95 protein-coding genes and 2 pseudogenes (2 of these 97 running past the window's edge) are annotated in these 115,343 nt (G+C 30.6%); 74 read left to right on the plus strand and 23 right to left on the minus strand.

Annotated elements, in window-relative coordinates:
* The 26 genes from IPH62_11620 to ccsA form a co-directional block, all read left to right on the plus strand.
* Positions 1-108 carry the final stretch of a hypothetical protein gene (locus IPH62_11620; GenBank protein MBK7105921.1) on the plus strand. The gene continues 123 nt to the left of window position 1, outside the view, so the window shows 108 of its 231 coding nt (coding positions 124-231); its start codon lies beyond the left edge, outside the window; the stop codon is at positions 106-108.
* 688 nt (positions 109-796) lie between these two features.
* Entirely contained in the window at positions 797-2,482 is a 1,686-nt protein-coding gene (locus IPH62_11625; protein MBK7105922.1) for a T9SS type A sorting domain-containing protein, read from the plus strand.
* A 29-nt stretch (positions 2,483-2,511) separates the two neighbouring features.
* The gene (locus IPH62_11630; protein MBK7105923.1) at positions 2,512-4,008 is read left to right on the plus strand and encodes a S8 family serine peptidase; all 1,497 of its coding nucleotides are present in this window, start codon (positions 2,512-2,514) and stop codon (positions 4,006-4,008) included.
* Positions 3,903-6,164 (plus strand): S8 family serine peptidase, encoded by a 2,262-nt coding sequence (locus IPH62_11635; protein MBK7105924.1) that lies wholly within the window; start codon positions 3,903-3,905, stop codon positions 6,162-6,164. The genes IPH62_11630 and IPH62_11635 overlap by 106 nt, the downstream gene beginning before the upstream one ends.
* Before the next feature lie 524 nt (positions 6,165-6,688).
* Complete coding sequence (locus IPH62_11640) at positions 6,689-7,768, plus strand: hypothetical protein (GenBank protein MBK7105925.1); 1,080 nt, start codon at positions 6,689-6,691, stop codon at positions 7,766-7,768.
* Positions 7,769-7,776: 8 nt separating this feature from the next.
* Positions 7,777-8,439 (plus strand): hypothetical protein, encoded by a 663-nt coding sequence (locus IPH62_11645; protein MBK7105926.1) that lies wholly within the window; start codon positions 7,777-7,779, stop codon positions 8,437-8,439.
* Between the two features lie 2 nt (positions 8,440-8,441).
* A complete protein-coding gene (locus IPH62_11650; protein MBK7105927.1) occupies positions 8,442-10,106 on the plus strand; it encodes a hypothetical protein in 1,665 nt (554 codons plus the stop codon).
* A gap of 12 nt (positions 10,107-10,118) precedes the next feature.
* On the plus strand, positions 10,119-10,694 hold the full coding sequence (locus tag IPH62_11655) for a hypothetical protein (protein MBK7105928.1): 576 nt from the start codon (positions 10,119-10,121) through the stop codon (positions 10,692-10,694).
* A gap of 2 nt (positions 10,695-10,696) precedes the next feature.
* A complete protein-coding gene (locus IPH62_11660) occupies positions 10,697-11,281 on the plus strand; it encodes a hypothetical protein (protein ID MBK7105929.1) in 585 nt (194 codons plus the stop codon).
* Between the two features lie 61 nt (positions 11,282-11,342).
* Positions 11,343-13,811 (plus strand): ATP-binding protein, encoded by a 2,469-nt coding sequence (locus tag IPH62_11665; GenBank protein ID MBK7105930.1) that lies wholly within the window; start codon positions 11,343-11,345, stop codon positions 13,809-13,811.
* Positions 13,804-14,244, plus strand: coding sequence for a hypothetical protein (locus IPH62_11670; protein MBK7105931.1), 441 nt, complete (start codon positions 13,804-13,806; stop codon positions 14,242-14,244). Before IPH62_11665 ends, IPH62_11670 begins: the two co-directional genes overlap by 8 nt.
* Positions 14,245-14,420: 176 nt before the next feature.
* The gene (locus IPH62_11675; GenBank protein MBK7105932.1) at positions 14,421-15,413 is read left to right on the plus strand and encodes a hypothetical protein; all 993 of its coding nucleotides are present in this window, start codon (positions 14,421-14,423) and stop codon (positions 15,411-15,413) included.
* 49 nt (positions 15,414-15,462) lie between these two features.
* Complete coding sequence (locus IPH62_11680; GenBank protein ID MBK7105933.1) at positions 15,463-15,756, plus strand: helix-turn-helix domain-containing protein; 294 nt, start codon at positions 15,463-15,465, stop codon at positions 15,754-15,756.
* A gap of 177 nt (positions 15,757-15,933) precedes the next feature.
* Complete coding sequence (locus IPH62_11685; GenBank protein ID MBK7105934.1) at positions 15,934-16,518, plus strand: TetR/AcrR family transcriptional regulator; 585 nt, start codon at positions 15,934-15,936, stop codon at positions 16,516-16,518.
* 182 nt (positions 16,519-16,700) lie between these two features.
* Positions 16,701-18,236 (plus strand): bZIP transcription factor, encoded by a 1,536-nt coding sequence (locus tag IPH62_11690; protein ID MBK7105935.1) that lies wholly within the window; start codon positions 16,701-16,703, stop codon positions 18,234-18,236.
* Positions 18,237-18,265: 29 nt separating this feature from the next.
* The gene (locus IPH62_11695) at positions 18,266-19,207 is read left to right on the plus strand and encodes an SUMF1/EgtB/PvdO family nonheme iron enzyme (GenBank protein MBK7105936.1); all 942 of its coding nucleotides are present in this window, start codon (positions 18,266-18,268) and stop codon (positions 19,205-19,207) included.
* A gap of 97 nt (positions 19,208-19,304) precedes the next feature.
* Positions 19,305-20,108, plus strand: coding sequence for a protoheme IX farnesyltransferase (locus IPH62_11700; GenBank protein MBK7105937.1), 804 nt, complete (start codon positions 19,305-19,307; stop codon positions 20,106-20,108).
* On the plus strand, positions 20,105-20,710 hold the full coding sequence (locus tag IPH62_11705) for a hypothetical protein (protein MBK7105938.1): 606 nt from the start codon (positions 20,105-20,107) through the stop codon (positions 20,708-20,710). The genes IPH62_11700 and IPH62_11705 overlap by 4 nt, the downstream gene beginning before the upstream one ends.
* A gap of 209 nt (positions 20,711-20,919) precedes the next feature.
* Positions 20,920-21,867 carry a hypothetical protein gene (locus tag IPH62_11710; protein MBK7105939.1) on the plus strand — a complete coding sequence of 316 codons (948 nt, stop codon included), beginning with the start codon at positions 20,920-20,922 and terminating at the stop codon, positions 21,865-21,867.
* A gap of 115 nt (positions 21,868-21,982) precedes the next feature.
* Positions 21,983-23,188 (plus strand): outer membrane protein transport protein, encoded by a 1,206-nt coding sequence (locus IPH62_11715; protein MBK7105940.1) that lies wholly within the window; start codon positions 21,983-21,985, stop codon positions 23,186-23,188.
* Positions 23,189-23,262: 74 nt separating this feature from the next.
* A complete protein-coding gene (locus IPH62_11720; GenBank protein ID MBK7105941.1) occupies positions 23,263-23,997 on the plus strand; it encodes a hypothetical protein in 735 nt (244 codons plus the stop codon).
* Between the two features lie 23 nt (positions 23,998-24,020).
* On the plus strand, positions 24,021-24,464 hold the full coding sequence (locus IPH62_11725; GenBank protein ID MBK7105942.1) for a hypothetical protein: 444 nt from the start codon (positions 24,021-24,023) through the stop codon (positions 24,462-24,464).
* Positions 24,461-25,462, plus strand: coding sequence for a hypothetical protein (locus tag IPH62_11730; protein MBK7105943.1), 1,002 nt, complete (start codon positions 24,461-24,463; stop codon positions 25,460-25,462). Before IPH62_11725 ends, IPH62_11730 begins: the two co-directional genes overlap by 4 nt.
* A 29-nt stretch (positions 25,463-25,491) precedes the next feature.
* The gene (locus IPH62_11735) at positions 25,492-25,875 is read left to right on the plus strand and encodes a DUF423 domain-containing protein (protein ID MBK7105944.1); all 384 of its coding nucleotides are present in this window, start codon (positions 25,492-25,494) and stop codon (positions 25,873-25,875) included.
* A gap of 73 nt (positions 25,876-25,948) precedes the next feature.
* Positions 25,949-26,611, plus strand: a complete 663-nt coding sequence (locus tag IPH62_11740) for a hypothetical protein (protein ID MBK7105945.1) — start codon at positions 25,949-25,951, stop codon at positions 26,609-26,611.
* Between the two features lies 1 nt (position 26,612).
* On the plus strand, positions 26,613-27,437 hold the full coding sequence (gene ccsA / locus IPH62_11745; GenBank protein MBK7105946.1) for a cytochrome c biogenesis protein CcsA: 825 nt from the start codon (positions 26,613-26,615) through the stop codon (positions 27,435-27,437).
* Between the two features lie 457 nt (positions 27,438-27,894).
* Here the strand turns inward: ccsA and IPH62_11750 are convergent, their stop codons facing one another.
* The 23 genes from IPH62_11750 to IPH62_11860 all read right to left on the minus strand — a co-directional run bounded on the left by IPH62_11750 (position 27,895) and on the right by IPH62_11860 (position 50,759).
* Complete coding sequence (locus tag IPH62_11750; GenBank protein MBK7105947.1) at positions 27,895-29,487, minus strand: hypothetical protein; 1,593 nt, start codon at positions 29,485-29,487, stop codon at positions 27,895-27,897.
* 467 nt (positions 29,488-29,954) lie between these two features.
* Positions 29,955-31,175: an ABC transporter permease gene (locus IPH62_11755; protein MBK7105948.1), complete on the minus strand. Its 1,221-nt coding sequence runs from the start codon at positions 31,173-31,175 to the stop codon at positions 29,955-29,957.
* Positions 31,176-31,194: 19 nt separating this feature from the next.
* A complete protein-coding gene (locus IPH62_11760; GenBank protein MBK7105949.1) occupies positions 31,195-32,412 on the minus strand; it encodes an ABC transporter permease in 1,218 nt (405 codons plus the stop codon).
* Entirely contained in the window at positions 32,409-33,152 is a 744-nt protein-coding gene (locus IPH62_11765) for an ABC transporter ATP-binding protein (GenBank protein ID MBK7105950.1), read from the minus strand. Before IPH62_11765 ends, IPH62_11760 begins: the two co-directional genes overlap by 4 nt.
* 141 nt (positions 33,153-33,293) lie before the next feature.
* Positions 33,294-33,716, minus strand: a complete 423-nt coding sequence (locus IPH62_11770) for a hypothetical protein (GenBank protein ID MBK7105951.1) — start codon at positions 33,714-33,716, stop codon at positions 33,294-33,296.
* A 32-nt stretch (positions 33,717-33,748) separates the two neighbouring features.
* Positions 33,749-34,801 (minus strand): efflux RND transporter periplasmic adaptor subunit, encoded by a 1,053-nt coding sequence (locus IPH62_11775; protein MBK7105952.1) that lies wholly within the window; start codon positions 34,799-34,801, stop codon positions 33,749-33,751.
* Positions 34,798-36,156 (minus strand): TolC family protein, encoded by a 1,359-nt coding sequence (locus IPH62_11780; GenBank protein ID MBK7105953.1) that lies wholly within the window; start codon positions 36,154-36,156, stop codon positions 34,798-34,800. The genes IPH62_11775 and IPH62_11780 overlap by 4 nt, the downstream gene beginning before the upstream one ends.
* The gene (locus IPH62_11785; protein MBK7105954.1) at positions 36,153-36,656 is read right to left on the minus strand and encodes a periplasmic heavy metal sensor; all 504 of its coding nucleotides are present in this window, start codon (positions 36,654-36,656) and stop codon (positions 36,153-36,155) included. The genes IPH62_11780 and IPH62_11785 overlap by 4 nt, the downstream gene beginning before the upstream one ends.
* Positions 36,653-37,120, minus strand: a complete 468-nt coding sequence (locus IPH62_11790) for a zf-HC2 domain-containing protein (protein ID MBK7105955.1) — start codon at positions 37,118-37,120, stop codon at positions 36,653-36,655. Before IPH62_11790 ends, IPH62_11785 begins: the two co-directional genes overlap by 4 nt.
* Before the next feature lie 52 nt (positions 37,121-37,172).
* Positions 37,173-37,739 carry a sigma-70 family RNA polymerase sigma factor gene (locus tag IPH62_11795; protein ID MBK7105956.1) on the minus strand — a complete coding sequence of 189 codons (567 nt, stop codon included), beginning with the start codon at positions 37,737-37,739 and terminating at the stop codon, positions 37,173-37,175.
* 125 nt (positions 37,740-37,864) lie between these two features.
* A complete protein-coding gene (locus tag IPH62_11800) occupies positions 37,865-40,141 on the minus strand; it encodes a TonB-dependent receptor (protein ID MBK7105957.1) in 2,277 nt (758 codons plus the stop codon).
* Positions 40,142-40,369: 228 nt separating this feature from the next.
* On the minus strand, positions 40,370-40,774 hold the full coding sequence (locus IPH62_11805; GenBank protein ID MBK7105958.1) for a hypothetical protein: 405 nt from the start codon (positions 40,772-40,774) through the stop codon (positions 40,370-40,372).
* A 29-nt stretch (positions 40,775-40,803) separates the two neighbouring features.
* Positions 40,804-41,001: a hypothetical protein gene (locus tag IPH62_11810; GenBank protein MBK7105959.1), complete on the minus strand. Its 198-nt coding sequence runs from the start codon at positions 40,999-41,001 to the stop codon at positions 40,804-40,806.
* 217 nt (positions 41,002-41,218) lie between these two features.
* The gene (locus tag IPH62_11815; protein MBK7105960.1) at positions 41,219-42,631 is read right to left on the minus strand and encodes a DUF3943 domain-containing protein; all 1,413 of its coding nucleotides are present in this window, start codon (positions 42,629-42,631) and stop codon (positions 41,219-41,221) included.
* Between the two features lie 12 nt (positions 42,632-42,643).
* Entirely contained in the window at positions 42,644-43,774 is a 1,131-nt protein-coding gene (locus IPH62_11820) for an ABC transporter permease (protein ID MBK7105961.1), read from the minus strand.
* 4 nt (positions 43,775-43,778) lie between these two features.
* A complete protein-coding gene (locus IPH62_11825) occupies positions 43,779-44,909 on the minus strand; it encodes an ABC transporter permease (GenBank protein MBK7105962.1) in 1,131 nt (376 codons plus the stop codon).
* Between the two features lies 1 nt (position 44,910).
* Positions 44,911-45,840: an ABC transporter ATP-binding protein gene (locus IPH62_11830; protein MBK7105963.1), complete on the minus strand. Its 930-nt coding sequence runs from the start codon at positions 45,838-45,840 to the stop codon at positions 44,911-44,913.
* Positions 45,840-47,156: a TolC family protein gene (locus IPH62_11835; protein MBK7105964.1), complete on the minus strand. Its 1,317-nt coding sequence runs from the start codon at positions 47,154-47,156 to the stop codon at positions 45,840-45,842. Before IPH62_11835 ends, IPH62_11830 begins: the two co-directional genes overlap by 1 nt.
* A gap of 44 nt (positions 47,157-47,200) precedes the next feature.
* Complete coding sequence (locus tag IPH62_11840; GenBank protein ID MBK7105965.1) at positions 47,201-48,112, minus strand: ABC transporter ATP-binding protein; 912 nt, start codon at positions 48,110-48,112, stop codon at positions 47,201-47,203.
* Between the two features lie 21 nt (positions 48,113-48,133).
* A complete protein-coding gene (locus tag IPH62_11845) occupies positions 48,134-49,099 on the minus strand; it encodes an efflux RND transporter periplasmic adaptor subunit (GenBank protein ID MBK7105966.1) in 966 nt (321 codons plus the stop codon).
* A gap of 44 nt (positions 49,100-49,143) precedes the next feature.
* Entirely contained in the window at positions 49,144-49,740 is a 597-nt protein-coding gene (locus IPH62_11850; GenBank protein MBK7105967.1) for a TetR/AcrR family transcriptional regulator, read from the minus strand.
* Position 49,741: 1 nt separating this feature from the next.
* Positions 49,742-50,158 (minus strand): hypothetical protein, encoded by a 417-nt coding sequence (locus IPH62_11855; GenBank protein ID MBK7105968.1) that lies wholly within the window; start codon positions 50,156-50,158, stop codon positions 49,742-49,744.
* A 19-nt stretch (positions 50,159-50,177) separates the two neighbouring features.
* Positions 50,178-50,759, minus strand: a complete 582-nt coding sequence (locus IPH62_11860) for a TetR/AcrR family transcriptional regulator (GenBank protein MBK7105969.1) — start codon at positions 50,757-50,759, stop codon at positions 50,178-50,180.
* 341 nt (positions 50,760-51,100) lie between these two features.
* Here IPH62_11860 and IPH62_11865 point away from each other — a divergent pair, with 341 nt between their 5' ends.
* The 48 genes and pseudogenes from IPH62_11865 to narI all read left to right on the plus strand — a co-directional run.
* Positions 51,101-51,760 (plus strand): metalloregulator ArsR/SmtB family transcription factor, encoded by a 660-nt coding sequence (locus IPH62_11865; GenBank protein ID MBK7105970.1) that lies wholly within the window; start codon positions 51,101-51,103, stop codon positions 51,758-51,760.
* Positions 51,757-52,326 (plus strand): class I SAM-dependent methyltransferase, encoded by a 570-nt coding sequence (locus tag IPH62_11870; protein MBK7105971.1) that lies wholly within the window; start codon positions 51,757-51,759, stop codon positions 52,324-52,326. The genes IPH62_11865 and IPH62_11870 overlap by 4 nt, the downstream gene beginning before the upstream one ends.
* An 18-nt stretch (positions 52,327-52,344) precedes the next feature.
* The gene (locus IPH62_11875) at positions 52,345-52,698 is read left to right on the plus strand and encodes a DsrE family protein (GenBank protein MBK7105972.1); all 354 of its coding nucleotides are present in this window, start codon (positions 52,345-52,347) and stop codon (positions 52,696-52,698) included.
* Between the two features lie 221 nt (positions 52,699-52,919).
* Positions 52,920-53,888 (plus strand): chromate resistance protein, encoded by a 969-nt coding sequence (locus tag IPH62_11880; protein MBK7105973.1) that lies wholly within the window; start codon positions 52,920-52,922, stop codon positions 53,886-53,888.
* Position 53,889: 1 nt separating this feature from the next.
* The gene (locus IPH62_11885) at positions 53,890-54,549 is read left to right on the plus strand and encodes a DUF1080 domain-containing protein (GenBank protein ID MBK7105974.1); all 660 of its coding nucleotides are present in this window, start codon (positions 53,890-53,892) and stop codon (positions 54,547-54,549) included.
* Positions 54,550-54,556: 7 nt separating this feature from the next.
* Positions 54,557-55,528 carry a beta-propeller fold lactonase family protein gene (locus IPH62_11890; GenBank protein MBK7105975.1) on the plus strand — a complete coding sequence of 324 codons (972 nt, stop codon included), beginning with the start codon at positions 54,557-54,559 and terminating at the stop codon, positions 55,526-55,528.
* Positions 55,525-56,706 carry an MFS transporter gene (locus IPH62_11895; protein MBK7105976.1) on the plus strand — a complete coding sequence of 394 codons (1,182 nt, stop codon included), beginning with the start codon at positions 55,525-55,527 and terminating at the stop codon, positions 56,704-56,706. The genes IPH62_11890 and IPH62_11895 overlap by 4 nt, the downstream gene beginning before the upstream one ends.
* Positions 56,696-57,709 carry an extracellular solute-binding protein gene (locus IPH62_11900; protein MBK7105977.1) on the plus strand — a complete coding sequence of 338 codons (1,014 nt, stop codon included), beginning with the start codon at positions 56,696-56,698 and terminating at the stop codon, positions 57,707-57,709. Before IPH62_11895 ends, IPH62_11900 begins: the two co-directional genes overlap by 11 nt.
* A gap of 9 nt (positions 57,710-57,718) precedes the next feature.
* The gene (locus IPH62_11905) at positions 57,719-59,296 is read left to right on the plus strand and encodes an iron ABC transporter permease (GenBank protein ID MBK7105978.1); all 1,578 of its coding nucleotides are present in this window, start codon (positions 57,719-57,721) and stop codon (positions 59,294-59,296) included.
* Complete coding sequence (locus tag IPH62_11910; GenBank protein ID MBK7105979.1) at positions 59,296-61,455, plus strand: carbohydrate binding family 9 domain-containing protein; 2,160 nt, start codon at positions 59,296-59,298, stop codon at positions 61,453-61,455. Before IPH62_11905 ends, IPH62_11910 begins: the two co-directional genes overlap by 1 nt.
* A gap of 22 nt (positions 61,456-61,477) precedes the next feature.
* Positions 61,478-62,194 carry an ABC transporter ATP-binding protein gene (locus IPH62_11915; protein MBK7105980.1) on the plus strand — a complete coding sequence of 239 codons (717 nt, stop codon included), beginning with the start codon at positions 61,478-61,480 and terminating at the stop codon, positions 62,192-62,194.
* A gap of 464 nt (positions 62,195-62,658) precedes the next feature.
* The gene (locus IPH62_11920; protein MBK7105981.1) at positions 62,659-63,114 is read left to right on the plus strand and encodes a hypothetical protein; all 456 of its coding nucleotides are present in this window, start codon (positions 62,659-62,661) and stop codon (positions 63,112-63,114) included.
* Positions 63,114-63,347, plus strand: a complete 234-nt coding sequence (locus IPH62_11925) for a 4Fe-4S binding protein (protein MBK7105982.1) — start codon at positions 63,114-63,116, stop codon at positions 63,345-63,347. The genes IPH62_11920 and IPH62_11925 overlap by 1 nt, the downstream gene beginning before the upstream one ends.
* A gap of 33 nt (positions 63,348-63,380) precedes the next feature.
* Positions 63,381-63,575, plus strand: a complete 195-nt coding sequence (locus IPH62_11930) for a hypothetical protein (protein MBK7105983.1) — start codon at positions 63,381-63,383, stop codon at positions 63,573-63,575.
* A gap of 132 nt (positions 63,576-63,707) precedes the next feature.
* Positions 63,708-64,067, plus strand: coding sequence for a putative zinc-binding protein (locus IPH62_11935; protein ID MBK7105984.1), 360 nt, complete (start codon positions 63,708-63,710; stop codon positions 64,065-64,067).
* 238 nt (positions 64,068-64,305) lie between these two features.
* Entirely contained in the window at positions 64,306-64,707 is a 402-nt protein-coding gene (locus tag IPH62_11940; GenBank protein MBK7105985.1) for an Rrf2 family transcriptional regulator, read from the plus strand.
* A 39-nt stretch (positions 64,708-64,746) separates the two neighbouring features.
* Positions 64,747-65,226, plus strand: coding sequence for a cytochrome c (locus tag IPH62_11945; protein ID MBK7105986.1), 480 nt, complete (start codon positions 64,747-64,749; stop codon positions 65,224-65,226).
* A gap of 13 nt (positions 65,227-65,239) precedes the next feature.
* Entirely contained in the window at positions 65,240-67,180 is a 1,941-nt protein-coding gene (gene nosZ, locus IPH62_11950; GenBank protein MBK7105987.1) for a Sec-dependent nitrous-oxide reductase, read from the plus strand.
* A gap of 111 nt (positions 67,181-67,291) precedes the next feature.
* Positions 67,292-67,928: pseudogene (locus tag IPH62_11955) on the plus strand (hypothetical protein).
* The gene (locus IPH62_11960; GenBank protein ID MBK7105988.1) at positions 67,885-68,340 is read left to right on the plus strand and encodes a nitrous oxide reductase accessory protein NosL; all 456 of its coding nucleotides are present in this window, start codon (positions 67,885-67,887) and stop codon (positions 68,338-68,340) included. Before IPH62_11955 ends, IPH62_11960 begins: the two are co-directional and overlap by 44 nt.
* Positions 68,309-69,565, plus strand: a complete 1,257-nt coding sequence (gene nosD, locus IPH62_11965) for a nitrous oxide reductase family maturation protein NosD (protein MBK7105989.1) — start codon at positions 68,309-68,311, stop codon at positions 69,563-69,565. Before IPH62_11960 ends, nosD begins: the two co-directional genes overlap by 32 nt.
* Positions 69,562-70,268, plus strand: a pseudogene (locus IPH62_11970) (ABC transporter ATP-binding protein). Before nosD ends, IPH62_11970 begins: the two are co-directional and overlap by 4 nt.
* Positions 70,265-70,474 (plus strand): hypothetical protein, encoded by a 210-nt coding sequence (locus IPH62_11975; protein ID MBK7105990.1) that lies wholly within the window; start codon positions 70,265-70,267, stop codon positions 70,472-70,474. The pseudogene IPH62_11970 and the gene IPH62_11975 overlap by 4 nt, the downstream one beginning before the upstream one ends.
* A 22-nt stretch (positions 70,475-70,496) precedes the next feature.
* Entirely contained in the window at positions 70,497-71,054 is a 558-nt protein-coding gene (locus IPH62_11980) for an ABC transporter permease subunit (protein ID MBK7105991.1), read from the plus strand.
* A gap of 328 nt (positions 71,055-71,382) precedes the next feature.
* Positions 71,383-72,120, plus strand: a complete 738-nt coding sequence (locus tag IPH62_11985) for a hemerythrin domain-containing protein (protein MBK7105992.1) — start codon at positions 71,383-71,385, stop codon at positions 72,118-72,120.
* A 57-nt stretch (positions 72,121-72,177) separates the two neighbouring features.
* Positions 72,178-72,747, plus strand: a complete 570-nt coding sequence (locus tag IPH62_11990; protein ID MBK7105993.1) for a hypothetical protein — start codon at positions 72,178-72,180, stop codon at positions 72,745-72,747.
* 505 nt (positions 72,748-73,252) lie between these two features.
* Complete coding sequence (locus IPH62_11995; protein MBK7105994.1) at positions 73,253-77,017, plus strand: T9SS type A sorting domain-containing protein; 3,765 nt, start codon at positions 73,253-73,255, stop codon at positions 77,015-77,017.
* 291 nt (positions 77,018-77,308) lie between these two features.
* A complete protein-coding gene (locus IPH62_12000; protein ID MBK7105995.1) occupies positions 77,309-80,545 on the plus strand; it encodes a hypothetical protein in 3,237 nt (1,078 codons plus the stop codon).
* A gap of 15 nt (positions 80,546-80,560) precedes the next feature.
* Positions 80,561-81,256 carry a response regulator transcription factor gene (locus IPH62_12005; GenBank protein ID MBK7105996.1) on the plus strand — a complete coding sequence of 232 codons (696 nt, stop codon included), beginning with the start codon at positions 80,561-80,563 and terminating at the stop codon, positions 81,254-81,256.
* Between the two features lie 109 nt (positions 81,257-81,365).
* A complete protein-coding gene (locus IPH62_12010; protein MBK7105997.1) occupies positions 81,366-82,931 on the plus strand; it encodes a T9SS type A sorting domain-containing protein in 1,566 nt (521 codons plus the stop codon).
* Positions 82,932-85,644: 2,713 nt separating this feature from the next.
* The gene (locus IPH62_12015; protein MBK7105998.1) at positions 85,645-86,268 is read left to right on the plus strand and encodes a T9SS type A sorting domain-containing protein; all 624 of its coding nucleotides are present in this window, start codon (positions 85,645-85,647) and stop codon (positions 86,266-86,268) included.
* Positions 86,269-86,304: 36 nt separating this feature from the next.
* Positions 86,305-87,291, plus strand: a complete 987-nt coding sequence (locus IPH62_12020; protein MBK7105999.1) for a T9SS type A sorting domain-containing protein — start codon at positions 86,305-86,307, stop codon at positions 87,289-87,291.
* A gap of 55 nt (positions 87,292-87,346) precedes the next feature.
* Positions 87,347-90,607, plus strand: a complete 3,261-nt coding sequence (locus tag IPH62_12025; GenBank protein ID MBK7106000.1) for a T9SS type A sorting domain-containing protein — start codon at positions 87,347-87,349, stop codon at positions 90,605-90,607.
* Between the two features lie 327 nt (positions 90,608-90,934).
* Entirely contained in the window at positions 90,935-91,504 is a 570-nt protein-coding gene (locus tag IPH62_12030; GenBank protein ID MBK7106001.1) for a hypothetical protein, read from the plus strand.
* Between the two features lie 643 nt (positions 91,505-92,147).
* Complete coding sequence (locus IPH62_12035) at positions 92,148-96,053, plus strand: carboxypeptidase regulatory-like domain-containing protein (protein MBK7106002.1); 3,906 nt, start codon at positions 92,148-92,150, stop codon at positions 96,051-96,053.
* 329 nt (positions 96,054-96,382) lie between these two features.
* On the plus strand, positions 96,383-99,556 hold the full coding sequence (locus tag IPH62_12040) for a hypothetical protein (GenBank protein ID MBK7106003.1): 3,174 nt from the start codon (positions 96,383-96,385) through the stop codon (positions 99,554-99,556).
* 47 nt (positions 99,557-99,603) lie between these two features.
* Positions 99,604-100,239: a response regulator transcription factor gene (locus IPH62_12045; GenBank protein ID MBK7106004.1), complete on the plus strand. Its 636-nt coding sequence runs from the start codon at positions 99,604-99,606 to the stop codon at positions 100,237-100,239.
* Positions 100,240-100,451: 212 nt separating this feature from the next.
* Entirely contained in the window at positions 100,452-101,342 is an 891-nt protein-coding gene (locus IPH62_12050) for a T9SS type A sorting domain-containing protein (GenBank protein ID MBK7106005.1), read from the plus strand.
* Positions 101,343-101,401: 59 nt separating this feature from the next.
* The gene (locus tag IPH62_12055) at positions 101,402-102,382 is read left to right on the plus strand and encodes an OmpA family protein (protein MBK7106006.1); all 981 of its coding nucleotides are present in this window, start codon (positions 101,402-101,404) and stop codon (positions 102,380-102,382) included.
* Positions 102,383-102,586: 204 nt separating this feature from the next.
* Positions 102,587-103,390: a helix-turn-helix transcriptional regulator gene (locus IPH62_12060; protein ID MBK7106007.1), complete on the plus strand. Its 804-nt coding sequence runs from the start codon at positions 102,587-102,589 to the stop codon at positions 103,388-103,390.
* A gap of 82 nt (positions 103,391-103,472) precedes the next feature.
* The gene (locus IPH62_12065; protein ID MBK7106008.1) at positions 103,473-104,417 is read left to right on the plus strand and encodes a cytochrome c; all 945 of its coding nucleotides are present in this window, start codon (positions 103,473-103,475) and stop codon (positions 104,415-104,417) included.
* A 681-nt stretch (positions 104,418-105,098) separates the two neighbouring features.
* Complete coding sequence (locus tag IPH62_12070; protein MBK7106009.1) at positions 105,099-106,169, plus strand: PrsW family intramembrane metalloprotease; 1,071 nt, start codon at positions 105,099-105,101, stop codon at positions 106,167-106,169.
* A 213-nt stretch (positions 106,170-106,382) separates the two neighbouring features.
* The gene (locus IPH62_12075) at positions 106,383-107,501 is read left to right on the plus strand and encodes a T9SS type A sorting domain-containing protein (GenBank protein MBK7106010.1); all 1,119 of its coding nucleotides are present in this window, start codon (positions 106,383-106,385) and stop codon (positions 107,499-107,501) included.
* Between the two features lie 524 nt (positions 107,502-108,025).
* Positions 108,026-108,856: a c-type cytochrome gene (locus tag IPH62_12080; GenBank protein ID MBK7106011.1), complete on the plus strand. Its 831-nt coding sequence runs from the start codon at positions 108,026-108,028 to the stop codon at positions 108,854-108,856.
* A 21-nt stretch (positions 108,857-108,877) separates the two neighbouring features.
* The gene (locus tag IPH62_12085) at positions 108,878-112,486 is read left to right on the plus strand and encodes a nitrate reductase subunit alpha (GenBank protein ID MBK7106012.1); all 3,609 of its coding nucleotides are present in this window, start codon (positions 108,878-108,880) and stop codon (positions 112,484-112,486) included.
* A 142-nt stretch (positions 112,487-112,628) separates the two neighbouring features.
* On the plus strand, positions 112,629-114,182 hold the full coding sequence (narH, locus tag IPH62_12090; GenBank protein ID MBK7106013.1) for a nitrate reductase subunit beta: 1,554 nt from the start codon (positions 112,629-112,631) through the stop codon (positions 114,180-114,182).
* Positions 114,182-114,853, plus strand: a complete 672-nt coding sequence (locus IPH62_12095) for a hypothetical protein (GenBank protein MBK7106014.1) — start codon at positions 114,182-114,184, stop codon at positions 114,851-114,853. The genes narH and IPH62_12095 overlap by 1 nt, the downstream gene beginning before the upstream one ends.
* Before the next feature lie 5 nt (positions 114,854-114,858).
* Positions 114,859-115,343, plus strand: partial view of a respiratory nitrate reductase subunit gamma gene (gene narI, locus IPH62_12100; protein ID MBK7106015.1) — the 5' portion only. Its footprint extends 244 nt past the window's final position; only the first 485 of its 729 coding nucleotides appear in the window; the start codon lies at positions 114,859-114,861; its stop codon lies off the right edge, out of view.

Genomic DNA, 115,343 nt, shown 5'->3' on the forward strand with positions numbered 1-115,343 from the left:
TTCATAACATATCAAAACAGAAAATGCAATTATTTTGCAAAATATGGTGATAGCAAATTCTGTATGTGCCCGATAAGGAAAGAAAATTATAAAAAATACCATGAATAACTTAAAATTTACAGGAAAGTAACAATTCTTTAGCATTAAATCCATTTCCATCATAATGCTACATAGTACTTGAAATAACCAATAAATATAATTCCTTTAACTTTTGACTCTTCAATTAAATCAAATGACTTAAATACAAAAAACTCATTTCTCCAACAAAAGTTTTTAAATATATTTGAAATTTTCAATGTTGTACAAGTCTACAATCCAATTCACTTTAATTTAGCTGATTCAATTCAATTAAACATTTATATTATGTATAAGATTTATCATAAAATTTTTACATACCGATTTCGATATTCTAAAAAAATATTAATTAATTATACTTACATACTAATTTTAAATAATTGCTAAAATACAAAAAACCAGTTTTTATTTAATTTTTCTATTTTCGGATAGATTTTTTGAAGTAAGTAGTTATACTGATGTTTTAAATAAAAATATTTTGTATATATATTTAATTTTAAAAATAAAACAATGTTAAATTATAATATTTGGCATAGTTACTTCATCATTTTTGTCTATCTAACATTTCAGATAAACTACTTTTTTATACCAATTTTTACTATTGCAACAACACATGATTATTTTTATATAAGAGGTAAAAAAATGTTAAACTTGAACAGATATTTTTGCGGGTTTACATGAATTTAAGAATTATGAAAAAAATTAATTAAGGGTATTAAATATGAAATTTATGGTCTTATTTCTAACAACCTCAATAATTTATTGTCAAAATTTGAAAGTAACTGGAAAAATTTCAGTTGAAGATACAATAAATGTTAAAAATGCGAGAATTACATTTATTGATGAATATTCACAAGAATTTACAACTTTAAGCGATAGTTTAGGAAATTATGAAATTGATATAATTACTGATATTGAAGAAACTTCGTCTCCCATCCCCAACAATTTTGAATTATATCAAAATTATCCTAATCCTTTTGCGCAAATCACAACAATCCAATATAAACAAAATAACCCATCAGAAGTGAGCATAAAAATATATGACATACTGGGAAGAGAAGTAAAAGATTATAAAATTGGATTAAATTCACCAGGCCTTCATAAAGTTATTTGGGATGGAACAAACAAATTTGGAGAAAAAGTAACAGCTGGAATTTATTTTTATAAACTTGCGACAAATACAGAAACTGTTGTTAAAAAAATGATTTTTTTAAATGTTTCTGAACTAACATTTTATAATACTATTAAAAGTCAATTCGTTTTACATACAAAGAACTTGTCTTCCTTTTTATTTAGACAAACTGCTAAATTCAGAGTTGAAATTATTAACGGCCCATACACAAAACCTTTCATAAAAAGGAAAGAATTTCTAAATGTTGAAGTAAAAAATAATGATATTATAGAATTCGAAGTGGAAAAGGATACCGTAGATAATCATTTGATATATCTAAGTAATAAAGGAGAAAGACAGCAATACTTAAAAATTTTTGACGTAGAAAAACGAAAATTTATTGATAGTATTGGTGGCTTTTTAGAACAAATATCGGATATTGAAGTATTTGATAAGGGAAACAGATTATTTGTTTGTACACGAAAAGGTCTAATTAATAGTACAGGTTATCTTTACTCTGTTAATGTGTTAACTAAAGAAAAAGAGATTATACTTTCAAAAAGTGCAGAAATCTTTTATGAAAAAAATGCTATTCCGCTAGTTATAGCTTCAAATCCCTATGATACACTTAGAGAAATTGGAATATTGGATACTGTTACATCGAATATTATTTGGATAGATACTTTAGATATTTACGATCCTGTTTTTAGTGATCAAAGCCTAAGTTTCGGTCCTAATAATTCAATATTTTATTTTCTTTCTAACAACTATACATTGATGCGATATAATTATGCAACATGCACAATTGATACTGTTTCTGCGATAAATTTTTATCCTTTTGACAGTTTTAAAGTCGATCTAATTAGTAACTATATTTACTTTGCAGGCGGACCTTCCTATGATATTTCAAATGATTCAGTTGTTGGTTCTTTCCATTATACTTCATATAGTCATCTTGGCCATGTTGTTTTAGCATCTAATGGTGCATTTCTATGTAATTCAGATCCCGGGGAACCTCTGAGTATAGAACAAAGACCATCAGGGAAATTAGGAATATTCTATAATCTGTCAGAAGGATTATTTTCAGAAAATTATTTTTTAGTAGACATTATATCAGCTACTCCTTTTGGACATAGTTTTGCTACTGATATAATTATTTTAAACACAAGAGAGGATAAATTATACGCAAGTAATGGAGACTATTTACTTTTTATAATTGACTTAAACAAAAGAAGTGTTATTGATAGGATTGAATTTGACTTTAGAACAAAAATACATCAATTAAAGACCAAGTAAATTTTAATTAAATAATTAAGGAGGCTTTTATGAGACTTAATCTTTTAATTTTATTCATATTTTTAAGCTATATACATATTGCACAAATAGACTATTATTTATATAAAAATGATAAGAAAATTTTAAAAATTTCTGAAAGGGGTCTTGTTATAAAATTTAATTTAAAATTCGAAGAAAAAGAGATAAGAGAATTCTTAAAAAATGATAATGATATAAGTAGATTTGAGGAGTTAAATGAAACTTATGCAAAAAATTTTTATGCTATCTATTTTAAGGATAATGTAAAAAAGGAAATTAAAAGTAGTTTATTTAAAAACTTAGATTTTATTGAAAAAATAGAAAACATTTGTATTCAAGATAATGTTGAAATAATACCATATGATAATTTTATAATTAAGTTTAGTTATGAGATTGATACCCTAGAATTAAAAAAATTAAATGAAAAATATAATGTTAGTATTGTAAAAACATTAATAAATAATAATAAAAAAATAAGATTACGCCTTAATTCAGTATCGAATTTTTCAGTTTTGGAAGTTGCCAAGATATATTATGAAAATCTTAACTTAGATTGGTCAATACCAGATTTTTTTAAACCATTTAATGTCTTATCAATCAATGATACTTATTTTGCTAAACAATATTACTTACATAATACTGGTCAAACTGGTGGGGTTAATGATACAGATATTGATTGTCTTGAAGCTTGGGATTTATCATTAGGTTCTTCGTCTGTAATAACAGCAGTTTTAGATGAAGGAGGTGTCTCACACGAAGATTTACCGAATAGTAGAATTGTAAATGGTTACGATTATATCAATATAGATAACGATCCTACTCCTGAAGGTAACTTTAATCACGGGATTGCTTGTGCAGGTATAATCGCAGCTAGTCAAAATAACTTTGGTATTTCAGGAGTAGCACCTAATTCTAAAATTATGTATCTCAAAATATTTGGTCCAAAACATATCTATTCAGAAGGGTATATTGCTGATGCAATTGATTACGCGGTATTAAATGGCGCAGATATTCTTAGTAATAGTTGGGGCACAGGATCTTCAAATCCAAATTGGTCTCCTATTATTAGAGATGCTTTTGAAGACGCATTAACGAATGGAAGAAATGGTAAGGGATGTATAGTAATTGCAGCTGCAGGTAATAGTGCAAATAGACCAAATAATTTTGGATACACTATTTTTCCAGCAAATATACCTGGTATTTTATCAATTGGTGCAATTAATAAGTCGAATAATATTCAGTATTATAGTCCACGAGATAATAAACTTGATCTTGTAGCTCCAAGTGGTGATTTATATTTTTTTTATAACACTGAAGTTTGTGATATGGGCGAAAATATTATTATGATTGATCCACCAAATCCACCTAATGGTTATGCTATATATGAGTTAAAAGGTGATGTTTGGACTTTAGACTTCCTGATGAAAGGGGTTGGAATAATGGGACATATGGTAACTGCTACCCTACATATTTTGAAAAATGGATTTGGCAGGTACCTGGCACTCTAACACCAAATGAAAATTATACAGCAAATTTTGGTGGCACTTCTGCTGCATGTCCGCAAGTTTCTGGCGTTGCTGCATTAATATTATCGTTAAATTCACAATTAACACAAGTGGAAGTTAGTAATATTTTAAAGAATTCTGCTGATGATATGGGCACAACTGGATTCGATTCAGATTTCGGTTATGGACGTGTTAATGCATATCAGTCCTTGTTGCTAACACATGCATATTCAAACAAATCTATAATTAATACTGCAACTAGTTCAAACTCACAAAGGAAAATAGTTAGAGATGGATCGGGTAATTATCATATTGTATTTTCTTCAGGTGGAGAAATCTATTATCGTAAATATACAACATCTTGGCAAACGCCTATTAAAATCAGTTATTTTAATGAAAATAATAGTTACCCTTCAATAGCTTTAGGTTCCTCAAACCAGATTATGATTGTTTGGCAGAGAAAAAATGGTTCAAATTATGATATTTATTTTTCAATGAGTACAGATAATGGTTCAACTTGGACTTCTACATATCGGTATGTTCTCGCATCTTCAGTATCGACATCAAATCCATATCCAGTAATTACAATGAGTATTCCAGCAAGTCGTAAAACAGTGTTATATAGCTCAACTTCTGGTTTATCTGCCAAAACTACTACAACATCTAATCCAACATCGGGTAGTTGGACAAATAATATAATAGGAGCAACTACTGATTTTTCTCCTTCATTAGCGTCATGTGGGACATCAACTTACAATGTTTCTGCTTATAATGGTGCTAATAATCATGTATATTATAAATATCAAGACTATAATGGTTCATGGAGTTCAAGTACGAATCTATCTTCAATGGTACCAGGTTCAGCATTAAATACCGATCCAACAATATGTGGTGTTTCAACTGAAGGTTCGGTGCATGTAGCCTGGACAAGATATACCTATTCAAATGGTTATCCGACTAGTCCACGAACATATTATACTAAAAATTCAACAGCAAATGGAACTTGGCCGTTTCAATATTGGTCAATTGGTACTGGTGATCAATATAGACCGTCAATTTCTGCTATCAATTCATCAAAAGTAGATATTATATATAATAATGCTTCAAATTATCTATATAAAACAAGGTATAATGGTAGTAGTTGGTCTTCTCCAACTTATATTACATCAAATGCCAATTCACCATCTATTTCAATTGGAAGTACGCAATCAAAGTATTTATATACAAGCGGAAGTTCTTTACCTTGGACTGTACAGATGAGTTCGGAAACATTATCAAAAGAATATGAAATTGTAGATAATGAAGCATATTATTCACGTTCAATAGCATTTATTCAACCCGACGAATCATTTGTTGAATATGTTTTACATGATATAAAGATTCGTAAAGTTGATAAAACAGAACAAAATGTAAAATTGATTCCTTTTGAACTGTCTGACAAGAGTTTGACTATTGAGGATGCGTTTAGCGTTCAAGAATCGGAATTAATCGACCTTGATGAAAAAATTTCCGAATTAATAATTGACTTCAATATTAATTCATCTAATTTTCAAAATGTGGTTAAAAATGATAAAAATACAGTTTCACTTTATGTAAAAGTTGAGGATGAAAGTGGGAAGATGTTATTTAATTCAGCAAATCAAATTGATATTAGTCAAAAAAATGAAAATTTAAATAGACAACAAATAGTGATTCCAATTTTAAATTTATCTGGTAAGATCAAAATTAAAACTAATTTTATCGGTTTTGAAGTTAATAAAGGGACAATTGTAAGTCTTGGACATTTGTATAATTTTCCAAATTCAGAAAACGATAACGGTAAAGAGGAATTACAAAAAACAAAGGAAGAATTTATACCAATAGAATATTCACTTTCTCAAAATTTTCCCAACCCATTTAATCCAACAACAAAGATAAAATACAATATACCATATAATTCTCAAATTGGAATATGGATTTACGATATAATGGGTAAGGAAATTAAGAGTTTTAATGATATTTCAAATACTTCCGGTGTTTATGAACTTGAGTGGAATGGAACAAATAATTATGGTGAACAAGTCTCAAGCGGAATTTATCTAATGAAATTTAATGCAAATTCTATTGAAGGAAATAATAAGAACTTTTCAAAAACGTTAAAACTTATGCTATTAAAGTAAAACTCGTTAAAATTATTCTATGCTACCATGAAATTAAATGTGGTAGCATAGGACTTAATATTTTTTGTAAAATACCCCAAAGAAACCAAGTAACTACATTTAGTATCTCTTTCAATAGTTTAGAACATATTGACTTTGTTTTCACTATTTGAGATATCACCTAAAGAACCATAATAATCGGTGCTCACTTACTACATCAAAATGGAACAATTAAAAAGTTATTATTAAATAAAAATTAATTAAATAAAGAATTTGATTTGATCATATAATGGAATTAAATGCTAAGTAAAGTATAAAACATCATTATAAGTGCTAAAATTTAGTTTATACTCAACAATTATTTAATAAAGGTCATATCCTCAACAAAAATAAATATAACTTTAAATCGAAAAAAAACGGCATTAAAACGATTTTATCTATTGTAGCTTTTTCATTTACTAATTATATTATTTTAATTGGAATAAAAATTAATTCTTTAATTAACTATTTAATGATTCTGAATAATCAATTAAAATGGTTATAAAATGAATGTTAAAGATACATATGGCTCAAAAGCCACATTAGAATTAATTAAAAACATTGTTTTAGAAAATAATGAGACTGTACTAAATTATTTTTTATCCAATCGAAGAGTTATTGCTTATTATAATAAACGAATTCTCCTCCCGGAATTCCTCAAAAAACTAAGAGATAATAATTTCTTTGCAATAATCACAATATCACGCAATGAACAGCATTTAGAAGAAAAATTAGATTTAACCTACAACAGAACACTGCAAAAGTTTTCAGTATTACAAACGAATCAAGAGCTAATAGAAGGACCATACTGCAATAACCAATACCAAGAACTGCTAAATCAAATATTGGAATACCAAAAGCAAAACAAGGAAGCAACTCAGATTGATGTAGAACTTAAAATTGAAGAACTTCTGAAAAGAATGATAATGAGACATATTAAATATTCTTGGCTGGAAATATGCAGAATGTCAAATAGACTATATCAAAGATACAGATGGGAGTTACAAACTGGAACAATTGAACTAAAAAAACCACAAGGAATAGATGGCCGGGATTTCACTGAGTGGCTAAATAAAAACATTAAAGATCCAAATCCATTGCAAAAAAATGAAAAATATCGGGTTCAAAAAGAAATAGACGATTGGTTCGGGCATTACATTGAAGTTGATTATTCAGAAGTAGAAAACTATCCTAATAAAAATGAAAATATTTATACAGAATCAGAAAAGTATCCGGAAAACTTTACAGAACTAATTGCGGACGAAAAATCAAGATCAGCGGATCAGCAAAGACCAGCAATCAGAAACCTAGGGAAAGAGAAAATTAAAGACTTAGTTATAAAAATTTTAGAAGATATTTTATATGATAAGAAAAGCGATATAAAAATCGCGCAAGAATTTGGAATAACAAAAGCAACGTATAGCAGATTTGCCGGAAGTGATTGGAAAAAGAATGAAGGCGGGGAAGTGCCGGATCTTTGGAAAAATATCGCAAAAATAATAATGCAAAATCCGATACTTACAGAACTTACAGTTTCCTTAGGAATAAAAGCAGTTGTAAACAGAATTTTAGAAAAGAGTGTATAGGTTAAATTATGAGTAATAATAATTTATATTTTATACCGATTTTAATAAATGCAATGGAAAAGGAAAATCAAATAGAAGCAATTAAAAAAGCAATAATTGAGATACAAAACTTACGCAAGCAAGATAGTTATAAAGAAGGATATGAGCAGTTCAATCAATTTCTTTTAAGCGGTTATGATCAAAATAAGAATATAACAGAATCAGATTTAAAAGAGTTAATTGTAAAAATAGTCACAAACAAAATTGAATTATCAGAAACGGATAGAGAAACAATACTTAATAAAATTAAAACAGAATATAAATTAGAATATGAGAAAATATTTGAAGCATTTAAAAATAAAGACGCAATTGAGATTGAAATTTATAAAGACGGACATTTATTTAATCAAATCACAATAGATGAAAAAATAAAAGAATATAACATTACAAATATAGAACCCGGCATATATGAATTTAGATTATCAAACGGAAGAAAATTACTACAAGAACAATTGACTAACGATCAATTGGTATTAGATATTGAAGGACATAAGTTCAAATATAATTTAGCCGCAGAAACTGACGAAATTGAACAAAAGCCAAGTCTAGTTTTTGAACTAATAAAAGATGAAGTAAAATTAGAAGTATACACCGGATTAGAATACGGAAAAATTAAAATTCGAACAGAATAGAAATGAATGATAATATTGAACCTGAACCAATAGGCAGAGTTAATACAGTCTTAGTTGCCAATGAAGGCAAAGCAATTATTACATCAATAATTGCGGGCATAATAGAAACAAACCTAAGTGAAAGAATAAAATTCACCGGGTTAGTTGAATTTGATCCAAAAATACAAAACCACATAATACAAATTATAATACCACACTTAGATGATATATTTCAAAAATTCGGAATAGAAAAACAAACATATTTATTATCGGTAAAAAATATTAGTGCAACATCTTCGAGTGATACGGAGTTTGCAATAAACGGATACTCAGCCGATGCACCAATATTCTTAGCACTTCTATCAGCTTCATTAAAATTAAAGATTGACAATCAAACTGTAATTACCGGACATATATCATCAGAAAAAGGAGATATATCACAAGTCAAAGGACTTTCAGAAAAACTTGAAGCAGTAGTAATTGAAAATAAATATAATAATTTTATATACCCGGCAATGGATGGGGACAATTCATTAAAAATATTAAAACCAAAAGAATATGATACATCCAATTCAAAACTAAGAAAGGAAAGAACAAATATAAATCTCATAGAAATAAAAAATACATTTGAACTAATTCAAAATGCAGTCACAATAGAATCAATCGTAAATAGTTCTCTTGATATGAATTATTTCGAAAAACAAAAAATAATGGGCGAAGGATATTCAGATCAAATATTTAATTACCTAGTTGAAGAAAACAATAAAAGATTCTGGAAAGTAATTGAAGAGTTGATATTAACAAAAAAAATAAATCAAGTACATCATTTGATAAATAAATATTTAGACTATTTTATAAATAATAAAAAGTATCCCAATAATTTCGGAATACAGCTAAATAAAATTATCAGATCATTACCTTTATCCATAAAAAAGATGGCGAAACTATTTCCAATAGTACCTAAATCAAAATACTTGGAACTCATACAGTACGCCAATGAAAATGAATACGAAGACATTACAAAACTTCATGAAATAGCTTTTTACGATAAAATAAAAACTAATTCATTGGTGAATAATTTAGATGAAAATTGGACTAAGGAAAAAAGAGAAAAACAAATAATAGATTATATACTTGAAAAAATAAACCCATATAACATTGACACAAATTTATTATCAAAAATTGATGAAGCAAGGGCAAAATATACATTAGACAAAAATCAAGTTGAAACATATGAAGAACTAATTGAAACGATCAGCAGTTTTTACCTTTTTGTATTAAAAGAAATCAATAATTCAAATATGAATATCGATGAAGAAAAAATTCAAATTGAAGCACTTAATTTATTCCGGAAAACATATAAGTACAAACATGAATACCAACAAGCAATTATAAATGCATTAAATGGGTTTGAAGGAGGAATTAGAACAATACTTGATGATATTACAAGGTATATTAAAACAGATACGAAAGAAAATTATGTAAACGCAGTAATAAATGAAATTGATCCCACAAATTATGAAATCAAAAAATCTTTAATTCAAGAAATAATGAATAGGGAAAAAGGTGACTTAAAAATCAACAAAGAATTACTAATCCCGGATAAATATATTGATGATTATATTGAAATAATCAGAACATATTCACAAAGCAAAGAACAATTAAACAAAATATTTGCAAGATTATAAAAGGAGGATGAAGTGAGCATCTTAAAAAATATTCTTGAAGATTTAGACGAAACATATATCCTGGAACATGTAACAAAAAAACATGACGAGGCAAGAATACAATACCGGATATCAAGCATAACCGTACCAAACGACATCACATTTGATAACTTAATAGCAGATTATTATAACTATCATTTTACAAAATGCATATCAAACGGGGGATCATTACCAAGAGCAGAATCAGCCGGACGGGCAAAAGAAATAATAGAAAAACAATATAAAAGAAAAGGACTTGATAAACTAAATGCATATTCCGATGGAAGAACCGGAATGAACGGAGGCATGAGACTAATACTGGATATCATTATGGAAGCGATGAAAGAAGAAGCGGTCGAAAGACATTTCAGAGATGTAATAGACAAATACATAGCCCCCAGCAGTTGGAATGAACAAGTAGAAATTATTAAAGAAATATTAAAAAAAATAAATGACTCAACTTATTTGGATAGAAATAATCCGGAAAGATATGCTAGAAACTACGAAGAACTGATTAGATTATTTGTAGAACAAATTAAAACAGAATCAAGATTATTCAGAAGAATGTAAAAATGACAAAACTAAAAATATTATTAAATGAAATTGAATATGGCAATAAATGGAAAACCTATGAATTAAAAATCGAAGAAGTAATTTCAAATTACAATCTGCGTGAAAATACTGTAAAAACATATAATGAATATAGAAAACTGCTCGCAAATATTATGAAACAAATATGGACAGCTTTCTTTGATAATCCAAATTCAATAAATCATATTGATGAAGGTATTTTAATAAATAAAGCATTAGAAACATTAAAAAATACTTATCACGATGATACAGATTTAGTAGTATTTAAAATAATGAATTCGGGAGCAGAAGGAGGAGTATATCAAGTATTAAAAACACTGGCAAAAAATTGGATAAATAATTTATATAACCAACACATTAGATTAAAGATCAGCGAATTTGTGGAAAAGCTGACTTGGCAAGAAAGAGAAAACACAGCTAAGGAATATGTGAATGAATTCAAAGATATACTTCCAAACAATTATGTAAATGATCCTTTACAAGTAGCAATATCATTAAAAAATATTCTGATTGAACATCCCAAAATGATTAAACGTATAAATGAATTATCAAATTTAAATTCTTAAAACCCGCACTGCAACAAAGACATTCAAAAGACCACTATAATTTGAAAAAACTAATTTTCAAATGTCAATTGAACGAACGATAATAAATAGATCACAAGCTAATACAATTTCAACAATAGCAAAAAGCATATTAAGTATTGAAGCAGAAAAGGGTTGTTCACCAATAATTTATAACTATCCGGTTGAATTAGAACCGACATATCTAAATCCAATAAATTGGACTAATGAAAATCAAATCCGGAACAATCAAAATTATAAGAAATTAGAAAATCATTACTCAAATGAATATGAAAGTTTTAATTGCTGGATATCAAAAGAACATGCACTAGATTGGATAAAAGCCGAAAGATTTATAAAATTATTAAACACCATAGAAAACAGAATATGTTTTGAAATAAATGGAAACAAAGAAAAAATCAATATTAACATTAATACGTCAAGAAATGATTCCGAAATATTAAAACTCGCAATAATGTCCGAATATCCAAATTGCGTTATTACTCAAAACGAAGAAAATAAAAAACAATTTGAAAATATGTATTTCAGAGATTTTTACCCGCAACCGCCTTATCATCATTTATTTACAAGACCAAGTGAAATAGTAAATTCACCATATGATACATTCATATTTGCGCTCACAAATTTGCCAAATGAAATAAAAGGATTTCTGCAAATATTATTTATTCCGGTGAAAAACAATTGGCATCAAAATGTAGAAATACTTAATGATTTGGAATTCATGAGTAAAACAATAAATGATCCGAGATCATATCAACGAATAAAACAGCAGTTACCTTCGGGCGACATTAGAAATATGGCTCGTGATATAGAAACAAAAGCGCATAATGACAAACCATTCTTTTCAGTTTCAATCAGAGTGGGAGCGCAAACAAATTATGATAATTTTAATTTAAGCGGATTAACTTCTTTTATGAATTTATTCCAACACGGAGGAAACAAACTTAACTACATAACACAAAATGAATATTTAGAAAAAATTGATAACCAACAAATCATTAATATGTTTGAAAATAATTTAACATATCGTTCCGGATTTCTATTAAACTCTTCAGAACTATCCGGCTTGGTACATATTCCAGCAATCAGTCATTTCACAGATAAAAACATTTATATGGATTATTTAGCAAATATTGAAACAATACCAATAGAAAAAGAACTAGAAGAAGGAATAATAATTGGTTACAGCAAATACTCAAATAAAGAAATTCCGGTAAGAATAACAGATCAAATAAGAAAAACCGGAATACATATAATCGGCAGATCCGGAAGCGGAAAAAGCACACTAATGGAAAATCTAATACTGCAAGATATTGATAACAATATTGGTACAGCATTAATAGATCCTCATGGAGATACAATACAAAGAGTATTATCACTTATTCCGGAAAATAAAATCGAATCCACAATATATATCGACTTCGGAAATACTGAATATATCCCAATTTGGAATCCACTAAAAAGAATAAATAATCAAAGTATCGGCAGAACGGCAGACGATTTACTTGCTTCATTCAAAAGTATAATTAAAACTAATATGTGGGGACATAGACTTGAACATCTGTTAAGAAACGGATTTAACGGATTGCTGCACATCGAAGACTCAACATTATTTGATCTTCTAATAATATTTGAACAATCAAGAAACATGAGCAGAGAAAAAAGAATATTAACCGACATAATAAAAAATGCAGTTGAAAATGAGGTAGCAAAAAGATTTTGGCAGAAAGATTTTCCAAGCTATAAACGGGACGATTTTGCACCATCACACCACAAATTAAGCATGCTGTTAAACTCAGATGAAACAGTTTCATTAATGCTCTCACAACCAGACAACAAATTAAATTTTAACGAGATAATTGAGCAAAATAAAATATTACTGCTGGATCTATCAAATGTAGGACCGGATACAAGAAAGATATTAGGATCATATTTGTTATCAACTTTACATAATTATTCAATTTCAAGAAATAGCATTGATATGAATTACAGAAATCCATTTAGTATTTATTGCGATGAAGCCCACAAATTCACACCGGATACATTGGAAGATATGATAACCGATGCAAGAAAATTCGGAATAAATCTAACTTTTGCACATCAGTTTCTAAATCAATTCAATACGGATCAAAGAGATGCGTTATTAAGTATGGGTTCATCCATAATATTTAATGTAGATTTATTCGATGCAAAAAACCTAATAAATAATTTACAATCAAAAGTAGAAGTAAAAGATATTCTAACGCTAAAGACTGGCGAAGCATTCTCAAGAATCGGAACACAAATAATAAAATTCGAGACTAATAAACCAAAACAAATACTTGACGAAAATTATAAAAAAGAAATAATCAAAAAATCCAAAGAAAAATATTACAAACCAATAAGTACAGTTAAGAAAATTGTAAATGAAAGATTAAAGAGATTCGGAATAGATACAGAACCAATAAGAATAACTGAAGAATTAGAATTTGATAAATCAGACTTTAAATTTGGATATGATGAATTTGACTGAAATACTACAACTTCTGGATGAAGATTTAATTAAACAAAAAATTGACAAACCAATCGATGAAATATTCAACCAAGTTTATTTGTTTACGGAGCAAGTAAATTCACAAAGGAAACTAAAAAGTATAATTTATTTCTTAATACGAAAATTAAAGAAGAATAAAATAATTTTAACAACGAATAATCAATACTCGGATTTAGTTTGGTTCTTAAACCAATATTATTCTGCAGACGGATCACAAGGTTACGAAAGAGCAATCTTTGACATACATAATTACAAAAAAGAAGGAATATTTCTAATACTAGAAACTACATCTGAATCACTCAAAAAAGAACAAAAAGAAAAATATTTACAATGGATTTACACAACTAAAATTGAACACGCTGATTGGGAATCGAAACTTAAAATAGTAGAACAGATAAATAAAACTTCATAAATTTCTTCAGAACCAAATAGCCTAACTAAAATTCAACAAGCAGTATATCTAAAAGAAATAATTCAACAGCAAATTGAAACAAATCAATCAATAAAATCATTGTTAAAGCCCAAATCGTTTTAACAGTGAAACGATTTAGACTTTGAAACCACAAATCAATAAAACAATTGATTAAAATGATTGATGACGAAAAATTATCAGACAAAGAAAAAATAAGATTATTCTTTTCACTCTTCCATGGATTAGAAAATGTATATGGTACATACAGTACACAAAGTGGAAAACACTGGCAGATCAAAGGGAAAGTTACAGAAAAGGTAATCGAAAACCATCTGAAGGGAAAACAACCATATGGATTCTACCCGCTGATTAGTGATAAAACATCTGTTGCAGTTGCAGACTTTGATAATCTTGATCCCAGACCACCTATAGAGTTCATTAAAAAAGCAGAACACTATGGATTATCTTCGTATCTGGAAAAAAGCAAATCAAAAGGATATCATGTTTGGTTGTTCTTCCCAAAGGATGGAATAAATGCTAAAAAAGTAAGGCAAGTTATAAAATTTATTTTAATGGAAATTGATTCAATAAATACAGAAGTTTTTCCAAAACAAGATTCAATCACAGATCGCGGATCATATGGAAATTTTATCAATGCGCCATTATTTGGAAAACAAATTTCAAAGAATAAAACAGTTTTTATTCATCCAAACTTTAAATTAGAATCTTACCCAAATCAGTGGGAATTTCTAAACTCAATCAAAATAAACACAGAACAATTATTAGACTCAATAATATCTAACAATGATATAATAAATGAACGTAAATCAAAGGAATCAAGTACAATAAACTATGGAAATTCAAAATTTGGGTTACCAATTTGTGCAAAAAAAATATTACGAGATGGAGTTACATTTGATCAAAGAATCGCAAGTTTCAGGTTGGCAATAAACCTCAAAAGAATAGGAACTCCAAAGGAACAAACAATTGAGATATTAAATGATTGGAAGCAAAAAAACAAACCAATAAATGGAAAAAAAATAATCACAAAGAAAGAAATAAAAGAACAAGTTGGATGGGCATACTCAAAAGACTACAAAGGATTTGGATGTGAAGTACCAATAATAAAAAGTTTCTGTGATCCCAAATGCAAAACAAATAGAATATAAAATTTAATTCTTTAAAAAATAATTTGTAAATCAATAACTCAAATTGAATATGGAAAACAAATTTGTTTTAATAGAAATCGATCAACTTTATGCTATCATAAAGCAAGCAATTACAGAAGTAATCAAGAAAAAAGATAATGAAGACCAGCAAAAGGAGATACTGAATTTTAAAGAAACATGCGAATTTCTAGGAATCCATGCTTCAACATTGAATAAATGGAAAGCTCAAAACAAAATACCATACAAACGATTAGGGAAGCGAATATTTTTTGAAAGAAAGGGAATTCAAGCTGCTCTTAAGGAGTCAAAATATAGTAAAATTCATCAGTTGATACACAATTAAACTTAAAATAATATTTATTTCGAAATTCTAAAATAAAAGAAAAATAATTTAATTTTTCAATCACGCACAATAAATTCTCGATTATGCCATCAATTTTATAAATCTTAATATTTTTTTTATTGACAAGAATGTCCAATTAAATTATATTGTATGTATGCGTTTACTTACTTTTGTAAAATGATATATACAATTAAACAAAATAAAATAATTGATGCTTCAATCGAATTAATTGCTGAGAAAAGCATTCAAGAATTTACAATTAAAAATTTGGCTCAAAAACTTGGGGTAACCGAGGGAGCTATTTACCGCCATTTTACTGGTAAGATAGAAATTTTACTTGGAATACTTAAAAATTTTCAAGAAGAGTGTAAACCCACCTTAAAAATTGCTTGTTCTTCAGAGATTTCTGCATTAGCTGATATGGAGAATATATTCAAACATCATTTTAATTATTTTGCTGGTAAACCCGCCGTATCAGCAGTCATATTTTCAGAATCAATTTTTCAGAATGATAGTTTACTTTCAATAGAAGTTTATAAATTATTAAAAATGCATGAGGATTCTCTTACTTGTATAATTAAACGTGGACAAGAGAATGGTGAAATAAAACTTAATAATATTAAAATAGAACAGATTGTTAAAATAATAATTGGATCAATTCGTTATACTGTTACAAAATGGAGATTATCTAATTATAAATTTGACATAAAAAGTGAAGGTAAAATTCTTTTAGAGAGTCTTAAAGAACTTCTAAAAGCATAAATGTTAGATTAACGTTTATTAAAATTCTTCAATTTGAAAATTAATAATCAATTTTGAAACTTGTGAAAATGACAAAATCCAAAAAATAATAATTTTTTAATAACACAAAATTTTTTACATTAAACGTAAGTGAATATTCACATACATATAAATATTTTTCAAAAAAATAGGGTAAAAAAACTATGGCATCTTCTGTAAAAAGATTTGATTACCTCTTTCGCAGTACACGTGGATTGACACTTGTAGCCATTGCTGTAGTATCTTTAATAACTGCCATATTTGGAACGCTTTCTGGACCAATGGTTGAATGGGGTATAAAAGACATTACTGTAAACTTGCTTGGTCTAAAGTTAATTCAGGCCGAAAGAGAAGGTCGTATAATAATGCTTTATCACACAATTGCGATGACAATTGTAGCAATTGAAGTCTATTTCATAACTGAAATTGTAAGCATGAAAAAGCATGAACAAACCATAATTAATGGAACAATTACAATTGGGTATTTAATTGCTGTAATTTTTGGGATGGCATTTGCATATTGGGGACATAACTTCATTTTTCACGGTCTTTTTCTTCTCGGTCAATCATTAGTCTTTTTTGCTGGAATTCTACTTGTTGTGGCATTAAATCCTTGGAGAAAAGAATATTTATTGGATCAAAACTCATCTTTTGCACATTCAAAAAAAGGTATTGATTTGGAAAGAATGGCATTTTTTGTAATGGCAATTTGTATGCTTGTTTCCGCATCATTTGGTGCTGTTACTGGATCTTTTTGGGGAAATGGACATGAAACTTTTCTTGGCGAGGATTTAATTAGAAATCCGCATAAAACTTACTTGCAAAAAGCAATTATTGGTCATTTACACATAATGCTTACACTTGTTGCTGTTGCAATTACACTTATTGTAGGTCACTGGTTAAAATTTAGTGGTAAATTACATAAAATCGCAATGCCATTAATGATTGTTGGAACAATAACCATAACATTTGGAGCTCTTTCTGTTGTCTGGATTGAATGGGCTCATACTACAATTTATGTCGGTTCTGTATTCGTAATGTTTGCAGCACTTCTGTTTGTAATCTATAGCTGGGGAATGTTAATAAAGCAAGGTACCGAGAAATTAGAAAAACCAAGCGTATTTCAAAAAATTAAAGCACTCTTGAGCGATCCATTAAAATTTGGACCTGGCTGGCAAATGGTATTTATGAACTTTACGGTAAGTGGTGTTGGAATTTTTCTAGCTATTAAACTCGAAAAGATTTTTCGTGTTTGGCCCCACAGAGAGGAAAGAATAACTTTAACTGGTCACTGGCACATTTTGGCAGCCCTAATTGCAACAATAATTATTATGTATTTTGCTGATTTGTCCGGTCTAAAAGGAAAAGTTCGCAAGTGGTTTGGATGGTCTGTAATTATTCTATCAGATTTGGCATTTGGAGCAGCAACAATTTTTTCAATGAAAAGATTGTTTGTTGATGAAACAAATCAACAAGGAGTTGTTAATACAACAATGTTATTAATGGATTTTGGGCTAGCAATTGTTCTAATAATATTTGCAATATTTATGGGTTGGAGACTATATGATTTATTCCAAACAAAAGGATATTGGTTAAAAGAGTTTTCAAGAGAAAAGAAAAAGTGTGCCGAAGAGGAGATTGAAGAACAAAAAAGAAAGTTAGAGGAATTGAATAATATCTTGAAGGAGGTAACAGAATGAAAATCATACTGTCAATATTTACTTTTATTTTGATATCTCTGTCATTTGTTAGTTGTCAATCAGATACGAATGTTGGTTCGGTTAAACCACCATTCATAGAAACTGGTATAGATTCGGACACTTGGGCAATTGTTAAATCTGGTGAATTCCCTTTTGGTCAGCACGATCATATGACAAATATTGATTATGATTTTGAAATTATGATTACTGATGTTACTAACTCTCAATATGCAAATTTTCTAAATGAAGCTATATCAGCCGGGAAAGTTAATATTGGTAATGTAGAAGTCGAAGCTGGACACAAAACAGAATTAGTAAAAGGTGTTTTGGGAAACTATAAAGGAGAACCTTTTAATAACTTTAAGCACGAAGAAGAAATGAAATCAGGTAATAAACTTCTCATGCCGCTTGAAATTGAAGGATTACGTTTAGTTTTAGAAAATGAGAAATTTAAAGCCATCCCTGAATATGCCAACCATCCTGTCACAATGATAACTTGGTATGGAGCAAATGCCTATTGTCAATTTTATGGATTTAGATTACCAACTGAAAAAGAATGGGAGAAATCCGCGAGAGGCGTTAACATCATAGATGGACATGGATTACCTTTTCCTTGGGGAAAAGAAATTTTCAGAAATAATGCTAACTATTATTCCTCATTTGATCTATTGGAAAAAATCTCCGATAAGCTGGGCAATACAACACCTGTTGGTTTTTATAATGGGAAAACATATAGCGGTTACAAAACTTTAGAATCTAAAAGCCCCTATGGTTTATATGATATGGCAGGAAACGTTTGGCAGTGGATGGGAGACGATTATCAAGATCAACACTACCGCTATTTACGAGGCGGCAGTTACTACACTTACGAAGTTGATTTAAGAGTTTGGAAAAATAATAGTGCACATCCAACATATTACAGTCCGCAAGTTGGTTTCAGGTGTGTTAAAAAAGTAGAAAAAAATAATTAAATCATGTTTTTATATGAGGAGATTAGGAATGAATACAAAAACACTGATTTCAAAAAACCTAAAGATTTATTTACCTTTAATCAAGAGTCTTCAAACAATGCTTTTGCTAATTACTGGTATTACAGGATATATAAGCGCCCGATGTCCAATAATGTCATGGAAAACATTTGTTGGATTATTAGTAAGCCTATTCTTAACAATTAGCGGTAGTACAATTCTAAATATGTGGTATGATAGAGACATTGATGCTAAAATGGATAGAACTAAAAACCGTCCACTTCCTTCCGGCACAATTGATTCAAATGAGGTTTTTAAAATTGGGCTAATAATTTCAACTATTGGTGTGGTAATTGCTTTAAGTATGTCGCCTTTATACGGTCTAATTATATTTGCTGGTTTATTTATTGATGTAGTTATATATACAATGTGGCTTAAAAGAAAAACTGCTTGGTCAATTGTCTGGGGTGGAATTTCTGGAGGAATGCCAATATTAGCTGGACGTGCTTTAGGAATAGGTGAAATAGATTTTATTGGAGTATTATTTTCAGTTTCAATACTACTTTGGATACCAACCCATATACTTACGTTTAGTATAAAATATTTTGAAGATTATAATTTAGCAGGGATACCTACTTTCCCCTCCACTTATGGAAAACAAAAAACAAGAGTAATTATTGCAATCTCAAGTTTTGGTGCAGCAGTATCCATTGCAACTGTTGCATTTGGTCTCGGACTCTCTTGGGGCTACCTAAGATTGTTTTCTGTTTTAACATTTGGAATAATCGGACTTGCTGGTGTAAGTATTTACAAACCTTCTGAAATAATTAATTTCGGATTATTCAAATATGCATCATTTTATATGCTTGGTGCTATGATATTGGTGGTTTTGGGAACATTATGAAACGAATCCGTATAATAAATCGGATATTATTTTTATTAACAGGGCATATTTCTGGATATCAAATAATAAGTGGAATGGATTTCTATTCAAATTTAACAACATTTTACTTTACAGTATCATTCGGAATTTTATTATTAGCATGCATCTTATTGCTTTTGATGGGTTTCGAAATTATGGAAAATAGTTTTGTAGCAGTAATTACATCCTTGATACCGTTAACCTTTTCCTTAGGTATGATTGAAAATAAAATTCAAGAATATCATACGCCATATTTAGTCTTTATAATAATTGGTTTTCTTATATCAATATATTTTAGATTTTATGGTAATGGTAGGTTCGCGTCTCTTTCTTTGGGTTTAATTTATGGAGTTTCGGGTATTGTTATCTTATTACTTCCAGTTGCATTTATACTACAAAGTGAAATATCAACAACATACATTTTCATAAGTATTGGTAGTTTGCTAATAAGTTTTGCTGGACTTCAATTAGTTTTTATTAAAAATGGTAAACCAATTTTCAATAGGAAATATTTTGAATTGTTGTTTCCAACTGTTCTCTTTTTTACAACTTTAGCTTTTGTTATTGGTTTAAGGGCCAATTAAAATTTTAATAATGCAACATGGAAATGAACAAAATATTCTTTTCAAAATTTAGTTAAAAATTTAAATAATAGAGTACAATGAAATTATTTCATAAGCTCTTTTTCATTAAATAACTCAGGAGAACAATGATGTTCAATGAAACAACAAAAACACAACGAACAATTATGGCAGTTACCGCTGTAATTGCCGGCATTTTTATGATGTATATTATGCCAACACAAGGCATGCGAACATTAAAATTTGCATTGGAAAATGTTATGGAAAGGTTAATTCCTTTTGATCCAGATTTTTACCCTGCTGTGCCAATTTTAGGAGCAACTTATAGTATTTGGATGGTAGTATTGTGGTTAGGCGGTGCTTTGGCTATTGTAATTGCAAAAAATGTGTATGATGGTAAGGAATGGGCAAGAAGTACTATGTTAGGACTTGCTGCTATTCCTTCAGTTGCTGGAATGACAATGTGGATACCTTGGATGGTATTGGTAGTCTCAGATTATTCAAAAGGTCCTGTTGCAGGTATTTTACCTCCACCAGCTGGCATATCACCAGCAGCACCAGTTTTGTGGACAATGGTATTTGGGCTTTTATTCTATTATATATTTTTATTAGCAGATAATGATACAATAAAAAACAAAATTATTAAGATTATTCCTTATACATTTTTGGGTGTTGTGGCAGGTATGGTTTTTATGAATGGCCAACACGGCGTTCGCTATTTTATCTTTATACCAGAATATTTAACTCATACATCTTCGTTTGATCCGCTTGGCAATTTCTTTACAAATTTAGATCACTATGATGCACTTGCTTTAGTAACAACTTCACAAGCTCAAATTAATGCAGGAGAATTAGCAAAAACAAAAGAGGCTATATATAATCCAAACACACTTACTTTGCTTCTTGGTGGGTTTATGAACTATGCATCTTCATATTTAATGATAATTGCAATACCATTTTTAGCAATGAAGAAAAAATTTGGATATTACACAGTGCTTACAACAGCTTTGGCAACGGCTCTAATTGGATTTGATGGGTATTTTGTAAGAAATTCTTTTGAATGGTTAGTCGGTGGACTTATGTCATTAGCATTATTTGGAATGTTTTTGCTTCCAATATTTAAAAATTTATTTATTGATTCCAATGTTCGTGAAAAATAAAACTAATTAATTCTTAAATAATATGAGACTGTTTAGCAATGAGAACATAATAGAAAGAAAAGGCTCCTTCTATATCTTTGTTCAAATTCTAAACAGTCTTTTTATGGAGTTTAGTATGAGAAAAATTATAATCATTTCAACCTTATTGTTAATTACTTCAAATATTTTTGCTCAAAAAGCAGATCAAATGATTGGAGTTACAGCAGGACAGTTGGCGCTTGGTGGAAGCGTAGTTGCTGATCCGATAGATGCTCCTTCAATGCTATATAATCCTGCTGCAATTGGTGTTTTGGAAATTAATAAAATTGGATTTGATGTTAGTTTGGGATTTGTAAATCCACCAAGAGAAATCAAAAGTGCAATAGGTACGCCACTTGAAAAAAACACGGAAAGTAATTCAAATTATTATTTGGGAATGGGAAATGGTTTTGCTGCAAAAATTACTGATAAAATAATTGTTGGGGTTGCAGCCGGTGGTGTTTCCGGAATGGGAGTAGATTTTCCTTCTTCAACTTTAGTTGATAATCCAACCACTCCTTTTCCCGAAAATGTTTCTGTAGTTTCAAAAAAAGGGCTGCTTAAAATTGTACCTACTATTGCTTACAAAATTAATAACGATCTAACAATTGCTGCATCTATTCAAATTGCACAACAATCCTTATCATTAAAAACTCCAGCATTCATTCTTCCACAAACAGAAAATTATGGTTTTGGTGGCAGCTTTGGTTTAATATACAAAGCACTTCCTAATTTACAATTAGGATTATCATATACATCTGAAATAAATATTAGCGAATATGAATTCAATGGTACAAGCTTACACCCAATGGCTGGTGGCGATGGTGTATATCTTTTTGATATGGATAGTCCGCAAAATGTTGCATTCGGTATAGCGTTTAAACCAATGTCTAAATTACAAGTTGAAGCTGATTTAAAGTGGTATAATTTCTCTTCTGTATTAGATAAAATAGATTTAACTACTCCATCCGGTTTGGTGATTCCAGTTAACTTTGGTTGGGAAGATCAAATGGTTTATTCAATTGGAGCAAAATTAAATGCTAACGAATGTATGACAATTATGGCTGGTTATTCTTATGGGGCAACTCCAATTACAGAAGAAAATGTTGGAAACAATCTTGGATCAATTGCTGTTGTTGAACATCATATTTCAATTGGTCTAAAACGGGCATGGAATGACAATTTGTCTTCAACCATTTCTTTCACTCACGGCTTGCATAATGAATTAGAATCGAGTGTAGCACCATTAAATATTGCGGCAAGTCAAAATATAGTTTTCTTCCAATTTGGTTATAGGATGTAATATTAATTTGTTAAATAAGAGTCAGTAATAACTGGCTCTTATCATATTAATTTGAAGTTTATTAGGAGAAACAGATGTCATCAAATATAAAAATATTTAATAGATTCAAATTTATTTTGTTAATTGGAATTTTTATTTCTAATACATTCCATGCACAGCGTGAAATAAATAAAAGTGATACAAATTTTAAGCGGGATTTCTTTAATCAGGTTGAACCAATTAAGTTAATAGACCCAATGGCATATACACTTGGAGCTACAAATGCTGAAGAAGTATATGTGTATTATTATACGGATATAATTGAATATAGCGGTCATTCATGTGCCGCAGTTGCTGGTGCTTATAAAATGACACAATTAGCATTGAATGAGCTTTACAAAGATAAAACTCCCGAACGTGGTGCGATAAGAGTTACCATTAAGGGTGCACCAGATGACAATGTAAATGGACCGATTTCTCAAGTTGTTTCATTTATTACCGGGGCGGCTGGAAATACTGGATTTAAAGGAATGAAAGGAAAGTTTAGTCGATATAATTTATTAGAGTACGATTTAAATAATAAACCAACTGAAGATGTACTAGCAGAAATAATTTTTGAACGAATTGATACAAAACAAAAAGTTTGTGTTTCCTATAAAGCAAGCGCAATTCCCACAAATCCGGAAATGACAAAATTAACACCATTGATTATTAGCGGTAAGGCTTCAACCGAAGAAATAATAAATTTTGGTGATCTTTGGCAAGAAAAAGTACGTATTGTATTGTTAGAAACACCTAACGAAGCATTTATTATAAAAAAGTTAGAATAATATAAAATCAAAAGTGTAGATAAGTGCTAAATAAATTCAAACCATCAATTAAAAAAAAGTATCTAATATTAATCTCTGGATTATTATGGAATGGTGCTGGGATTTTTCTAAATGTGATTGCACTAAGATGGATAACGCAATTATCTAAGATGCAGATTTTCACTTCTTATGTTGTTGGCATTTTTCTTGGACTTTCAATTTCAAAATTTGGTTTCAGCAAACTTGCAAAAAAAAATATAATAAGAATCAATTCATATTCAGAAACAGTTTGTGTTTTTGCATTTCAAAGATGGAAAATGTACTTCCTAATAGTATTTATGATGAGTTTAGGAATTTTCATGCGCACAACATCATTAATTCCTAAATATCTACTTCTTCCGATTTATGTTGGTATTGGTACAGCATTATTCATTTCCAGCTTTGTTTATTATTATAATTTTGTAAAACATATCGGCAATAAAGTATGAAAACAATTAATAATTTTCTATTACTTAAAATTTCCGTTCTTCTTATAGTAAATATTTCTGTAAAAGCTCAAACAGAATTAACTGGTTTTTTTGATGTAATTAGTACTCAAAATTTTGCTTCAAAAAGTTCACACCAATTTCAAATAAACCAATTTGAGCTTGATGTAAGCTATGCACACCAAACAAATTTTTCTGTTGGAACCGCTGTTGCTCTTAACAATGAATCAGAAAAAATGGAATTGGCTATGGCATTTGTTCATTATAGTTTTAATGATGGACCAGCTTTGCATCCAAGAAGAAAAGAAACTTATGATCATACTGCATTATTGTTTGGTAAATTTGATATACCTTTTGGATTAGATTATTTGTCTTTTGCCTCATCAGATAGATTAACTATTACCCAACCGCTTGTTATAGAAAAAACCATTGGGGGATGGAACGATATCGGTATTGATTTCCATATTTTTCATGGCAATTTCAAATTTGATATTTGGGCTATTAATGGTTTTTCTGACGGTGTAAATTTAGGCGGTAATGTTAGATATACAATATTCCCATCTATTGAAATTGGAGCTTCACATTCTTCCGAAATAATAAAATTGAACAATTCAAATAAATGGATAAATGGAATTGATTTACAGTTAAACTCAAAGATATTCCAATTTCAATCCGAATACTTATGGACGAAAGGAATCTATGAAGGAACCAAAGATACTATGATGATTGATGATATTCATCATGGGGTTTATTTTCAACTTATAACAGAACTCATAGAATGGACTTTAATGCCAATTTATCTAAGCTTAAGATTTGACGCTTGGCAATCTGAATTGGATAGAGATTTTGATGGTGCTGATGATTGTCAAAATAGATATACAGCAACTTTTGGATATAGAATACATGATAATCTTTCTTTCAAGATAGAAATTTTATCAAGTCAATTAGAAAACTATAAACGAGAGCATAAAGCAATATTACAAGCGGTTGTTAGCTTTTAGAATTTTGAATAAATTATTTGGGAAATTAAATGCAGAAAATATTTTTTATATCCGCTGCAATTTTAGGCGGTTTAGCTGTAGCAATTAGTGCTTTTGGTGCTCATGGCGGTGCTGATATTGTAGTTCAAAATAATGCTTTGGTAACTTTTGGCAAAGCTGTACGCTACCAAATGTACCATTCATTAGTTCTTTTTGTTGTTTCTTTTGCTTTAGGCATTTGTAAATCGCAAACCAAGTCTCTTAATATTTCTGGAATATTATTCCTACTTGGAATAATATTTTTTTCAGGTAGTCTATTCTTAATTTCATTTACAGGTTTAAAAATGGGTTATATAACTCCAATTGGCGGAACAGCATTGGTTGGCGGATGGTTCACTTTAGCATATGCTGGATACAAAGTGAAACTTAAATAAATATTTGTTTAAAATAACTTTAACAAAAATAGAAATTATGTTTATACACAATTTTCCTAATTGAGGAGATAATATGAATCTATTTGACAAAACTGTTCTTCTACTAACAGGTTTTTCAGCTATTTATCTTATTGTAAGATTATACCAAGATTTTAATTCAAAGGAATTAAAGCCAAGACACAATATTCCATACATTGTTTCTTTCACTGTATTATTAATTTCAGGATTACTGCTTATCATTTTTGGTTGGGATATTTTACCACAACCGGAAATAATTGTTGTTACAACTCTAATTCCAATGGGGCTTGCAGTTGGATTAGTTTGTGAATTCCACAAAGAAAAATTAGGTAAATCTTATAAAATTATTGCATTGTTTGGATTAATCTCTATTATTCTCACAAGATTTATTCCAGATGTTCCAAGAGGTTTACAAGTTTTTGCAATTGCCTCTGTTCATTCTATTTTTGGATTAACTGTGTTTCTTATTCCAATAATTGCAATAAGAATGGGCAAAGCTCCAAATGGATTTATCTTTGTAACTATTGGCGAAATATTAATTGGTCTCGGTGGAATTGCGTTGACATTTCTAAAGTCTGATAAACAATTATTATTTTTTTCTCCGGAATTTGTTATGATGATTTTAGCTGCTCTGCTTTTATTGATGACTTTGGCTTTTACTTGGGGCTTTATGAAAAAAATAAAATTTAATAACTTTTCTAACAATCAGAATAATTAAAATGATTACTGAAATTCATTTCCTAAATTCTTTAATGCCTCTGTTATATTTATCAACAGCAATAGTTTACTTTTATGACCTCATATTTGAAGGAAGTAAATTTTATAATTCAAAAAGAGTTTTTTTATTTATTACTGTGTTTATTCACATAATCTATTTATCACTAAGAATTATAAAGTTTCAACATGCTCCAATTACAAACAAATTTGAAATCTTAACACTTATATCGCTTTGTCTTTCCATTTCTTACTTTATCTTGGAACTATTAACTGATTTTAGCCGAACTGGTTTATTACCTATTATATTTTCGTTTCTTTTTCAATTAATCTCTTCAATATTTATTTCAGATCAAATTAATATTCCGGCAATACTTAGCAGCACTGTATTAGGTGCACATGTTATTGGTTCTGTTTTGGGATATTCAAGTATTACTATTGCTACAATCTATAGTATTGTTTATTTATTACAATACTATAATCTGAAAAACAACAAGTTTAGTTTGATATACAGAAAAATGCCAAATTTGGAAGTTCTTGAAAAACTTATTTACAATTCATTTGTTATAGCTTTTATATTCCATTCAATTTCTATTATTGTTGGATTAAGATATGCATATACAGTGCTGCCTAATTTTCAAATATTCGATCCAAAATTTATTATCTCAATGCTGATATGGTTTATTTTTATTGTAGGTATTTCACTGAAAATTTTCAAAAAGTTATTTGGGAAGGGGATAATAAAAATAGTTCTAATTATCTTTTGTTTAATTCTAATCTCTTTATTTATACCAAATAATTTTATGAACAGTTTTCATATTTTTTATTAATTAAAAATAAACAGGATTTTACAAAAAAATAATGATCTAAATATTGATGTTTATGAAATTTTTTTTTTGATTAGTTTAACATTTTCTCTGGATTAAGTTTCCCTATATCAATACATAATCAATTAATTATTTAAATATTTCGAAAAATATTTTTATTTAAGTAAATAATTGAAAAATAGATGGCTTAATAAATAAAAAAATATACGAGTACATTATTCCATTCGTTGTATTACTTGTTTTCTGCCTTATTCAACAGTATTGTTTCCGGCAAATATTATTTCTAAAAAATACAATCAGTATTGGTTAATGGTTTATAACTTAATTGAAAAGATAAAAGAAAACTATTATCAAAAAAAATATAAATTATATAAAGTAACTGTGAAAAATAATCCAATCAAATATTAATCTGATTTATTAAAAATGCTCAAATTGACAAAAGCAGATTTTTAAATTACTTTTATTCATTTTTTCGAGAATTAGAATTCTTTAACATATCCAACATTGTTAAACTACTTATCATGCAATTATTCCAGAATTCAGTAAAACCTTCTACCCAGAAAGTCGGTATCATTCCATCATCTTTTTGAGTGTTAACAAGGCTATTAGCAAGTGCTAGAGCTTTTTCGTAATAAATAATTTCATTAGTTTTTTTATATGCAAGAAAAAAAGTATTTATCATTTGAACAGCACTTGCATCAATTGGAACGTAACAATTATATTGTTCAAGAACTGCTGGTGTATGCCATTGATTTGAGGAATTCGCCCAATTATCATAAATATTTGGATTTTCCCAAACGACAAACTGATCCTCGCAAAAAGCAATTAATTCTTTAGCTAAATTAATGTTTAAGGAATCTTTAAAATTATTTAGAAGATATTGTGCAAACCATGATGCCTCATATTTGGTGAGATTTTGATAAGGTTTAACTGCAGCCACATCTTCAAATTGTCCAGTCCAATTAAAAGTTTTAACCGGATTTTCCCAAATCCAATTAATTGCCTTATCTATTAGCTTTTGATATTGAGAAAGTTTATAATTTTTGACAAATAAATTAAGAAAATCTGTGATTTTGATTGGAACGCAAAGTTCATCAGTAACCGGCTGACCCGTTTTCTTTTCTATTCTAATATTCCATGTTCCGGATGCAAGTTGTGTCATTAAATATGTATCTGCAATACGTTTTGCGGCTTCAAAATATTTCTCGTCCTTTGTTCTTTCGTAAAGTTCAAGAAATGATTTTCCAGTTGCCGCTGGTTCAGTCATAATAATTTCATTCCCAAATTTCCCCGCTGTCAGATTATTTCCTTCATAAACTTGAGGAAAAAATTCCAATGGATTACCTTTTGTTTCGGCGTTTTGAATTAAATAATCTGCTGCTATTTTTGCTATTATTAAAGATGTATCATTTTCGGGAAAATGCTTATTGAACAATAGCATAGCATTTATAACACTTCCTACTTCGAGCGCAGAATAGCAATACAATTTGTGTTCATCGTGGTTTGGTTTGTTTGTAACTAACCACTGTTTTATATGAGATTGGTTGTAAATAAAATGTAATCCTTTTTCAAGTGCAACTTTGAATGGGTATTTTGCTTTTGGATAAGGCGGTGAAAAAGAGGCTGATTTATGAAACAAACGACTTCCAGCAAGCACGTAATCTTTTTCATCATTACTAACAGCTTCAACTTTTAAGTAAACTTCTCCATTTGGTAGGTAGTTCCAAATTGGGGTTAAAGGTTCATAAGGAGTCTGTGCAGTAAAAATATATTCATTCTTATCTTTAAATGAGAATGCAGTATATTTATAATATTTTGGATAAGGTACTATCCAACTCGAATTATTAAAATTAAACGATGGTGCATAAATAAACATTTTTGCTTTTTCATTCCAGAAATGTTGATTATCAAAGCCACCGGGGCGAATAGGCATTAATGATTCTCTTTTACTTTGCTCACCGAACAACTTATGATCTGGTTCCATTTGTGCAAAGGAAACAATTGAAATTATGTAAAATATGAGAATTGTAATTTTATTTATTTTAGTTTTCATAAGTATAAAAATTAATTTTTGAAAAAATAACAAACAAAGACTTTGTTTATTTGCTCAAGTTAACATTTTTTATAAGCCGTTATATCGGATTGGATACTCTAGTTTTTTCTCATTCACAATTAGCTTAAGTTGTGGGTTAATAAAACGAAATATAATTGTTTCAAAGGTTTTTTAGTTCAATGAATAATTAGACGGCAAGCTTGAGTAATTTATTTTTAATGCATAATCAACAAACATATGCATATAAAATCCTTCTTTACTGAAAGTACCGTCTATTCTTAAAATTAGGTTGTTCATAAAAATCTTTAGCCATCACCAGCATTCAAATTAATATCTGGGAGAAAGACTTCAAATGTTTACTTATGCAAGATACGAGTTTCTTAGTCATGAATTGCTGATGAAAAAAATTTTAGTAAAACATTTAAAAATAGATTAATTACTGTAAAAACCATTTGAATGATTTTAACTTATTCACTCCTAAGTGCATTAATAGGATCGAGTAATGATGCTCTATGTGCTGGATAAACTCCGAAGAATAAACCAATTGTCATTGAAAAACCAAATGATAATATAATTGAGGTTAATGAGACGACTATACTCCAGTTAAAAATATGTTTTATTGCAAGTGCAGCAATCACCCCAATTAATATTCCTATTATTCCTCCGCCTATACTTAGAAAAGATGACTCGAATATAAATTGTGTTCTTATATCTTTCCTTCGTGCACCGACTGCCATTCGTAAACCAATCTCGTTCGTTCTTTCTCTAATTGACAAAAGCATAACTGCAAGAATACCTATCCCGCCTACAATTAATGAAACACCGGCAATACTTGCAGTTAATGCAGTAAAAGTATTACTCGTTTCTTTTTGTGCTTCAATCAAATCAACTTGGTTTTGAATTGTAAAGTCATCCGGTTTATTTTTTTTATCTAACTTATGCATCTCATGTAATATTTCCTGAACTGTTGTTACGGTCATTTCCATATTTTCTTGTTTATCAATCTCCAAATAAATGGTGTTTATATAGGTTTGATTAAATACTCTTCTTAATGCAGTTCTTATCGGTATAATTATCTGATCGTCCTGATCTGTTCCGTACATATCAACACCTTTTGATTCAAGCACACCGATTACCGTAAACGGAACTTTGCCAATTCTAATAGTTGAATTAATCGGATCATCATTTCCAAAAATATTTTTAACTACACCTGCGCCGAGTACCGCAACTCTCATTGAAGCTTTGTCTTCCATATCCGTAAAAAAAACGCCCTTATCAATATTAAAGTTTCTCACAGAAGTAAAGTTTGAAGTTGAACCTACAACGGTTGTGTTTGTACTTAAATTGCCAAACTTAACCAACAGCTTGTTAGCTTGAATTGGTGCTGCACCAATAACCGAACTTGCATTTATTTCAATTGCATCAATGTCTTTCAATGTTAAAGTTGTTACATTTCCCCTAAACTGTCTGCCTCCCGTTGTTTTAATTTCTCCGGCATTAACTATAACTAAATTGGTTCCCATAGCCTCAATTTTCGAGACAACTTCCTCTTCTGCTCCGTTTCCTATAGCAATCATTATAATTACAGCGGAAACTCCAACTATAATTCCAAGAAGAGCAAGAATTGTTCTAAGTTTATGAGCGAATAGTGTCTTCTGTGATATTTTTAAACTTCTATAAACTTTCATTTTATTTTATTAAATAAGTCTAGGATCTCAACGCTTCAATTGGATCAAGAGACGATGCTCTTTTTGCCGGCTGCATTCCGGCAATTAATCCAACCAGACTTGAGAATATTATTCCGGTTAGAATTCCTTCCCACGAATAAGAAGCTGGCATATCAGTAATAAGGCTTATAATTTTTGCCCCAATAAAACCTAAAACAATTCCAAGGATTCCGCCAATAAAAGTTACTGTTATGGTTTCTATTAAAAACTGTTTTTGAATGTCTTTACTGCGAGCACCAACTGCTTTACGTAAACCAATTTCGTTTTTTCTTTCACTAACAGAAATCAACATTATGTTTGTTATAACAAATCCACCGGCTATTAGTGAAATTCCCGCTACAAGTACAAGAAACAAATTAAAAGTACCGGAAACTTTTTCTGCAAACTGTGTTACTTCGGTCGGTGTTATTATTCTAAAATCATCTGGTTCACCTTCAGCCAATTTATGACGTTCTCGCAAAATTGATTTAATATCTATTGATGTGTTGCTAATATTTTCGATTGATTCTAGTTCTACTTTTATTCCGGATAAATAATCTATATTTGCAGTTCTTCGCATCAGTGTTTGTAATGGAATCATTATTCTATTATCCATATCGCCGCCGCCCGGACTTGTGCCACGCGGTTGTAATATCCCGATAACTTCAAAAGGTACATCACCAATACGTATTTGTTCACCTATAGGATTTATTTCTCCGAATAATTCTTTTTGTACCGTAGGTGCTATAACACAAACACGTGCACTTCGTGAATCATCTTCATATGAAATAAACCTACCTTCACTAACATCAATATCCCAAACCGAAATATATGAAGGTGTGATTCCCTGGACTGAAGGATTTGAAGACAGCTCTTGATATTTAACGACTGTGCCTGGCATTCGACTGAAGGGTGATAAATCAATAATGTTTGAAACTTGTGAAACGAGAGCTTCTGCATCTGAAAGTTTTAATGTTGTTGTAGGTGCTTCTGATTCATTTCCCATTAATTGAGTTCCGCCACCAGAAAATACCATTATACTTTCAAATCCAAATTTCTTTACTCGTTCCATAACGCGTTCTTCTGCTCCAAGTCCGACCGATATAACCATCGTAATAGCCATTATACCAATAACAATTCCCACCATCATAAAGAAGGTACGCATTTTATTTTTGCTTAAGCCTCTGAAAGCAGTTTTAATTATTCTTTCTGTTTTCATTGTTTCACCTCAGCATTCTTCCCGATTGTTAATAACTCATCCTTTGCTTGACGAATATTTTCATTTTTTTCATCGCTTACGATTTTTCCATCGGTAATTTTTATAATTCTCTCAGCATATTCAGCTATATCCGACTCGTGAGTTACAATTACAATTGTAACACCGGTTTTATTTAATTCCTGGAAAAGATTCATTATCTCATAGCTTGATGTTGTATCAAGATTACCAGTAGGTTCATCAGCAAAAATTATTTCGGGCTCATTAACTAAAGCTCTGGCTATAGCCACTCTTTGTTGCTGTCCGCCCGAAAGTTCACTTGGTTGATGATCTAATCTTTCTCCTAATCCTACCTTAGTTAAAGCAGTCTTAGCAAGATCGGTTAAATTATCTCTATCAGAATATATCAACGGAAGTTCCACATTTTCCAATGCGTTAGTTCTTGGTAATAAATTAAAGGATTGAAAAACAAATCCTATTTTCTTGTTTCTAATCTTAGCAAGAGTTTCATCATCTAATTTATTTATTTCTTCACCATCAAGTAATAATTTTCCTTCAGTTGGTCTATCTAAAAATCCCAAGATGTTCATCAAGGTTGATTTGCCAGACCCGGAAGTTCCCATTATCGCTATAAACTCTCCTTTGTTCATTTTGAGAGTAACATCATTAAGAGCATAAACTGGAACATTATTATTCTTTTGGTAAATCTTTTTTAGGTTAATTGCCTGTACTACTGAATGCATAATTTATAACTCCTGTTTTTTTTTCCTTTCAAATTTTGATCTTAACATCAATTATTAAATATCATCACATGCAAAATTTATTTACAACATTTATAAATATTTAATCCAATAAGACTGAATAATTTTGCGATATTAATTAAATCACTTTGATTTCATATGTCCTGATTTTTTGATAAGATTTGGCTTATCAATCTCATTGAATTTTTCAAGCTGCTTTTTGTTTAATAATTGTTCAATTTGTTTTATCAGCCCATCAATTTTATTCTGTCTTGCAGAACGTTCCTTCATCATTTTTTCTCGCATTGATGGATCGGGCGTTCCCATTGATTGCATATTTGACCGCATTTTGTTCCTTGTCTTATCAGCCTGATCTTTTATATCAATAATGTCATTTATCAACGGCTCAATGGTTTTCTGCTGATCAATATCCAAACTCAGATAACTTTTAACAACATCAAAATTCAGCAAGTCAACTTTTGTGGATTCATTTTGCTGGGCTGAAACCACACTGCTAAAAATCAATGCAATTAAAAACACAGCCATAGTTAATGTTTCTCTTTTCATCTTTTCTCCTCTTTTTTCTAAAATTTTATTTATTAAATAATAACTTTTTCACCTTCACTAACGCCATCCAAAATTTCAACATAACCATTTGAAGAATAACCGGTTTTTACTGTTCGCCTATTCATTTTGTCATTGTTATCAAGAACAGTTACAACTGTTTTACCTTGTTCACGCTTAATAGCATTGTTCGGCACGGTAAGTACATTCTCTTTCTTTTCAAGATAAATTGTAACTGTAACAGTCATTTCTGGTCGTAATATTTTTTCTTTGAAATCAGTTATCTTTAATGTGGAAACATAATTAACAACATTATCTTGGATAATTGCTTTTGGATATATTGCCGTAACAATCCCTTCAAAATCTGTATCGGAATACGTATCAACTGTAAATGTTGCGTTTTGATTTTCTATTATTCTGCCAATATCCGTTTCGTCAACATAAGCCCATACTTCAAGTCTTTCTAAATCAATTATTGTAACAAAAGTTGGAGCAGAAAAACTTGCAGCTACAGTTTCACCTTCTTGGGTTGATACTGAAGCGACAATTCCAGAAATTGGTGCAGTTATCTTTGTGTATTCTAATTGAACTTTGGAGTAATCAAGATTTGCTTGAGCTTGCTCTAATTGAGCTTTGTTTATTTCGAATGTTTTTTCGGCAAGGTCTAATTGATTTTGAGAAATAAAATTTTGTTTAAGTAATGATTTTTGTCTTTCAAAATCAAGCTTAGCATATTCATAATTAGCTTTTGCATTTTGAAGTGATGCAAACGATTGGTTGTATTTTGCTTTTAATTCGGAAGGCTCTAATTCAGCAATAATCTGACCTTTCTTTACTAAATCACCAACATTTGCATACAAGTTTTTTACTAATCCTGAAACACGGGAACCTACGCGAACTTCAGCACCGACCATTGGTTTTATTATCCCGGTTGCTAAAACGCTTGAACCAATATCACGCCTTGTCACAACAGCCGTTTGAAGTTTATCGGATTTCTCATTCGCATTTGAGTAAGATGAACTAACAACAAAATATATAACAATTACTGTTATCAGACTTCCAAATATTATATACCATTTCTTTTTCAATTTAAAATCTCCTCGATATTTTTATTCCCAACTACCCGTTTAAGTGATGCAACAGATATTCCGTAATTGGCAAGGACTTCAATGTAGCTTTCTTCTGCGGTTACAAGATTAGTTTGTGCATCAACCAAAGAAAGCATTGAGCCAACGCCTTCTTTGTATTCGCCTTCGGCAATACGTAAATTTTCCAATGCGTTTTCATAGAAAATTTTTGTATTATTAATAAGTTCTACAGATTCTTTCACACTTAAATATGCGTTCCAAACCTCAAGACTAATTTGATTGCGAAGGGATAAATCTTGCTGCTCTATATTTTTTAATGCTATTTTTTCCTCATCAACCCTCGCTTCACTAGAGAATCCGTTAAAGATTGGGAAATTCAAACTCAAGCCCACAAACGAAATTGCGCGCAAATCGGCAGTGGTTTCTCCGGCATAATTATAATTTGCATCAAGTGAAAGAGTGGGAAAATACTCACTTCTTGCAATTGTCAAATAAGATCGCTGTGCATTCATTTGGCTTTGTATTCTGATTATTTCGGGCCGGTTTTGATATGCAGTCTGGATTAATTCTGAAATGTTTTCTTGTATAGATAAAGAATCGTTCAACTTACCAAATGTTGTTGTTTCAAGATTATCAATAATACTGATTTGATCTGAAGCGGTATTACCAAGCAAAGTATTTAAGCTGCCCTTTACAGTTAACCGAGCATTACGTGAACGGATAAGCGCAAGTTCGGAATTTGAAAACTCTACTTTTGCTTTTAATAAATCCGATTGTGATGCAAGTCCGTTTTTATATCTTGCTTCGGCATAATCCAAATACAACTTAGAACGTTCAATTGCTTTTTCCGTAGTTTTAACAATCCTCTCGGTTTGAAGCAGCTTGTAGTAAGATTCTGTTACACCCAAAATCAAGTCTTCGGTATTGACTGAGTGCTGTGCAATATTAGAATTATAATTTTCTTTAGCAGCTTCAACCGAAGCGGTTGTTTTAAAGCCCTGAAAAATGTTATAACGTGTCGAAAGTCCGGCGCTGAGATTATCATTACTTATAAAGCTGCCGCTTTGATTCTCCGAATAATAACGGTTTGTGGATGTGTTAAAATTTAAGTTTGGGAATAAACCGCCTTTAGATTCTTTTATCTTTAACTGGCTCTCATTTACATTATATAATGAAGATTTTATACCCGGATTATTTTGCAGCGCAATTTGAATGCAATCTTCCAACGAATATTTTTCAACATTGCTTTGAGCGCTTACTACCGATACAAAAAACAACATCAAAAGGATTAATTTCTCAATTAACCTGGCGTTAACAATAGTTTTCAGATTATTATTTGAATACTTGATTTTCATTCACAGTCCTCTTGTTTATCAATCATTCTTCTTAAGCCGGGATTTATATGCTGTCCCGGGAATCGTTCAGAAACAATCCTATAAAATTTTTCTGCTTGTCTCGGAGTTAAAACTTCTTTGAATTTATAAAAATGTTGAACTGTCCATCTCTGTGCTTCTAATTGCCGTTTACTAAACTGTTCTAAAATAGTTTCTATCTTCTGTTTGTCTGGTTCTTGTGTTTGCCAAATTTCACTCAGCATTTCTTTTCGCAGTGAACTGAATTTTGTGTCAAGTGAATCGAGCCTTGAATGAAATTCAGTTCTGATTATTTCGAAATATTGCAATTGTTCTGGAGTTAATTCCAATTCTCTTTTCATCATTTCAAATCTGTTATCTTGCATAACGTTCAAAGACATATCACTTATTGAACTCCACTTTAAATATAAGATAGTTCCTAAGGATGAAAGATTAATCAAGGTTACAATAACAATCAGATAAATTGTAATTTTCATTTTCATTTTTTCATTCCTTTATTATTTGCCGGTGATATAAAAATATCTTTTCCAATGGTGTTCGGCGGTACAGCATCAAAATAACTCATTCCAAATTCATCTTGAATATTTTCTGAATAAACATACGTTTCACTTTGTGTGCTTAATGCACTTCCGAACCTTGAGCCGATGAAAACTGCGAATACAATCACAAAGAATGAAATTGCTGTGTTAAACAACAGTTTAACATTACCAACATTCGTGGATGCTTGAACTTTTTCCATTCTATCTTTTAAATCATACCATAATGCTTGGGAGGGTAACGGCTTTCCCAATGTTTTTTCTTCATTCCAAATTTTGACAAGTTCTTCGAAATGTCTTTTGCAGTCAGTACATTTTTCCAAGTGCTGATCAATCAATATCTTTTCAACTTCGGACAAGTCGCCGTCAATATAAAGAAGAAATTTTTTTTGAATTTTTTGATGTTTCATAATTTTACCTTTTCTAATAAGATAAGACAAATAATAAGCATAAAACTTGCGGTCATTGAAAAATATCTTTATGAGGAATTAGTTTTTTTGCTAGATTTTCTTTTGCACGAAACAGAAGCGATTCAACAGAAGAAAGACTAATTTCCATTATTTTTGCAATTTCCTTATATGTTAATTCTTCATAACGGGATAAAACAATTGCCGTCTTCTGCTTTGCCGGCAGTGTATTTATTGCATCCTGAACAATCTTCTGTAATTCAGATTTTTCTATTTCATCTCTTGGGGTCAAATTATCTGAAGCCATTTCTTGTTCTCCTTTTTCATCTTCCCCAAAATTTAGAGATAAGAAGTTGATCGCTTTTTTCCTTCTTAATTTGTTTAGACAAGTATTTACGGTTATCTGGTAAATCCAAGTTGAGAGTTTGGAATCTTCACGAAAAGAATTAATCGAATTAAAAACCATTATAAAAACATCTTGTGTAACATCTTCGGCTTCCTCTTTATTGCCTATCATACGAAAGCCAACGCTATAAACCATACGGGAATATTGGTCATATACATATTTGTATATAAACTCATCATCGTTTTTAAGATGTTGAACTATTTGTTTTTCTTCCATTAAAAATTAAATCTTAGCTCGGTCAAATTTATTTATTCATTTTAAATATTTCGTTCATCTTATTTTCAGTAGATAAAAATATAATTAATAATTTTAACGTAAGTAATTAGTCACAATTATAGTTTTTAAAATTTTGCCGTAAATCCAAGAATAGGTGTAATTCCAAAATCATAACGCGGTGTTGTTGTTATCGTTCCATCAGATTCTGCTTTAAATGAGTAGGAACTAACATTATCTCTGTTATACACATTCCATAAATCGAGGTAAACAGAAAACGACCAGTTCTCAAATACAAATTGTTTATCAATGCGAAGATCCAATTTATGGTAATCGGGGTAACGATCGGAATTTTTCTCTCCTTCTACTAAATAAAAAGAATTATTTCTTTCGCTTACTCCTATAACCGGAGTGTACGGATTGCCGGAAGCATATTGAAACTTTGTTCCAATCTGCCAGCCGGAGCCAATTTCAAGTCCAAAAATTAAATTTATGATATGCGGTCTGTCATATTCAAAATCGTACAACGACGTTGATTCATAATCCCGTCTTTTGGAAATTGAATATGAATAGGAAGCGCTTCCGACAAAACCATCAGTAAATTTCTTTTGAAGTGAGAATTCAATTCCTTGTGCATAACCACTTCCGGTATTGATTAAAAGGTTTGTACTATCTGGGTCAACAACAAGGTTTGAGAGTTCTTTATGATAAACTTCGATACTCGCTTTTGTATCGTAACCCAATCGTTGTTCAATTCCGGCTATATAATGTGTGGCATAACTGCTATTCAACAAAAGATTCCGTTCATCTGGCGCTATTTGATAGCTTGCCGGTGATTGATAATATTTTCCCCACGCAAGATTGAATGTGGTTTTATCGTTTACATTATATGATAAAGAAATACGCGGGCTAAAATTATTTTCTGATGTGAGTTCAAAATAATCGTAACGCAATCCAGCTGTAATAATTAGCGGATCAATAATTCTAAATGATGATTGTAAAAATAAAGCTCCTTTTGTAGTTGCGTCGGGTAGATATAATATTGTATTTGCTGGAGTAATTGTACCATTTCGAAGAGTATCTTCCGGGCTCCAAGATTCGTTGCGTGAATTTACTACTTTAAATTGTCCGCCTAACTTCAAATTAATATTTGGAGATAACCGATAGTTGATTTCAGATTTGAGACTAAACTCATCTTCCCGTATATCTTCACCCATTATTGTTGGATCCACTTCGGTTCCTTGCAAAGTATTCCAACCATTACTTGTGTAAGATGCAGTAACTAATGAAAAAGCTTTTTCAGAAATGAGTGAACGCCAGTTTACACCTATAGCTACCCCATAATCATTGCGGGTCAAATAATCGTATCTATTCCATGTTACATTTTCCTCTTTTGTTGATCCGGTTTTCTCAATCTGATCTAAATAATAAAATCCAACGAGACTGATTCTATTTTTATTATTTAAATCGTAGGTAACTTTTCCAACTGCATCATAATAGCTTGGTGCAGCTGGTTTATTGAGTGTGGACGTAATCAAATCGAAAAAGCCGCGTCGTAAAGAAAATACCATATTACTGTTCTCTATTAATGGTCCGTCTAACATAACACCGAAACCGGCAATATTTAAGTTAGCATCCGTATTAAAAACTTCTTTATTTCCTTCACGCAAACTCATATCAAAAACAGAAGACATTTTATCTCCATATTTAGTTGGGAAACCACCTGTCAAAAAATCAACTTTTTGTAACAGCGCCGGATTAACAATACTGATAATACCCATAGATTCACCGGTTCGGGCAAAGTGTATTGGGTTATAAACTTCTATATTGTCAAGTAGAGTTAAATTTTCATCTGGACTGCCTCCCCTTACAATAAGTTGTGCACTTTTTGCACCTGCTGTTGCAACTCCCGGCAGAGACTGCATTACTCTAAAAATATCCTCTGCCGAACCCGGCGATCTTCTGATTTCTTCCGGTGAAAGGGTTCTAAAACTTACCGGATTTTCATCCGGTTTGGAAAAATAATCCGCGGAAACTTTAACTTCTTCTAATTCCATAGCGGTGGTATGAAGTTCAAAATTTACGGAATGATTTCGATTTGGATTTATTGTTACTTCAGTATATGCAGACGATTCATATCCAATCATTGAGGCTTTTAAGTTATAACTTCCGGTTGCTACATTTTTTATAACGTAATATCCATTCTCATCGCAAGCAGATCCGATATTTGTTCCCTCAATAATAATATTAGCACCGGGAAGAGGTTGCTTCGTAACTGCGTCTCTTACTTCACCCGAAATTATTCCTGTATTAGTTTGGCTGACTATCTCAGTCGTAAGGAATAGAAATACTAAAATCGTTACTACTATTAAGTTTTTGGCGTTGGCAAATGATTTTTTGTACAATAAATAAACTCCTTCTTTGGTTCATAATTCATTTGACACACCTAGTGGTTAAAACTTGCTGACTATTTTACTTTTGGAATTAAAAATAATGATAGAGTTTTCCGAACTAATTATTTTAAAAAGCATGATCAACGAACATCAGCATATAAAATACTTCTTTACTATATGTATCATCAATTCGTAGAATCATATTTTCCATAAAAATACTTATTTAACATTTTTAGAATATTATTTTCCAAACACATCTTCCTTTTTAAGTACTTTTAATTTTGGTTTCTCAATTTTCATGAATTTTATTTTTTGCTGCTCTGTTAATCGATCTTCAATTTCATCAACTAAATCTTCAATTCGTGACTCACGATTATCATGTCCTCGTTTCACTCCAATTTTTTCAAAGAAACCAGGTACATCACCATTTTTTACACGCAGTTTTATAGTGGAAATTACGTTTTCATCTTTTTCTATTATTGTTTCAATTAGTTTAATCTTTTGACTAACATCTTCAAATTGTTTTTGATTCAATATTAAATAATCTTTTACTTTTTCCGCATCAAGCAGCGAAATGTTGTTTTGTGCTAAAATTGATTTTGAAAATATCAATCCTAAAATGAACAAGACTATTTGTGTTTTCATTATAATTCCATTTATTTATTTTACATTGATTATTTTAAGTAAATCTTTGTTAATAGACTAGTTTTCCAAGTAACTATTGTAATTAACAACCATACAGCAAATCTGATTCCCATTGCTTTCACACTGTGTGTAGCCACAGAAGCATTTGAAATTAACATCGAGATTACAACAATAAATACTAATAAATGTAAGGCCGTTACAATTACTGAATTTTTAAGAGACCTCATGTTATTCATCCAAATTAACGCGCTGACATACAAACCCACTATAGCCATAATTACATTATAAAATAGTAGCGGAGTAAATACTAGATAATCTTTTTGGGTCAAACCAAGGAGAACTTGCGTGCCTTCAACTATAGTTAGAATACTAAATATTAAAGCTGTTATTGAAGCAAATTTTCTAAAGATATTCTTATTCACCTTATCCTCGTTATTTTTGTAATTAAATTATTTGTTTGATGTAAAATCTTAATGCAGAATTAGAATCATTCGTATTGGGAAAATCTTTATAATCTCCAAACCTCTCATACATTAAAAATTCAATTCCAATTGAACTATTTTTAATTAAATTATAATTAAAACCGGTATTTAATAAACCGATAAACTCTTCGCTTTCTGCTCCGCTTAATGTATGAATCCAATTTCGCTTATAGTTAATGTATAACGATGAATTATCCTCAAATTTTAAGCTTATACCTAACTTACCGCTCATACCCGGACCAAGATTATAATCTTTATCAACTTCATTTGCGTAAGCCGAGTTTGTTGCTCCCATTATAATAATTGAAAGTCCTAAATAATTCTGCAAACTTAAATCTGGTGAAAGTTTTGTTGTATTAACCAATTGAGATGAAATACTTGTTGAGGAAAATTTATATACATCGTTATAAAAAATATCAATCTCTTTATAAACTCCGAAAATATTATTTGAAACATCAAACAAATTTAATTTTGAGTCTGTAATTACACCGCTTGCACTTATTGCCAAAATATCGCTACCGTTTCTAAAATTTGCTTCTGTTTGTAAGGTGAAATAATCAAAAGGATTTTTGTGATTCTTAACATCAAATTGTTTTCCATAATCTAAGTTGCCGCGCAATGAAAGATATTGTTCATTCTCATCAATGTTTTTATTTATAAATACATTATGTGTTCCAACAGCAAAAGTAAAATGTAGTTTCTCATTCTTTTTTTTATTTCCAACTTTCCACATATCCCCTCGTATTAGTCGGTTAAATCCATTCATTGGATTTATAATCGTAGATGAAATTTCTCTTAAAACTCTTTCGGCACCAATAGTACTTTCATCAATAATTAAATTCGCAATTCTATTTGATATTTCGCCAAGAGTAATTCCGCTTATAGAAGTATTGGCAAGATCGTTGTATGAAGGCAGTTCTTTTTCCATAAACATTTCCCACATTAAACTTCCGCTAATTGCGTAAGGAATTGATTCCCAAAAACTCAATCCGTTTGATCTTGCAGTATTAAAATAATTTGCTCCATGAAATGGATGCATAAATTGATTCATTAAAAATCTGTCATTATCCCAAACAAAACCGGTTTTAAAATTATTCTTTACGGAATTCCAGCTAATATCAGCAAAACCTCTTTGTGTAATATATTTGCTATACGACCAAACAGTTAAATTTAGTCCGACTACTTCGATTGCCGGCAGCAGATAATTTTTTTCAGATTCATTTTCCATTTCGATTGAATTATAAACATCATATTGATTAGCTTGAGAAATACTAGACGGAAGTACATTATAATTAATTTGTGCGGTTAAACTGCTTGACAATATTATAAACACAACAATAAATTTATATAACTGATTACTGTGCATTTCTGTCATTTCCCATTTTTATTAGTCAACTTTTTTACTAAATCTATTTGCACTTAAAAGTAATATTGATATTCCCATTCCAAAAAGAATTAATGTTTCTAACCAAAGCGATGAAAATCCAATTCCCTTTAACACTACTCCTCGTATTATCGTAATAAAATATCTTAACGGAATTGCGTAGGTGATATATTGAAAAAACTTTGGCATATTTTCAATTGGAAATGCAAATCCGGATAAGTAAATCATTGGCATCATCAACGCAAATACAGATGCCATCATTGCTTGCTGCTGTGTTTTAGAAACTGTGGATATAAATAATCCGATACCAAGATTAGATAATATAAAAAGTAATGCCGCAACAAGTAGAAGTAAAACATTGCCTCTTACTGCTATTCCAAACCATTGTGTCATAATTATCATTACAATTACAAGAATTACAAATCCAATTAATGTAAAGGGAATTAGTTTGCCGAGTAATAATTGATATTTTTTTATTGGTGTTACAATTATTTGTTCCATTGTTCCGATTTCTCTTTCTCTAACAATTGCCATAGACATTAAAGATATTGTTGAAATCATTAAAACTAATCCCAATATTCCAGGTACCATAAAAACTCTTGACTTCATTTCGGGATTATACCATACTCTTACTTCGGGAATTAAAGAACCGCTGAGTGAAATTTTCATTCCTAATTTATCTTTTGTTTCTGTTATAAGATTTTGTGAAAATTTTGTCGATACACCTTGAATATAACCAAGTGCAGTCGATGCTTTACTTGCATCCGAACCTTCGAATATTGTTTGAAGCTGAGTTGTTTCACGACGATTAATTTTATTTTCAAAATCTTTTGGGATTACAATTGTAACAAGAGTTTTGCCTTCATTTAGCAGTTTAGTAATTTCATCGTAGTTCTTAGCATAAAAATCAATTTGAAAGTAACCAGTCTCAACAATTTTTTCTATAAAATTTCTGCTTGTTTCTGTTTTATCCATATCATAAATAGTAGTGTGTACAATATTTACATCCATATTTGCTGCATAGCCAAGAAATATTAACTGCAGTATGGGAGCCATAAAAATTATGGCTAGCATTTTTTTATCTCTCTTAACCTGCAAAAGTTCTTTAATTATAAAATGATATATCGTTTTCATATTATTATTTTCCTTTTGATCTTTTATCCAATATTATTGCTAAGATTATGAATATTGATCCAAATATTGCAAGATAAATTAATTGCTGCCAAAATGCGGAAATTCCGACTCCTCTTAAAAGAATTGCTCTTAGAATTACAATGTAAAATTTAGCCGGGGTAATATTTGTTAATATTTGAATTGCAGCGGGCATTGTTTCTATAGGAAAAATAAATCCCGATAGTATAAATGACGGCAGCAATGATGTAACATTAGCGGCTTGAAATGCAACCTGTTGAGAATCTGAAACTGTTGAAATGAAAATTCCCATACCTAATGCCGCAAATAAAAAGGTAAGCGTTCCAAATAGAAGTAAAAACAAATCTCCTTTAATTACAAGTCCAAACATCAAGTATCCCGCAACAAGAACAATTGCAGCATTAATTAATGATATAAAAATATATGGAATTGTTTTGCCAAGAATAAATTCCAATGATGACAGCGGCGAAACGTTTATTTGCTCAATTGTGCCTCTTTCTTTTTCTCTTACAATTGATAAGGATATTGATATAACCGCGGTAACAATTAATATCATTCCCATTAAACCCGGTATTAAAAATTTTGTCGATTGTAATTCTGGATTAAACCAAAACCTTGGCTGCAAATCAATCGGTACATAAAGTTTTTTTCCGGTAATGGCTAAATATTCTTTAGTAAGTTTAAGAGAATAACTATATGTAGCGGCGTTTACGTAATTTTGAATTGCGTTTGCGGTAGTTCCGTCAACACCATCAATTAGAAATTGAACTTTAACTTCTTGCTTTGAATTTAATTTTCTTGATAAATCATGTGGAAAAACCACAGCGGTTTGTACAATTTTTTCATCCAACAATCGTTTAATATCACTTTCGTTTTCTACATAAGTTATAAGTGTAAAATACTCCGAACTAATTAACCCGTTTATATATTCTCTAGTATAATTTGATTTGTCCAAATCATATACGGCAATTTTAATATGCTTAACGTCAAAATTAATTGCATATCCAAAAATTATTAGTAATACTACAGGGAAAAAGAAAATTATAAACAACATCCGTGTGTCTCTGCTTAATTGTTTCAATTCTTTTTTTGCTATTGCGTAAATTCTATTGAGCATTTTATTTATTATCCTTCTCAATTAAGTGAATAAACACATCTTCAAGTGTGGGAATAATTCTTTCAACACGTTTTACATTAATACCGTTTTGTTCTTGAAGTAATTGAACTATATTATTTTCATCAATTGTACTGTTATTTAAAATAACGTGTATGTAGTTGCCAAAAATTGAAGTTTCTCCAACCCATTTTTCCTTTTCTAAAATTTCAAGACTATCAACGGTTTTGTCCGTTTCAATTTCTAGAATAGGATTTTTAATGTAATTAGTTTTTAATGCTTTTGAATTCCCTTGTGCAACTAGCTTCCCTGCATTGATTAAAATGATATTGTTGCAAAATTCAGCTTCATCTAAATAATGTGTTGTAACTAATACCGTAGTTCCGCTAGCAGAAAGATCATTAATAAGATCCCAAAAATTTCTTCTTGAAATTGGATCAACTCCGCTTGTTGGTTCATCTAAAAAAACTATTTTGGGTTCGTGAATTACCGCCGTTCCTAATGCCAATCTTTGTTTTATTCCGCCCGGCAATGAAGATGTAAGTATGTTTTCCATATTTTCAAGATTTGCAACTTTTAAAACCCATTTTTTTCTTTCTTCATATTTTTTTCCGCTTAATCCATAAACTCCGGCATAAAATCTGATATTTTCCGTAACAGTTAAATCATTGTAAAGAGAAAATTTTTGGGACATATACCCAATATTTCTTTTAACCAATTCAGACTGTTTCATAATGCTATAGCCGCTTACCAAAGCATCTCCGAAAGTTGGTTCTAATACTCCGATTAACATTCTTATTGTTGTAGATTTACCAGCACCATTTGCCCCAAGAAATCCAAATATTTCACCTTGTTTAACGGTAAAGTTTATGTTGTTAACTGCTGTAAAGCTTCCAAATTTTTTTGTAAGATTATTTACTTCTATTGCGTTCATTAGTAAATGATTCTCCCCATGGATTTTTCTAATTTTACTTTTGAAATTTGATAATCAACTTCTGCTGTTTTTAGATTTGTTTCCGCTTGCAGTTTTAGTGTTTCAGCATCTATTAAATCGGTGCTTGTTACTAATTGAAGTTCATATTTTTCTGCCGTAATTCTATAATTTTCTGATGCCTGTTCTAATGCGAGTTTATTAACATTAACTTTTTCATCAGACTTTAATAGATTCAAATAATTAGAATGTACTTCTAACTGAATGTTTTCTTTTAGTTGATCATAATTTGTTTCAAGTTGTATATTATTTTCTTCCGCTTGTCTTACTTGAGAAGAAGTTAAACCCCAATTCCAAACATCCCAGCTTAAAGTTACGTTAACATCCCAGTTGTAATTAAATTCATCCTTAGCCGGAAGAAATCTTTGATTGGGATTGCTGTAATAATAGTTGCTTGATAAATAAAGCGAAGGAAACCAATTTGATTTTGCAGCGTCAATACCTTCTTTACTGCCTTCAATACGATTGCTAAATGATTTTAATTCGTATCTATTATTTATTGCTTCGTTTATAATGTCGGATAAATCATAACTTACCTTATTTATTGTTTTGTTATCTGCAGCTATTTGTGTTTTGGAGTTGAGATCAATTCCAACAGTTTTATTAAAAGTAATCCTTGAAATATTTAAATTGTTTTCTGCCTCAATCAGCATTAATTTTGTATTTGAATATTGAACTTCTAGCTTTAACAAATCATTTTTTGATATTAATTCCTGATCATAAAAATTTCTAGTATTGGTTAAATGACTCGCCATTTGTTCTAAAGTTTTTTGAATTAAATTTTTAATTTCGGTTGCTTTATAATAATTCCAATATGCACTGTAGATATTAAATGCCGATTCATTTTTTTCTTTTGAATAATCATTTTTCACCGCTTCCAAATTGTATTTTGCTGAGTTTCGAGAAGATGAAAGTTTAAACCCGGTAAATATTGGCTGAGTAAGCCCCAGCTTAAATGTATAATTATTATATATCGGATCCGAAATAGTAATAGGCGCTGGAGAAAACGGCATAGTTACTTCAAACGCTGGAATGTTTTCACTTAATCTTGTATAATTTCCAAAAAGTTTGATTTGCGGAAAAAATTGACTTTTTATTTCAGCAAGTTTAGCATCGGAATAATTTACTTTTGATTGTGAAATTTTCAAATCTTTGTTACTTTGCAATCCCAACTCTAAACTTTCTTTTAGAGTTAATATTCTTTCTTGAGCAAACAACGAACCAACCGAAAGGATCATAATTATTATTATTGTTTTCATTTTCATTTCCTATTCTTTTTTCTAAACTCTATTTATTCCACTATTTAAGATTTGTTCATAAAATGAATGAACACATTTTCCAATGATGGAGTTATTAATCTTTTGTCTGTTTCTATAATTGAGTTTTCCACGAATATTTTTTTAATTATTAAGTAGTCACTTTCATAATTAAAAACCGAAATATTGAGCCGGTCACCATACATTTGAACTTCAAAATCTGTTGTTGTTCTTATTAAATTATAAGCAACTCTAATTGGACTGCATACAATTTCTACCACTTGCATATTCATCGATTCTTTTACATTCTTTGGAGTATCGCAACTTATTATTTTCCCCTTATCCATTAAAGCCACCCTGTTACATCGTTCGGCTTCATCCAAATATGGAGTTGTCATAAAAATTGTTATTCCATCTTTTAAGAGATTAGAAAGTATTTTCCAGAAATCTCGTCTCGAAACGGGATCAACACCGGTTGTCGGCTCATCAAGAAAAATTATTTTGGGTTTATGGATTAAAGTGCAAGCCAATGCTAATTTTTGTTTCATTCCACCGGAAAGTTTATCTGCGAGTCTGTCTCTAAATGGAGTTAATCGCGTGAATTCAAGAAGTTCGTTTCTTCTTTCTTTATAATTTTTAACGCCGTGTATATCCGCAAAAAATTCAATGTTCTCATCTATTGAAAGATCACCGTAAAGTGAAAATTTCTGTGAAAGATATCCGATTTCATCTTTTATTAAATTTTTTTGTGTCAATAAATCGAAGCCCAAAACTTTTGCATTGCCCGCATCCGGGTTTAAAAGTCCCACCAACATTCTCATTGTAGTTGTTTTTCCAGCGCCATCCGGTCCAACTAAGCCAAACATTTCGCCCCTATGTACTTCATAACTTACTCCATCAACAGCTGTAACCGAACCGTAGCTTTTTTTCAAATCAGTAATGTTTATTATAGTTTCCATTATTGTAATCTCAGTTTGGATTTATAAATAAATTTTTGCATCGGCTGGCATTCCCGATTTAAGATCAAAGTTTTTGTTATCAATTTCTAATTTTACGGCAAAAACAAGTTTTGTTCGTTCATCTTTTGTCTGGATATTCTTTGGTGTGAACTCTGCTTCCGACGAGATGTATGTTACTTTAGCTTCATAATTCTTATCTGGATAGGTATCTATATTAACTTCGGCTTTTTGCCCAAGTTTTACTTTTCCCAGTTCGACTTCCGATACATAAATAACTAATTCAACCGTTGATAGATTTGAAACTTTAAATAAAGAAGACATGGGAGATACTGTTTCACCGGCTTCAATAAATTTTTTAACAATTATTCCATTTATAGGCGAAGTTACGTAACTATCCCGTATCTGTTTTTTAAGCAGATTTACAGAAGCTTCAGCTTTCTTCAGATTACCTTTTGCTTGTTCAATTTCCTCCGGCCGGAAAATTTTATTTATTTTTTTATAATTTTCTTTTGCCGAATTGTATTGTGCTAATGTTACTTCATAACGAGCAGATATATCTTCAAATTGTTTTTTAGAGATTGACTTATTTTCCCATAATTTTTCGAATCTATCAAAATCATTTTTAGCATTATTAAAATTAATTTCGGCTTGTTTTAACATTTCTTCGGCTTGATTTATATCTTCACTTCTTGCCCCTTTTTTAATTAAATCAAGTTGTGCTTGTGATATTTGAACACCTGCTAAAGCTTGATCAAGCTGCAATTCCAGAGCTTCTTGATCTATTATTAAAATTGTATCTCCGGCATTGACTTTTTCACCTTCCTCAAATAAAAATGATTTAACTTCACCTATATTTTTTGAACTAACAACAACATTTTTAGATTCAATTGTCCCGGTTTCTTCTATATACGAATTATTTTCAGTGTTACCGCATCCAGTTATAAGTACTATAATAAGTAATAACGAGAAATTTTTTATTGCTTTCATTTTTATCCTTTTTATTTTTGATTCAATTTCTTAGTTAATGCTAACTAACATTTATTTAAAAAATTTTTTGCCTTCTTTGTCAATACGCCTTTTAATAATATTTGAAAAATTTCGGTAAATTCATTTTTGCCTTTTTCATTTACGATTTTTGTGTTAATTATAGAATTTGAGGAAATAATTGAAAAAAATAAATGCAGCATTGTTTTGGGTTCGAATTTATTAATAATATTATGTTTTTGAGCGTTTTTAATAAGAAACGTAAAAAGAGGGAAAATTTTTATTTGTTTAAAATTATTTATTTGTTTCAACACTTCGGGATATTTAACTTTTAATTCACTTAAGATATTTTGATTAAAAAATGGAGAATTTGTTTGAACAATCTGCATTATTTTTTCAAATTTTTCAAAAAATGAATCCTTTTTTTGAGTTATTAAAATTATATCTAAATATGATTTTTTTAGTAATTCCAAAAAGAATTTGGATAAAAACTTCTCCTTATTTGAATAATATTTATAAAATGTTTTTTTACTCATCCCAATGTCTTTACATAACTCTGAAATATTAAGACTTGTTATTCCATTTCTCAGAATTTGCACTTCAACTAAATTGAAAATTATATTTTCTCTTTCTTTAAATTGCATATTAATTACTCGATTTCATCCTTAATGCTTTTAAGCCAAAAAGAAGAGTTGCACTTACCATAGATGCTGCGCCAATTAAAACGAAAATTGGAGACAAATTAAGATAAAGTTCTCCAAGAATTCCCAATGGCATTAAAATTCCAGCCAGAGTTAAATAAGAAATAATTTTTGCTGATTTTATTTCGAGAGGAAGTTTCATTAATAGATATCCAAAAACAATATTAAGGAATGCAAAAAGATTTCCGTGCACATGGGCCAACCTTGCTTCAAAATGTGGCGCAACAGCATTCCCGGCAATCCAGGCATCTTTGTCGGATGCAAAATCTCGTGCATAAATCAAATAAAACCCGTATGCCATAAAACCAGCCATTGTTATAAAACCAGTCCCAATGTTCCATTTACCAGTTGTTGTTTTCATTTAACTTCTCTATTAATGATTAAAAAATCAACTTTTCAAACGTTTTTGTTATGTTTTCACCTTTTTCTTTTAGTGAAAAACTAAAATTATTCAGCTTCCACTCAAGCACGCATATTCTTATAAATCCCATTATAATTTTTGCAATTTCTGCCGCATCAACATCTTTTACTTTTTGATTACTTTTAATATCATTAATTATTTCAACTATTATTTTTAATCTTAGACCCATTATCTGCATTAATTTTTCCTTTAAAATTTTACTTTGTGTAAACATTTCTTCCGAAAAAATTACAGAAGTCATCGCTTTGTTTTTATCGAGAAAATTAAAATGAAATAGAATAAATTCATTCAATTTATCTTTTGGATCAATTTTCTTGTTCACACTTTCAATTAATTTTTGATCAAAATTGCTGATTCTTGAAAGAATTCCCAACACAATATCTTCTTTATTTAAAAAGTGACGATAAATTGCCGGTTCACTTATTTTTACACGCGAAGCTAATTCTCTAATGGATAATGATTCATATCCGCCTTCGTGAATTATATTTAGTGCTTCATCAATAATTGTTTTTTGTCTTTCTTCAGTTGTAAATTTTGCCATTTCTTAAATCCAAAATAGTTTGTTAACATTCACTAACAAATTTATGCTAAAATTATCGACTTGTCAAGTGAAAAGTTTAAATTTTTTAAAAAACGTGATATGAAAAGTATTTCCTTAAAAAAGTATGATGAATATATTTGTTAAAAAGTAAATTTAATATGATAACAAATCATAAAAGATAACTTAAAATACAATTTTTCGTAAGTGGTTATAAAACAGATTGGGGAAAAGAAAATTAAAAGTATTAAAAATTAGATATGTTAACACCTTTAATTGTTTCTTTGTTTGAGAATTATTATTATTCAATTAATCAATAGAATAATATAATAAAGATTTAATTTATGACCGGTAGAGAATTTAAAGATTTGACGTTTCAACAATTTGCAAATATCGCAACAGCTTTTTCAAGTCCCAAAAGACTTGAAATAATTGACATACTTTCGCAAGGCGAACGTGATGTGGAAACTTTGACAAAAGAAACCAATATGAATTTTGCCAATACTTCGCGTCATCTACAAATATTAAAATCTGCAAATTTGATTAAAGCAAGAAAAGAGGGAGTTAGAGTTTTTTATTCACTTTCAGATAATGAAGTTTATAAAAGCTGGAAATGTTTACAATCCTTAGCCGAAAAAACAACAGCAGAAATTAGAGAAGTTACAAAATTATTTTTTGAAGAAAGACTTACTCTTGAGCCCATATCAATGAAAGAGCTTTCTGAAAGAATGAAAAATCAAAATATTACTCTTATTGATGTTCGCCCAAAAGAAGAATTTAAAAGCGGACACATTCCAACGGCAGTTTCACTTACCATTTCGGATATTAAGAATGAGCAATATAAAATTTCGAAAAGCAAACAAATTGTTGCCTATTGCAGAGGTGAATATTGTGTGCTAGCTGCAGAAGCTGCCAAAATTTTAAGTTCGAAAGGTTATAAAGTTACAATTATGAAAAGTGATGTAAACACCTGGCAAGAATCTGGCGGAGTTTTAGAAATATGAAAGTAAGAGAAAGTGGGATGCCGGAAGAAGAAATGTGGAATTCCTTTTTTTATCCTTCTGAAATATTTAAGCAACTTGAACTTAGTAATGAAATTAATAATGCAGTAGAATTCGGTTCTGGTTACGGAACATTTACTTTAGAAGCTGCTTCATTGGTTAAAGGAATGGTTTATGCAATTGATATAGAAACGGAAATGATAAATATTTTACAAAAGAAAATTGATCAAAATAAGGTGAAAAATGTAAAAATATTGCATCGAGATTTCATTACACATGGAACAGGGCTTAATAATAACTCAGTTGATTATGTTATGCTATTTAATATTCTTCATACTGAAAAACCAGTTGAATTATTAAAAGAAGCTTTTAGGATTCTTAAAACGGATGGTAAAATTGGTATTATTCATTGGATATATTCCGAACTTACTCCACGCGGTCCCTCTCTAAATATTAGACCAAAACCAGAACAATGTATAGATTGGCTTAAAGTTGCAGGATTTGATATTTTAAAGAAAGAAATAGATCTTCCACCCTACCATTATGGAATTATTGGAATTAAAAAATAAATTTAAGGAATAGCAATTATGAAATTACTAATAATAATTAATGATGGACCTTATGGAACAGAAAAAGCATATAATGCATTAAGACTTGCAATGAACATTCAGAAAGAAAGTTCTGAAGCAGAAGTAGCAATTTTCTTAATGGCGGATGCTGTTGGCTGCGGAATTCCAAATCAAAATACTCCGCAAGGATATTATAATATTGAGCGAATGTTGAAAGCAGTAATTTTAAAAGGTGGAATTATAAAAGCTTGCGGAACGTGCATGGATGCAAGAGGTTTTGCTGAATTAAAATTACTTGACGGAGTTGAAAGAAGTAATATGAAAGAACTAACTGAAATAACTTTAGGGGCGGATAAAATCATCACGTTTTGAAATCTAGTAAGTTTTATAATAGCTGTTAAACCAGAATTCGCAATTAAATATTACATTTCCTTTAATCCTTACGCTAGCACCTAAAGGAATAATAAAAACATTTTTATTATTTATATATGTAATGGTTGTTACATTATATTTATACAACTTGCAATTATTCATATATTTGTATATATTTTTAACAACATATTCGATATTCTTGTAACAAACATTACATAATTATGAAGTTGTTATTTTTAGTACATCAGGTACAAACAAAAAATTCTAAGGAAAGAGTTAAGATATGGCGGCTGACAAAAAGAATTGGAGCCGTATTATTTCGTAATTCAGTTTATGTGTTACCTTACAGTGAAGAAAGGAATGAAGACTTTCATTGGCTTTGTCAGCAAATAAAAGATTCTAAAGGTGATGCATCTGTGTTTATAACTGATTCAAATAAAAATGAAGATGATGAGCTAATAAAATTATTTACTGTAGAACGATCAAAAGATTATGAACAAATAATTGAAAAACTAAATGACTTAGTAAAAGCTTTTTCTGAGAAAAACTTTCGTAAAAATCTTGAGGAGAATGTTAAGAAAATATTAAAACAATTAAATCAGATTACTGGTGAGTTCAATGATCTTCAGAAAATTGATTTTTTCAATTCATCACACAGCAGCAATGTTAAGAAAATAATCCAGGAGATAAAACAAAAACTTTTAAACTTTGTTGGAAATACCGGTTCCGAAGAAATAAAACTATCCTATTCTGTACAGAATTATCAGCGTAAAGTGTGGATTACGAGAGCGCATATTCATATTGATAGGATTGCCTCAGCTTGGCTTATTAAAAAATTTATTGATGCGGAAGCAAAATTCGTTTTCAGCGATAATAATATTTTCCCGGATGATGCAATTCAGTTTGATACTTTCGGAGCAGAATTCGGGCACCACGGCGACAACTGCACTTTTGAAACGTTGATAAAAGTTTTTAGAATGCGTGATAAAGCTTTGCAACAAATAGCAGAAATTGTTCACGATATTGATCTGAAGGATAATAAATATCAAAGAACTGAAGCTAACGGAATTGACAAGACAATCAGATCCATATCCGATTTTATAAATGACGACCAGAAAACTTTAAACTACTGCTTAACAATGTTTGATGGTTTCTATAATAGCTTTAAAAAAATTAAAAGGAGAAAGTAAAATGAAACAAATATTTTGTGTCTTTAGCTTGTTATTGTTTGGAGTTTTACTAAACGCACAAACAATAAACTTTGATAAGGATGAAACCGGAAAAGTTCCAAATGATTTTACTACAGCACTTACCGGTAAGGGAGCTGAAGGTGTCTGGGTAGTTTTAAAGGACCAAACTGCACCGTCTCAACCTAATGTCTTAGCACAAACCGATATGGATGATACGGGATACCGCTTTCCACTTTGCATCTATAACAATTTTTCGGCAAAGAATGTTGATGTAAGTGTAAAATTTAAACCGGTAAAGGGTGAAGGTGATCAAGCTGCGGGAATTGTATGGCGATACAAAGACAAAGATAATTACTATATAGTAAGGGCAAATGCACTTGAGAATAATGTTGTCCTCTATAAAGTAGAAAATGGAAAACGAACCGATCTTCCACTTGTTGGGAAAGGAAGAACTTATGGTGAAGATGCAGAAGTTCCATCACTCAAGTGGAGTGAATTAAGAGTATATACAAAAGGTAATTTATTTGATGTGTATTTGAATGGCAAGAAAGTATTTAAAGTAAAAGATTCCACTTTTACTAATGAAGGTAAAGTGGGCTTGTGGACTAAAGCGGATTCCTACACACTGTTTGATGATTTTAATTTTAGAAAATTAGACTGAGCATACTATGCAAACATTACTAAAAATATTTATAATTACATTTTTTACTATTTCAGTTTCTAATGCTCAAAATAACAGAACATACATTACAAACTTTAATGATAATTTTATAACTGTAATTGATCTAAACACTGCTGAGAAAATTACTGATATAAGAACCGGAAAAAATCCACACGGAGTTGATGTTTCACCGGATGGAAAATTTATTTGCGTTAGTAATGAAGGGGATAATACTCTTTCTGTTATCGATGGAGAAACAAATAAAGTAATAAAGCAAATCCCAGTAGGAAATCATCCGCATCAAATAGCATTTACAAAGGATGGTAAATATATTTTTGTAACTATCAATGCTGAACATAAGGTTTATATCATTAATACTAATGATTGGACTTTCGAAAAGTCAATTGTCGTTGGGAGAAATCCACATATTGCTCTTCCTTCACCCGATGGAAGCAAAATGTATATCACATCAGAAGGTGATAATAAAATAGTTGTAATTGACTTGGTAAAAATGGAAGTTACTAGTGAGATAACAATGTTCGGATTGCCTCGTGTTCCGGTAATTAACAATGATGGAAATACAATTTATTCTACACTAAGATGGTTTAATGGTGTTTTAAAGATTGATACTGAAAAAAATAAGGTTGTTGACTGGATTCAACTGCCGCAAACAAAATCTTTCCCACAAGAAGGTAAAGCATCTCACGGACCCGGTCTTCATCCAAATGGAAAGTATTTATATCTCACAAGTCAGATTCTAAATTCCGTTTCGGTAATTGATATTGAAACACAGAGAATAGTTAAAGAAATAGTAGTTGGAATTGATCCAAACTGGATTGATTTTACTAAAGATGGAAAAACAGCAATTGTAAGTAATACGGCTGATAACACTGTTTCTATAATTGACTGCGAAAAGAATGAAGTGATTAAAATAATTCCGGTTGGGAAAAATCCAAAACGGTTGGTTGTTGAAAAGTGATTGTAAAATCATTTGGTAAAGAATACTTAAAAATTAGTGGTGCTGGATTTTTCCTTTACTTTAGCTATGCACTTTCGCGTTCGCCAATAATTCCGCTTTATGCTGAAAGTCTTGGTGCTTCATCACAAATGATTGGATTTGCAGTAGCTGCTTCAACAATCACGGGAATATTTGTTAAGCTGCCCGCCGGCACTGTTTCCGATATTATCGGAAGAAAAACGGTATTAATTATTGGTGCACTTTTTTTTGCGTGCACACCTTTTTTATATCCGGTTGTTTCATCGGTAATAATACTGATTCTCATTCGTTTGATTCACGGAAACGCAACTGCAATTTTTGGTCCCACTATCAGTGCATCAATCTCAGACATTGCTGATAAAAACAGCAGAGGAATTCAACTCGGTCTTTTCTCGTCTGTTCAAGGAATTGGACAAACACTTGGCGCTTTGCTCGGAGGTTTTTTGATTTCTTATCAAAGTTTTGGATTTACTTTTTTAACAAGCGGTTTTATAGGTCTTGCCGGTTTAATGTTTGTTATATTTATTCAAAAGTGTGATGAAAAACGAGAACGCCGCGATCTACTTAAAAAATTTGTAACCGGAATTAAAGAAGTTGCCTCTAACAATAATATTGTTGTTACCAGTTTAACAGTTGCCTCACAAATGTTTGTGGTTGGGGCGTATAATGCTTTTCTTCCTTTGTATGCAAAAGATATTGTTAAGATAGAAGCGTGGCAAATTGGTTTAGTTTTCGGAATACAAACTACAACCACACTGCTTGCCCGTCCTTTAATGGGAAGATTTAGTGACAAAACCGGAAGAAAGCCGATTATCTTAACAGCGCTGATATTCAACTCAATCCTTATTTCATTACTAACATTAGTAAAATCTTTTGAACTGCTTCTTGTATTTGGAATATTGTGGGGACTCGGAACTTCGGTTATTTCCTCTGTTGCTGTTGCATTCATTACTGATTTAACAAAGCAAAAAAAATTTGGTGCAGCACACGGCACTTACGGAACAATTTTCGATATTGGCGAAGCGCTTGGACCTATTGCAGCCGGATTTTTGGTTGCTGTAATTTCTTACAACTGGATGTTTATTCTTGTAAGTTTACAACTTTTATTAATGACTGTCTTATTTGGTAAATATAAAATTGGAGTTATAAATGAGGATTAAATTCTTATTTCTATCCATTGTTATCATTTCTTTTTTTATTGGATGTTCGAAGAAATCTAATGAGGTGGTTGTTTATACATCTGTGGATCAAGTATTTGCTGAGCCGGTTTTACAAATGTTTGAAAAGAAAACCGGAATAAAAGTAAAACCGGTTTACGATACTGAAGAAACAAAAAGCACCGGTGTTTTAAACCGGCTTATTGCTGAAAAAGATAATCCCCAATGCGATGTATTCTGGAGCGGGGATCCGGTAAGAAGTATTATTCTTAAAAACAAAGGAATCACTACCGGTTATTTACCAAGCATTGCTGATAGTATAAACTCAATCTTTAGAGACGAAAAAGGTTACTGGATAGGTTTTTCATCGAGAATAAGAGTTATTATCTACAACAAAAACTTAGTGAAACGGAATGAAGCACCGAATTCTATTTATGATTTGCTTAATCCCAAATGGAAAGGAAAATGTGCAATTGCAAATCCTTTATTCGGAACAACTTCATTTCATATTGCTGCACTGTTTACGGAACTCGGTGACGATAAGGCAACTGAATTTTTAAATAATCTTAAACAAAATAATGTTTTAATTGCCACGAGTAACGGTGATATAAAAAAACGTATTGCCGATGGGGAAATAGCCTTTGGACTTGTTGATACCGATGATGCTATAGTTGCAATGCGTGAAGACAAACCGGTAGGAATGATATTTCCGGATCAGCAAGGAATAGGTTCATTGATTGTTCCTAACGCAGTATCGTTAATAAATAATTCACCTAATTCAGAAAACGGGAAAATATTAATTGATTATCTGCTCACAACTGAAGCGGAAATGCAGTTAGCAAAACTTGCAGCACAAATACCAATGATTAAGACAGATTATCAAATTCCAGAAATGCCGAATATAAAAAGCATTAATGATATTAAATCTATGAACATTGATTATGAAAAAGCCGCTGCTAAATTAGAAGAGATACAGCCATTACTAAAAAAATGGCTTGAGCAATAAGGGGAAAAATTGAAAAAAAGTACTCTGCTATTAAGCATAACTCTGTTTATAATTGGCGGATTGCCTATAGCAACTATGTTATTTTCATCCTTCATTAAAGAAGGAAGTTTTTCTTTTAGCAATTACAATTTATTGTTTAATGATTTACAGAAATTATTACTTCTTTTAAACAGTCTCTCTCTTGGATTATTAACTGTAATAATTACGAACGTGATTGGAATTCCGGCAGCATTCTTTCTCACAAAAACCAATCTGAAATTCAAAAACATTATCAAAATCGGTTTCCTTTTACCCATCTTTATTCCACCATACATTAGTGCAATAAGCTGGGGTGCAGTGCTTGGCAAGAATGGTTTAATGAATAGTTTATTTAATGTAGGTGGGTTTACAAATTCAATATATAATTCGCTGTTTGGCACTTCATTTATTCTTGGGATTAGTTTTTTGCCAATAATTATTCTTTTCATTAGCGATAGTTTGAACAATATTGAAAAAGAAATCGAGGAATCCGCTATGATGGATGCCTCACGAAGAAAAATATTTTTTAAGCTCACTCTTCCAATGCTCAAACCATCTATTCTTTCTTCATCGATATTAATTTTTATACTTACTATTTCTGAGTTTGGTGTTCCGATGTTATTGGGAGTGAAAGTTTTTACTACAGAAATTTTCACTCAGTTTTCTGCATTCTATAATTATGATGCTGCAATAATATTATCACTGCCATTAACAATGATTTCATTTGCATTGATTTACTGGGAATATAAAAAATTAAAAGGTGTGGCTTTTGTAAATACCGAGTCTATGAAAAATAAAACCAAAGAAATAGATTTAGGAAACCAGCAAGTTGTAATTTTTATAGGGCTGATATTATTAATGTTTGTTCTCATTCTGCTGCCTTTAATAATTCTGTTCTTTAAATCTCTTCCGTTAGAATCCTATTTTCAAGCGTTAAATTATATGGAGAAACCGGCTGCTGTTTCTTTTATAAACAGTTTAACCGGAGCATTCATTTTAACGGCGCTTGGATTTTTTACTGCATATTTTGTTGAACGTCATAAAAAAAAGTCTATCGACATACAATTATTTTTTTACTTTGCTATCCCTAGCACGGTTCTTGGGATAGGTTTAATTCAATTATGGAACCAATGGATATTTTCAGATTTTATTTATAACACGTTTATAATTGTTCAGCTTGGTTACATAGCAAGATTTCTGATTATTTCTGAGCGATTGTTTTTAACGGCTTTCAAACAAATACCAATTTCATTAGAAGAATCGGCTGCTGTTGAAGGAGCAACGCAAATTCAGATTTTCAGAAAAGTTCTTATTCCGATTTTAAAACCTACTTTTTTTATTTCATTTATTTTGGGATTCATTTTTTGCTTTGGTGAACTGGGAACGACAATTGTTGTATACCCCGCTGGGCAGTCAACACTTCCGATAACTCTTTACACTATTATGGCAAACAGTCCGGAAAGTGTTTATTCTGCGATGAGCATAATGATTCTAATTCCTCTGCTGATTATTACCGGTTTATTATTTGGCATTGAAAATTTCTTTAATTCGGAAACAAGGAAAGCTTAATGAAGATATTTACTTTTTTATTTAGTGTAAGTCTTGTTTCATCCACTGTTGTGTTTTCACAAGTAAATCAAAATAATACTGCTAAGGCAACTTACACAAAAGAAATTATTACTGTTGATGGTTTACTTAATGAAAGCTCGTGGAAAACTGCTGATGTAATTGCAAAATTTACTCAACGGGAATTAAATGAAGGTGAAAAGCCCACTGAATTAACTGAAGTAAGATTACTCTATAATTATGATAACCTTTATGTTGGCGTTTGGTGTTATGATAGTAATCCTAATGAAATTATTTCGAACAGTTTAGAAAGAGATTTCAGCTACTGGCTCGATGATAATTTTGAAATAATTTTAGATACCTACTTTGATAAACGAAACGGTTACTTGTTTATAACAAACCCAAACGGGGCAAGATCTGATGCACTGGTAACGGATGAAGGCAATGGCATAAACACTAATTGGAATGGCATTTGGGATGTTCACACAACGATTACAAGTGAAGGATGGTTTGCTGAAATTATTATTCCATTTACAACATTAAAGTTTTATAATAAAAATTCTCAAACATGGGGTGTTAACTTTGAACGAAATATTCGTAGAAAGCGAGAACAAGTTTTGTGGAAAGCGTGGCTGCGAAATTATGAACTCGAAAAACTCTCACAAGCCGGTGAGCTGCACGGAATAGAAAACATTAAAAATAAAACTCTGATTGAACTCAAGCCCTTTGTTGTTGGCGGAATTCAAAAAGGATATGAACCATATGATTTTGAAAACACCTCCACAACAAAAATCGGACTTGATGCAAAATATTCTTTAACCTCTTCATTAACTCTCGATGCAACGATAAATACAGACTTTGCACAAGTAGAAGCTGATCAAGAAAAAATAAATCTTACAAGATTTCCGTTATTTTTCCCGGAGAAAAGAGAATTTTTTTTAGAAGGAGCGGGAATTTTCACAACTCAGTTTGGAGGAATGATCTATCCTTTTTATAGCAGAAGAATCGGTTTAAATTCAGCAAGGCAATTAATTCCTATTTATGGCGGATTACGTTTAGTTGGAACTTCAAATAAAAGCAACTTGGGTTTTCTTACAATGCAAACTGCTGAGAAGTATGGAGAACCAACAACAAATTATACTGTAGCAAGATTGAAGCAAAATGTTTTAGAAAGTTCTTACATCGGTTTTATGGCAACTAATAAACAGAGTTCGTTTGCCTATAACCGATTCTTAGGAGTTGATGGTTTATGGACAAACTCAAATATTTTTGGAAATAATACCCTCGTTATTGGCGGTGCATTTGGAACAATAATTTCCCCTTCAGTAAAATCTGACAACCTTGCCTATCGCTTTTATGTTGATTATCCCAACGACTTGATTGATTATTTTATTGGTATAACGGCTGCACAAAAGAATTTTAATCCAGAAATGGGTTTTGTCGCAAGAAATGATTTCAACAAATTTTCTTCGCAATTAAAAATTCAGCCAAGACCGGAAATCTCTTTTGTTCAGTATCTGCAATTCAAACCGTTTGAATTGGATTATTATTATGATAGGCAAGGTGCACTTCAATCACTTTATTATGAAGGAAGACCTCTCGGATTTTCAACAGAATCCGGTGAGTTTTTTGAATTTAACATTCAACGCACTGCTGATCGGCTGAATGAAGAATTTGATATCTTAGATGGTATTATTATCCCAAGCGGTCTTTATTGGTGGACAAATTATGAAATTCAATTTGAAACTAACAGCAGCCACTCCATATCCGGTGCGCTCTTTTATCGTTGGGGTGATTTCTATAACGGCAAAAGAGACGTAATAAGTTTTGAAATTGTTGGAAAAATAAATAAACATCTTCAAATAGCTGCGGACTATACAAGAAATTATATCACACTTCCAAAAGGTAAGTTTACAACACACGAAATTGCATCACGTATTAATTATAATTTCTCAACAATGTTTAGTACATCCCTTTTTGCACAATGGAATAATGAAGACAAGGAAATAAATTTTAACTTCAGATTACATTGGATTCCATCGCTTGGCAGTGAAGTATATTTAGTGTACAACGAATTATTAGATTCACAAGAACGAATTTTAAAACCGGAAGTTGCAGTAATACAATTGAAAGGCGTTTATTATCTTCCTCTAAAAATATAGTTTACAAAAAAACGGAAATAAAATGGCAAGTTTGGAACTAAAAAATGTTACTAAAGTTTTTAACAGTAATATTGTAGCAGTAGATAATGTTTCTTTTAAAATTGAAGAAAATGAATTTGTTGTGCTGGCTGGTTCATCTGGTTGTGGTAAAACTACTATCTTAAGAATGATTGCCGGATTAGAAGATATAACTTCCGGGGAAATTAATATTGATGATAGAATTGTTAACAATCTACCTCCAAAAGACCGTGATATAGGAATTGTATTTCAGAATCAAGCGCTTTATCCACATTTAAATGTGTACGATAATATTGCTTTTGGATTGCAGCTTAGAAAAATTGATAAAAAAGAAATTAATGATCGGTTAAATGAAGTATCAGAATTACTTGAAATAACAAATTTGTTAAAACGAAAACCAAATGAGCTATCTGGAGGACAAAAGCAACGAGTTGCTTTGGGTAGAGCAATGGTTCGTAAACCAAAGATTTTCTTGTTTGATGAACCTCTCAGTAATTTGGATGTTTTACTGCGTAAAACACTGAGAAGAGAACTTAAAAATCTTCACGCTAAACTAAACACACCATTCATTTATGTGACACACGATCCGATTGATTTAATCACACTTGGGCAGAAAATTATCATTTTAAAAGATGGGAAAGTTCAACAAATTGGTTTTTTAGAAGAGATCAAAGAAAAACCGTTGAATCAGTATATTAAGGAATTTATAACAATAGGATAATAACTTAAAATGTTGAGTCCTTCTATCGTATTTATTGTTGTCTATGATTAGTAAGTATTGAAAAGATTTGAGCTAATGATTAATGAAAGATTTGATACTAATCTTGGGAAAATAACAAGGCAAACTTATCAACATTATTCAAGTATCCACAAGAAAATTGAAAATGTTTATCTGCAGTTCAGAAAAGTAACTAAAAAAAGAGCTTTTTTACCAAATGACTTCGCTCTTAAAAAAATGTTATAATTAAATTATGGAGTTTTATCAAAAAAAATGGCTATGTCTCCGTTAGTTAATGGATCAAAACTGGACTTTTGTTCTCTCAAACTCTTCAATTTATTTTAAGGATAGATTTAATGATTTTCAATAAATCAAAATCCCATTTAATTAAATTATTTTACAGTCTTAAAAATGGATTTACTAATGCAATTTGTTTAAACCTACTAAATAATTGGAGATAATATAAAATGTTTTCAACAGTAAGATATTTTATAAAAACTAGCATTGTTTTTTTAATAATTGGAATTTTATCCGGATTGTATATTTCTATTTCAAAAGATTTCTTTCATATTCCAATTGGAACTTCATCTATATCTGCACATGTACATATTATTCTTGTTGGCTCAGTAATGATGATGATTATGGGTGTGGCTTTATGGTTTTTCCCACGAGCTGAAAAGGAAGATAAAAAGTATAATCCGAATTTAATTTTGGGGACATATTTATTAATTACAATTTCTACGGCATTAAGATTTATTTTCCAAATTATTGCTAACTTTTTTTACGTTGATTGGATAAATATTATGGTTACAATATTTTCATTTTTCCAAATTATTGCAATTTTGCTTTTCTTCTATTCAATGTGGGGAAGAATCAGACCAGTTGGGAGCCAATATCGTGAAGCAAAAGGTGAAAAATTTTGATGGGATATTACATTACAGAAGAATGTATTAACTGTGGTGCTTGTGCAATTGAATGTCCTACCGAAACAATTTATGAACCAGGAGTCAGTGTAGGGAATTCAGGAAATTATTTTGATCCGTTATCCAAAGATCATTATTTCATTATTAAAGATAATTGTGATGAATGTGCTTTATTCAGTAGAGTTAGATGTGTAGCCGTTTGTCCAACTGATTCTATTAAATACAAAATTTAATGCAAAAATTAATATAAAATTGAGGGAGTTAAAATGTCTGAAATAAAAGCTTATTTACTAATAAAACAAGTTGATTTTCAAAACAGTTCTATTGTGAGTAAACAAATAATTAAAAATAAAAATGGGAATGTTACGTTATTTGCATTTGATAAAGGTGAATCTTTAGCAGAGAATATAAAAATATTTATAGCTTTAGTTTTTGATGATATATGTAGTATAAGTAATTAAATTTGTGACATTTCATTAAATTAAAATATAAGCTAAGTTTTTACTTCTTCATATCTTTTCTCATTGCATAATTGCAAATCAAAATGCTAAAATAAGTCTACACTTTTATAAAAGATAACATGTTAAGTAAAAATGACCTTAGATAAATACAAAGATTTGCCAATAGTTTATTCATGTTCAGGTTGCAGTAACATTGCTCAAATGTCGAATAATATAGCTGTTAAATTAGATAGAGAGGGAATTGCAGAAATGTCCTGCATTGCTGGTGTAGGAGGAAATATTCCATCATTAGTAAAGAAAGCTAAATCTGGTAAATCAATAATCGTTATTGATGGTTGTCCGCTTGAATGCGCAAAAAATTGTTTAAAGAATGTTGGTGTTGAACCTGATTTAAGTATAGTGCTAACAACAGTTGGATTGAAAAAAACATTTCATGTGGATTATGATCAGAAAACGATTGAGAATGAATATAAAAAAATTTATTATAAATGAATTTTCAACTGAATTGAAATAATTACAAAATAAATATAGTCGAAAAAATTTAGATTAATTTTAAAATTAAAGAATATTTGAAAAAAAAATCCATCAATTCCTTATCATCGTATAACTGTTAAAGGAACCAGAAAAGAAAAAAATTAAAGTTTCGCAAAAAGTTATTTTATGATTGACAAATAAATAATAATTTCTTACTTTAAATCAGAATAAAAAATCCGAATAATAAATAGCTAATATGATTTTTAATAAAAGTACAGAATACAGTGTTAGAATATTGTTATACATGTGTGAGGCTGGAGATTACAAATACTTTAGTGCTACAGAAATAGCAAATGTAGTAAATATTCCCAAAGAATATCTTTCAAAAATATTGCAAAAATTAACTCACAAAGGGATTGTTTTTTCAAAAAGAGGGAAAAGCGGCGGGTTTAAATTGCTTAAATCTAAAAATGAAATTGAGTTAAATGAACTTATAAATCTTTTTGATAATGAAAAATTTTACTCAAAATGTTTGATAGGTTTATTTGATAATTGCAATGATTGTAAATGTTCTTTTCATAATCAATGGGTAAACCTAAAAACTGTATTGATTTCTTCAAATTTAGAAAATATTAAAACGACACTTTTTTTACAATAAAATAAGACAACATATACTAATAATTAATAGGGACAATAAATGAAAAATAAAATATTTGTAATAATACTCATTTCAACAATTTTAATTAATTGCGGAGAAAATAATGATTCCAATAGTTCAACTGGAAGTAATAATTCAGCAAAAGAAAAACTTGCGCAAAAATTTGGATTAACACTTTATGAATTAGAAAATGGTGTTGGTCCAATTAAAGAGAAAATTACTTTAGGTGAAATAAGCAAATCTTTGGCGGATGATGGAAAAAAATTATTTGAAGAAAAATGTATGCAGTGTCATAAAATGGATGAAAGATATACCGGTCCGGCACTTCGTGGAGTAACTGAAAGGAGAACTCCGGAATATATTATGAATATGATTTTAAATCCAGAAGAAATGACTAAAAGACATCCGGAAGCTAAAAAGTTATTAGGAATTCACGCAAATCAAATGACATTTCAAAATGTTACGCAAGAAAATGCAAGAGCACTTCTCGAATATTTAAGAATGGAATCATCACATTAAAAGGGAGAATTATATGTCAACGAAACAAAAAGCAAGATTTATAATTTCTATTTTTTTCTTAGCAATAATTTATAGCTGTTCAGGAAATAATGGAAAACCGGGAACAAGTGATGCTGCCGAAAAAGTTTATGTTGCACCTGGAGAGTATGATGAATTTTATGCTTTTATGTCGGGTGGATTTAGCGGACAAATAACAGTTTATGGATTACCATCCGGCAGATTGTTTAAAATCATTCCCATATTTGCTCAACATCCGGAGAATGGATATGGCTACACTCCGGAAACAAAACCGATGTTGCAAACTTCATATGGAGAAATACCTTGGGATGATGCGCATCATCCGGAGTTATCTCAAACCGATGGAACACCGGACGGAAGATGGATATTTATTAATGCAAATAATACTCCAAGGGTTGCAAGAGTAAATTTAAGCACTTTTGAAACTGAGGAAATAATAGAAATTCCAAATTCTGCAGGAAATCACGGTTCTCCGTTCATTACAATGAATACAGAATACGTTGTTGCTTCAACAAGATTTAGCGTTCCGATTCCTCAAAAAGATGTTCCAATATCTTCATATAAAGAAAATTTTAAAGGAACAATTTCATTCATTAAAGTTAATCCGGAAAACGGAAGAATGAATATTGAATTTCAAATTTTAGTTCCGGGTTTTAATTATGATTTGGCACATGCGGGAAAAGGTCCTTCTCATGGTTGGGCATTTTTTACTTCGTATAATAGTGAACAAGCAAATACTTTATTGGAAATAAATGCATCCCAAAATGATAAAGATTTTATTGCAGCAATAAATTGGAAAAAAGCAGAAGAATATATTAAAGAAGGAAAAGGGAAAAAATATAATTCAGAATATTATCATAATATCTATGATGATGAAACCCATACTGCTACTTCAAATGTTGAAAAAGAAATACTCGTATTAGATCCAAAAGATTGTCCGGGTTTAATATATTATTTACCAACTCCAAAATCTCCGCATGGTGTAGACGTTGATCCTTCTGGTGAATATATTGTTGCCGGTGGAAAACTTGCAACAGTTATCCCGGTTCATTCATTTTCCAAAATGATTAAAGCCATAGAAAACAAAGAATTCATTTCGGAAATATTTGGAATTCCGGTTTTGAAATATGAATCTGTAATTGCTGGTGAAGTTGAAGATCCTGGTTTGGGACCTTTACATACAGAGTTTGATGGAAATGGATATGCTTACACTTCTGCATTTATTTCATCCGAAATAGTAAAATGGAAATTGGGCACTTGGGAGGTTGTTGATAGAATTCCAACATATTATTCAATCGGTCACTTAATGATTCCGGGAGGAGACAGCAAAACACCTTTCGGTAAATATGTTGTTGCATTAAATAAAATTACAAAAGATAGATATTTACCAACCGGACCTGAACTTTGTCAATCAGCGCAATTGATTGATATCTCAGGAGATAAAATGAAATTGCTTTTAGATTTCCCAACAATCGGCGAACCTCATTATGCACAAGGAATTCCAGCTGAAATTCTTATGAAGGGACAAAAGAAAATTTATGAATTGGGAAAAAACAATCATAAATATGGATTAAGATCAGAGAAAGATGCAAAAGTTGAAAAAAATGGAAATGATGTTCATATTTATATGTCAACAACAAGAACTCACTTTAAGCCTGATAATATTGAAGGAATTAAAATTGGAGACAAAGTTTATTTTCACATAACCAATTTAGAACAAGATTGGGATATCCCGCATGGTTTTGCAGTGAAAGGAATGAATACTGCTGAACTTTTAATAATGCCCGGACAAACAAGAACTGCAATTTGGGAACCGAAATCAGAAGGTGTTTATCCATTTTATTGCACAGACTTTTGTTCAGCATTACATCAAGAGATGCAAGGGTATGTTCGTGTCTCCGCAAAAAATAGCAGTAATGAATTAAAATATAATTAGGGATTTTGAAATAGGTTGTCTCAGAATGTAATAGTTAATTATGGTTGGAATAAGGCTCCGTTCAAAACAATTTTGAGACAACCGTTATTATGATATAATATTCAGAGAACTATGAGGGAAAATATGATGAATAAAAAGGAGAGACTTCAAACAATAATAGCGGCGCTTATTTTAATCGGTGTTTTTTATTTCCAATTTGGAAAATTGATTTGCAAGCTCCACAATATCCGGAAGGGATTGGTTTAAGAATTTGGGTGAATCAAATTACCGGATTTAATGAATTTGATTTGAATAATATCAATAAACTTAATCATTACATCGGTATGAAAGAAATTGTTCCATCATCAATACCGGAATTAAAAATAATGCCATATATCGTTTTATTTCTTATAGCTTTTGGAATATTAGTATCGATTCTAAAAATAAACGATTTCTAACAATTTGGCTGTCTCTTATTATAATTCTTATGATTGCCGGTTTATATGATTTTTACATTTGGGGATATGATTACGGTCATAATTTAAATCCAAATGCACCAATTAAAGTACCGGGAATGTCATATCAGCCGCCGTTATTGGGTTCAAAGCAATTGCTAAATATGAAATCAATTTCATTACCGGATATTGGAAGTTATTTTATTGGAATATCGTTTCTGCTTGGGAGTTATGTTTTGTTTAATAAAAAAAAAAAAAGGAAAAAACTTTATGAAAAATATTTTATTTGGAATAATTCTTTTGGTCAGTACTAATTGTTCAAACGGACCGGAACCAATTAAATATGGTCATGATAGCTGTGATAAATGCAGAATGCAAATTATGGATCCAAAATACGGAACCGAATTAGTTACATCAAAAGGGAAAATTTATAAATTTGATTCAGTTGAATGTTTAGCATTTTATGCAAAAAATATGAATGATGATGAAAATTCAACATTGTGGGTTACAGACTTTTTAAATAAGAATGAATTAGTTGAAAAAAATAAAGCTTACTTTTTGTTAAGTGCAAATTTAAGAAGTCCAATGGGATTGAATCTTACTGCTTTTTCTTCTCAAACAGATTTAAATAAAATTAAGAATCAGTATCAAGGTAAAAAAATAAATTGGGATGAACTAATTGAGTATGTTAATCATGAATGGCAGCACAAAACAATGCATCATTAGTATTAATTTAGTTTGGATAATTTTCTTAATTCCACAATATTTTTATGCGAAAGAAATTCATGTTGGAAAAGATCATCCGATTAAAACTATTAAATCAGCTTTAAGTATTGCAAATACTAATGATAGAATAATTTTACATAGTGGAAAATATTTTGAACATGATATTGTTATTGATAAGAAAATTGAATTAATAAGTTTTGAAAACTCCGTAATTGACGGTGAAAATAAATATCAAATTTTAACGGTAAAATCTGATTCAGTTAAAATATCCGGCATTACTTTTATAAATACCGGAATTAGCTTTATCGATGACAATTCAGCTGTTAAATTAGATTCGGTTAAAGGATGTGAAATTTATAACAATACTTTTGATAATAATTTTTTTGCAATCTACTTAGCTAAAACTTCGGATAGTATTGTGAGAGATAATATTATTAAGGCATATACAAAAAAGGAATCATATTCTGGAAATGGAATTCATTTATGGTATTGTAAAAATATTACAGTAGATAAAAACTATATCAATGGTCATCGTGATGGAATTTATTTTGAGTTTGTTAGGGAAAGTCATATTCAAAATAACATAAGTGTTAATAATTTGCGATACGGATTGCATTTTATGTTTTCAGATAATTGCAGTTACTCGTATAATGAATTTTTGGAAAACGGCGCCGGTGTTGCTGTTATGTATACGAAAAAAGTTAAAATGTTTAAAAATAAATTTGAAAGAAATTGGGGACCAGCTTCTTATGGAATATTATTAAAAGACATATCAGATAGCGAAATTGAAAACAATTTCTTTTACAAAAATTCAAGCGGTATTTATGTTGAAGGTTCGAATAGAATAAATATTAATAATAATAATTTCACCGAAAATGGTTGGGCAATCCGCTTAATGGCAAATTCTATGGATAACCACTTTGAACGAAATAATTTTATTGGAAATTCTTTTGATGTAACGACAAACAGTACAAAAAACTTTAACTATTTTGAAAATAATTTCTGGTCGGATTACAAAGGATACGATATTGATAAAAACGGAATTGGTGATATTCCATATCGACCGGTAAAATTATTTTCTTTAATTGTTGAGAAAAATAGACCGACAATGATTCTTTTGCGGAGTTTATTTACCGAAATTTTGGATGTTGCAGAAAAAATATTTCCGGTACTAACACCGGAAACACTTATCGATGAATCTCCATCTATGAAAAGAATTTTATGATTAGAATTGAAAGTTTAGAAAAATTTTACGGTAAATTGTGTGTTCTAAAAAACATTGAATTATCAATAGAAAAAGGCAAAATCACTTATCTTGTTGGACCAAACGGTTCTGGGAAATCAACACTAATAAAAGCAATTCTTGGTTTAATAAAAAAGTATAACGGAACAATTTCTATTGATGGTAAAATTATTAACGGCGAAAGTGATCATAGAAATCTAATTGGTTATATGCCGCAGAGTGCAAGTTTTCCGGAAAATCTTTTAGTAAAAGATATTTTTTCTATGGTTAAAGATATTAGAAATTCCAAAACAATTGATGAAGAATTGATTTTGGAATTCTCACTTGAAAAGGAGATGAATAAAAAGTTAAAGAATCTTTCCGGCGGAACAATTCAAAAAGTTAATGCCGCAATTGCATTTTTATTTGATCCGCAAATATTAATTCTTGATGAACCAACATCCGGCTTGGATCCGGTTTCAAGCAATATTTTAAAGAAAAAAATTCTAAAAGAAAATCAAAAAGGTAAAACAATATTTTTACGTCCCACATTATAAGTGAGTTGGAAGACCTTGCTCAAAACATAGCTTTTTTGTTAGATGGAAATTTATGGTTCAATGGAGCTAAAGAAGAATTGATAAATTCTACTAATGAAAAAAATCTTGAAAAATCAATTGCATCAATAATGATAAAAAATTCGAAATGAATAAAACTCTAAAAATTATCAAATATCAAATTAAGGACAATATTCAAAGCAGATGGATCATTGGATTTTTTATTTTTTTTATGACTTTTACATATTGGTTAATAAATTTTACCGGAGATGCGCCAAAGGTAATTTTAAGTATTCTAAACATGATTTTAATTGTTATTCCGCTTATAAGTTTAGTGTTCGGAGCAATATATATATAACAATTTGAATTATATCAAATTTATGTTAACACAACCAATTAAACGTATTTCGCTTTATTTTGGTTTATACTTTGGTTTGGTAATTCCGTTATTATTTTGTTTGACTTTTGGAATTGGAATTGGTGTTTTGACTTTTTACCCACTATTTGAAGAATATTTAAGCATTGCAATTTTACTTTTAATAACCGGACTTTTCCAAATTCTAATTTTTACCGCAATTGCATTTTTAATCGCAACTTCAAATGATGATAAACTTAAAGGATTGGGAATATCAATATTTGTATGGCTGTTTTTTACAATAATTTATGATGGATTAATTTTATTTATACTTCAAACATTTCAAGATTACCCGCTTGAAAGAATTGCGCTTGGATTAACAATGATAAATCCAGTTGATCTTGGCAGAATATTTATAATTCTAAAATTTGATGTATCTGCGTTAATGGGTTATACCGGAGCAGTTTTTGAAGATTTTTTTGGAAATAATGTTGGTCTAATAATTTCTTTATCTGTTCAGATAATTTGGTTTTTGATTAGCTTTATTTTTGGATTAAAAATATTTAAATCAAAGGATTTCTAATTAATATTAAATAATTCATATATAATATATTCAAATTATATATAAAATTTAATTCTTGACATCACGCCTCATTCTAATTATTTTAAATCAGACACATTATTCTGTTTAGATCATTTGATTATAGAAATATGGAAATAAAATAAAACTGTATTGTTCAATTTATCACTTCCTTTAAACCTATTTCTATATTCGTATATATAAAAACAATTATTTTATTAAAACTTATACTTGGCCTTAAACAAAAAATAGTTTTTAATAAAACTGAATTTGCAATTTTAAAAATATAATTGTCCATAAACGGTAATCCTTGAAAAAAAAAGGGAGCTAAATGAAAGATTTTAATGAAGTAAATGAAAAAATGACAATTAAAGAAATTGTAATAAAAAATTTTAATACAACCTCTGTTTTAGATAAATATAATATTGATTATTTATTTGATGGAAATATTTCATTGGAAGTTGTTTCGGCTAAAAATGCAATATCATTGTCCTATTTAAAAAAAGAACTTAATAAAATATTGAATAACAAAAATCTTTATGCAGATAATTATAATGAATGGGATCTTCCAACTTTAACAAACTACATCCTTCAAAATCATCATAAGTATGTAAGCGAAGCAATAATTAAAATTAAAAATAAAGTTAATAAATTTGAAGAAACAAGCGGGAATGAATTTATTACTGAAATTACAAATCTCTTTCAGCAGTTAAGCAAAGAGATGGAAAACCACATGAAGAAAGAAGAAACAATATCATTTCCATATATAAAGTATCTTTTAAGCTGTAAAAAATTTAATGAAAAACCAAAAATTAGAAGAAGCGGTTCAATAAAAAAAAATCTGTTTACACTTGAAAATGAACTCGCAAGTGCAAACTATGTTCTAATCAAGATAAAAGAAATTATTAAGAAATATTCATTACTTAATAAAGATAAAATTGCTTTAATAGAATTAAATGAATTGTTAATAGAATTTGATAAAGACTTAAAAAAACATGTCCATTTAGAAAATAATATTTTATTTCCTAAAATAGTGAAACTTGAGAATCAGTTAATGAAATTAAGATAAATATTGTTATTTAGTGGGCTATAAGAATATATTTTAAATGTTAGGATAAAATTGAATTTGTCTAAATATATATTAACCGCAGCTATTTTCGGAATTGTTTTATTTTTTATTGGTCAATATTTTTCTAAACCTATTCTTAATCTATTCAGTGCCTTGTCGATATCAATTGCAGGAATTTTAATTGGAATTGAAGCTATCAAAATTAAAATATTTCGTGAAAAATCCAGATATAATAAAAAGGAAACTGAAACATACATTGGTTTTGCAGCAACGCTAAAAGGAATTTCAATAATATTAGTAGGACTATTTATTTCATTTTTAACATTAGCATTTTATTTCAATTTTGGTGAAACAGTTACGCAATATTTTATTAAAAATCCGGGAATACCCTTAATTCTAATAGGTATATTTTGCTTAATTATTTCTGTAACAACAATTATTGGTTTTGTTGAACAAAAAAGTGGTTCTCGATATCATAAAATTTTAGATTTGATATTTAATAGGTTATTCCCTTCACTAATATTAGCACTAGTTTCAATTGTTATGCTACTATTCGGATTCATTGGTATCTATGATCAAAACAATCTTGAAAGAATAGTCCGAAATCTTATAGAATTTTTATTTTGATTGTCTTATTGGCATTTAATAATTGAATTAAAGAATAAATGTATTATTCCTAATTCAGCAAAAATTAAATTTTGTGGTGTCATAGTACTTTTAAATTAAATTTAAACGATTAACAAAATAATAATGTTGTATGAGTTTATTACTTCGTTTTATCAAATGGAATTATCAAAAGTCCATTTCTGATAAATCCAATTAATAAACTGGATTCATTTTAGTAAAGAAGATTCAGGTGATACATATGAGTATTAAGGATAGTTAAGCTGTGAAAACACAGTTAAAAAATATAATTAGAATGAATTGTTAAAAGATTTTGATATAAGATTAGATAATATCGAATAGAATATAAGCGTAATATGATATTACCAAATAATCTTTACAGAAATTACATTGTTTATTTTTTGTTAAATGAAATTGTTAAATAAAATATGAAGTAATACATTTTTACGACTTCATATACTAAATTTAACATAACTTTAATTTGAATGATTTTAAATTGGAGGATACAATGACACATAGTCAACTAGCCTATAAATTATTAGTATTTCATTTTCCAGTATACTTTTTCAAGGCTAAACTAAAGTATATTTTGGCTTTAATATTAATGAATTTGTTTCACCTTTTACTACCGGATGAGTTATATTGTCAATCTGGTAATGCTTTCAGACTACGCGAGAAACTGCCTGAAGTTATTGCGCCTTGTAGAGATAGTGCCCCAGGTTATTGTGTATCAATAGGTGGGAGTACAGTCTATGAAAGGATAACAAATGTACATGTTTTAGAAAGACCAGGAAATATATTAGATATCACAGTTGATGTATTCATTGCAAATCCAACAAATTGCCAATTTGGAAAACCATGTCCGGTTTATGATAAAAATCCAGAAAATGTAAATGTTTGGATAGACTGGAATGGCAATAAAATTTGGGAACCGAATGAAAAAGTGCTTGATGCTGCTTTAACAAGTTATAACATAAATTACGGGAAGAGTATGGTAGCTAAAGCCACTGTGAATATTCCACCCAATGTTATAAAACCCACATATTTAAGGGCAAATTTAGGGTGGGGATTTGATCCTGAAGATCCATGCGGTTCTTTTTGGGGTTATGGAAATGTGGTCGATCAACTTGTTTTATGGAATATGAAAGTCGCCAATATTACTGCAATTTCTAATGTGGAAATGCTTGATGTAACTACACCTTTATTGTGGTCGGCTGATTACGATGAACGTGGCGATACACTCAATACAGTATCAAATTTTCCGCTAGCAGCTAGTATGAAAAACGGATTTGTAACTTTATGGATAAATCTTAAATCATTTCCTTCATCTATTGGAGACGATTCAAGAACAGATGTTGAATGGAAAGTTGTTGGAACTAATTCTAAGAAAGCGATTGAAGGGGGGATCGATAGAATAATTGGCAAGAGTGGTTTTTTAAATGTCGATTTTCCTCAAAAGATTGGCATGTACGATCTGAAATTAAAATTCAAGTTCAAGAATAATCTGAATAACAATATTGGGGAGCAGATTATTTCATTACCATTTTGGATTAGTTATGATAAACCGCAGATACCAACAAAAAAAATTTGGCTCCAAAAAGCAATCGAGTGGACTCAGGGAATACAAATGTCAAATTCAATAGAGTATGAGCTTGCACAAAAGATAATGGAGGGAATTTATTCAAAAAGTGGCTGGCAGTATAATACATCAGTATTCCAGTGGTTCAAGCTTATTGAAGGTTCAGAAACTTATGGTGGTAATTGTGTGGTAATGGCTAACATATGGTTAAATTTGCTCAAATCATTAGGTGTTGGAGGCGTATCAACAGTTATTGTTGAAGGAAAAGTTGATAATAAAGGTTTTATGTCAATACCAGGAATAAAAGCATTTGGTTCACTACCAAGTAAAAATGGCAATGCAACTAAAGAATATATTTTGTATCCAACGTATGATCGCTGGATTTTTCAACAGCATACTTTTGGCCAATTGGGTAATAGATACTTCGATCCGACTTTTAATATAACTGGAAGTGAAAAATATTTTCATGTTGCTCACAGTATTATAGGTATGAACCCTCGCATGGATTTCTTTATTACTGATGCAGGAGGACCAACTATTCAAAAGAACGGCAATAATGATTTTGCAGAAGGATGGATGGCGTATACTTATAAATATGAGACATTAAGGAATAATATATCTTTAAATAGAAATGAACCTGTAAATGCCGCATTTACAGGATCGTTTTCAGAAAAGTTAATTGATAATAATAATGATGAGATTTTTGATCAGCTTTCAGGAAATGTTGGTGTAGAAATAACGAATCCAGGAAAATTTATGGTAACTGGATATTTGAGAAAGGATAACCGCTTAATTACATCGCAACCCTATTATGCATCACCCGTAAGTTGGTTTGAAATCGTTGGACCGCAAGCTGGGATAATTGAGGTTCATCCTCTTTTTAGTGGTGAAAAGATTTTTACTGAAGAGATGAATGGTTCTTACAACATATATTTAACACTAACAGATAGTACTGGTGCAATTATAGATACTGCACTTTTTAATACTTCTACATTTAATTATCAACAATTCGGTGAGTTGCCAGCAAGGATATTAAGTTTGTATGAAAATGCAGTTGATACAAACAGTGATGTTTTTTTTGATATATTAAAAATAAATGCGGAAATCATATCTAACAAAACGAATCAATATTTAATTCAAAAATCTTTATTCCATCAAGGACAAGTGCTAACTTCCGAAAGTGAATCTTTAATATTAAACTCTGGAAATAATCTATTAGACTTATCAATTGGTGGCAAACCAATTGCGATATCAGGATTTAATGGACCCTTTATCCTTTCACTCCAAGTATCAGATATGGATGGAAATCAGACTGCCTATCATGAGATTCAGACTTCCAATTATTTGGCAAGTCAATTCAATCCACCAATTGCAAAGATAATCGGAGGAAATTCTGATCAAGGGGTTGATATTAACTCAAATGGACTATTTGATACGCTAAGGGTTTCGATTAGTGTACAGACTTTGAATTCCGGTTCTTACTCCATACTTGCATGGCTGATGGGAGAAAATGGAGAAAACATAAGTTTGGCACGATCGAAAGGTTTTATAGGAATTGGGATGAATGATATTGAACTAAATTTTCCTGGGGTCAACATTAATAATAACCAGTTGGATGGTCCATATAAAATAGGATATGCAATTATGTATGATGATAGCTCAAATTTAATATTTTCAGGTATTGATATTTATAAAACACAAAATTATTCTGCATCACAATTTGAAGAACCAGAAACACAAATTATTTCAACAACAGGAACTTATTCTGAGAATTCGATGGATATTGATTCCGATGGGTTAATCGATAGTCTTATTGTTCAAATTGAAGTTGTCCCAAAAGATTCAGGAAATGTGGTTGCGTATGGTCGCCTGGTAGATTCAAAGAGTGAAACCATTTTATGGTCCTATGCAAGTAAAATACTAAAAGAGAATATCCCACAATGGATAAACTTACAATTTGATGGAAGATTTATATACGGAGGTTTGGAAAATGGTCCATACCAACTTAGAGATCTTCAAATTTATCATTCTGGAGATCCTGAACAACCAATTTATATTCCTGAAGCTTATACAACACAAACTTATAAATATACAGACTTTAAAAAAACTGGAGTAATAACAGGAATAATTTCCGATGCAAATGATAACCCGGTAGCAAATGCATTTTTAAAAATTTCTAATAATGATAACGATTACTCAAATAATTATGGTAAATACAATTTGGTTCTGTTATCAAAAGGTGAATTTATTGTAAAAATTGAAGGACTCGATACTTCCAAAATTCAGTGGTCAATTAACATGAATGGAAACCAATTAGATGTAGGTGATTCAGTGAAAATAAATGTAGACACAAATCAAATTGTAATTGTTGATTTCAAAGCACCAATAGTTTTAAGTTATAAGCAAGGAGTATATTCAGAAAATTTACCTAAAGAATATTTCTTAGGACAGAACTATCCTAATCCGTTCAATCCATCTACGCAATTTGAATTTGCGCTTCCAAAGAAATCTAACATAAAACTTAAAATTTTTGATGCTTTAGGTAATGAAATTGCAAATTTGATTAACGAATCAAAACCCGCTGGTAATTATCAAGGTAGTTTTAATGCAGTTGGTCTGCCAAGTGGAATTTATTTTTATAGATTAGAAACGGAAGGGTTTAGCGAAACCAGAAAAATGTTATTGATAAAATAAAGGCCAAAGATTTGAAATTTTTAAAAGGCAACATTATAAATATTTTTCATATTTCGCGTTTAGTATAAAATTAATGGAATTTAATTATTGAAAACATAAAATAATATGAATAGAAAATTTATATCATACTATTTAATAAAATTAACAAAAACGAACATTGCTTTTTGGATTCGATATGAAAAACATAAAATTAAAACAAATTTCATTAAAAGTTTTTAAGAATTTATTCGATAGGTCAAAAATATATTTTACTTTTGAAATATATAGTTTGTTGAAAAGTTAAAAAAGACAATGCAATTTCTTAAAGAAAAAAAATATTGGATTTTATTATTAATAATACTAATTGCGTATTTTGAAAATGTTTTTCCCCAGAGTCAACAGTTTCGTCAGATTACTGTTAAAAATGGACTTTCCAATAGTTATGTCAATTGTTTATTACAAGATCGAAACGGTTTTATTTGGATTGGAACAGATGATGGGCTTAATCGTTTTGATGGATATGAGATAAAAGTATATCGTAATAATTTAGATGACAAAAATTCAATTACAGAAAATATAATTTGGGCAATTTGTGAAGATCATTCAGGTTATTTATGGATTGGTACCAAAACAGGCGGATTAAATCGATATGATCCAAAAACAAATAAATTTGAGAAATGGAATCTTTCGATATCTGATTTACCTGAAATAAATATAACTTTTATCTTTGAAGATAGTAAACGAAATATTTGGATAGGAACATACCGTAACGGTCTTTTCAGATTGAATGCAAATACGAGTGAGATTGAACATTGGCAAAATTATCCAGATAAACAAAAGGTGTTAACGGATAACTTTGTTACATCAATTGTAGAAGATCAGTTATCAAATATTTGGATTGGCACATATAATGGGCTAAACAAATATATTCCTAGTGAAAAGTTAATTTCTTTCAAAGAAGTTATCAGCGATTTCAAAATTCCAGTTTGGCATCTATCAAAATCATCATTTTATAATAATAGTATCTGGATTGGGACATTAAAAGGGTTGAAGAGGCTGGACATAATTACTGAAAACATTTCAAATGTTCAACTTCCGCAAAAAGATGGATTAAATTTCGGATTGAGCGTTAGTTCAGTTGTTGAAGAATATTATTTAGATAATAAAATACTTTGGATTGGTACATTTGATGGACTTGTTAAAATAAATTTAACAACTAGTTTCAAAGATAGATTTCTTGAGGAGAAAAATAATGATTCAAATTTACTAAGTAATGAGATTCATGAATTAATGATTGATAAATCTGGAGTAGTATGGATTGCAACAGAAAATGGATTGAATTTCTATCCGGCCAAAAAATCGAAATTTAATTTTAGAATACCAATAATTGGAAAAATGCTTGATTTTCCCGAACTATTTAACAATAGTGTTAGAGCAATAACACAATCAAAAAATAATTCTTTATGGCTTGGTACTGAATTAGGTTTATATGAAATAAGAAATAATGGCAAGAATATTAAGTTAATGCAAAGTTCAGAATTTAATTCTTTGAACGTGTGGTCATTATGCAAAGGAAGTTCAAATAATATTTGGGTTGGAACCTATGGTCAAGGAATTAAAGAATTGGACTTAAATACACAAAAGATCAAATCTTGGAAAGTATCTAATCCTAATTTCAATGAACAAGCTTATAATTACATAAGGACTATCATTGAAGACAACAATGGAGAACTATGGATTGGATTTTGGGGAGGTGGTTTAGCAAGACTAAATCCAAAAACATCCAATATTGAATATTGGAGAAATGATAAAAACAATTCTAATAGTTTAAGTTATAATGATATCTGGGTGATAATTAACGATCGCAGAGGAAGAATTTGGATTGGAACAAATGGGGGTGGATTAGATTTATATCAAGGACAAGATAGAAACAATTTTTATAACTGGAATTTTAATAAAACTAATAAACAAAAATTAAGCAGTAATAATATTTATTCAATATGTGAATCAAATAATAGAAATATTAAAGAAAATGAAACTATACTCTGGATTGGTACAGCTAATGGATTAAATAAATTTGTAATTAGTAACGATACAAGTTCAAGTGAAGCAAAAAGTCTTGATATTCAAATTAGTTATTATACAGTTGCAAATGGATTACCTGACAATACAGTTGAAAGTATTTTAGAAGATGACAATGGTAATCTCTGGATTGGAACAAGCTCCGGCATTTCCTTTTTCAATATAAAAAGTAAAAAATTTACAAACTTTACAACTGAAGATGGTTTAATAGGTACCTCCTTTAATACTGGTGCAGCTTATAAAACTTTTAACAGGGAAATGTTATTCGGAAGCTTAGAAGGGCTAAACTTTTTTAACCCAAGTAAAATTGAATTGTCAAAATATTCATCACCTATTATAATAAGTAAATTTCAAGTCCTAAATAATTCGAAGGGAAATAAAAGTAATTCTGAACTGATGATGAGTAGTTATAACAATGAAAAAGTAACATTATTTTACAATCAAAATGATATCTTTTTCCAGTTCAGTTCACTTGATTTTAATTCACCCGAGGAAAATAAGTATCAATATTATTTACATGGATTTGATGATGATTGGAATTTTAGTGACAAACGGAGATTTGTTACTTATACAAATCTTGATCCTGGTGAATATGAATTTTTGGTGAAGGCAACAAATAGCGACGGAGTATGGAGTAAACAGATTGCAAAGTTAAAAATACTAATAAATCCACCATTTTGGAAAACATGGTGGGCTTATACTGTTTATGTTTTAGCAGGGTTAAGTCTGTTGACTTTTATAAGAACAACTGAGATAAAAAAAAGAAAAATAAGAGAAGAAGAAAGGTTGAGACATGAAAGAGAAACAGCTTTATTGCGTGAAGCTGAATTGAAAACAAAAAACATAGAGCAAGAAAAGGAAATAGAAAAACAAAAAATAAGAAATAGAATTGCCCAGGATTTACATGATGAGATTGGGAGTAATCTAAGTAGTATATCACTGATGAGTGAAATTATTCAAAAGGATGTAAATACAAATTCAGAAATAGCAGAAAAGTTAAAACGAATACACAAAGTTGCAAAAGGATCAACACAATCTATACGAGATATTGTATGGCTTACGAATCCCGCATCCGATGGGTTAAGCAATCTTGTTTCAAAAATGAAAGAAGTAGTAGAAAACACTAACTGGAATTTCAAACTCAACTCTAAATTCCCACAAAAAGTAATTGATGTGAATCTAAACCCTGAATTAAAAAGGAATATTTTTTTCATATTCAAAGAAACCATGAACAATATTGTAAAGCATTCTAATGCGCAAAATGTGGAACTAAAATTTGAAATTAAAGAAAATATTATTTTACTATCAATCAGTGATGATGGCAAGGGATTTAATAAACTTGGTAATTTTAATGGAATAGGTATAAAAAATATTAAAAATCGTGCAAATGAAATTGATGCAATTTTAAATTATGAAAGTAACCTGGGCAGTGGAACATTAATGGAACTGGTTGTTAATTTCACGTAAATGCGTGATTGAATATTGAATGTGGATATTTATATTGATGCAAATTTAATTTTAGAAAAAATGAAAACAATGTACTCAGCTGAAGTATTGATCATTGAGGATAATGAACTGCTTCGAGACTCACTCAAGGAGGTCATAAACAAAAGTGATTCGATAACATGTGAAAATACGTTTAACTCCGGAGAAGTTGCTTGTGAAGTTATAAAAAAAAAGGAATTAGTCCCCGATATAATTTTACTAGATATCGGATTGCCGGGGATTAATGGGGTTGACTTAATTCCTGAGTTAAAAATATTGACGCCATCTTCTAAAATTGTTATCCTAACAGTTCACGATGATAATGAAAATGTTTTTAACGCAATTTGTGCAGGAGCTTCGGGATATTTATTAAAAGATTTATCGTGTGAGGAAATTATAGCATCTCTACTTGATGTTATGAATGGAGGTGCTCCAATGAACTCACATATTGCTAATAAAGTACTAAATATGTTTAGAGATCAAAATGTTAAATCGAGTGCATATAATTTATCTGAAAGAGAAAAAGAAATATTAAGCTTATTAGTTGAGGGACTAAGTAAAAAACAAATAGGGAAAAAAATATTTCTAAGTCATCATACAGTCGATTCTTATCTACGCAACATCTATATAAAGCTTGAAGTTCATTCCCGAAGTAATGCTATAACTAAAGCACTTAAAGAAAAAATAATTTAGTCCAATATTCTCTTAAAATAAGTTTAAGTATTAATTGTTAAAATCACGTATTTGCGTGATGCCAAGGTAAATCTTTGGATTTATTTTGCAAGTAAAAAAGGAAATAAATGTGAACAACTATCTGAAAACTTTTTTACTTATAATATTCTTTGCAAATCTCATTAATTCACAATCTGACTGGATTCCAGAAACTTCATTTGGAAACAACGGTACTACAAGAATTAATTTTGGATCCGCACATAGTGATTATCCAAACGATATACTTCTTCTTCCTGATAATAAAATTCTTATTGGCGGTATAACAACATCAAGCACAGAGGGATATTTTGTATCAATGACTCAACTTTTGGAAAATGGGCAACTTGATAGTTCAAATTTTGGAATAGATGGTAAAGTCCTGATTCACTTTGTTGGAAGAGACCACGCTAATGTTCTAAAATTGCAAAATGATGGGAAAATTTTAGCAGCAGGTGCTGAAGCAAATAGTAATGCATCAAGTGCAATTACACCTTCGTTATATCGATTTAATGCTGATGGTTCTTTAGACACAACCTTTGGCAATAGCGGTAGAGTAGTGCAAAGATTTACTGGAAATTCGGCTGGTACATTATATGGAATTAAAGTGTTAGATGATGGTAGAATTTTAGTTACGGGTGTCAGTTCTACAATTCATGGATTTGGAGCGATGCGTTTTCTACCAAATGGTCAACTTGATCCTAATTTTGGAGTTGGAGGGATTGCAAGAATAAGTTACCCAATAGGGGGTCATTCTGTAGCAAGTCTTTTCCTTGCTGATACCGCAATTATTATGGCGACGGTTGATATATCACCCACCAATATCGTATTGGCTATGATGGATAGTTCGGGGAATCCATACTCAAATTTTGGTGATAATGGAGTTTTGCAGACTGATATCGTGGGTAAATATAATTTTTCGGGTGGTGAAACACTTCTACTAACAGAAGACGATAAAATATTATTATCGGCAACTACACCAAATTCAAGTCCAACAAAGTTTTCAGTATTCAGATTTTTTCTTGATGGTTCTCTAGATTCCACATTCGGAACAAACGGCAGAACAGATATCGCTTTTTCATCGAGTGATGTTTGCTATGATATGACACTTGATTATAACGGAAAAATTTTGCTGGTTGGAAAGGGTGGCGGTGGGTCCGGATTGATGAGATTAAATTCTGATGGCTCACCAGACACAACTTTTGGACCTGAAGGAAAATTTACTTATGATCTTTCAATTGGAAATGGTTCAAATTATCTAAGAAGTTGTCTCCCATTATCTAATGGGCGCATTATTGCAGCAGGAATTGATCATACAAGTAACAGTGGTGATTACGTTGTTGTTAAGTTAACTCAGAATCCTACCGGAGTTGATGACCAGAACTTCATTCAACCAAATGATTTTGCTCTTTATCAGAATTATCCAAACCCATTTAACCCAATAACAACAATAAAATACAGTGTAAGTGTTAAATCATATATACGTTTATCTGTCTATGACATTTTAGGAAGAGAAGTATCAACATTAGTTAATGAATCAAAACATGCGGGAAATTATGAAATAGAGTTTGATGCTTCACATCTTGCAAGCGGAATTTATTTCTATAGGCTGCAAGCAGATCCATTTATTGAAACAAAAAAGATGATTCTGCTTAGATAAACGTTTTTATGTAATCATATAATTGTAGATAACTTGCTTAATAATAAACATTAGAATTTGAGAATTATTCTAGTATTGAAAATTAGATCATCAATTGGAGAAATTTATTAATATGTATTTAAATATATTTTTTAAAACTGGCTTTAATTATCAACTAATATTTTGTTGTTTTGTTGTGGCTTCATCTTTTATTTTTGCGCAAAATACAGCAAAATTTATCGGTCTTGGGCATTTACCTGGCGGTATATCCAGCCGAGCTTTGGATGTATCTGCCGATGGGTTAGTGGTTATAGGTGGTTACAGTACGAGTGCAGTTCAGTCTGGGTTTATATGGACAGAAACAAATGACTTTCGACCTATTAACAATTTCTTTATTCCTAGAGGTATATCAGGAGACGGTTCAGTTATAGTTGGAAGTTTAAGTGGTAATGCTCTAGCGGGGATGTGGGTGAATGGCTCTACCAGCCAGCTTCCACCAATTTGGACTGGTGTTAATGCCAGCAGTTATGCTATGGCTGTGTCAGCGGATGGAACAATCATTGTCGGTTACAGTTCTTCAACTGAACATGGAGTTACACAAGCCACACGTTGGACAGGCGGGCAACCCACTGGACTAGGGCTTGGACCAGGCGGAGATGCAAGTTTTGCGTATAATATTTCACCAGATGGAACTTCAATTGTAGGAACATTCAGACTTGACCAACCATCACCGGATCAAATAAGCCATGCATTTCTAAGTCTTAATGGCGGTAATATCCAATCACTTGGTGCTGGAACTTACCTTGAGAGTCAAGCTTGGGGTGTCTCAAATGGTGGTAAAGTGGTTGTCGGTGCTCTTACAGAAATTTACTCAGGTCCTTTAACTGCAGCCAAATGGACTTCAACAGGTGGGTGGGAAACGCTACGCGGAACAGTGGGAAGCAGTACTGCATTTGATGTATCGGCAGATGGTAGAATTATTATCGGCTCAATGGCGGGTAAGGCATTCATTTGGGATGCAGACTCAAGTGCGCGCGATCTTAAAAGCGTGCTGGAAAATGAGTATCATCTTGACCTCACTGGTTGGATTCTTACCAATGCTACAGCAATTGACAGTTCTGGTACAGCTATTGTTGGCTATGGAAACCACAATGGAATGACTGAAGCATGGTATGCAAAACTTCCAAGTTTGAATATAACAAAACCAAAGCTGAATACGCTCTGGATAGCAGGCGAAAAAGATACAATCAAGTGGAAAGGCGGAAAAGAAAATCAATATTTACAAATAGAATATAGTGCAGATTCAGGAAAGACATTTAATATTATTAATTCTATACCGAATGCTGATACTGGACTGTATGTATGGGATATTCCCAAGAACATCTTATCTAAAAAATGTATGATAAGAATTGTTGATATGGCTGATACAACAATTGCAGATACCAGTAATGTATTCAAAATTAAGCCATATATACTTACACGCGACAGCAGCGGGCAGTATGAACCTTACAGAAAGATAGATGATCAGTGGGGATATAAGAACATTCAGTTGGATATGTTTCCACAAACATGGTATCAGCAGTTCGATTATCAAGGAGTAGATCCATTTACTGGAAGCCAGTATTCACAATGGCAAGGGGGATATGTCTTTGGTTCTGCAAACTCATCCAATTATCCCGACTGGGTTTCATGGGTAAATACATTTACAGTAAATGCGTGTTATTTAAGTACATCATTAGGGATATACAGTCCAACTGCATTATCAAGATGGCAAGCAGTTAGACATTCTTGGGGTGGTTCATGTTTTGGAATAGCAACATCCAATGGGTTAGCATTTAGCAACAAAAGTCAATTTCATTCAGTTTACAGTAATTACCCGGCGTTTGCCGAACCAATTACAGTTTTATCTAATGATGGTGTAAAAGCGGAAGTAAATGAATTATTTACACATCAATTTGGAGATCCACATAAAGGATACCGAAATAGCATAAGAACGATTAAGACGCCAACACAAACAGTAAACGACCTGAAGTTTTTATTTAAGAATGATATTGGTGAACCGCGGATTTTATGTATAGAAAATAATAATGGTAACGGCGGACATGGTATTTTACCATATAGTATTGAGAAAGATCCAGCAGATACTAATTCTTATAATATCGAAATATATGACAATTCTAATCCTGCATCTAATAATAAAATCAAAATAAATACAGCAGCAAACGGTGGAGATGGAAGCTGGCAAACATCCGATTGGCCAGGATGGGGAGGGAACAAATATATTTATTTGTTTGATGCAGTGATTAATTACTTAACTAATCCCGCTTTATCAAAGCTAGAGAATTCAGAATCCCCTTTTATTTTGGAAGAAACAGAACTTGAAGTGCTTAACCCAAAGACAGCATCTATTAAAATTATAGATGATGTTGGTAACATTACTGGATTTAATAATGATAGTGTTAAAGCCGATATTCCCAACTCCATACCGCTAATTGTTTTTAACGGCAGTGAAACTCCACCATACGGTTATTCATTGCCAACAGATAATTATGCGATAGTTTTAGAAGAGTTTACCAGCGATACAATCGAAACATTCTTCTTTACCGGCAATAAAACATTTACTTATAACCGTTACGATGCAGAGCAGAATCAAACAGACAGATTATTTTTTGATGGAGGATTATCTTTTACAAATCCAGATCCGCAGAGTAAAACTATTAGTCTTCTCAATATTATGAATGAAACTACTCAAGAGAAACTATTCTCATTCAGTTCAATAGAACTTGCGCAGAATGATTCAGTAAAGGTAGAAAATCCCGACAGCAATAAAATAAAACTTACTTCGTTTGGCTCAGCGAAAGATTATGATATTGAACTAAACTTTGTAAATGAAAACGGAATTGGAAGGTTTGGAGAGTTTAATATTCCGTTAACATCTAACAGTTCACATACAATTACTCCTAACTGGAATAATGTAACAAACACCGACCTAAAGATATTGGTAGATGAAGGTAACGATGGAACGGTTGACGACACATTATCATTAACAAATAAACTAACTGGGATTGAAAATAAGCAAGGATCATTACTACCAACAGAATATAAGTTAGAACAGAACTATCCTAATCCTTTCAACCCAACCACAACAATTAGCTATCAAATACCGATTAACAAACATGTAACAATAAAAGTATATGATGTTCTAGGAAGAGAGATAGCAACTTTGATTGATGAATATAAACAAGCGGGTATCTATAAATTGGAATTTAATGCTTCACAACTTGTAAGCGGAGTATACTTTTATAAACTTAGAGCAGGTTCTTTTGTTCAAACTAAGAAGATGATCATAATGAGGTAAATAAATAATTAGGAAAGCTTCTTAAGGAGGTAATATATGAAAACTTTTTTCTACTTTGTAGTTCTAAACATTCTATTGTGCTTAAACGTAAAAGCTCAAAGGTTTGGCAATGCTCTTCAATATGATGGTGTGAATGACTATGTAGATATGGGATATGATTCAACATTTGATGTAAGAATTGCTGTAACTTATGAAGCGTGGATAAATCCAGATACCACTTTAAACGGGTTTATTTTTAATAAATGGGCTGACTTCGCAGAAAGCAAGCAATTTGAATTTTTTGGTAATCGGGTATATTTTTATTTATACGACGTTTTCGGAGGAACACAGCTCGTATCATCTCCTTCCATTCCAATTCATGAATACACTCACGTTGCAGCAACTTACGATGGTTCAACTGCAAAGTTGTACATCAACGGTGTATTTGACACGAGCAAAGCTGTTGGAAGCGGAGTCGGTAACTCTACCCGCAATCTTTATTTTGGTTTTAATCCGATAAGACCTGATTGGAGTCCTCCATTTAAAGGAATAATTGATGAAGTCCGCATATGGAATGTTGCAAGGACAGAATCCGAAATTCAATCTACAATGAACCAAATTTTGAATGGAAACGAAACCGGTTTAATCGCATACTGGAAATTTGACGAAGGAACGGGTACAATAACATACGATGCAACCAGCAATCATAACGATGGCACTATCAGTGGGGCTATTTGGGTTCCAAGTGTGACTTCTGTAAAAAATAATTCTAATGCTACTCAATTATTTAACCTTTTCCAAAATTATCCAAATCCATTTAACCCAAGCACAAGCATTAAGTATACAATAGGTAGTTACCAACTAGTAACACTAAAAGTTTATGATATACTAGGAAGGGGAATAGCAACACTTGTGAATGAGTACAAACTAGCAGGAAGCTACGAAACTGAATTTGATGCATCCAAACTTGTAAGCGGAATTTATTTTTATAAACTCAATACTGGTTCTTTTACTGAAATTAGGAAAATGATTTTGCTTAGATAAGAAGTAGTTATAATAGTTACTTTGAAGATTTTTTCACTGGAAGGAGAAATTGCTGATGAATCCTAGATATAATCAATCAATTAGATTTTATTGGCTAATCATTGCAAATCTTATATTTATTTCGATAATTATGAATGCACAAGATACTGCGCGATTCATCGGGTTAGGACATTTGCCAAACGGAGACTTTAGTCGTGCAAACGATATTTCCGCAAATGGATTAGTGGTTGTTGGTTATGATAAGGGTTATTCATTTCAATGGACAGAGACGGGTGGACTCGTAGCTTTGCCTATGTATCTAAATTCAATAAATAGCGTTGCACAAGCTGTTTCAGGTGATGGATCGGTCATTGTCGGGCAAGCAAGTTTGCCTGGTACTCCTAACAATATTAATAAAGCTGTAAGTTGGGCTGGAGGTACGGTTTCGCCGCTTACTCCAATATCGAATAGTGTCCCAGCATCAGAAATTAGTGCTCAGGATATATGTTCGGATGGGACAAAAATCGTCGGCGTTTATAAACATGATTTTAATGAGCCTAATGATCCTTTTGAAGCAGTAATGTGGAATAGCAGTGGCGTAAAACTCCTTGGTAAACTGCCTGGGGCAAATCATAGTTTTGCTTATGCAATATCTGCTGATGGCAATGTTATTGTTGGTTACTGTAAGTATCCAATTTTTTCAGAAGCTTTCAGAAGTGTAGGGGGTGGATCACTTCAGTCATTAGGCACAGGCGGATATTTTTCAAGCATTGCACATGGAACATCGTACGATGGGGAAGTAATTGTTGGCTCTATTTCGACAATTTCGGATGGTCCGAGCATTGCCGCAAGGTGGACTTCCAAAGGAGGGTGGGATCTATTACAGGGAACAACAGTAAACAGCAATGCTTTTGACGTATCTGCGAGCGGCGATATTATTGTTGGTCAAATGTCAGGGATCGCATTCATTTGGGATAGAAACAATGGTGCACGCGATCTCAAATTTGTTCTGGAAAATGTTTACGATTTAGATCTCACGGGTTGGACGCTCGATATTGCACACTCAATAGATAGTTCTGGAACAGTTATTGTTGGACAAGGAACACACAATGGAATGACAGAGGCATGGTATGCGAAGCTACCTCAATTAAAAATAACCAAGCCAACAAAAAATATAAAATGGATCGCTGGTGAAAATGATACAATCAAATGGGGTGGTGGGAAGATGAATCAATTCTTGCAGATTGATTATAGTGCAGATTCGGGAAAGACATTTAATATTATAGATTTTATAGCCAATGGTGACACTGGGATTTATGTGTGGGATGTTCCCAAAAATATACTATCAAAAAAATGTATGATAAGAATAGTTGATATGGCTGATACAACTATAACAGATACTAGTGAAGTATTTAAGATCAAACCCTACATACTCACACGAGACAGCAGCGGACAGTATGAACCTTACAGACCTAGCGAAGATCAATGGGGATTTTGGAATTTAGAAGCCCATATGTTCCCACTGACGTGGTATCAGCAGTTCAACTATCAAGGGGTAGATCCATTTACAGGAAGCCAGTATTCACAGTGGCAAGGAGGATATGTCTTTGACTCTGCAAACTCTTCAAATTTTCCTGACTGGGTTTCATGGGTGAATGCATTTGGTGTTAATGCATGTTATTTTACAATAGCAGGTATAGTCACAGATATATACAAATTTGCAGCACTGCAAAAATGGGAAGCAGTAAAAAAGCCTTGGAAGGGTTCATGTTTTGGAATTGCTGCATCAAATGCACTCGCTTTCGCCTATAAAGGACAATTTCAAACCAGGTACAACAGTATCTTTCCGCCATTCGTAAATCCCAAAACGGTTCTATCCAATGATGGTGTAAAGAAAGTAGTAAACGAGCTATTTACACATCAATTTGGAAATCCTTCCCAGCAATCTCAAATTGGCAGATGGAATGTTTTAACTCCAAATCAGACTTTGAATGAAATTAAAACGATGTTAAAGGAAGATAATGTTTCTCCGAGAACATTATCTATTTGGAATAATAACGGAGCAGGAGGACACAATATATTGCCTTATAAACTTGAGCAAGAAGTAGTAATGAAGCATAAATATAATCTTTATGTATATGATAACAGCTATCCTTTCTCAATACCTGCTATAATAAAGATTGATACATTAGGAAACTCATTAAATGGAACTTGGACAACTTTATATGGTTGGGCAAATTGGGGCGGACCGAAATATTTAATGCTGGAAAATGAATCAAACGTTTATCTTAAAAATGCATCATTACCTAAACATGCAGAAGGATACACTTCTCCATTCGTACTTTCTTCAAATGAACTGGAGATTTATACAAACATAAATGCGAACACAAGAATAATCGATGCTCTTGGGAATGTTACTGGTTTTAGTAATGGTTCAATCTTAGTCGAAATTCCTAATTCAGTTCCATTGACATATCTGGATGGCAGTGAAACACCACCTTATGGGTATTCACTTCCAACAGAAAATTACTCAGTCATTGTTGACAATTTTACCTCAGACACAGTAAAGACATTCTTCTTCACAGGCAACAAATCATTTACTTACAAAAGATTTGATGCAGAGCAGAATCAAACAGACAGATTATTTTTTGATGGAGGATTATCTTTTACAAATCCAGATCCGCAGAGTAAAACTATTAGTCTTCTCAATATTATGAATGAAACTACTCAAGAGAAACTATTCTCATTCAGTTCAATAGAACTTGCGCAGAATGATTCAGTAAAGGTAGAAAATCCCGACAGCAATAAAATAAAACTTACTTCGTTTGGCTCAGCGAAAGATTATGATATTGAACTAAACTTTGTAAATGAAAACGGAATTGGAAGGTTTGGAGAGTTTAATATTCCGTTAACATCTAACAGTTCACATACAATTACTCCTAACTGGAATAATGTAACAAACACCGACCTAAAGATATTGGTAGATGAAGGTAACGATGGAACGGTTGACGACACATTATCATTAACAAATAAACTAACTGGGATTGAAAATAAGCAAGGATCAATACTTCCAACTGAATTTAAATTAGAACAGAACTATCCTAATCCTTTCAACCCAATCACAACAATTAGCTATCAAATACCGATTAACAAACATGTAACAATAAAAGTATATGATGTTCTAGGAAAAGAAGTAGCAACTTTGATTGATGAATTTAAACCGGCTGGTATACATAGAGTGGAATTTTGTACTTCAAATTTTTCAAGTGGCGTATACTTTTATAAATTGATAGCAGGTAAATATATTGACGTAAAGAAAATGGTTTTACTCAAATAAAATATTAAAATAAATAAAAACCTATCAATTGCAGTTCTCGGAAGAGTATTTATAATATCAGCTGTTTTAAGGTAGTTATTGCGGTTTATATTTTTCAGCAATTTATAAACTCTAAACGGTAAAAAACCTGTTCACCGAAACATAATTTAAAAAATAAAATCTATGTGATTAATAATATTTAAGATGGCAGTAATGAAAGCTTTTAATAGGTAAGAAAAATTACACACTTAAAATTATTTACAACTATTTTACAATTCTTTTACAATTTTATGACAAATCGATTTATGAAAAAAAAGATATTACAATCAACAAAAAAAAGGTTGAAAAATGAAAAAAGTGATCACATATTCTTTGATCTTTAGTTTGATTCTGCAATTAAATGGTTGTTATTCTTTTCAATCAATTGACAATGTCAATCCTTCTCAACTCCATAACATTGAAGACAAAGACATCAAAATAACTCTGAACGATGGAAGAATAATATATTCCAAAAGTTGGCACCATACCTTAGTTACAAATACCTTCCCCTTTATCCTAGTATCTGGAAGTCTTAATAATAAATCAAATGGTCGATCAGAAACTTTTAAAGGAAAAATTTACCCTGCACAATATAAATCTATTACTCAAGATAAAAACGGTAAGGTGTATAATATTTTATTGAATAATGGAGATATAATTCGAGTTATGAGTACTGACTATTTTGAAGTAAACTCCACAACTGAAAATGGATTCATATTATGGCAAAACGGAAACGAAATTAAATATGATATTAGTGATATAAAATCGATTGAAGTGGATAAGATAAATATTATTGGCATCACTTTGCTAGCAACTACGGGGATTCTGCTATTTGGTTCAATATTAGTTGTTCTTATAGCTGCTTATGGTTTGCATTAGCTAGACATCTGAAAGAATTAAGAATCATTTAAATTACATAGGAGGCAGTTATGGGGTTTCCAATTGTAGTTCTATCAATCATATTTCCCTATTTATTTGTCGCTTGTGATGAATTCGAACCAGACGAAGATGATCTACAAGATGCTTTTATACAAATTTATCTTTTAGTGACTATATAAATTATCGTGATTTAGGATCAAACAGGCTTGCAATCTCTGGTACCGTAAAAACAATGACGGCACAAAATTAACTGCGCCCTATAATGTTGAGTCACAACTATATACAACAAAAACGGGAACAATAAAGCTCAGCGAAAATTATGCATAAATAGGAGTGCCGCTTTCACAGTGTCAATCAAATTGCCGGACTTTATGTTACTTTTTCTCCAATGCCGATTCAAGAAATTATCAAGATTTTGATGTAAGAGAATTAAGATGGTTTATGAGTGAGTGTGTTTTAATATTCAAATATGAATTTTCAAATTGGAGTGCTGCAGGAAGAAAAAATTAGCTTGCTTAGTATATGATGCTGCAGCAATGAATGGTGAATTATGACTATAATTAGTTAATTAGGATAAGCCCAATGCTGAAAAGAGAGAATTTTTTCTATAAGCAATTTTTATTAAAACCTAAAGGATGTAAAAATGAAAACAAAAAATAAAGTAGGTTTATCGAGCAATTATAATTTTATTGGGTTAAAGTATATAGAAACTCAACACTTAAAAGAAATAGCCCGCCTCTTTAAAAAGATGTTTTACTTTATGGCAATCAGTTTGATTTTCAATTTTATTTTAACAGACTTTATTAAAGCACAAGAAAAATCAAAAAAAAATTCAAATCAAATTGAATTAATTAAGTTAGACCACAATACTAATTTGTATCATGTACAGACCAGTAAGGTTTCTGATAAGAAAACTTACAAAACAGAAAAAAAATCTTTCAGTGCGAATCAATTTGATAATAAAATTAAAAAATTAAAAAAAATAAATGATCAACACTATCTCAGTAAGAACATTTATGAAACAAAAAAACAAGCAGAAAATAAATTATTGCTCAAGAAATATGTTGAAAGAATCGAACTGGAAAATATCAAATTATTTGGAAAGCCAACAGAATTTTATAAAGCACCGTTTATTCCAAAACCAAACAACAATTATTTGGCGAAACCTTCGATCTCAAATGTTTTAATTAATGGTAAAAATCACGATACTATTTCAGTTCATGAACCATTTACTCTTACTTTTTCATTTGCCTCAAATTATATATCATCAGTTGTTAATGTTTATTTGGATTTAGATAATGACGGTACAATTAGCGTAAATGATTTTAAGTTAACTGATAATGCATTATTTATGGACAATAGTGATAATGATGCAGATCTCGCAAATGGTTCATATAAGCATTTGTTCACAAGTCAAAGCGGTTTTTCAAGTATTCTTGGTACATTAATATTTGAAGTCAATGATTTTCAGTCAGCTTCATCAGCTGCTATTACAATACTCCAAAAACCGAAAGATACCTTAATATTAGGTACAATAAACCCCCCGTTGAAAAATTTATTGGTAATGGCTGGATCACCGTACTTTCCAGAAATTAAAGTTTTCACAGACTCACTGGGCAAATTCAGAATAATTATTGATAGAGAGAAGACACAACAGGTTTATTTACAAACTCTTGATCCATTTGGGATAACGAATGGATATGTTTCTCACAATGATAATATGGTGGTTGACATAAACTCCGATACTACTGAGGCAACTTTCTTTTATTCTCCAGCCACGTCATTTATTGAAGGGTATGTGAGAGATCAATACGGTTTGGAAGTAAAAAATGCTCAAATACGTGCTTATGAAAATAATTATGAAAGAACTATTTTCACCAATACAGATTCGGTTGGCCATTACAAATTAGGGACTAATCAAGGAGAATATGTTATTTCTGCAAGTGCTTGGGCGTGGGAATATCTTGAGGATAATAAAAATGAGACAGTTTATTTACCGGAAACAGGTATTGTTCGGCAAGATTTCACAATCTTCAAAGCGAATAGTACAATCTCGGGTAAGGTAACATTAAACTCAAGTGGCATAGGAGGAATCTCGATTTATGCAGATGCTTATTATAATTCACTTTATTCTATTGTCCTTTCTTCATCTGACGGGAATTATGAAATACCAGTTTACACCTCCTCCAATGAGGAATTAACTTATACGGTTACTGCCTTCGTTACACAAGGTTATTTAGTATCAACACCAGAAAAAACTAATGTATTGCCCGGTGCTACAGATGTAAATTTTGAAATTAAAAGGGTTTCCGGCGGGCTTAAAGGGCGCATAACTGATAATTTAACAGGCGATCCTATTTTAGGAGCTAGGATTAGAGCATACAATAACGAGTATGATGGTAATAAATATTCTAATGATAGCGGCTATTATCGGATGAGTTTAATAGATGGAGAATACCATTTCGAAGTATCGGCTGATGGATATTACCCATACGCGGAATACTCACTTAGTATTACTGGTGTAATGAAGACCAAAAATGTTGCATTAATGAAATCTGGAAGTTTTTCAGGAAAGATAAAAGACGAAGATGGAAATCCCATAAATCAAGCAGTAATTATGGCAATAGATACTTTTGGGTATCCAATCGGATATGATGGGTATCCAGATCAAAATGGAAATTATTTTGTAAGTCAATTAACGACTTCAAAATATGGTGCTTTTGCAATTGCTAGTTTTGGAGTAAGTAATGTTTACATGCCACAGTGGTATGATAAAGTTAATAATAAAGATAGTGCGACTTTTTTCCAAGTAATTGAGGGTTATGATACTCCAAATATAAATTTTATACTTGAAAAAGGAGGTTCAATTTCAGGCAGAGCTGTTGATAATTTTGGGAATGGTATTGCTGGTGTATCAATTGATGTTTTTGATTCATTATTCAATCAAAAATCATACGCCATGACAAATGATTCAGGTTATTATTTAGCAGGAGGTCTTGCCACAGGAAAATATCTTGTAAGAAGCAGCAGTTATGAATATATCGAACAATGGTATGATGGTGCAACATCCTTCGAAAACGCAACAAAAGTTTCAGTTGTTGTCAAGCAAACCACTCCCAATACAAATTTTATATTGTCATCAGGGGCTAGTATTTCGGGAACTATAAAAGATAAACAAAATAATGTAATACCTGGGGCCTGGATTACCATTACTGATAGTACTTTCTTACCTACAAACTATTCTTATTCAGATAATGAAGGTATTTACATTGCTCCCAAATTGCAAGCTAATAAAACCTATTACATTATGGCGGAGAGCTATGGTTATGCACGTCAATGGTATAATCTGGTCTCATCATCCGATTCTGCAACTCCAATAATACTCCTAAATGAAGAAAAAAGAGAGAACATTGATTTTGTTTTACAGAATGCAGGAAGTATATCCGGAAGAGTATTTGATAACTCCGGATATCCATTAAGTTATATTGATGTTAACCTTGAAGATAGTTTAGGGAATTGGAGTGGTTTTGGAAGTACAGACCTAGAAGGCTTTTACATTATAACTAATTTAGCATCAGGAAAATATTTTGCAAAGGCCTATGATTTTAATGAAACTTATGCCGAACAATGGTTTGATCAAAAAAATTCCAGAAGCGAAGCAGACCAAATAACTGTAATTGAAGGCAGTATTACAGAGAATATCAATTTCAATTTATACAAAAATCAAAATGATACTATCTTAATTAAATTGGAGTTGGTAAACATACCTGATACTCTGATATTCAGCCAGTCTTACGTGAATGATTACTGGGTCGACTACAGTTGGGGGATAAATCTTGATGTTGATGGCCTCAACTCAACTGGAATGAATGGTTACGAAATTGAGATAACGATTCTGCATTACAAGCAGCCTGGCGAATTACCCTTTGTATCAAATCTATTAGATGCTTGTCATACTGAATTGATTGAATGGAGTGGACTTAATGGTGAAGTTCGACATCATAATTTTAATTTTTATATAGATAAATCAAATAAAAATTTGTTAATGATTCCTGTTCCTAAATCATGGTCAGAGTTAACAGGAATTAGCAAAAATACCAAATTTTCATCTAACACTTATCACTTAGCCAGTAATGAAACATTCCAAGATTTTACATCAAGTGGATATGGTGGAAATACTATTTCAGACGAAATTGGAGATGTTACTTATGATTTTATTGATATTGTTTCAACATCATGGGAGGCTAAATCAGTCATCTCAGTGCAAAGTGCGAATGAAAAACCAAATATATATTCACTTTCACAAAATTATCCTAATCCTTTTAATCCAATCACAACAATTAGATATCAAATACCAGTTAATAAACATGTAACAATAAAAGTATATGATGTTCTAGGAAAAGAAGTAGCAACTTTGATTGATGAATTTAAACCGGCTGGTATACATAAAGTCGAATTTAATGCATCACAACTTGTAAGCGGTGTGTACTTTTATAAGTTGATAGCAGGTAAATATATTGACGTAAAGAAAATGATTTTATTACATTAAACCTGTAATGGAAGAAACTATTTAAAATGTTTTTGAATTTTTAATTTGACAAAGATTGAACACCCGTCTAAATTTAAGCGAGAGTTTTTACTCTTAATAAACTTCTTAGAGGATTTTCAAGAAAGCGAACTGTTACAAATTTGAATTCAACTATTAATTTTTAGTTAAAGTAGAATTTTCATAATTTATTTAATGAACCATTAAAAATTATATGTACTGAAGAAATTACAATAATCAAAATATATTATAATTATTCCAGATCTAGAGAAACCATTATTAAAGCAAAAAAAAATAATCATTTGCTATTGCCCAAAGTGTTAAAATCTATTTTGTTAATTACTCTCACTTTTTTAAATAACCAAATTAACTCTCAACAGAATAAAATTAGATTTGATCACTTAACAGTTAAAGATGGGCTTTCACAAACAACAGCCAATGCAATCATTCAAGACAAACATGGATTTATGTGGATCGGTACTCAAGATGGACTCAACAGATACGATGGTTATAATTTTAAGATATTTTCTCAAGAATCGGGAAATACTAACTCCTTAAGCAATAATTATATCTGGTCGATTTATGAAGATAATGATGGTATTTTATGGATTGGAACATTTGGCGGAGGTCTAACAAGATTTGATCCATCAACAGAAACTTTTACTCACTTTAAAAATGATTTTAAAAATCAAAATTCAATTTCCAGCGATGATATATTCGAAATTTTAGAATATCCTGAAGGAACATTGTGGATTCGCAGTGGTATTGGAATAAATAAGTTTGATAAAAAAACTAAAAAGTTTAAACATTATTTCAGTAAGAGTTCCAGTATAATATCGAATAAAAATCTTTATATAAGTGCTATTGCAATCCAACCGCCTAATTTTATTTGGGCAGCTATTGATTCATTTCTTATAAAATTAAACATTATTACAAACGAGCTCAAATATTTTTCAGCTTATCCAGATTCGAAAGGTATTAAATTTGGGAATATTTTAAATATAAAAAATTTTGGAAATGAGTTATTTATATGTTGTAGTGCTGGCCTAGTAAAAATTGATAATGCAAACAATGCTTCATTACTCATAAAAAGCCCAACTTTTATAAACGAGAAAAAAACAATATTCAATAATATTTTGATTGCCGGAGAATTTTATTGGATAGGAAGTAATAACGGATTATTTCAATATAGTAAAGATGGAAGATTAATAAATCATTTTACCAACAATCCCAATGATCCATATAGTTTGGCACATAATAATGTAGTCTCGCTTTATGAATCGCAAGAAGGAATAATTTGGGTGGGTACTTATGGCGGAATTAATAAGATCGATAGATTAGTTGAAAATTTTACTCTTGTTCAATTTAAACATGCAAATAAAAATACACTCAGTCATAAAAGTATTGGGCCAATCTTGGAAGACAGAAATAAAATTTTATGGCTTGGCACTCCAGATGGTTTGAATGCATATAACCGAAAAACAAACAAAAATATTATATTCAAAAATATTGCAAATAAAATAAATTCCATCAATTCAAATTATATACTTTCATTATACGAGGACAAATCTGGGAATATATGGGTGGGTACACGTAACGGCGGACTTAATATGTTTAATTATTCAGAAACAAATAAAATTAAAGATATTTCATTCAAGGAAATAAAATTATCAAAAATACCTCTCCGGATTCAATCTATATTAGAAGACAAAACGGGATTGTTTTGGATTGGAACTGGAGGTGATGGTTTGATAGCGTTCAACCCCAATACCAAAATCACAAAACAATATTCATTTTCCATAGATGGAAACGGACCCTCACATTCCTTTGTTTATTGTATGTATATTGATAGCAAAAATAATTTTTGGCTGGGAACACCTACGGGAGGTTTAAATTTATTTAACCGAAAAAGTGAAAAATTTATTTATATAAAAAATGAAATTAATGATCCAAATAGCTTAAGTAATAACATTGTTCTGTCAATATTTGAAGACAGCAGCCATCAGTTATGGATTGGAACATCTGGCGGTTTGAATAAATTGACTACTCCACTCGAGGAAAAAATGTTTGAAAAGGCTGAAAATGTTTCTATTAAATTTAATTTCAAACAATTTGGTAAAGCTGATAATTTTCCTAATGAAGTAATTTATGGATTACTTGAAGATGATGATCAGAAATTTTGGCTTAGTACAAACAAGGGATTAATTAGATTTGATCCAAAGAAGGAAATTGTTACAAAAATTTTTAATGAAAAAGACGGATTGCAAAGCAATGAATTTAATCAAAATTCGTATTTTAAAAATAAGCAAGGAATCATGTTTTTTGGTGGAATAAATGGATTTAATTATTTTCAGCCTGATAGTATTAAACAGAATAATTTCATACCGCCAATTTGTTTTACTGACTTTCAATTATTTAATAAAACTGTACCATTAAAAAATAATTCTAAAGATGAAATTTTTACGATATCCAAGCCAATTTATATGACTGATTATATTGAGCTATCACATGATAAAAATGTAATAACGTTCGAATACGCAGCATTAAATTATATTTTACCAGAAAAGAATCAATATGCACACATGCTTGAAGGATTTGATAATAATTGGATTGATGCAGGATTCCGCAGAAGTGTGACTTATACAAATCTTAATCCGGGACAATATATACTTCACATAAAAGGTTCCAATAATGATGAACAGTGGAATACTAAGGGAATGTCAATAAAGTTGGTCATTTTTCCACCCCCATGGTTGAGTTGGTATGCTTATCTTATTTATTTTAGTTCATTCTTTTTTGTAGTATTTCTTTTTATAAAATTCAGAATCAATTCTGCAAAAAAAGAAATTGAAACTCATGCAAAGATTGAGGCAGCAAAACTTAAAGAAAGAGAAGAAGTAAGAAAACAAAGCGCAGCTGATTTTCATGACGAAGCCGGAAATAAACTAACGAAAATTTCTTTGTTTATTGAACTCGCCAAAACTGAAGTAGAAAACAATAATTTATTAAATCAATATCTATTAAAAATAGAAGAAAATACAAAGGAACTTTCATCTGGTATGAGGGATTTCATTTGGGTTATAGATCCCACAAAAGATTCATTGTTTGATACAATAAACAGGCTTAAAGATTTTGGGAATTCCATTTTTGATTATACTGATGTTCGATTTAATGTCATAGGATTAAATGAACCAATGAAAAAAATTAATTTACCGATGGAATATCGCAGAGCAATAATGCTGATTTTTAAAGAAGCAATAAATAATTGCATTAAACATTCTTCAGCAAAAAAAGTAACAATTGAAGTTGCTGTAAATGATCTTTTCACCATACATATAAATGATGATGGTAAGGGATTTGATTTAAATATGAAATCAAAAGGATATGGAATAAATAATATGATAAATAGAGCCAAAAAAATAGGATGTGAATTGCAAATTACTTCTAAACCTACCGAGGGAAGTTCGATAATGCTAATTGGTAATATACCTCAAATGAGTAATTGAAAAATTTATATAATTTATCATTTTTAAATAAGATAATATTTACTAAAATGAACCAAAATATTAAAGATATTACAGTATCTATTGTAGATGACGATTATGAGATCAGAAAAATGCTTGCTTTAATTATTGATAGGTCTCCTGGTTTTTCTTGCAAACAAACTTATAATGATTTAGAAACAGCTATGGAAGCAATTATTAAAAAACCGGTTAATGTTATTTTGATGGATATAAATCTACCTGAAATGAGTGGAATAGAAGGGGTTAAAATATTAAAAGAAAAGTTACCATCAACGGATTTTATTATGCTAACAATTCAAGAAGATAATGAATCAATTTTTAAATCACTCTGTGCTGGAGCTACCGGATATCTTTTGAAGGAAACACCGCCTCTTTTACTACTTAATTCAATTAAGGAAGTAACAGAAGGTGGCTCACCGATAAGTCCTGGTATTGCAAGAAGAATAATTTCTTCCTTTCACTTAAATTCTCAATCCCCATTGTCGAAGAGAGAATCGGAAATATTAGAAAAACTTTGTATCGGAGATAATTATAAGTTCATCGCAGATTCCCTTTACATTAGTGGTCACACGGTTAGAGTGCATATTAAAAATATTTATAAAAAGTTACATGTTAACTCACGTGCTGAAGCTGTTAATAAAGCAATCAAAGATAGATTAATATAAAACTCAATTCTTTTTAAATAATTATTTAATATGTAAAAATGATTTAACAATTCGACCAGTTTAATTTCTTATCAATCCAATAATTCTCGCAGCTTTTTAACTATTCCCCAAAATTAAAAATACCGCAAATGAGTAATTGAAAAACCAGTACTTGTAAAATACATTTAACAATAAACTTATTTTGAGATAAATTAAATGCATCGGAGTTAAAAATGAGACATTGGTTTCTGAAACAATTAATTATTGTTCTATTGTTAGTTTGGCAATTAAATTTTATACAAGCACAAAATCCTATTCCAAATGCTGGTTTTGAAAACTGGTCAGGAAGTACTCCTATTAATTGGACATCTAGTAGTATTCCCGGCTTTGAAAATATTACCAAATCAACTGATGCCTACAGTGGTAATTTTGCTGTTAGAGGAGAAGTGATTGGTATTGGGGGATTTCCAAATCCACCTATATTATATACTGGTTCTCAAACACAACAAACATTTCCGCTCTCAGAACGTTTTAGTAAATTCTCTGGGCAATACAAGTTCAGCCCTCAAGATGGAGATATGCTTTATATTGAAATTGCTTTTATAAACCTAAGTGTTGGTGGAGGAGCAGAAGGACGTGCGACAATTGCTGCAGGTACAACATCCTTTCAGGAATTGGATATAGTAATGGAATACGATGCAAATAATCCACCAAATTGGCAACCAGATCATGGCAGCATTAGTATAACAATCTTACCGCCAGAAAACCAAACACCGCATATTGGTACGTGGTTTATTATTGATAATTTTACCTTTGATAATTATCCAGTAGATGTAAAAGAAATTGATGGCGGTATACAAAACAAATTTACTCTTGAGCAGAATTATCCAAATCCATTCAATCCCACAACGAATATAAAATTTACCATACCTGATTTTTCTTACGCTAATTTAAAGATTTACAATATTCTTGGTGAACAAGTTGCAGAACTTGTTAATAATAAACTCCCTGCTGGAAAATATAATGTTACTTGGGATGCTGCAAATATGGCTAGTGGAGCTTACATTTATATTTTGAAAACGGAAGTAAATTATCAAATGGGCAAAATGATTTTAATGAAATAAAATTATTTTAAAATGATTTTAATCTGTTTAATGTTTTTAAAATTTATATAGGTAACACAGTGAGAAAAAAGATACTTATTCAATTTATTATTGTTATATCATTTAGTAACATTTTTTTTGCTCAGCAAGATTTAATAAACAGCAAAGACCATCCCTTAATTAGCAGGTATCCAGGTTCGTACATTGTTTTTTATGACGAACAGGAATATAATCAATATTCCATAGCTACTGGACCAGTGTCAGGTTATAAAACAATAAGCGATTGGATAGACATTGAGGGAAAATTTACAAGAATCTATTACGAGCTTAGTGGTAATATTACAATTACTCAAATTTTTTCAAATTATTTAAAAACCATGGAAAAATCTGGATTCAAATTTCTCGCAAAAGGCATAAATAAAGATAGAAATATTTCAAAGGAAGTTGGAGGAGGATCTTGGCTTGGGATATTCTATAACAAAAATAATTACCCTACTAATTCAAACATATTATTAGGAGCTGGATCAGCATCAGTAGGCGGTACTTGTTATATCGCTGGTAAATTATTAAATGGATCCAAAACTACTTATGTGATTATTGGTGGTAAAGAATACAGTCAGCATAAGAAAATTTACATGATTGATATAATTGAAGAAACCAAAATGAAAGATGACCTTATTTTAATAAATGCTGACAATATGCTAAATGCTCTAAAAACTACCGGTAAAATTGCACTATATAGTATTTTCTTTGATTTTGATAATGCAAATTTAAAATCAGAATCTACATCAACAATAAAGGAAATTGCAAGTCTTCTAAAAAATGATATCAATTTGAATTTATATGTTGTTGGGCATTCTGATATGAATGGTAAATTAGAGTACAACATGAATCTTTCTCAGCAACGTGCAACTTCTGTTGTAAATGAACTGATTAAAAAATATGGTATTAATGCAAATAGACTTTCAGCTTATGGTGTTGGACCTCTTTCACCAGTTTCAACGAACCAAACTGATGAAGGGAGAAAATTAAATAGACGAGTTGAGTTAGTTGCAAGATAATTTATCTTGTCAAATATAAATTTTAAGTTTCAGAAGAAATGTGAAATAAGCTTTTCAGTTAGTATTAGATCAAATTTTAGAACTGAATACGGACTTTTTTTTGATTTCAAATTAAAACATTAGTCAAAAATATTATTTGAAATTATCGACACGGTGTCTTATATTTAAAGAAAGACCTATTGGTATAACATATCATTATTCTTTATGAAAGTAGAGACATCTCGTTTTTACGATAATGAACTTGACAAAATTTGCAATGTAGTTTGGCAAGTTGATGGAATACCATTTTATCAAAAAGAAATTATTCTTCCCAGTGGTTTTGTTGAAGTAATTTTCAATTTGTCTGCTGAAGTAAAATATCAATATGGAAAATATGAAAAGTTTAATTTAGTGCCAAAGTTTTTTATAAATGGTATTAATACAATTCCAATTAGTCTAACTCCACAAGGGCATCATGCTTTTTTTGGAATTCAACTTTATCCTTTTGCACTAAAAAGTTTATTTAACATACCCGCATACAAAATAACAAATGAAGCAATTGAGTTGAACGAAATTTTCCCTAATGCTCAGGAATTATGGTATAAACTTATTGAAGTAGATAATTTTTCTAAAAGAAAACAAATTGTCTTTTTTGAACTTAAAAATTTATTAGAGAAAAACAAAAAAAAATGTGAAATGTTTTGTTTTATTAATGCACTACATTTTTTGCTTTCAAATAAATCAACAATTTCTGAAATGGCAAAGTTGCTCAACATTTCTTCAAGACAATTACATAGAAAAGCTTTAGAATTTCTAGGCACCAATCCCGAATATTTTATTAAATATCATAGATTTGTAAATTCCGTTAAGTTAATTAATCAAAATAAAAATTCATTAACTGAAATTGCATATTTATGTAAATATTTCGATCAATCTCATTTTATTAGAGATTTTAAGCATTTCTCAAACTTAACACCACTTTCTTATCTAAAAGAAAGAAAAGGAGCAAACGGACATATTTATTTTTAACATTTGTCCTATACGTACAATTTTTTCCTATGGGCTATTTATATTTTAATATTTATTTTCAAAATTTCTAAAGAGGATAAACATGAAAATATTAAAAATATTGGTAATCCTTATTGCTATAATTTTATCATTAGTAGTAGTCGCAATAATATACTTCAATGCAAGTTATCCACCTCACTATAAAAATGAAGCCCAAGATATTACGGTTGAAATAAATAGTATTAGATTAGCAGAAGGTAAAAAAATTGTTTCAATGAATTGTGCTATTTGTCATATTTCTAATGACGGAACATTAGGGGGTCGTGTTTTTTCAAACTATGGTCCTATGGGAACAAGCTACTCTGCAAATATCACAAAAGATGTAAAATATGGCATTGGTCGTTATACCGATGGTGAACTTATTTATTTATTACGAACTGGAATTACAAAAGAAGGAAAGCTCACTCCTCCTTGGATGAGTCGTTTTCCAAATCTATCAGATGAAGATATTTTTTCAATAGTTGCATTTTTAAAATCAGAAAATGAAATGGTTAAACCTGTACAAAGTTTAGCGGGAGAAAACGATCCGTCTCTGTTATTTAAAATATTAATGAATCTCGCATTTGAACCTTTGCCTTATCCAAAAGAAAAAATTAGTTCTCCACCAATGGATAATATAATTGCTTATGGAAAATATCTTGCTACTGCAAAATATGAATGCTACAGTTGTCATGGTAGAGATTTTTCATCTGTAAATGTTTTTGAACCTGAAAAATCCGAGGGATACTTTGGTGGAGGTAATGTTTTTACAAATCCAGATAACGATTTAATAACTTACTCAAAGAATTTAACAATGGATAAAACCGGTTTAGGTAATTGGAACTTAGAATTATTCACAAAAGTTTTAAAAACCGGTAAAAATCTTAATGGAACTAAACTTGAATATCCAATGCAAAAATATAATCTTTTAACTGATTATGAAATAAATGCGATTTGGGAATATTTAAAATCTATCCCCAAAATTGTTTATTCTAATGAGATAAAATAAATTATCAAAAATGAAAGTCGAATATCCTTATGGTCTGGCTATCAAATATTGCATTTTTCTGTAATATTTTAATTATTGCATTAGCATGAATTATTAATTTTTATAAATTTTTTGGATGGTTCGGAATTTTGAAAAGATCGTATCTTTTTTCTGAAATATTTCAAAAATGAATTATTAAGTAAAACTTAAGCTTTGAGATTTCTCTCCTCATAAAAACTTCGGAATCGAAATGACAATTGCAAATTTGCGACATGTCGAATAGCTTTTTGATGAGACATCTCAATTTTTTATAAATAAGATTTTTATTGTTGACGAATATTAAATCTTTTTCTTACTCATAATCTTATTCTTACTCTTAATCGCTTTAAAAGATAGAGTAAGATTAGGCTTAAGAGCAAGATTAAAAAAAAGTAAAAATCAACTAAACTTATTATTATAATTAATTAGAGAAATTCCAGCAAACTTTTATAAATATTATGAATTTTATTATTATAAATTAAGATCATAGATCCTTATTTTTCTTGCTATTTAACAAGAAAAATCCAAAATTGTAGTTGAAATATCTGTAAATATTGACATCTTATCCTTTTAAATTTTCTTGATGAGAAAATGATTTTTAAAAATCTAAATCAAGATAGAATATATATTTTTCGCATATGAATTTAAAAACCAGGGTAATTTATGGATGAAGATGAATTTAATACCTCCCAAAAAATAAATTCTCAATCGAATGAAAATGAGCATCAACCATTTACTATAAAAGTAAGTGATAGAGTGACAAATCTTGCCGGAATAGAAAAACTTGAAGAATTCAATATTAAAGAATTTTTTGAGGATGTTTTGAAAAAACATTCGACTGATGAAATTGAAGAATATTTTACAGTTGGAACAAAATCTACAACACCAAATATTGAAGACGTTGATACAAATTGGCCAAGACCATGGGTATTCTTTAAAACTTTTATAGGAGCAGTGGTTGTTTATTTTCTATTTGTTCAGGGTTGGAAAGAATTTCAAAATATTAATCTTGTACCAGGATTAATTATTGTAGGTTCATTTGCCGTTCCAATTTCTGCCTTAATTTTTTTTGTTGAGGTTAATGCTCGGAGAAATATTTCACTTTATCAAGTTATTCGTTTAGTATTTATGGGTGGGATCTTATCAATTATAATTTCCTTAATTTTATTTCAGGTAAGTGATGCGCTTAAACTTAATTGGCTTGGAGCTTCTGTTGCTGGTATTGTTGAAGAGCCTGGAAAAATTTTAACATTATTAATTGTTGCAAATATTAGAAAATATAGTTACACGTTAAATGGTTTACTTTTTGGTGCTGCTGTAGGCGTAGGTTTTGCAGCTTTTGAGAGCGCTGGATATGCCCTTTACAACGGATTAGTAGATCCATCCCCTACAGCAATGATGGATAATATTATGTTAAGGGGAATGTTATCACCTTTTGGTCATATTGTATGGACTGGCATGTGTGGTGCAGCACTATGGAAAGTTAAAGGAAATAATAAATTCCAATTTTCCATGTTTTCTGACCCGCGATTTACAAGAATTTTTTTTATTGCAGCAATTATGCATATGATATGGAATTCACCTTTGTATCTGCCGTTTCACTTGAAATATTTAATACTTGGTATTACAGCTTGGATAATCATTTTTGGATTTATTCAAGAAGGTTTAAAACAAATTAAAAAGGAACAAATTTCATTTATAAATGAAAATAAAATAATTAAAATGAATGCCTAATGAAATAATTTCAATTTTTCATTATTGGTATTTAATTAAAGTTAAAAATAGTTAATATAAAATGGCAAAACAATAATTTGGAATGTAGTTTATAATCAAATTCTAACTTAAAGTGATTTAAAAATTTAATTTCTTTCTATTCTAATAAATGTTATAGGAAGTTTAAATAAAACCTATTATCTTATATTAGCAATAAACAAAACGAGAAGTGTTATGAAAAAATTATACATAATATTTTTTTGCTTTTTTCTCTTTAACGCGTCAGTTGAATTTTCACAAATTACTATTACTCAAAACGATTATAGTACTTTATTCGCTGTAGGTAAAACAAATATTACATTCGTCGATACTCTTACCGAAACTATAAATATTGGTCAACCAGGCGGTAATAATCAATGGGATTTTACTCATTTAACACCACACACATTTTTAGAACTTACCTCTGTGTTAACTTCTACTACACCATATGCCGATTCTTTTGCAAATTCTGATGTAGCTACTTACTTAAACTTTGAATTGGATTCTGATTCAAGTTTATCAGGAATAAGTGAAACATGGTCATTTTATAATTCTTCAAATGCTACAGAAATAGGAAGTGTTTCATACAATTCTTTTACTGACAATGGTATCACTACTATAAATGAGATTATATCGAGAAATATTCCACCTTTTAGGCAATATGACTTTCCTCTTACATTTGATAAAATTTGGACTGTTAAAGATTCAGTTGAATCCAAATCTTATTCATCTGGGGAATTATATATGACAAATATAGATGTAACTATCTATAATATTCACATTGATGCTTGGGGAGCAATGAAATTACCAAGTGGGAAAGTTGTTGAAGCTTTAAGAGCTAGACAGCAAGAAATTTCGACCACATATTTTTTTGGTATTCCTCTGGGTACAGAGATATCTGTAACTTACTTTTTTATGGCAAAAACAGGTGAGTCATTATCAGTTTTAACTGATAGTGAAGATCCGTCCACTTCTGGAGTAATTATTGGAAGTATTGGTTGGAGTAATGATGAAAAGATAACCGACGTTCAAAAATTTAAAACAATATCAAATAAATTTTCGTTAAATCAAAATTATCCCAATCCATTTAACCCTACAACAAAAATTGAATACAATATCTCAGAAAACTCATACGTAAAGCTGATAATTTATGATATTTTAGGAAATGAAGTTTCACAATTAGTTAATAAATATCAAAGTGCTGGGAAATATAGCTATTTGTTTGATGGATCAAAATTAGCAAGTGGAACCTATTTTGTCCATTTGTATTCTGGGAATTATATTGAAACAATAAAAATGTCACTTTTAAAGTAAAAATAATCAACCTTCATACATTAATACGATATATGAGGGTTAATTTAAATTTGATTTTTGGATTATTCAACTGTTCTATTGTTAGTCTTATTTTCCGAGCTTTATTATCAATTGTCAATTTTTTCGCAAAATTTCTAAATCTCATTCAAGATGACTTTACAGCTTAAATAATTAAGATCATCATCTTCCATTTATTATTTTACATTTTTTGACTTTGATAATGGGTTGGTTTAATAAAAAGTTGTTTAGGTATCCTCACATATTTTGATTAATAATCAACACTTCTTCTTTGGAAGCAGAAAATCGTTTGTAAACAAGACTTAAATATATAGGACATCATTTTAAAATTTTTTTAAATTCACAATAGAGTTAAAGTATAATTTCGAAGTAAACAATTATCACAAATTTTAATTAATATAAAATTATTCAATTGACAATACTTGTAATAATAACTATTTTATAATCAGAATAAAAGTTCTGCAAAACAAAATTGCTAGTGAGTAATTCTTTTAGAAAATGGATTTATGAAAAAAATAAATTATTTATTTATCTTCATTTTTTTGAGTTCTCTACTAAATTTTAATTATTCACAGCCCTCCGGTGAAAAAATATTTTCTGAAAAGTGTTTGTCGTGCCATACAATTGGTGAAGGGAAAAGAATCGGACCTGATTTGGCAAACATTCATACTAGACGAGAAGAAAATTGGTTATTAAAATTTATTAGTTCATCGCAATCTCTTATCACACAAGGCGATTCAACAGCTGTATCTCTTTTTAAAGAGAATAATAATGCTGTGATGCCTGATCAGCAACTTAGTAATATTGAAATTAAAGCGGTGATTAATTATATCACCTTGAATAGTCCGGATCCGAATAATCCGGATGTAAGAACACCAAAGCAAATATTCGATGCAACAAGCGTTACCGATTTGTTTATCCAACGCGGTAAAGCACTTTTCGAAGGAACAAAAAAATTTACCAACGGTGCAGCACCTTGTATTAGTTGTCATAATGTACAATTGCCGGGTGTCTTCACAGGTGGAAATATCGCGGTGGATTTAAGTGCTGCATTTACACGCCTTAGTGCAGCTGGTGTTGATGGTATTATTAGAAACCCACCTTTCCCTGCAATGATAAATAATTTTGCTGAAAGCCCCTTAACTGATGAAGAGATTAAATATTTAATGGCATATCTGTATTATTCAGATAATTGGAATTTAACTCAAAACCATACTGGAAGTAGTGATGCAAATTTTGTTTTATTTACTGTTCTAATGTTGGACATAATTTTATTAGCAATGCTGTTATACTGGCAACGTGTTAAAAAGCTAAGTGTTAATGCATTACATCAATAATTAAAAATTAATAAGTGAATTATGACTTGGATAAAAGACATATTTTCTCCTAATACTAGAAAATGGGAAGAATTTTATAGAAATCGTTTTCAACATGATAAAATAGTAAGAAGTACGCATGGTGTAAATTGTACAGGGGGCTGTTCGTGGCAGATTCATATTAAAGATGGAATTGTTGTATGGGAAACACAGCAATTAGATTATCCATTACTTGAAAGCAATCTTCCTCCTTATGAGCCACGCGGATGTCAAAGAGGAATTTCATTTTCATGGTATTTGTACAGTCCACTTAGAATAAAATATCCACTTGTTAGAGGGACGTTAATTGATTTTTATCGTAACGAGAAAATTAAAACAGGAGATCCCATAAAAGCATGGGAAAATTTGCAGAATGATCATGAAAAAAGAAATGTGTATCAGAAAGCTAGAGGAAAAGGTGGATTTAGAAGAACTACCTGGGATGAAGTTCTTGAAATTATCGCTGCTGCAAATATTTATACAGCAAAAAAATACGGACCTGACCGAGTTGTTGGGTTTTCACCAATTCCGGCTATGTCTATGCTGAGCTATGCAGCGGGAAGCAGATTTCTACAATTGTTTGGTGGAGTGAATTTGAGTTTTTATGATTGGTATTGTGATTTACCAAATGCTTCACCTGAAATCTGGGGAGAGCAGACCGACGTATGTGAAAGCGCAGATTGGTACAATTCAAAAATGATTGCGGTAATGGGAGCAAACCTTAATATGACAAGAACGCCTGACTGTCATTTTTTCGCAGAGGCACGTCATAATGGAACAAAAGCAGTTGTGTTTGCACCTGATTTTAATCAAGTTGCTAAATATGCGGACCAGTGGATACCTTTACATGCGGGAAGTGATGGTGCTTTTTGGATGGCAGTAACTCACATTATTTTAAATGAATTTCATCATGAAAAGAAAACACCATATTTTATAGATTATGTAAAAAAATATACAGACTCTAGCTATCTAGTAGAATTGAACAACGAAAAAGGAATTTATAAACCAGGTCGTTTATTACGTGCAAATCAAATTGAAGAATATCAAAATATTTCAAACGGTGATTGGAAATTCCTAAATATTGATTCGCAAACAAGAAGACTTATTGTGCCGAAAGGAAGCGTAGGTCATAGATGGGATAAGGATAAAGGAAATTGGAATATGAAGTATGAAAATTCTGCTGATAATTCCAAGTATGATCCTATGCTTACTTTCATTGATGATAATGATGATATATATCAAGTAGAATTTGTTGAATATGGCTTGAATAAAAATCGCAATCGTGGTGTTCCAGTAAAATTTATCAAAAATAAAATCGGTGAAAAAATTGTCGTTACCACTGTTTATGATTTAACCATGGCGCAATATGGAGTTAGCAGAGGACTTAATGGAGATTATCCTTTAGATTATTCGGATCAAGATTCTGCTTATACACCAGCTTGGCAAGAAATATTTACAGGTATTGATTCACAAACAGTAATTAGTTACGCTAGAGAATGGGCAAATACGGCGCAAATTACCGAAGGTAAATGCATGATAATCATCGGTGCTGGAGTAAATCATTGGTATCATAATAACCTTATGTACCGGTCTGGTATTATGGCTTTAATGCTTTGTGGATGCATCGGTAAAAACGGTGGCGGTTTAAATCATTATGTAGGACAAGAAAAACTTGCACCATCGGACTCTTGGGGTGCAATTGCATTTGCAAAAGACTGGGTAAACAGTTCACGGCTTCAGCAAACACCTATCTGGCATTATATAAATACCTGTCAATATCGATATGATGGTCTTACATCGGATTATAGCACAGGTCCCAAAAATGAATTAACTAATAAACATATGGGGGATTTGATTTTCAAATCTGTGAGAATGGGTTGGATGCCGTTTTATCCTCAGTTCAATAAAAATTCTTTGAATATAGCAAAGGAAGCACACAGTAATGATGCAGAAGATATTAAAAATTATGTTTTAGAAAAACTAAAGAAACGAGAAATTGAATATTCAATTGCAGATCCTGATAATGAAATAAATTTTCCGCGCGTGTGGTATATATGGCGAGGTAATGCAATTTCAGGAAGTATGAAAGGGCACGAATATGCTCTAAAACATTATCTTGGCACTAATTCCAATTTGATTGCAAAAGATAGTGAAGATCGAACAGAAGAAGTAAAATGGCATGATGTTGCGCCCGAAGGCAAAATGGATTTGGTTGTTGATTTAAATTTTCGAATGGATTCATCTGCTCTATATTCTGATATTGTTTTACCAGCTGCATCTTGGTATGAAAAAGATGATCTAAATAGTACAGATATGCATTCATTCATTCATCCTCTATCAGCGGCAATTGCTCCAGTTTGGGAATCAAAATCTGATTGGGAAATTTTTAAGGCAGTTGCATTAAAAACAAGTGAACTTGCAAAAGTTAATTTTAATCAACCGCAAATTGATGTAGTTACCGTCCCTCTTTCGCATGATTCTCCTGATGAAATATCTCAGTCGGGAATAAATGATTGGTTTACAAATGAATGCGAAGCTATTCCTGGTAAAACAATGCACAAAATTTCTATTATTGAAAGAGATTATACAAAGATATACGATAAATTTATTTCATTAGGAGAAAATATTAAGAAGACAGGACTTAGTGCTCATGGAAATTATTATAATTGTGAAGATTTTTATGAAGAAATGCTAATTTCGAACCATTTCCCTAAGGAAAAAATTGATGGAAAAATTTATCCATCTCTCAAAGAAGCAATTTCTGCTGCTAACGCAGTACTTCATCTTTCTTCATTAACTAATGGAGAACTAACTAAACGTGCATACAAATATATGGAAGTTAAGTCTGGACTTGTTCTAGCGGATTTGGCTGAAGGAACTAAAGATTTAAGATTAAACTTTAAGGATTTACAAGCGCAGCCGAGAAGATATAATACTTCACCGGTATGGTCGGGTTTAATGAATAATGGAAGAGCTTATTCAGCATTCACTTATAATATTGAAAGATTGGTACCTTGGAGAACCTTAACAGGTAGGCAACATTTTTATCTTGATCATGAAATGTATATTAAATATGGTGAACATCTTCCAACGTATAAACCTTCGCCAAAACCTGAAGCTTTCGGAGATTTAAATGAAACATCAAAAGAAATAAAAGGCAAAGCCTTAAACTGTCTGACTCCACATGGAAAATGGCATATACATTCAACATACATGGATAATCTTAGAATGCTCACCCTATCGAGAGGTTGTGAACCTTGTTGGTTAAGTGAAGCTGATGCAAATGAATTAGAAATAAAAGATAATGACTGGGTGGAAGTTTTTAACGATAACGGCGTTTACTGCACTCGTGCAGTTGTAAGTTCTAGAATTCCTAAAGGTGTCTGCATTGTTTATCATACAGTTGAAAGGACTATTACGATCCCTAAATCTGAAATACGTGGTAATAAACGAGCAGGCGGAAACAATAGTATAACAAGAACACATTTAAAACCAAATTTGCTTGCTGGAGGGTATGGTCAATTTTCTTTTCATTTCAATTATTGGGGTCCAACAGCACCTAATAGAGATACTCATGTATATGTAAAAAAAATGACTAGTGTAAATTTCTGATTTATGAAATTGAAAAAAATGAAAATAAATTTTTCTTAAGTAATAACCAAAGTTGAAATTAATTCGATGGAATTTAATGATACTAATTAATGAACATACTTAAATATAAAAACAAAAAAATCACCAATATAAGAATAATAATATGGATGTGAGATCACAAATAGCAATGGTATTTCATCTAGATAAATGTATAGGATGCCACACTTGTTCGATTGCATGTAAAAATATTTGGACAGACAGGAAGGGTGCTGAATATATGTGGTGGAACAACGTTGAAACTAAACCCGGAACTGGTTACCCAACCAAATGGGAAGATCAAGACATTTATAAGGGTGGATGGAAGAGAAATGGTAATGATAAAATAAATCTTCGCGGATCAGGGAAGTTAAAAGGGTTACTTAATATTTTTCACAATCCTTATTTGCCGGTACTTGATGATTATTATGAACCTTGGACATATAAGTATTTGGACCTAATAGAATCTCCTGCAAGCAATGATCAGCCTACTGCTGTACCTATCTCGCTGGTTACTGGAAAACAGATTGATATAAAAGGAGGACCAAATTGGGATGATGATTTAAGCGGTACACTAGAATATGCCCGTCAGGATCCCAATTTAGAGAATTTAACAGAAGCTGAATGTGAAGCAATGTTTCAATTGGAAAAAATGGCTATGTTTTATTTACCAAGAATTTGCAATCATTGTTTAAATCCTGCTTGTGTTGCATCTTGTCCATCCGGCGCAATTTACAAAAGAGGTGAAGACGGCATAGTTCTAATAAATCAAAAAGTCTGCCGTGCATGGAGAATGTGTGTTTCAGCTTGTCCGTACAAAAAATCTTTCTATAACTGGAATACTGGGAAATCAGAAAAGTGTATTTTATGTTATCCCCGATTAGAAGCTGGATATGCCCCTGCATGCATGCATTCGTGTGTGGGAAGAATTCGCTATTTAGGAGTTTTGTTATATGATGCAGAAAAAATTGAAGCCGCAGCTTCAGTACCTGAAAACGAATTGATAAATAGTCAGCTTGATCTTATTCTTGATCCGTATGACGAACAAGTAATTCAATTTGCACAGAAAAACGGAATTGCGGATTCAACTTTAAAAGCTGCACAAACTTCACCAATCTATAAATTTGTTAAAAAATGGGGTATGGCACTTCCGCTACATGCAGAATACCGAACTTTGCCAATGCTATTTTATGTTCCTCCAATGATGCCTATTATGGCATCGTTAACAGAAACCGATAATTCAACGCAGGCAGAGAAACTTGATCCTATTGCAAAATTTTGGAATAAACATTACAAATATAACACTAGTTCAAACTCTATAATTCAAACTATTGATCAAGCTAGATTTCCTATTAAATATATGGCAAATTTATTTGGTACGGGAAATGAAGAAAAATTAATTCAAGTACTTAAAAAACAATTAGCTGTTAGGATTCATCGCAGACACATAACTGTTGGTGATATTAATGCGGAATTAGCAAGAGTTTCCTTAACAGAAGTAAACTTAAACGAAGAAACTGCAGATGACATATATCGATTAACATCCCTTGCCAAATTTGAAGATAGATTCAATATTCCACCAGCGCATCGTGAACAAGCAATCGAAATGATGGAATTTACAGGTGATGTAAAAGGATCAACTGGATTTGGTTTTAGAGAGATTCCACAGAGAGGACTTTAATGTTAAATAGAGAAGCTTTAAAAAGTTATGAGATTTATGCTGATGTGTTTTCATATCCTGAAAGTTCCTTGATTGAAAAAATTGAAAAGGTTCAAGAATATTTAACTATTAAATATCCAGAAGCTTCAAAAATTTTTAATAACTTTTGTGATTTTTCAAAAATTATTAATAAAAAATCTTGGGAAGAAATCTACACACGTTCCTTTGATGTTCAGGCATTAACTACTCTTGATCTTGGATACGTGCTTTTTGGTGATGATTATAAAAGAGGGGAGTTGCTTGTTAATTTGAGTAAAGAGCATAAAAAAGCCGGAAATGAATGTGGGAATGAATTAGCTGATCATTTACCAAACGTAATAAAGTTAATGCCAAAATTGGAAAATGAAGAATTACTTGAAGATATTATTTCATATATTCTTTATCCAGCTTTAAAAAAAATTGAATCGGAATTTGATTTAATACACATTGAAAAAAAAAGAAATATTTATCAAAAACATCATAAAACATTGATAGATCATGATAAATCTTATAGCTTAATATACATTTACACTATTAAAACATTACTACTTATGCTGCATAATGATTTTCCTGAACTTACTGTAGATCGGATATTTGATAATAATTACACTCATCAAATTACAAAGGAATTGTCTATAGAAAAATTAAGGTAACTTAAATGAATATATTTAATATTATTTTTTTTATTGTTTTACCATACGCAGCTCTGTTGCTGTTTTTTGTTGGAACAATCTATAAATATAAAGCGACAAAGTTTAAATTCTCATCGTTATCGTCTCAATTTTTGGAAACAAGAAAATTATACTGGGGATCTGTACCTTTTCATTGGGGGATTTTGTTTTTATTCTTTGGACACTTAACAGCATTTTTATTTCCATCTTCAATTTTAGCTTGGAATCAAATGCCCGCAAGATTGATAATCCTTGAAATATCAGCTTTCACTGGGGGAATACTTACACTAGTCGGCTTAAGTAATTTATTTTATAGAAGAATATCAGATGCCCGATTGAGAAAAGTTACTAATATTATGGACATCATTTTAGAATTACTATTATTATCTCAAATATTTTTTGGACTTTGGGTTGCTTATTCTAATAGATGGGGTTCGTCTTGGTTCGCCACTATACTTTCACCGTATCTAAG

This window comes from Ignavibacteriota bacterium (assembly GCA_016708125.1).
GTDB lineage: Bacteria > Bacteroidota > Ignavibacteria > Ignavibacteriales > Melioribacteraceae.

Coding starts and splice junctions, on each gene's coding strand:
- IPH62_12015 (MBK7105998.1), top strand. CDS start 85,645: ATGAATGAAACTACTCAAGAGAAACTATTCTCATTCAGTTCAATAGAA.
- IPH62_11845 (MBK7105966.1), bottom strand. CDS start 49,099: ATGAAAGCAATAAAAAATTTCTCGTTATTACTTATTATAGTACTTATA.
- IPH62_11715 (MBK7105940.1), top strand. CDS start 21,983: ATGAGAAAAATTATAATCATTTCAACCTTATTGTTAATTACTTCAAAT.
- IPH62_11685 (MBK7105934.1), top strand. CDS start 15,934: ATGATATATACAATTAAACAAAATAAAATAATTGATGCTTCAATCGAA.
- IPH62_11625 (MBK7105922.1), top strand. CDS start 797: ATGAAATTTATGGTCTTATTTCTAACAACCTCAATAATTTATTGTCAA.
- IPH62_11765 (MBK7105950.1), bottom strand. CDS start 33,152: ATGCATTCAGTAGTACAGGCAATTAACCTAAAAAAGATTTACCAAAAG.
- IPH62_11805 (MBK7105958.1), bottom strand. CDS start 40,774: ATGAAAACACAAATAGTCTTGTTCATTTTAGGATTGATATTTTCAAAA.
- IPH62_11660 (MBK7105929.1), top strand. CDS start 10,697: ATGACAAAACTAAAAATATTATTAAATGAAATTGAATATGGCAATAAA.
- IPH62_11910 (MBK7105979.1), top strand. CDS start 59,296: ATGAAGATATTTACTTTTTTATTTAGTGTAAGTCTTGTTTCATCCACT.
- IPH62_12070 (MBK7106009.1), top strand. CDS start 105,099: ATGGATGAAGATGAATTTAATACCTCCCAAAAAATAAATTCTCAATCG.
- IPH62_11795 (MBK7105956.1), bottom strand. CDS start 37,739: ATGGAAGAAAAACAAATAGTTCAACATCTTAAAAACGATGATGAGTTT.
- IPH62_11960 (MBK7105988.1), top strand. CDS start 67,885: ATGAAAAATATTTTATTTGGAATAATTCTTTTGGTCAGTACTAATTGT.
- IPH62_11720 (MBK7105941.1), top strand. CDS start 23,263: ATGTCATCAAATATAAAAATATTTAATAGATTCAAATTTATTTTGTTA.
- IPH62_12065 (MBK7106008.1), top strand. CDS start 103,473: ATGAAAATATTAAAAATATTGGTAATCCTTATTGCTATAATTTTATCA.
- IPH62_11975 (MBK7105990.1), top strand. CDS start 70,265: ATGAATAAAACTCTAAAAATTATCAAATATCAAATTAAGGACAATATT.
- IPH62_11855 (MBK7105968.1), bottom strand. CDS start 50,158: ATGAAAACAACAACTGGTAAATGGAACATTGGGACTGGTTTTATAACA.
- IPH62_11680 (MBK7105933.1), top strand. CDS start 15,463: ATGGAAAACAAATTTGTTTTAATAGAAATCGATCAACTTTATGCTATC.
- IPH62_11925 (MBK7105982.1), top strand. CDS start 63,114: ATGGGATATTACATTACAGAAGAATGTATTAACTGTGGTGCTTGTGCA.
- nosD (MBK7105989.1), top strand. CDS start 68,309: ATGAATGGCAGCACAAAACAATGCATCATTAGTATTAATTTAGTTTGG.
- IPH62_11940 (MBK7105985.1), top strand. CDS start 64,306: ATGATTTTTAATAAAAGTACAGAATACAGTGTTAGAATATTGTTATAC.
- IPH62_12095 (MBK7106014.1), top strand. CDS start 114,182: ATGTTAAATAGAGAAGCTTTAAAAAGTTATGAGATTTATGCTGATGTG.
- IPH62_11755 (MBK7105948.1), bottom strand. CDS start 31,175: ATGAAAGTTTATAGAAGTTTAAAAATATCACAGAAGACACTATTCGCT.
- IPH62_11730 (MBK7105943.1), top strand. CDS start 24,461: ATGAAAACAATTAATAATTTTCTATTACTTAAAATTTCCGTTCTTCTT.
- IPH62_11785 (MBK7105954.1), bottom strand. CDS start 36,656: ATGAAAATGAAAATTACAATTTATCTGATTGTTATTGTAACCTTGATT.
- IPH62_11645 (MBK7105926.1), top strand. CDS start 7,777: ATGAGTAATAATAATTTATATTTTATACCGATTTTAATAAATGCAATG.
- IPH62_11640 (MBK7105925.1), top strand. CDS start 6,689: ATGAATGTTAAAGATACATATGGCTCAAAAGCCACATTAGAATTAATT.
- IPH62_12035 (MBK7106002.1), top strand. CDS start 92,148: ATGAAAACAAAAAATAAAGTAGGTTTATCGAGCAATTATAATTTTATT.
- IPH62_11770 (MBK7105951.1), bottom strand. CDS start 33,716: ATGAAAAGAGAAACATTAACTATGGCTGTGTTTTTAATTGCATTGATT.
- IPH62_11750 (MBK7105947.1), bottom strand. CDS start 29,487: ATGAAAACTAAAATAAATAAAATTACAATTCTCATATTTTACATAATT.
- IPH62_12080 (MBK7106011.1), top strand. CDS start 108,026: ATGAAAAAAATAAATTATTTATTTATCTTCATTTTTTTGAGTTCTCTA.
- IPH62_11885 (MBK7105974.1), top strand. CDS start 53,890: ATGAAACAAATATTTTGTGTCTTTAGCTTGTTATTGTTTGGAGTTTTA.
- IPH62_11760 (MBK7105949.1), bottom strand. CDS start 32,412: ATGAAAACAGAAAGAATAATTAAAACTGCTTTCAGAGGCTTAAGCAAA.
- IPH62_11690 (MBK7105935.1), top strand. CDS start 16,701: ATGGCATCTTCTGTAAAAAGATTTGATTACCTCTTTCGCAGTACACGT.
- IPH62_11820 (MBK7105961.1), bottom strand. CDS start 43,774: ATGAAAACGATATATCATTTTATAATTAAAGAACTTTTGCAGGTTAAG.
- IPH62_11700 (MBK7105937.1), top strand. CDS start 19,305: ATGCTTTTGCTAATTACTGGTATTACAGGATATATAAGCGCCCGATGT.
- narH (MBK7106013.1), top strand. CDS start 112,629: ATGGATGTGAGATCACAAATAGCAATGGTATTTCATCTAGATAAATGT.
- IPH62_12050 (MBK7106005.1), top strand. CDS start 100,452: ATGAGACATTGGTTTCTGAAACAATTAATTATTGTTCTATTGTTAGTT.
- IPH62_12030 (MBK7106001.1), top strand. CDS start 90,935: ATGAAAAAAGTGATCACATATTCTTTGATCTTTAGTTTGATTCTGCAA.
- IPH62_11880 (MBK7105973.1), top strand. CDS start 52,920: ATGAAGTTGTTATTTTTAGTACATCAGGTACAAACAAAAAATTCTAAG.
- IPH62_11740 (MBK7105945.1), top strand. CDS start 25,949: ATGAATCTATTTGACAAAACTGTTCTTCTACTAACAGGTTTTTCAGCT.
- IPH62_12060 (MBK7106007.1), top strand. CDS start 102,587: ATGAAAGTAGAGACATCTCGTTTTTACGATAATGAACTTGACAAAATT.
- IPH62_11900 (MBK7105977.1), top strand. CDS start 56,696: ATGAGGATTAAATTCTTATTTCTATCCATTGTTATCATTTCTTTTTTT.
- IPH62_11935 (MBK7105984.1), top strand. CDS start 63,708: ATGACCTTAGATAAATACAAAGATTTGCCAATAGTTTATTCATGTTCA.
- IPH62_11890 (MBK7105975.1), top strand. CDS start 54,557: ATGCAAACATTACTAAAAATATTTATAATTACATTTTTTACTATTTCA.
- IPH62_11945 (MBK7105986.1), top strand. CDS start 64,747: ATGAAAAATAAAATATTTGTAATAATACTCATTTCAACAATTTTAATT.
- IPH62_11815 (MBK7105960.1), bottom strand. CDS start 42,631: ATGACAGAAATGCACAGTAATCAGTTATATAAATTTATTGTTGTGTTT.
- IPH62_11825 (MBK7105962.1), bottom strand. CDS start 44,909: ATGCTCAATAGAATTTACGCAATAGCAAAAAAAGAATTGAAACAATTA.
- IPH62_11675 (MBK7105932.1), top strand. CDS start 14,421: ATGATTGATGACGAAAAATTATCAGACAAAGAAAAAATAAGATTATTC.
- IPH62_11915 (MBK7105980.1), top strand. CDS start 61,478: ATGGCAAGTTTGGAACTAAAAAATGTTACTAAAGTTTTTAACAGTAAT.
- IPH62_11630 (MBK7105923.1), top strand. CDS start 2,512: ATGAGACTTAATCTTTTAATTTTATTCATATTTTTAAGCTATATACAT.
- IPH62_11850 (MBK7105967.1), bottom strand. CDS start 49,740: ATGCAATTTAAAGAAAGAGAAAATATAATTTTCAATTTAGTTGAAGTG.
- IPH62_11995 (MBK7105994.1), top strand. CDS start 73,253: ATGACACATAGTCAACTAGCCTATAAATTATTAGTATTTCATTTTCCA.
- IPH62_11875 (MBK7105972.1), top strand. CDS start 52,345: ATGAAATTACTAATAATAATTAATGATGGACCTTATGGAACAGAAAAA.
- IPH62_11930 (MBK7105983.1), top strand. CDS start 63,381: ATGTCTGAAATAAAAGCTTATTTACTAATAAAACAAGTTGATTTTCAA.
- IPH62_11650 (MBK7105927.1), top strand. CDS start 8,442: ATGAATGATAATATTGAACCTGAACCAATAGGCAGAGTTAATACAGTC.
- IPH62_11810 (MBK7105959.1), bottom strand. CDS start 41,001: ATGAGGTCTCTTAAAAATTCAGTAATTGTAACGGCCTTACATTTATTA.
- ccsA (MBK7105946.1), top strand. CDS start 26,613: ATGATTACTGAAATTCATTTCCTAAATTCTTTAATGCCTCTGTTATAT.
- IPH62_12020 (MBK7105999.1), top strand. CDS start 86,305: ATGAAAACTTTTTTCTACTTTGTAGTTCTAAACATTCTATTGTGCTTA.
- IPH62_11835 (MBK7105964.1), bottom strand. CDS start 47,156: ATGAAAACAATAATAATAATTATGATCCTTTCGGTTGGTTCGTTGTTT.
- IPH62_11860 (MBK7105969.1), bottom strand. CDS start 50,759: ATGGCAAAATTTACAACTGAAGAAAGACAAAAAACAATTATTGATGAA.
- IPH62_12045 (MBK7106004.1), top strand. CDS start 99,604: ATGAACCAAAATATTAAAGATATTACAGTATCTATTGTAGATGACGAT.
- IPH62_11790 (MBK7105955.1), bottom strand. CDS start 37,120: ATGAAACATCAAAAAATTCAAAAAAAATTTCTTCTTTATATTGACGGC.
- IPH62_11980 (MBK7105991.1), top strand. CDS start 70,497: ATGTTAACACAACCAATTAAACGTATTTCGCTTTATTTTGGTTTATAC.
- IPH62_12075 (MBK7106010.1), top strand. CDS start 106,383: ATGAAAAAATTATACATAATATTTTTTTGCTTTTTTCTCTTTAACGCG.
- IPH62_11705 (MBK7105938.1), top strand. CDS start 20,105: ATGAAACGAATCCGTATAATAAATCGGATATTATTTTTATTAACAGGG.
- nosZ (MBK7105987.1), top strand. CDS start 65,240: ATGTCAACGAAACAAAAAGCAAGATTTATAATTTCTATTTTTTTCTTA.
- IPH62_12085 (MBK7106012.1), top strand. CDS start 108,878: ATGACTTGGATAAAAGACATATTTTCTCCTAATACTAGAAAATGGGAA.
- IPH62_11920 (MBK7105981.1), top strand. CDS start 62,659: ATGTTTTCAACAGTAAGATATTTTATAAAAACTAGCATTGTTTTTTTA.
- IPH62_11865 (MBK7105970.1), top strand. CDS start 51,101: ATGACCGGTAGAGAATTTAAAGATTTGACGTTTCAACAATTTGCAAAT.
- IPH62_12025 (MBK7106000.1), top strand. CDS start 87,347: ATGAATCCTAGATATAATCAATCAATTAGATTTTATTGGCTAATCATT.
- IPH62_11830 (MBK7105963.1), bottom strand. CDS start 45,840: ATGAACGCAATAGAAGTAAATAATCTTACAAAAAAATTTGGAAGCTTT.
- IPH62_12000 (MBK7105995.1), top strand. CDS start 77,309: ATGCAATTTCTTAAAGAAAAAAAATATTGGATTTTATTATTAATAATA.
- IPH62_11985 (MBK7105992.1), top strand. CDS start 71,383: ATGAAAGATTTTAATGAAGTAAATGAAAAAATGACAATTAAAGAAATT.
- IPH62_11840 (MBK7105965.1), bottom strand. CDS start 48,112: ATGGAAACTATAATAAACATTACTGATTTGAAAAAAAGCTACGGTTCG.
- IPH62_11780 (MBK7105953.1), bottom strand. CDS start 36,156: ATGAAAATCAAGTATTCAAATAATAATCTGAAAACTATTGTTAACGCC.
- IPH62_11735 (MBK7105944.1), top strand. CDS start 25,492: ATGCAGAAAATATTTTTTATATCCGCTGCAATTTTAGGCGGTTTAGCT.
- IPH62_11665 (MBK7105930.1), top strand. CDS start 11,343: ATGTCAATTGAACGAACGATAATAAATAGATCACAAGCTAATACAATT.
- IPH62_11710 (MBK7105939.1), top strand. CDS start 20,920: ATGCCAACACAAGGCATGCGAACATTAAAATTTGCATTGGAAAATGTT.
- IPH62_11870 (MBK7105971.1), top strand. CDS start 51,757: ATGAAAGTAAGAGAAAGTGGGATGCCGGAAGAAGAAATGTGGAATTCC.